107 protein-coding genes and 1 tRNA gene (1 of these 108 running past the window's edge) are annotated in these 110,069 nt (G+C 67.3%); 62 read left to right on the forward strand and 46 right to left on the reverse strand.

Going from position 1 to position 110,069, the window contains the following annotated elements; genetic code table 11:
• The 9 genes from AC3WL8_RS08425 to mnmH form a co-directional block, all read left to right on the forward strand.
• Positions 1-1,306: ammonium transporter (locus tag AC3WL8_RS08425; RefSeq protein ID WP_492378143.1), on the forward strand; the 1,306-nt coding region annotated here is incomplete at its 5' end.
• 549 nt (positions 1,307-1,855) lie between these two features.
• The gene (gene gshA, locus AC3WL8_RS08430; protein WP_013955420.1) at positions 1,856-3,151 is read left to right on the forward strand and encodes a glutamate--cysteine ligase; all 1,296 of its coding nucleotides are present in this window, start codon (positions 1,856-1,858) and stop codon (positions 3,149-3,151) included.
• A gap of 8 nt (positions 3,152-3,159) precedes the next feature.
• A complete protein-coding gene (gene gshB / locus AC3WL8_RS08435) occupies positions 3,160-4,128 on the forward strand; it encodes a glutathione synthase (RefSeq protein WP_211980657.1) in 969 nt (322 codons plus the stop codon).
• Between the two features lie 67 nt (positions 4,129-4,195).
• A complete protein-coding gene (locus AC3WL8_RS08440; protein ID WP_013955422.1) occupies positions 4,196-4,651 on the forward strand; it encodes a PTS sugar transporter subunit IIA in 456 nt (151 codons plus the stop codon).
• Positions 4,620-4,889, forward strand: coding sequence for an HPr family phosphocarrier protein (locus AC3WL8_RS08445; protein WP_010814838.1), 270 nt, complete (start codon positions 4,620-4,622; stop codon positions 4,887-4,889). Before AC3WL8_RS08440 ends, AC3WL8_RS08445 begins: the two co-directional genes overlap by 32 nt.
• A 49-nt stretch (positions 4,890-4,938) precedes the next feature.
• A complete protein-coding gene (gene ptsP, locus AC3WL8_RS08450; protein WP_153953190.1) occupies positions 4,939-6,711 on the forward strand; it encodes a phosphoenolpyruvate--protein phosphotransferase in 1,773 nt (590 codons plus the stop codon).
• A 214-nt stretch (positions 6,712-6,925) separates the two neighbouring features.
• Positions 6,926-7,231 carry a (2Fe-2S)-binding protein gene (locus AC3WL8_RS08455; RefSeq protein WP_041227713.1) on the forward strand — a complete coding sequence of 102 codons (306 nt, stop codon included), beginning with the start codon at positions 6,926-6,928 and terminating at the stop codon, positions 7,229-7,231.
• Positions 7,232-7,357: 126 nt separating this feature from the next.
• On the forward strand, positions 7,358-7,837 hold the full coding sequence (gene bfr / locus AC3WL8_RS08460; RefSeq protein ID WP_013955425.1) for a bacterioferritin: 480 nt from the start codon (positions 7,358-7,360) through the stop codon (positions 7,835-7,837).
• A 191-nt stretch (positions 7,838-8,028) separates the two neighbouring features.
• Complete coding sequence (mnmH, locus tag AC3WL8_RS08465) at positions 8,029-9,132, forward strand: tRNA 2-selenouridine(34) synthase MnmH (protein WP_153953191.1); 1,104 nt, start codon at positions 8,029-8,031, stop codon at positions 9,130-9,132.
• Between the two features lie 9 nt (positions 9,133-9,141).
• Here the strand turns inward: mnmH and AC3WL8_RS08470 are convergent, their stop codons facing one another.
• The 3 genes from AC3WL8_RS08470 to gpmA form a co-directional block, all read right to left on the reverse strand.
• A complete protein-coding gene (locus AC3WL8_RS08470) occupies positions 9,142-9,915 on the reverse strand; it encodes a HesA/MoeB/ThiF family protein (protein ID WP_211980658.1) in 774 nt (257 codons plus the stop codon).
• 166 nt (positions 9,916-10,081) lie between these two features.
• On the reverse strand, positions 10,082-11,689 hold the full coding sequence (locus tag AC3WL8_RS08475; RefSeq protein WP_013955428.1) for a S41 family peptidase: 1,608 nt from the start codon (positions 11,687-11,689) through the stop codon (positions 10,082-10,084).
• Between the two features lie 179 nt (positions 11,690-11,868).
• Positions 11,869-12,615 carry a 2,3-diphosphoglycerate-dependent phosphoglycerate mutase gene (gene gpmA / locus AC3WL8_RS08480; protein ID WP_010814831.1) on the reverse strand — a complete coding sequence of 249 codons (747 nt, stop codon included), beginning with the start codon at positions 12,613-12,615 and terminating at the stop codon, positions 11,869-11,871.
• Positions 12,616-12,803: 188 nt separating this feature from the next.
• On the opposite strand from gpmA, the gene AC3WL8_RS08485 reads away from it, so the two are divergent.
• The 5 genes from AC3WL8_RS08485 to AC3WL8_RS08505 all read left to right on the forward strand — a co-directional run bounded on the left by AC3WL8_RS08485 (position 12,804) and on the right by AC3WL8_RS08505 (position 16,412).
• On the forward strand, positions 12,804-13,217 hold the full coding sequence (locus tag AC3WL8_RS08485; RefSeq protein ID WP_041227714.1) for a rhodanese-like domain-containing protein: 414 nt from the start codon (positions 12,804-12,806) through the stop codon (positions 13,215-13,217).
• 83 nt (positions 13,218-13,300) lie between these two features.
• On the forward strand, positions 13,301-13,558 hold the full coding sequence (gene grxC, locus AC3WL8_RS08490; protein WP_013955430.1) for a glutaredoxin 3: 258 nt from the start codon (positions 13,301-13,303) through the stop codon (positions 13,556-13,558).
• A 200-nt stretch (positions 13,559-13,758) separates the two neighbouring features.
• Positions 13,759-14,277 carry a protein-export chaperone SecB gene (secB, locus tag AC3WL8_RS08495; RefSeq protein ID WP_010814828.1) on the forward strand — a complete coding sequence of 173 codons (519 nt, stop codon included), beginning with the start codon at positions 13,759-13,761 and terminating at the stop codon, positions 14,275-14,277.
• 104 nt (positions 14,278-14,381) lie between these two features.
• On the forward strand, positions 14,382-15,398 hold the full coding sequence (locus AC3WL8_RS08500; RefSeq protein WP_492378144.1) for an NAD(P)H-dependent glycerol-3-phosphate dehydrogenase: 1,017 nt from the start codon (positions 14,382-14,384) through the stop codon (positions 15,396-15,398).
• Between the two features lie 36 nt (positions 15,399-15,434).
• On the forward strand, positions 15,435-16,412 hold the full coding sequence (locus tag AC3WL8_RS08505) for a Bug family tripartite tricarboxylate transporter substrate binding protein (protein WP_013955432.1): 978 nt from the start codon (positions 15,435-15,437) through the stop codon (positions 16,410-16,412).
• A 16-nt stretch (positions 16,413-16,428) separates the two neighbouring features.
• Here the strand turns inward: AC3WL8_RS08505 and trmL are convergent, their stop codons facing one another.
• The gene (gene trmL, locus AC3WL8_RS08510; RefSeq protein ID WP_211980660.1) at positions 16,429-16,899 is read right to left on the reverse strand and encodes a tRNA (uridine(34)/cytosine(34)/5-carboxymethylaminomethyluridine(34)-2'-O)-methyltransferase TrmL; all 471 of its coding nucleotides are present in this window, start codon (positions 16,897-16,899) and stop codon (positions 16,429-16,431) included.
• Positions 16,900-16,982: 83 nt separating this feature from the next.
• Positions 16,983-17,651: a ComF family protein gene (locus AC3WL8_RS08515; RefSeq protein WP_492378145.1), complete on the reverse strand. Its 669-nt coding sequence runs from the start codon at positions 17,649-17,651 to the stop codon at positions 16,983-16,985.
• A 70-nt stretch (positions 17,652-17,721) separates the two neighbouring features.
• Here AC3WL8_RS08515 and AC3WL8_RS08520 point away from each other — a divergent pair, with 70 nt between their 5' ends.
• The 8 genes from AC3WL8_RS08520 to AC3WL8_RS08555 all read left to right on the forward strand — a co-directional run bounded on the left by AC3WL8_RS08520 (position 17,722) and on the right by AC3WL8_RS08555 (position 24,528).
• Entirely contained in the window at positions 17,722-18,675 is a 954-nt protein-coding gene (locus AC3WL8_RS08520) for a methyltransferase domain-containing protein (protein WP_193351035.1), read from the forward strand.
• 272 nt (positions 18,676-18,947) lie between these two features.
• A complete protein-coding gene (locus AC3WL8_RS08525; RefSeq protein ID WP_013955437.1) occupies positions 18,948-19,457 on the forward strand; it encodes a DUF2244 domain-containing protein in 510 nt (169 codons plus the stop codon).
• A 58-nt stretch (positions 19,458-19,515) separates the two neighbouring features.
• Complete coding sequence (gene coxB / locus AC3WL8_RS08530; protein WP_013955438.1) at positions 19,516-20,778, forward strand: cytochrome c oxidase subunit II; 1,263 nt, start codon at positions 19,516-19,518, stop codon at positions 20,776-20,778.
• Between the two features lie 38 nt (positions 20,779-20,816).
• Positions 20,817-22,424, forward strand: coding sequence for a cytochrome c oxidase subunit I (ctaD, locus tag AC3WL8_RS08535; protein ID WP_010814820.1), 1,608 nt, complete (start codon positions 20,817-20,819; stop codon positions 22,422-22,424).
• 74 nt (positions 22,425-22,498) lie between these two features.
• Positions 22,499-22,630 (forward strand): cytochrome oxidase small assembly protein, encoded by a 132-nt coding sequence (locus AC3WL8_RS08540; protein ID WP_010814819.1) that lies wholly within the window; start codon positions 22,499-22,501, stop codon positions 22,628-22,630.
• A 17-nt stretch (positions 22,631-22,647) separates the two neighbouring features.
• Positions 22,648-23,259: a cytochrome c oxidase assembly protein gene (locus tag AC3WL8_RS08545; protein ID WP_153953195.1), complete on the forward strand. Its 612-nt coding sequence runs from the start codon at positions 22,648-22,650 to the stop codon at positions 23,257-23,259.
• 39 nt (positions 23,260-23,298) lie between these two features.
• Positions 23,299-23,523 carry a DUF2970 domain-containing protein gene (locus AC3WL8_RS08550; RefSeq protein WP_013955440.1) on the forward strand — a complete coding sequence of 75 codons (225 nt, stop codon included), beginning with the start codon at positions 23,299-23,301 and terminating at the stop codon, positions 23,521-23,523.
• A gap of 144 nt (positions 23,524-23,667) precedes the next feature.
• The gene (locus AC3WL8_RS08555) at positions 23,668-24,528 is read left to right on the forward strand and encodes a cytochrome c oxidase subunit 3 (protein WP_013955441.1); all 861 of its coding nucleotides are present in this window, start codon (positions 23,668-23,670) and stop codon (positions 24,526-24,528) included.
• Between the two features lie 129 nt (positions 24,529-24,657).
• Here the strand turns inward: AC3WL8_RS08555 and AC3WL8_RS08560 are convergent, their stop codons facing one another.
• Positions 24,658-24,867 (reverse strand): twin transmembrane helix small protein, encoded by a 210-nt coding sequence (locus AC3WL8_RS08560; RefSeq protein ID WP_013955442.1) that lies wholly within the window; start codon positions 24,865-24,867, stop codon positions 24,658-24,660.
• A 75-nt stretch (positions 24,868-24,942) separates the two neighbouring features.
• Here AC3WL8_RS08560 and AC3WL8_RS08565 point away from each other — a divergent pair, with 75 nt between their 5' ends.
• The 5 genes from AC3WL8_RS08565 (at position 24,943) to AC3WL8_RS08585 (ending at position 29,227) form a co-directional block, all read left to right on the forward strand.
• Complete coding sequence (locus tag AC3WL8_RS08565) at positions 24,943-25,710, forward strand: SURF1 family protein (RefSeq protein WP_492378146.1); 768 nt, start codon at positions 24,943-24,945, stop codon at positions 25,708-25,710.
• Between the two features lie 53 nt (positions 25,711-25,763).
• Positions 25,764-26,414: an SCO family protein gene (locus AC3WL8_RS08570; RefSeq protein WP_194946769.1), complete on the forward strand. Its 651-nt coding sequence runs from the start codon at positions 25,764-25,766 to the stop codon at positions 26,412-26,414.
• A gap of 10 nt (positions 26,415-26,424) precedes the next feature.
• On the forward strand, positions 26,425-27,537 hold the full coding sequence (locus AC3WL8_RS08575) for a COX15/CtaA family protein (RefSeq protein WP_492378147.1): 1,113 nt from the start codon (positions 26,425-26,427) through the stop codon (positions 27,535-27,537).
• Positions 27,534-28,478: a heme o synthase gene (cyoE, locus tag AC3WL8_RS08580; protein ID WP_013955446.1), complete on the forward strand. Its 945-nt coding sequence runs from the start codon at positions 27,534-27,536 to the stop codon at positions 28,476-28,478. Before AC3WL8_RS08575 ends, cyoE begins: the two co-directional genes overlap by 4 nt.
• 128 nt (positions 28,479-28,606) lie before the next feature.
• On the forward strand, positions 28,607-29,227 hold the full coding sequence (locus AC3WL8_RS08585) for an SCO family protein (RefSeq protein ID WP_211980662.1): 621 nt from the start codon (positions 28,607-28,609) through the stop codon (positions 29,225-29,227).
• Positions 29,228-29,333: 106 nt separating this feature from the next.
• On the opposite strand, the gene rpoH is transcribed toward AC3WL8_RS08585, so the two are convergent.
• On the reverse strand, positions 29,334-30,230 hold the full coding sequence (gene rpoH / locus AC3WL8_RS08590; protein WP_371827408.1) for an RNA polymerase sigma factor RpoH: 897 nt from the start codon (positions 30,228-30,230) through the stop codon (positions 29,334-29,336).
• Between the two features lie 370 nt (positions 30,231-30,600).
• Between rpoH and AC3WL8_RS08595 the strand changes: the two genes are divergently transcribed.
• Positions 30,601-31,476, forward strand: coding sequence for a pirin family protein (locus AC3WL8_RS08595; RefSeq protein ID WP_211980664.1), 876 nt, complete (start codon positions 30,601-30,603; stop codon positions 31,474-31,476).
• Positions 31,477-31,495: 19 nt separating this feature from the next.
• Here the strand turns inward: AC3WL8_RS08595 and ybiB are convergent, their stop codons facing one another.
• The 5 genes from ybiB to AC3WL8_RS08620 form a co-directional block, all read right to left on the reverse strand.
• Complete coding sequence (gene ybiB, locus AC3WL8_RS08600) at positions 31,496-32,488, reverse strand: DNA-binding protein YbiB (RefSeq protein ID WP_492378148.1); 993 nt, start codon at positions 32,486-32,488, stop codon at positions 31,496-31,498.
• Between the two features lie 95 nt (positions 32,489-32,583).
• Entirely contained in the window at positions 32,584-33,387 is an 804-nt protein-coding gene (locus AC3WL8_RS08605; protein WP_013955451.1) for an ABC transporter ATP-binding protein, read from the reverse strand.
• Between the two features lie 18 nt (positions 33,388-33,405).
• Positions 33,406-34,311: a nitrate ABC transporter permease gene (ntrB, locus tag AC3WL8_RS08610; RefSeq protein ID WP_249679039.1), complete on the reverse strand. Its 906-nt coding sequence runs from the start codon at positions 34,309-34,311 to the stop codon at positions 33,406-33,408.
• A 51-nt stretch (positions 34,312-34,362) separates the two neighbouring features.
• Complete coding sequence (locus tag AC3WL8_RS08615; RefSeq protein ID WP_013955453.1) at positions 34,363-35,673, reverse strand: CmpA/NrtA family ABC transporter substrate-binding protein; 1,311 nt, start codon at positions 35,671-35,673, stop codon at positions 34,363-34,365.
• 365 nt (positions 35,674-36,038) lie between these two features.
• Positions 36,039-36,686, reverse strand: coding sequence for an ANTAR domain-containing response regulator (locus tag AC3WL8_RS08620; protein ID WP_492378149.1), 648 nt, complete (start codon positions 36,684-36,686; stop codon positions 36,039-36,041).
• A 255-nt stretch (positions 36,687-36,941) separates the two neighbouring features.
• On the opposite strand from AC3WL8_RS08620, the gene AC3WL8_RS08625 reads away from it, so the two are divergent.
• Complete coding sequence (locus AC3WL8_RS08625) at positions 36,942-37,643, forward strand: fumarylacetoacetate hydrolase family protein (RefSeq protein ID WP_211980669.1); 702 nt, start codon at positions 36,942-36,944, stop codon at positions 37,641-37,643.
• Positions 37,644-37,647: 4 nt separating this feature from the next.
• Positions 37,648-38,295, forward strand: coding sequence for a maleylacetoacetate isomerase (maiA, locus tag AC3WL8_RS08630; RefSeq protein WP_013955456.1), 648 nt, complete (start codon positions 37,648-37,650; stop codon positions 38,293-38,295).
• A 72-nt stretch (positions 38,296-38,367) separates the two neighbouring features.
• Here maiA and ftsY read toward each other — a convergent pair whose 3' ends face one another.
• Positions 38,368-39,528, reverse strand: coding sequence for a signal recognition particle-docking protein FtsY (ftsY, locus tag AC3WL8_RS08635; protein ID WP_013955457.1), 1,161 nt, complete (start codon positions 39,526-39,528; stop codon positions 38,368-38,370).
• 217 nt (positions 39,529-39,745) lie between these two features.
• On the opposite strand from ftsY, the gene AC3WL8_RS08640 reads away from it, so the two are divergent.
• The 5 genes from AC3WL8_RS08640 (at position 39,746) to AC3WL8_RS08660 (ending at position 44,527) form a co-directional block, all read left to right on the forward strand.
• The gene (locus AC3WL8_RS08640) at positions 39,746-41,293 is read left to right on the forward strand and encodes a M16 family metallopeptidase (RefSeq protein WP_013955458.1); all 1,548 of its coding nucleotides are present in this window, start codon (positions 39,746-39,748) and stop codon (positions 41,291-41,293) included.
• A gap of 9 nt (positions 41,294-41,302) precedes the next feature.
• Complete coding sequence (locus AC3WL8_RS08645) at positions 41,303-42,685, forward strand: M16 family metallopeptidase (RefSeq protein ID WP_153953200.1); 1,383 nt, start codon at positions 41,303-41,305, stop codon at positions 42,683-42,685.
• A gap of 82 nt (positions 42,686-42,767) precedes the next feature.
• Entirely contained in the window at positions 42,768-43,472 is a 705-nt protein-coding gene (gene rsmD / locus AC3WL8_RS08650; protein ID WP_013955460.1) for a 16S rRNA (guanine(966)-N(2))-methyltransferase RsmD, read from the forward strand.
• A 240-nt stretch (positions 43,473-43,712) separates the two neighbouring features.
• A complete protein-coding gene (gene coaD, locus AC3WL8_RS08655) occupies positions 43,713-44,198 on the forward strand; it encodes a pantetheine-phosphate adenylyltransferase (RefSeq protein WP_010814369.1) in 486 nt (161 codons plus the stop codon).
• A gap of 68 nt (positions 44,199-44,266) precedes the next feature.
• Positions 44,267-44,527, forward strand: a complete 261-nt coding sequence (locus tag AC3WL8_RS08660; RefSeq protein WP_010814370.1) for a YfhL family 4Fe-4S dicluster ferredoxin — start codon at positions 44,267-44,269, stop codon at positions 44,525-44,527.
• 101 nt (positions 44,528-44,628) lie between these two features.
• On the opposite strand, the gene AC3WL8_RS08665 is transcribed toward AC3WL8_RS08660, so the two are convergent.
• The 8 genes from AC3WL8_RS08665 to AC3WL8_RS08700 form a co-directional block, all read right to left on the reverse strand.
• Positions 44,629-46,488, reverse strand: a complete 1,860-nt coding sequence (locus tag AC3WL8_RS08665; protein ID WP_492378150.1) for a PhoX family protein — start codon at positions 46,486-46,488, stop codon at positions 44,629-44,631.
• 195 nt (positions 46,489-46,683) lie between these two features.
• Positions 46,684-47,280 (reverse strand): aminoacyl-tRNA hydrolase, encoded by a 597-nt coding sequence (gene pth / locus AC3WL8_RS08670; protein WP_013955462.1) that lies wholly within the window; start codon positions 47,278-47,280, stop codon positions 46,684-46,686.
• A 151-nt stretch (positions 47,281-47,431) separates the two neighbouring features.
• Positions 47,432-48,049, reverse strand: coding sequence for a 50S ribosomal protein L25/general stress protein Ctc (locus tag AC3WL8_RS08675; RefSeq protein WP_153953202.1), 618 nt, complete (start codon positions 48,047-48,049; stop codon positions 47,432-47,434).
• A 132-nt stretch (positions 48,050-48,181) separates the two neighbouring features.
• Positions 48,182-49,135 carry a ribose-phosphate pyrophosphokinase gene (locus tag AC3WL8_RS08680; protein WP_010814374.1) on the reverse strand — a complete coding sequence of 318 codons (954 nt, stop codon included), beginning with the start codon at positions 49,133-49,135 and terminating at the stop codon, positions 48,182-48,184.
• A gap of 94 nt (positions 49,136-49,229) precedes the next feature.
• Positions 49,230-49,306: transfer RNA gene (locus tag AC3WL8_RS08685), tRNA-Gln, on the reverse strand.
• 59 nt (positions 49,307-49,365) lie between these two features.
• Positions 49,366-50,244: a 4-(cytidine 5'-diphospho)-2-C-methyl-D-erythritol kinase gene (gene ispE, locus AC3WL8_RS08690; RefSeq protein ID WP_013955464.1), complete on the reverse strand. Its 879-nt coding sequence runs from the start codon at positions 50,242-50,244 to the stop codon at positions 49,366-49,368.
• An 8-nt stretch (positions 50,245-50,252) separates the two neighbouring features.
• Entirely contained in the window at positions 50,253-50,846 is a 594-nt protein-coding gene (lolB, locus tag AC3WL8_RS08695) for a lipoprotein insertase outer membrane protein LolB (RefSeq protein WP_013955465.1), read from the reverse strand.
• A 92-nt stretch (positions 50,847-50,938) separates the two neighbouring features.
• Entirely contained in the window at positions 50,939-52,897 is a 1,959-nt protein-coding gene (locus tag AC3WL8_RS08700; RefSeq protein ID WP_492378151.1) for a tetratricopeptide repeat protein, read from the reverse strand.
• A gap of 153 nt (positions 52,898-53,050) precedes the next feature.
• Here AC3WL8_RS08700 and mutM point away from each other — a divergent pair, with 153 nt between their 5' ends.
• The 3 genes from mutM to mutY all read left to right on the forward strand — a co-directional run bounded on the left by mutM (position 53,051) and on the right by mutY (position 57,442).
• A complete protein-coding gene (gene mutM, locus AC3WL8_RS08705) occupies positions 53,051-53,929 on the forward strand; it encodes a bifunctional DNA-formamidopyrimidine glycosylase/DNA-(apurinic or apyrimidinic site) lyase (RefSeq protein WP_013955467.1) in 879 nt (292 codons plus the stop codon).
• A gap of 282 nt (positions 53,930-54,211) precedes the next feature.
• Positions 54,212-56,164, forward strand: coding sequence for a dynamin family protein (locus tag AC3WL8_RS08710; protein WP_492378152.1), 1,953 nt, complete (start codon positions 54,212-54,214; stop codon positions 56,162-56,164).
• A 99-nt stretch (positions 56,165-56,263) separates the two neighbouring features.
• The gene (gene mutY / locus AC3WL8_RS08715) at positions 56,264-57,442 is read left to right on the forward strand and encodes an A/G-specific adenine glycosylase (protein ID WP_492378153.1); all 1,179 of its coding nucleotides are present in this window, start codon (positions 56,264-56,266) and stop codon (positions 57,440-57,442) included.
• Positions 57,443-57,465: 23 nt separating this feature from the next.
• Here the strand turns inward: mutY and AC3WL8_RS08720 are convergent, their stop codons facing one another.
• From AC3WL8_RS08720 to AC3WL8_RS08770, 11 genes are all read right to left on the reverse strand, one after another.
• Positions 57,466-58,125, reverse strand: a complete 660-nt coding sequence (locus tag AC3WL8_RS08720; RefSeq protein ID WP_013955470.1) for an LON peptidase substrate-binding domain-containing protein — start codon at positions 58,123-58,125, stop codon at positions 57,466-57,468.
• Between the two features lie 91 nt (positions 58,126-58,216).
• Entirely contained in the window at positions 58,217-59,101 is an 885-nt protein-coding gene (rapZ, locus tag AC3WL8_RS08725) for an RNase adapter RapZ (RefSeq protein ID WP_013955471.1), read from the reverse strand.
• A gap of 117 nt (positions 59,102-59,218) precedes the next feature.
• Positions 59,219-59,611, reverse strand: a complete 393-nt coding sequence (locus tag AC3WL8_RS08730) for a PsiF family protein (protein ID WP_010814383.1) — start codon at positions 59,609-59,611, stop codon at positions 59,219-59,221.
• Between the two features lie 162 nt (positions 59,612-59,773).
• Positions 59,774-60,745, reverse strand: a complete 972-nt coding sequence (gene hprK, locus AC3WL8_RS08735; protein ID WP_010814384.1) for an HPr(Ser) kinase/phosphatase — start codon at positions 60,743-60,745, stop codon at positions 59,774-59,776.
• Positions 60,746-60,825: 80 nt separating this feature from the next.
• Entirely contained in the window at positions 60,826-61,281 is a 456-nt protein-coding gene (gene ptsN / locus AC3WL8_RS08740; protein ID WP_010814385.1) for a PTS IIA-like nitrogen regulatory protein PtsN, read from the reverse strand.
• A 455-nt stretch (positions 61,282-61,736) separates the two neighbouring features.
• The gene (gene hpf, locus AC3WL8_RS08745) at positions 61,737-62,087 is read right to left on the reverse strand and encodes a ribosome hibernation-promoting factor, HPF/YfiA family (RefSeq protein ID WP_010814386.1); all 351 of its coding nucleotides are present in this window, start codon (positions 62,085-62,087) and stop codon (positions 61,737-61,739) included.
• A gap of 48 nt (positions 62,088-62,135) precedes the next feature.
• Positions 62,136-63,617, reverse strand: a complete 1,482-nt coding sequence (locus AC3WL8_RS08750; protein ID WP_153953205.1) for an RNA polymerase factor sigma-54 — start codon at positions 63,615-63,617, stop codon at positions 62,136-62,138.
• A gap of 135 nt (positions 63,618-63,752) precedes the next feature.
• Positions 63,753-64,553, reverse strand: coding sequence for an LPS export ABC transporter ATP-binding protein (gene lptB, locus AC3WL8_RS08755; RefSeq protein WP_013955473.1), 801 nt, complete (start codon positions 64,551-64,553; stop codon positions 63,753-63,755).
• A gap of 57 nt (positions 64,554-64,610) precedes the next feature.
• Positions 64,611-65,261 carry a lipopolysaccharide transport periplasmic protein LptA gene (gene lptA / locus AC3WL8_RS08760; protein WP_013955474.1) on the reverse strand — a complete coding sequence of 217 codons (651 nt, stop codon included), beginning with the start codon at positions 65,259-65,261 and terminating at the stop codon, positions 64,611-64,613.
• Between the two features lie 68 nt (positions 65,262-65,329).
• Positions 65,330-65,959, reverse strand: coding sequence for an LPS export ABC transporter periplasmic protein LptC (gene lptC / locus AC3WL8_RS08765; RefSeq protein ID WP_013955475.1), 630 nt, complete (start codon positions 65,957-65,959; stop codon positions 65,330-65,332).
• Between the two features lie 43 nt (positions 65,960-66,002).
• The gene (locus tag AC3WL8_RS08770; RefSeq protein ID WP_035822810.1) at positions 66,003-66,986 is read right to left on the reverse strand and encodes a KpsF/GutQ family sugar-phosphate isomerase; all 984 of its coding nucleotides are present in this window, start codon (positions 66,984-66,986) and stop codon (positions 66,003-66,005) included.
• 141 nt (positions 66,987-67,127) lie between these two features.
• Between AC3WL8_RS08770 and AC3WL8_RS08775 the strand changes: the two genes are divergently transcribed.
• Positions 67,128-69,107, forward strand: a complete 1,980-nt coding sequence (locus AC3WL8_RS08775) for a monovalent cation:proton antiporter family protein (RefSeq protein WP_013955477.1) — start codon at positions 67,128-67,130, stop codon at positions 69,105-69,107.
• Between the two features lie 18 nt (positions 69,108-69,125).
• Here AC3WL8_RS08775 and AC3WL8_RS08780 read toward each other — a convergent pair whose 3' ends face one another.
• On the reverse strand, positions 69,126-69,500 hold the full coding sequence (locus tag AC3WL8_RS08780) for a ribbon-helix-helix domain-containing protein (RefSeq protein ID WP_035822648.1): 375 nt from the start codon (positions 69,498-69,500) through the stop codon (positions 69,126-69,128).
• A 102-nt stretch (positions 69,501-69,602) separates the two neighbouring features.
• A complete protein-coding gene (locus tag AC3WL8_RS08785) occupies positions 69,603-70,181 on the reverse strand; it encodes a DJ-1/PfpI family protein (protein ID WP_013955478.1) in 579 nt (192 codons plus the stop codon).
• Between the two features lie 218 nt (positions 70,182-70,399).
• On the opposite strand from AC3WL8_RS08785, the gene AC3WL8_RS08790 reads away from it, so the two are divergent.
• From AC3WL8_RS08790 to AC3WL8_RS08800, 3 genes are all read left to right on the forward strand, one after another.
• Positions 70,400-70,972: an adenine phosphoribosyltransferase gene (locus tag AC3WL8_RS08790; protein WP_013955479.1), complete on the forward strand. Its 573-nt coding sequence runs from the start codon at positions 70,400-70,402 to the stop codon at positions 70,970-70,972.
• A gap of 43 nt (positions 70,973-71,015) precedes the next feature.
• A complete protein-coding gene (locus AC3WL8_RS08795) occupies positions 71,016-71,627 on the forward strand; it encodes a LysE family translocator (protein WP_013955480.1) in 612 nt (203 codons plus the stop codon).
• Between the two features lie 189 nt (positions 71,628-71,816).
• Positions 71,817-73,496: a Na/Pi cotransporter family protein gene (locus AC3WL8_RS08800; RefSeq protein ID WP_013955481.1), complete on the forward strand. Its 1,680-nt coding sequence runs from the start codon at positions 71,817-71,819 to the stop codon at positions 73,494-73,496.
• A 9-nt stretch (positions 73,497-73,505) separates the two neighbouring features.
• On the opposite strand, the gene AC3WL8_RS08805 is transcribed toward AC3WL8_RS08800, so the two are convergent.
• Entirely contained in the window at positions 73,506-73,991 is a 486-nt protein-coding gene (locus AC3WL8_RS08805) for an adenosine-specific kinase (protein ID WP_211980675.1), read from the reverse strand.
• A gap of 110 nt (positions 73,992-74,101) precedes the next feature.
• Positions 74,102-76,966, reverse strand: a complete 2,865-nt coding sequence (gene uvrA / locus AC3WL8_RS08810; protein ID WP_153953207.1) for an excinuclease ABC subunit UvrA — start codon at positions 76,964-76,966, stop codon at positions 74,102-74,104.
• A gap of 366 nt (positions 76,967-77,332) precedes the next feature.
• Between uvrA and AC3WL8_RS08815 the strand changes: the two genes are divergently transcribed.
• The 5 genes from AC3WL8_RS08815 (at position 77,333) to AC3WL8_RS08835 (ending at position 82,494) form a co-directional block, all read left to right on the forward strand.
• Positions 77,333-78,583: an MFS transporter gene (locus tag AC3WL8_RS08815; RefSeq protein ID WP_013955484.1), complete on the forward strand. Its 1,251-nt coding sequence runs from the start codon at positions 77,333-77,335 to the stop codon at positions 78,581-78,583.
• A 183-nt stretch (positions 78,584-78,766) separates the two neighbouring features.
• On the forward strand, positions 78,767-79,315 hold the full coding sequence (locus AC3WL8_RS08820; RefSeq protein ID WP_013955485.1) for a single-stranded DNA-binding protein: 549 nt from the start codon (positions 78,767-78,769) through the stop codon (positions 79,313-79,315).
• A 201-nt stretch (positions 79,316-79,516) separates the two neighbouring features.
• Entirely contained in the window at positions 79,517-80,560 is a 1,044-nt protein-coding gene (locus AC3WL8_RS08825) for a porin (RefSeq protein ID WP_228772307.1), read from the forward strand.
• Between the two features lie 15 nt (positions 80,561-80,575).
• Positions 80,576-81,562 (forward strand): Bug family tripartite tricarboxylate transporter substrate binding protein, encoded by a 987-nt coding sequence (locus tag AC3WL8_RS08830; RefSeq protein ID WP_013955491.1) that lies wholly within the window; start codon positions 80,576-80,578, stop codon positions 81,560-81,562.
• Positions 81,559-82,494 (forward strand): BMP family ABC transporter substrate-binding protein, encoded by a 936-nt coding sequence (locus AC3WL8_RS08835; protein ID WP_492378154.1) that lies wholly within the window; start codon positions 81,559-81,561, stop codon positions 82,492-82,494. Before AC3WL8_RS08830 ends, AC3WL8_RS08835 begins: the two co-directional genes overlap by 4 nt.
• A gap of 28 nt (positions 82,495-82,522) precedes the next feature.
• On the opposite strand, the gene AC3WL8_RS08840 is transcribed toward AC3WL8_RS08835, so the two are convergent.
• Positions 82,523-83,695, reverse strand: coding sequence for a GGDEF domain-containing protein (locus AC3WL8_RS08840; protein ID WP_211980678.1), 1,173 nt, complete (start codon positions 83,693-83,695; stop codon positions 82,523-82,525).
• 399 nt (positions 83,696-84,094) lie between these two features.
• Between AC3WL8_RS08840 and AC3WL8_RS08845 the strand changes: the two genes are divergently transcribed.
• Positions 84,095-84,439 carry an RcnB family protein gene (locus AC3WL8_RS08845; protein ID WP_211980679.1) on the forward strand — a complete coding sequence of 115 codons (345 nt, stop codon included), beginning with the start codon at positions 84,095-84,097 and terminating at the stop codon, positions 84,437-84,439.
• 85 nt (positions 84,440-84,524) lie between these two features.
• Here the strand turns inward: AC3WL8_RS08845 and AC3WL8_RS08850 are convergent, their stop codons facing one another.
• Positions 84,525-84,749 (reverse strand): PA2433 domain-containing protein, encoded by a 225-nt coding sequence (locus AC3WL8_RS08850; protein ID WP_492378184.1) that lies wholly within the window; start codon positions 84,747-84,749, stop codon positions 84,525-84,527.
• Positions 84,750-85,313: 564 nt separating this feature from the next.
• On the opposite strand from AC3WL8_RS08850, the gene AC3WL8_RS08855 reads away from it, so the two are divergent.
• From AC3WL8_RS08855 to AC3WL8_RS08875, 5 genes are all read left to right on the forward strand, one after another.
• Positions 85,314-86,351: a collagen-like protein gene (locus tag AC3WL8_RS08855; RefSeq protein ID WP_492378155.1), complete on the forward strand. Its 1,038-nt coding sequence runs from the start codon at positions 85,314-85,316 to the stop codon at positions 86,349-86,351.
• 181 nt (positions 86,352-86,532) lie between these two features.
• On the forward strand, positions 86,533-87,033 hold the full coding sequence (locus tag AC3WL8_RS08860; protein WP_153953212.1) for a two pore domain potassium channel family protein: 501 nt from the start codon (positions 86,533-86,535) through the stop codon (positions 87,031-87,033).
• Between the two features lie 76 nt (positions 87,034-87,109).
• Entirely contained in the window at positions 87,110-88,582 is a 1,473-nt protein-coding gene (locus tag AC3WL8_RS08865; RefSeq protein ID WP_492378156.1) for an HdeD family acid-resistance protein, read from the forward strand.
• Positions 88,583-88,630: 48 nt separating this feature from the next.
• Positions 88,631-88,981 (forward strand): hypothetical protein, encoded by a 351-nt coding sequence (locus tag AC3WL8_RS08870; protein ID WP_013955499.1) that lies wholly within the window; start codon positions 88,631-88,633, stop codon positions 88,979-88,981.
• A gap of 310 nt (positions 88,982-89,291) precedes the next feature.
• Positions 89,292-90,230 carry a glutamate/aspartate ABC transporter substrate-binding protein gene (locus AC3WL8_RS08875; RefSeq protein WP_492378157.1) on the forward strand — a complete coding sequence of 313 codons (939 nt, stop codon included), beginning with the start codon at positions 89,292-89,294 and terminating at the stop codon, positions 90,228-90,230.
• A gap of 15 nt (positions 90,231-90,245) precedes the next feature.
• Here AC3WL8_RS08875 and AC3WL8_RS08880 read toward each other — a convergent pair whose 3' ends face one another.
• The gene (locus AC3WL8_RS08880) at positions 90,246-91,154 is read right to left on the reverse strand and encodes a MurR/RpiR family transcriptional regulator (RefSeq protein ID WP_492378158.1); all 909 of its coding nucleotides are present in this window, start codon (positions 91,152-91,154) and stop codon (positions 90,246-90,248) included.
• A gap of 291 nt (positions 91,155-91,445) precedes the next feature.
• Here AC3WL8_RS08880 and AC3WL8_RS08885 point away from each other — a divergent pair, with 291 nt between their 5' ends.
• Genes AC3WL8_RS08885 through AC3WL8_RS08910 form a run of 6 tightly spaced genes read left to right on the forward strand, consistent with a single transcriptional unit; the run spans position 91,446 to position 97,997 of the window.
• Positions 91,446-91,967 carry a type IV pilin protein gene (locus tag AC3WL8_RS08885; protein ID WP_211980684.1) on the forward strand — a complete coding sequence of 174 codons (522 nt, stop codon included), beginning with the start codon at positions 91,446-91,448 and terminating at the stop codon, positions 91,965-91,967.
• 2 nt (positions 91,968-91,969) lie between these two features.
• A complete protein-coding gene (locus AC3WL8_RS08890; protein ID WP_492378159.1) occupies positions 91,970-92,464 on the forward strand; it encodes a GspH/FimT family pseudopilin in 495 nt (164 codons plus the stop codon).
• The gene (gene pilV, locus AC3WL8_RS08895) at positions 92,461-93,084 is read left to right on the forward strand and encodes a type IV pilus modification protein PilV (RefSeq protein ID WP_211980686.1); all 624 of its coding nucleotides are present in this window, start codon (positions 92,461-92,463) and stop codon (positions 93,082-93,084) included. Before AC3WL8_RS08890 ends, pilV begins: the two co-directional genes overlap by 4 nt.
• Entirely contained in the window at positions 93,081-94,115 is a 1,035-nt protein-coding gene (locus AC3WL8_RS08900) for a PilW family protein (RefSeq protein WP_492378160.1), read from the forward strand. The genes pilV and AC3WL8_RS08900 overlap by 4 nt, the downstream gene beginning before the upstream one ends.
• Before the next feature lie 23 nt (positions 94,116-94,138).
• Entirely contained in the window at positions 94,139-94,705 is a 567-nt protein-coding gene (locus tag AC3WL8_RS08905; RefSeq protein WP_049800542.1) for a pilus assembly PilX family protein, read from the forward strand.
• Between the two features lie 49 nt (positions 94,706-94,754).
• The gene (locus AC3WL8_RS08910) at positions 94,755-97,997 is read left to right on the forward strand and encodes a pilus assembly protein (RefSeq protein ID WP_492378161.1); all 3,243 of its coding nucleotides are present in this window, start codon (positions 94,755-94,757) and stop codon (positions 97,995-97,997) included.
• A 13-nt stretch (positions 97,998-98,010) separates the two neighbouring features.
• Here AC3WL8_RS08910 and AC3WL8_RS08915 read toward each other — a convergent pair whose 3' ends face one another.
• From AC3WL8_RS08915 to AC3WL8_RS08935, 5 genes are read right to left on the reverse strand one after another with little or no spacing between them, the layout of a single operon-like run.
• On the reverse strand, positions 98,011-99,501 hold the full coding sequence (locus AC3WL8_RS08915) for an efflux transporter outer membrane subunit (RefSeq protein ID WP_492378162.1): 1,491 nt from the start codon (positions 99,499-99,501) through the stop codon (positions 98,011-98,013).
• Positions 99,502-99,512: 11 nt separating this feature from the next.
• On the reverse strand, positions 99,513-100,676 hold the full coding sequence (locus tag AC3WL8_RS08920; protein WP_013955509.1) for an ABC transporter permease: 1,164 nt from the start codon (positions 100,674-100,676) through the stop codon (positions 99,513-99,515).
• Entirely contained in the window at positions 100,673-101,641 is a 969-nt protein-coding gene (locus AC3WL8_RS08925) for an ABC transporter ATP-binding protein (protein WP_013955510.1), read from the reverse strand. Before AC3WL8_RS08925 ends, AC3WL8_RS08920 begins: the two co-directional genes overlap by 4 nt.
• Positions 101,638-102,618: an HlyD family secretion protein gene (locus AC3WL8_RS08930; protein WP_492378163.1), complete on the reverse strand. Its 981-nt coding sequence runs from the start codon at positions 102,616-102,618 to the stop codon at positions 101,638-101,640. The genes AC3WL8_RS08925 and AC3WL8_RS08930 overlap by 4 nt, the downstream gene beginning before the upstream one ends.
• On the reverse strand, positions 102,615-103,310 hold the full coding sequence (locus tag AC3WL8_RS08935; protein ID WP_492378164.1) for a TetR/AcrR family transcriptional regulator: 696 nt from the start codon (positions 103,308-103,310) through the stop codon (positions 102,615-102,617). The genes AC3WL8_RS08930 and AC3WL8_RS08935 overlap by 4 nt, the downstream gene beginning before the upstream one ends.
• 279 nt (positions 103,311-103,589) lie before the next feature.
• Between AC3WL8_RS08935 and AC3WL8_RS08940 the strand changes: the two genes are divergently transcribed.
• Positions 103,590-104,870 (forward strand): carbohydrate porin, encoded by a 1,281-nt coding sequence (locus AC3WL8_RS08940; protein WP_041227727.1) that lies wholly within the window; start codon positions 103,590-103,592, stop codon positions 104,868-104,870.
• 15 nt (positions 104,871-104,885) lie between these two features.
• Here the strand turns inward: AC3WL8_RS08940 and queF are convergent, their stop codons facing one another.
• Both queF and ilvA read right to left on the reverse strand, forming a co-directional pair.
• A complete protein-coding gene (queF, locus tag AC3WL8_RS08945) occupies positions 104,886-105,719 on the reverse strand; it encodes an NADPH-dependent 7-cyano-7-deazaguanine reductase QueF (protein WP_211980693.1) in 834 nt (277 codons plus the stop codon).
• Between the two features lie 17 nt (positions 105,720-105,736).
• Complete coding sequence (gene ilvA / locus AC3WL8_RS08950) at positions 105,737-107,275, reverse strand: threonine ammonia-lyase, biosynthetic (RefSeq protein ID WP_211980694.1); 1,539 nt, start codon at positions 107,273-107,275, stop codon at positions 105,737-105,739.
• Positions 107,276-107,584: 309 nt separating this feature from the next.
• Between ilvA and otsB the strand changes: the two genes are divergently transcribed.
• Positions 107,585-108,385, forward strand: a complete 801-nt coding sequence (gene otsB / locus AC3WL8_RS08955) for a trehalose-phosphatase (RefSeq protein WP_013955517.1) — start codon at positions 107,585-107,587, stop codon at positions 108,383-108,385.
• Positions 108,386-108,398: 13 nt separating this feature from the next.
• Positions 108,399-110,069 carry the 5' portion of a glycoside hydrolase family 15 protein gene (locus tag AC3WL8_RS08960; RefSeq protein WP_211980695.1) on the forward strand. 195 nt of this gene lie beyond the right edge of the window, so only the first 1,671 of its 1,866 coding nucleotides appear in the window; the start codon lies at positions 108,399-108,401; its stop codon lies beyond the right edge, outside the window.

Genomic DNA, 110,069 nt, shown 5'->3' on the forward strand with positions numbered 1-110,069 from the left:
CAACAAGGGCGACACCGCCTGGCTGCTGGTCTCGACCGCCTTCGTGATCCTGATGACGCTGCCCGGCCTGGCGCTGTTCTACGGCGGCCTGGTGCGCTCCAAGAACATGCTGTCGGTACTGATGCAGTGCCTGGTGATCTTCTCGCTGGTGGCGCTGCTGTGGGCGATCTACGGCTACAGCTTTGCCTTCACCGAGGGTAACGCCTTCTTCGGCGGCACCGACCGGCTCTTCATGAAGGGGCTGACGGTCGAGGCCGTGGCGGCGACCTTCAGCAAGGGCGTGGTGGTGCCGGAACTGGGCTACTTCGCGTTCCAGTGCGCCTTCGCCTGCATCACCTGCGGCCTGATCATCGGCGCCTTCGCCGAACGCGCCAAGTTCTCGGCCGTGCTGGTGTTCGTGGTGCTGTGGTTCACCTTCTCCTACATCCCGATGGCCCACATGGTCTGGTTCTGGCCGGGTCCGGACGCCTACACCGACGCCGCTGCCGGCGCCGCCGCGACCGCCAAGTCGGGCTGGCTGTTCCAGAAGGGCGCGCTCGACTTCGCCGGCGGCACCGTGGTGCATATCAACGCCGCCGTGGCTGGCCTGGTGGGTGCCTATATGTTCGGCAAGCGCATCGGCTTCGGCCGCGAGGCGATACGTCCGCACAGCCTGACGTTCACCATGGTCGGCGCTTCGCTGCTGTGGTTCGGCTGGTTCGGCTTCAACGCCGGCTCGGCGCTGGAAGCCAACGGCTCGGCCGCACTGGCCTTCGTCAACACGCTGCTGGCCACCTGCGCCGCGGTGCTGGCGTGGACCTTCGGCGAGTGGATCGGCAAGGGCAAGCCGTCGATGCTGGGCGGTGCCTCGGGTGCGGTGGCCGGCCTGGTGGCGATTACCCCGGCTGCCGGCTTCGTCGGCCCGATGGGCTCGATCGTGATCGGCCTGCTGGCTGGCCTGCTGTGCCTGTGGGGCGTGACCGGCCTGAAGCGCATGCTGGGCATGGACGACTCGCTGGACGTGTTCGGCGTGCACGGCGTGGGCGGCATCCTGGGGGCGCTGCTGACCGGCGTGTTCGCCTCGCCCAGCCTGGGCGGCACGGGCATCTACGACTACGTGACCAACAAGGTGGCGGATGACTATTCGATCGCCGGCCAGCTGTGGATCCAGTTCGAAGGCGTGCTGACCACCGTGGTGTGGTCCGGCGTGGTCGCCTTCGTGGCCTACAAGCTGGTGGACATGCTGATCGGCCTGCGGGTGCCGGAAGACGAAGAGCGCGAGGGCCTGGATATCACCTCGCACGGCGAGACCGCGTATGAAGTCTGACCGCAAAAGTGTTGTGCTGGAGAGCTGATTGGGAATCTTCTCTCAGGAGCTTTAGCCCGGCCGTGTGCCGGGCTTTTTTCTTTCTGGCATTGCCTGCGATTGCAGACATTTGCCGGTCAGGCGTGGCCGAGCCACTTGTGTTGCGCATGCTCGGGGAGGACTCCCGTAGCTCCTCGCAAAACCCGCCAGCCGAGTACCGGCAAGGGCTGCCTGGCGATCCCCCCACGCGCCGCGCGGGCTTTTCGCAAAGTGCTTAACTCCGATCTTAAAAAGCTTCAATTGTCTTTAATGTGCTGGGCACATACATTGCCAGTGAGGCAGTTTCCTCCACCTGCAGAACGCTCCCCGTATCTGTCAGGCCATTCAAGAGCGCGGCATCGCCGCGCTTTTTTTTGCCTGTGCGGCCGGCTCTTTATTTCGCGCCGCCCATCCCCATATCGTTATCCCTCAGGCCCGGCCGTGCATATCCTTATAAGGGGGGGTGCCAGCGCCTGGTTGGCCGTTCCTCTACAATCGGGGCGAACGATAAAGACGATCTATAGGATGGATATGGTCCCGCATCTCATCACCGCGCTGAACGGTCCGCTGCTCGAACTGGAAAAGAAGATCCTGGACGCCACGCCGTCTATCGAGCGCTGGTTCAGACTGGAATGGCAGGAGCATACCCCTCCGTTCTACTGCTCGGTGGACCTGCGCAATGCCGGCTTCAAGCTGGCGCCGGTCGATACCAACCTGTTCCCGGGCGGCTTCAACAACCTGGCCCCGGAAATGCTGCCGCTGGCGGTGCAGGCGGCGATGGCGGCGATCGAGAAGATCTGCCCGGACGCCAAGAACCTGCTGCTGATCCCCGAGCGGCATACCCGCAACATGTTCTACCTGCAGAACGTGGCGCGGCTGTCGCTGATCATGCGCCAGGCGGGCCTGAACGTGCGCCTGGGCTCGCTCTCCGAGGAAATCACCGAACCGACCCCGATCGAGCTGCCCGACGGCCAGACCCTGGTGGTCGAGCCGCTGGCGCGCCTGGGCACCAAGGGCCGCCGGCTGGGGCTGAAGGACTTCGATCCCTGTTCGATCCTGCTGAACAACGACCTGTCGGCCGGCATCCCGCCGATCCTGGAAAACATCAACGAGCAGTACCTGCTGCCGCCGCTGCACGCCGGCTGGTCCACGCGCCGCAAGAGCAGCCACTTTGCCGCCTATGACGAGGTGGCCAAGAAGTTCGCCAAGCTGATTGACATCGACCAGTGGATGGTCAACCCGTACTTCGCCCGCTGCTCCGGCGTGGACTTCCACGAGCGCGTGGGCGAGGAAGAACTGGCCGACGCGGTCGAGGGCGTGCTCAAGAAGATCGCCAAGAAGTATCGCGAGTACGGCATCAAGGAGACGCCGTACGTGGTAGTCAAGGCCGATGCCGGCACCTACGGCATGGGCATCATGACCGTGCGCGACCCGTCCGAGGTCAAGGGCCTGAACCGGAAGGAGCGCAACAAGATGAGCGTCGTCAAGGAAGGCCTGGAGGTCAGCGACGTCATCATCCAGGAAGGCGTGCACACCTTCGAGAAGGTCAATGAAGCGGTGGCCGAGCCGGTGGTGTACATGATCGACCGCTACGTGGTCGGCGGCTTCTACCGCGTGCACACGGGCCGTGGCAACGACGAAAACCTGAACGCGCCGGGCATGCATTTCGTGCCGCTGGCGTTTGCCCCGAACGGCATCCCTGACAGCCACGCCAAGCCCGGCGCGGCCGTCCCCAACCGGTTCTACATGTACGGCGTGGTGGCGCGGCTGGCGCTACTGGCGGCGTCGCTGGAACTCGAGAAAACCGACCCGAACCCGATCCTGTGACGAGCCCAATGCGCATCCTCTTCATCACTGACCCGCTGGAGACCTTCAAGACCTACAAGGACTCCACCTACGCCATGATGACCGAGGCCGCCGCGCGCGGCCACGAGCTGTACTGGTGCCTGCAGGCGCAGCTGGCGCTGTCCGGCCGCACGGTCGAGACCGTGGCCACGCGCCTGCACCTGACCGGCGAGACCAGCGACGCCGACCACAGCGCCTGGTACCGCGAGGGCAACAGCGCGCTGGAGCCGCTGTCGGCCTTCGACGCGGTGCTGATGCGCAAGGACCCGCCCTTCGACATGGAGTACGTCACCAGCACTTGGCTGCTGGAGCTGGCCGAGTCGCAGGGCGCGCGCGTGTTCAACAAGCCGCGCGCGATCCGCGACCATTCCGAGAAGCTGGCCATTGCCCAGTACCCGGAATACATCACGCCGACGCTGGTCACGCGCGACCTGGCGCGCATCCGCGACTTCCACGCCGAGCATCGCGACATCATCGTCAAGCCGCTGGACGGCATGGGCGGCATGGGGGTGTTCCGCGTCGGCGCTGACGGCATGAACCTGGCCGCGATCGTCGAGACGCTGGGCCACGACGGCGCCCGCACGCTGATGGTGCAGCGCTATATCCCGGCGATCAAGGACGGCGACAAGCGCATCCTGCTGATCGGCGGCGTGCCGGTGCCGTATTCGCTGGCGCGCGTGCCGATGGCCGGCGAAGTGCGCGGCAACCTGGCTGCCGGCGGCACCGGCCGCGCGCAGGAACTGAGCACCCGCGACCGCGAGATCGCCGAAGCACTGGCGCCGGGGCTGTGGGAGCAGGGCCTGCTGCTGGTGGGCCTGGACGTCATCGGCGACTACCTGACCGAGGTCAATGTGACGAGTCCGACCTGTTTTCAGGAGATCACCCAGCAAACCGGTTTCCATGTGGCGGCGATGTTCATCGACGCGCTGGAGCACGCCGTCGACGCTGCCGGCCGCTGAGCCGGGCCGGCAGCGGGAGCGCGGGGGCCGCCTGCTACAATCGGGGCAATCCAACGGATTCACCATCATGGCAGGCATTCTGATCATCGCGCACACGCCGCTGGCTTCGGCCCTGCGCGATTGCGCCGCCCACGTCTACTGCGGCCAGCCGCAGCGGCTGGAAGCCATCGACGTCCTTCCCGATGCCGATCCCGCCGTCGTGCTGGCCGAGGCCAGGCGCCGGCTGGCTGCCATCTGCGAAGACAACGGCGCGCTGGTCCTCACCGATATCTTCGGCGCCACCCCCGCCAATATCGCCGCACGCCTGGCCGAGCCGGGCCGCGTGCGCGTGCTGGCCGGCGTCAACCTTCCCATGCTCGTGCGCGCGATCTGCTACCGGGGCGAAAAGCTCGACCAGCTGGCCACCAAGGCCCTGGCCGGCGGCTCGCAGGGTGTACTGCAGGTCGGCACCACGACTGTCCAGAACCAAACCGCAAACCATCCCGACAAATATGCTGCAGAGGGACACCACCATCATCAATAAGCTTGGACTGCATGCACGCGCGTCCGCCAAGCTGACCCAGCTCGCCGGCAACTTTGTCAGCCAGGTCAAGATGTCCCGCAATGGTCGCCAGGTCGACGCCAAGAGCATCATGGGCGTCATGATGCTGGCCGCCGGGATCGGCTCGACGGTGACCCTCGAGACCGACGGACCCGACGAGCAGGAGGCGATGGACGCGCTGCTGGCGCTGATCGCCAACCGCTTTGGCGAGGGAGAGTGAGGCCGGCGGCCTCGACCCGAATTCTTAAACGTTCCTGACGGAGCGGTACATGCCTTTCGCCCTGCACGGCATCCCGGTCTCGCGCGGCGTCGCCATCGGGCGCGCGCACCTGCTTGCGCCCGCGGCGCTGGATGTGTCGCACTACCTGGTCGATGAAGACCAGCTCGACGCCGAGGTCGAACGGCTGCGCGCCGCGCGCGCCGCGGTGCGCGCGGAACTGGTCGCGCTCAAGCGCGACCTGCCGCGTGACGCGCCCGAGGAGCTGGGCGCGTTCCTGGACGTGCACGCGATGATCCTCGACGACGAGGCGCTGGCGCGCGAGCCCGAGGCCCTGATCCGGGGCCGGCGCTACAACGCGGAGTGGGCACTTACCACGCGCCTCGAAGAGCTGATGCGCCAGTTCGACGAGATCGAGGATGAATACCTGCGCGAGCGCAAGACCGATATCCGGCAGGTGGTCGAGCGCATCCTGAAGGCGCTGGCCGGGGCCCCGGTGCTGGTGCCAGCGCCGGTACCGGCGCTGGCCGCCGACGGCGAGGCCGCGACCGGGGTGATCGTGGTGGCCCACGATATCTCCCCGGCCGACATGCTGCAGTTCCGCCATACGATCTTCCACGGCTTCGTCACCGACATGGGCGGGCGCACCTCGCATACCGCCATCGTCGCGCGCAGCCTGGACATCCCGGCCGCGGTCGGCGTGCAGAGCGCGAGCGAGCTGATCCGCCAGGACGACTGGATCATCATCGATGGCGATGCCGGGCTGGTGATCGTCGACCCGACCGCCATCATCCTGGAAGAGTACCGCCACCGGCAGAGCGAGCGCGCGCTGGAAAAGAAGCGCCTGCAGCGGCTGCGGCATACCCCGGCGGTGACGCTGGACGGGCTGGAGATCGACCTGCTGGCCAATATCGAGATGGCCGAGGATGCCGGCGCGGCGCTGTCGGCCGGCGCGGTCGGCGTGGGCCTGTTCCGCTCTGAATTCCTGTTCATGAACCGGCGCGACGAGCTGCCGGGCGAAGACGAGCAGTTCCAGGCCTATCGCGGCGCGGTCGATGCCATGCACGGGCTGCCGGTGACCATCCGCACCATCGACATCGGCGCCGACAAGCCGCTCGATGCCCGGGGCGACGGCCGCAGCGATGACTTCGAGACCGCGCTGAACCCGGCGCTGGGTCTGCGCGCGATCCGCTGGTCGCTGTCCGAGCCGGGCATGTTCCTGACCCAGCTGCGCGCGCTGCTGCGGGCTTCGGCCTTCGGCCCGGTGCGGCTGCTGGTGCCGATGCTTGCGCACGCCAGCGAGATCGACCAGACCCTGGCGCTGATCGCCAAGGCCAAGCGCCAGCTCGACGAGCGCGGCGAGGCCTACGATCCGGGCATGAAGGTCGGTGCCATGATCGAGATCCCGGCGGCGGTGCTGCTGCTGCCGCTGTTCCTGCGCAAGATGGACTTCCTGTCCATCGGCACCAACGACCTGATCCAGTACACGCTGGCCATCGACCGCGCCGACAACGCGGTGGCGCACCTGTTCGACCCGCTGCACCCGGCGGTGCTGCAGCTGGTGGCGCGCACCATCCGCGAGGCCAACCGCGCCGGCGTGCCGGTGGCCGTGTGCGGCGAAATGGCGGGCGACCCGTCCATGACCCGGCTGCTGCTGGGCATGGGGCTGCGCGAGTTCTCGATGCACCCGGCGCAGCTGCTGCGGGTCAAGCAGGAGATCCTGCATGCCCACTGCGAACGGCTCGAGCCGTTGGTCGACCAGGTCCTGCAGGCCTACGATCCGGAGGAGCAGGCGACCGCTTTGCGGCAGCTGGCACGACCATAAAGCCAACAGGGTTTTCTGGTGCAGCAGGGCGGCTGATGCAGCACTTTAATAAGCTGGAAAGTGCCGCCTCAGCCGCCTTCTTTTTGCATCCTGTGGCGTCTACCCGACCTCTTCCTATGTGGCTTAATGGGAATTGTTATCATTATTGATCTCTGATATTCTGACGTTCATTCGCAGTGGCATGCCGGTGCCACGCGTCCCACAGGAGGGAGTTGTGTACGTCTGTATCTGCAACCAGATCACCGATCGTGAGATTCACGGTGCTGCGCACCTGGGCATCGAAACCCTCGACGAACTGGCCGAAACGCTTGGTGTCGGCACGTGCTGCGGCCGCTGCCGCGACTGCGCGCAGCAGGTGTTGCAGGAAGGCGTGGCAGCGGTGCGCAACGTCACCGTGGCGACCCTCGCCAACATCCAGGTTGTGGAGATTTCTTCCTGTTCCGCATCGGGCCCATGTACCATAATGGACACTCGGGACCCGGCAGTCGCGAACGACCAGCGCAAGGCGCTGGTGGCCTGAACGCGCCCATGAACTGAAGATCCGGTTCACGGCGCGCTTTTGCGCTTTTTCCTTTTTCACTGACTGCACGGCGCCATTGGCGCCGTTTCGTGTTTTTGCGCGGGCCCGGTGCAACAGGAGCCGCCAATGAAAGGTGACAAGAAGGTCATCCAGCATCTGAACGCCCAGCTCAAGAACGAGCTGACCGCGATCAACCAGTATTTCCTGCACGCCCGCATGTATCGCCACTGGGGCCTGAAGAAGCTCGGCGAGGTGGAGTACAAGGAATCGATCGGCGAAATGAAGCACGCCGACCGCCTGATCGAGCGCATCCTGATGCTGGACGGCCTGCCCAACCTGCAGGACCTGCACAAGCTGCTGCTCGGCGAAGACACGCCCGAAATGCTCAAGTGCGACCTGAAGCTCGAGCAGACCGCGCACGCCACCGTCAAGGAAGGCATCGCCTACTGCGAATCCGTGGGCGATTACGTCAGCCGCGAAATCCTGGTCGATATCCTCACCGATACGGAGGAACATATCGAATACCTGGAAACGCAGCTGGACCTGATCGACAAGGTTGGGCTGCAGAACTACCTGCAGTCGCAGTTGGAGCCGGGCGAGCAATAAGCCGGTCTCCGGCGTGGCCGCTCTCGATGAGCGGCCCGCCCCAGCGCGCGGCGCCATTCGGCATCGCCGTTTTGCTCGCCTGTTGGCAGTAACCCTTCTCATTCCAATTCCTGTCTTCATCCAGGCGTCGCTGGCGGGCAAAGGCTCCTGTCCCGCCACGGCGCCGCGCGGAACTCACCCTATGACCAGTGATGCGCCCTGACACCGCGGACTTCCGCACCCTGTTCCTCAGCGGCGTGGCCATGCTTGACGTGCGCGCGCCGCTGGAATTCGCGCGCGGGGCCTTCCCCGGCGCGGTCAACCTGCCGCTGATGGACGATGCCGAGCGCCATGAGGTGGGTCTGTGCTATGCGCAGAAGGGCCAGCAGGCGGCAATCGAACTTGGCCACCAGCTGGTGTCGGGCCTGCGCAAGGCGGCGCGGATCGCAGCCTGGGCGGAGTTTGCGCGCGCGCATCCGGACGGCTACCTGTATTGCTTCCGCGGCGGGCTGCGCTCGCAGCTGGTGCAGCAATGGCTGCACGCGGCCGGTGTCGATTACCCCCGCGTGACTGGCGGCTACAAGGCGATGCGCGGCTTTCTGATCGAGACCACCGATGCTGCGGCGGCGGAGCAGCAGTGGTTCGTGCTGGGCGGCCTGACCGGCAGCGGCAAGACCGATGTGCTGGCCGACGTGCCCGCCGCGATCGACCTCGAAGGCCATGCGCGGCACCGCGGCTCGGCCTTCGGGCGGCGCGCGCTGGCGCAACCGCCGCAGATCGATTTCGAGAACGCACTGGCCATCGACGTACTGCGGCATATTGACGCAGGCTGGCGCGCGCTGGTGGTGGAGGACGAGGGCCGCTATATCGGCAGCCGCGACGTGCCGCAGGCGCTGACGCAGCGCATGCAGGCCAGCCCGCTGGTGTGGCTGGACGCGTCGTTCGATGAACGCGTGGAGCGCGTGCTGCGCGACTATGTTCAAGGGCTGGCGGCGGAGTTCATCGCCGAGAAGGGCAGCACGGAAGGCTTCGAAGCCTACGCCACGCGCCTGCGCGAGGCCATGGCCGGGATCTCGCCGCGGCTGGGCGGCGCCCGCTACGGCAAGCTGTCAGCGTTGCTGGACCAGGCGCTGGCGCAGCAGGCGGAGCGGGGCGAGGTGGATTTGCACCGCGACTGGATTGCCGTGCTGCTGCGCGAGTACTACGATCCGATGTACGCCTTCCAGCGCGAACAGCACGAGGCGCGCATCGTCTTTCGCGGCGACCGCGCCGCCGTCACCGACTGGCTGCGGGCGCACACGGCGCAGCGGGACTAGCCTTCGGCTTCAGTGCCCGGCGCAGACCGGGCAATCCGGCGTACGTGCCAGCCGCATCGTGGTCCATTCCATCGACAGCGCATTGACCATCAGCAGCCGGCCCGCCAGGCTCTCGCCGACACCGGCGAGCAGCTTGAGCGCCTCGGCCGCCTGCACCGTGCCGACCATGCCGACCAGCGGCGCGAACACGCCCATGGTGGCGCAGGCCACTTCCGGCGCGGGTTCGGCCGGCGGGAACAGGCAGGCATAACAGGGCGCGTCGGGCTGGCGCCGGTCGAACACGCTGATCTGGCCATCGAAACGCAGCGCCGCGCCTGACACCAGCGGCACCTTGTGGCCCACGCAGGCGCGGTTGACCGCCTGGCGCGTAGCGAAGTTGTCGCAGCAGTCGAGCACCACGTCGGCCGTGGCGACGAGCTGGTCAAGCTCTGCATCGCCCACGCGCGCGGGCACCGTCACGATCTCCAGCCCGGGGTTGATGCGCAGCATGCCTTCGCGCGCCGAATCCACCTTGGGACGGCCCACGTTGGCGGTGGTGTGGATGATCTGGCGCTGCAGGTTGGTCAGGTCGACTTCGTCGTTGTCGACCACCGTGATGCGGCCCACCCCGGCCGAGGCCAGGAACGGCAGCGCGGCCGCGCCCAGGCCGCCGGCGCCGATCACCAGCGCATGGCCGGCAAGCAGGCGCCGCTGGCCCTCGATGCCGAGCTCGTCCAGCAGGATGTGGCGCGAGTAGCGCAGCAGTTGTTCGTCGTTGAGGCCGTCGTTCTGGTCGTCGTTCATGATGGCTGGCGCGGGGCTGGTGCGGCGCTTCGTGTTGCGGTGAGGGCGGCAGGGCCGGGCAGGTCACGCCTGGCATTGTGCTCCAAGTTGCTTTCCCATGCCGGGCGGGCGGGAATGAAAAAAGCGGCCCCGCAGGGCCGCTTCTGGTGTGGCGCAAGCCCCGGCTTCAGGGAGCCTTGCCCGTCGGCGTGCCCAGCGGCTCGCCGATCGGGGCGCTGGCTGGCGGCTGCTTGGCGGGGGCCGGTGCCGCCGGCTTGGCTGCCGGTGCGCTGGCGCCCTTGGCGCCGCTCTTGCCCGAGGGCTTTGCCGCCTTGCCGTTGTCGGCCGGCGGATTGGTTTCCAGCTTCGACTTGGAGCGCTTGACCGGCTGGCCGTTGAGCTGGGCGATGGCCTGCTGCAGCATGAAGTCTTCGGCCGAGCCAAATTCCACTGGCTTCTTGCGGCGGTCCTTCTCGCGCTCTTCCGGTGACTTCTTCGCGTTCTCTTCTTCCAGGCGGCGCAGCTCGTCCACGCGGCGCTGCTCGCGCTCGGTCATTTCCGGCTCCTCCGATTCCTGCTTGTTGTGCAGGTGGCGCTCGGTGTCGATCTCGCGCGTGATCAGCGCGTCGTCTGGATCGCCTTCGGGGTTCTGGTCGACCGGGATGTCCGGACGGATGCCCTTGGCCTGGATCGACTTGCCGCTCGGCGTGTAGTAGTACGCGATGGTCAGCTTGATGCCGGTGTCGTTGGTCAGCGGGCGCACGGTCTGCACCGAGCCCTTGCCGAAGGTGGTCTTGCCCATGATCTGCGCGCGGTGATGATCCTGCAGCGCGCCGGCCACGATCTCGGAGGCCGAGGCCGAGTAGGCGTTGGTCAGCACCACCATCGGGATCTTCTTGTACAGCGCGGGCAGGCCCTTGAGCGGATCGTCTTCCAGCGACGACAGGCGGTAGTTGTTGTACGACGCCTTGTACACGCGCTTGGCATCGGGCACCTGGCCGTTGGTGGATACCACCGTGGCGTCTTCCGGCAGGAACGCCGCGGCCACGCCGACCGCGCCCTGCAGCACGCCGCCGCCGTTGTTGCGCAGGTCCAGCACCAGGCCCTTCATGTTGGGGTTCTTCTGCGCCAGCTCGGCCAGCTTGCGGGACAAGTCGGAGATGGTGCGTTCCTGGAAGCTGGTCAGGCGGATCCAGCCGATATTGTTGTCCAGCATCTTGGCCTTGACCGACTGCACGCGGATTTCGGCGCGCGTGATCGAGACCGGGAAGGTGCGTTCCTCGCTCTTGCGGTAGATGGTCAGCGTGACCTTGGTGCCGGGCTCGCCGCGCATGCGCTTGACCGCCTGCTCCAGCGGCAGGCCGCGCACGGGCTTGTCGTCGATGCGGGTGATCAGGTCGCCCGGCTGGATGCCGGCGCGGAAGGCCGGGGTGTCCTCGATCGGGTTGATCACCTTGACCAGGCCTTCTTCCTGCGAGATCTCGATGCCCAGGCCGGCAAAGCGCCCGCGCGTGCCTTCCTGCAGTTCCTTGAAGTCTTTCTCGTCGAGGTAGGACGAATGCGGGTCGAGGCTGGCGACCATGCCCTTGATGGCTTCGGTCAGCAGTTTCTTGTCATCGACCGGCTCCACGTACTCGCGCTTGATCTGCCCGAAGATATCGGCCATCAGCCGCAACTGGTCAAGCGGCAAGGGCCCCGATGAGTTCTGGGCGGTCGCCGAAATCTGCAGCGTGGCGAGCACGCCGGCGACGAGGCCGACAGAAACTAGGCTGATGTTCTTGAGCGTCTTGCGCATGAGGGCTGCCTGAACGTGTACTCGAAGTACTGGTGTACGGTAGGGAGATTATGCCGGCTGCGGCCGCCCGGCGCCGGGCGGTTTGTCCGACAGTATAAGTGCGTGTGGTGAAACGGGCCTGTCCCGTCCCGGCTCAGGGTGGGCGGCCGCACATCCGCGCGCGGCCGCCCGGGCCGGCTTCAGCGTGCCTTGCCCTGGCTGGCCACGGCCGCCAGCGAGGCGGCGATGGCGTCCTGGTCACCCAGGTAGTAGTGGCGCAGGGGGCGCAGGTCGGCGTCCAGCTCATAGACGAGCGGGGTGCCGTTGGGGATATTGAGTCCGACGATATCGTCATCCGAGATCTGGTCCAGGTATTTCACCAGCGCGCGGATGCTGTTGCCATGGGCGGCAATGACCACGCGCTTGCCGGATTGGATGTCGGGGGCGATGGATTCGTTCCACAGCGGCATCACGCGGGCCACGGTGTCCTTCAGGCACTCGGTCAGTGGGATCTCGTTGCGCGGCACATTGGCGTAGCGCGGATCGTCGTACGAGGCACGCGGATCGGTGGGCTCCAGTGCGGGCGGCGGCGTGTCATAGCTGCGGCGCCACACCAGCACCTGCTCGTCGCCGAACTTGGCGGCGGTTTCTGCCTTGTTCAGGCCGGCCAGCGCGCCGTAGTGGCGCTCGTTCAGGCGCCATTCGTTGCGCACCGGGATCCACATCAGGTCCATTTCATCCTGCACATGCCACAGCGTGCGGATGGCGCGCTTGAGCACCGAGGTATAGGCCACGTCAAAGCCCAGGCCGGCATCCTTGAGCAGCTTGCCGGCCTGGCGCGCCTGGTCGGCGCCGGTTTCGGTCAGGTCGACGTCGACCCAGCCGGTAAAGCGGTTTTCAAGGTTCCACGTGGATTCGCCGTGGCGGATGAGGACGAGCTTGTACATGCTGCTGCTTCCAGAGAGTAGGTAACCTGCATGCGTCCGCGCCGTCACCTGGAGGGGGCTGATGGGTTCCTTGTGGACATCCCATGTCTCAGACAGGCGACAATGGCGGATGGCCATGCGACGGCAGGGCCTGGACGCCAAACCGCGTATTTTATAATGCCGCCGACCCAACCTACCGGAATGCCAACGTGAATTTCTTCGCCGACTACAACAACCTCGCTCTGATCGCCCTCGCCGTGGTCTCGGGCGGCCTGCTGGCCTGGCCCGCGATTTCGCGCAGCACCCGCGGCAAGACCGTCAATACGGCCGCCGCGACCCAGCTGATCAACAAGCGCGGCGCGGTCGTGGTCGACATCCGCGAGCCCGCCGAGTATGCCAAGGGTCACCTGCCCCAAGCCAAGAGCGCGCCGCTGGCCGACCTGCCCTCGCGCGCGGCCGGCCTTGCAAAGGACAAGGCTGCCCCCATCATCGTCGTGTGCCAGACCGGCCAGCGCTCGGGCAAGGCCCAGGCAGCGTTGAAGGAAGCCGGTTACAGTGAGATCTACGCGCTCGAGGGCGGCATCGCCGCCTGGCAGCAGGCAGGCCTGCCGCTGGTGAAGTAATCCCGGGCAGCACCGCCGTATCCGTCACAGCGCGCCCCCGGCCAGGCCGGGCTGCGCGCGCATTGCATTCAAGGAGAACCCGCATGGCCCGTGTCGTCATGTACAGCACCGTTGTGTGCCCGTATTGCCTGATGGCTGAACGCCTGCTCAAGTCCAAGGGCGTGGAAATGATCGAGAAGATCCTGATCGACCGCGAACCCGGCAAGCGTGAAGAGATGATGGCCCGTACTGGTCGCCGCACCGTGCCGCAGATCTACATCGACGAGACCCACGTGGGCGGCTTCGACGACCTCTCGGCGCTGGACCGCCAGGGTGGCCTGGTGCCGTTGCTGGCTGCCTGAGCCGGTTGCGCCGGCGCTGGCGCGGAATCGTCTGATTCCGCGCCGGGCCGGTTCCGGCACACCCCCGGCGCGGGTGAATTCGCCACCCGCGTCATGTACCATATGCGTTTTCCAACCGGGCACCGGCCACCCTTGCACGACGCAAGGGCTGCGGCCGCCGCGCCCGATGCACATCCAGCCCATCCTCCCGGAAGCCTTTCATGAGCGACCAGCAAAACACCCAGCAGGACGATCAACCCTTCTTCAACATCCAGCGCGTCTACCTGAAAGACATGTCGCTGGAGCAGCCCAATTCGCCCGGCATCTTCCTGGAATCGGAAGCCCCGTCGGTGGAAGTGCAGGTCAACGTCGGCGCTTCGCAGCTGCAGGAAGGGATCTTCGAGGTGGTGGTGACGGGCACCGTGACGACCAAGGTGCAGGACAAGGTTGCCTTCCTAGTGGAAGCGCACCAGGCCGGCATCTTCGATATCCGCAACGTGCCGGTGGAGCAGCTGGACCCGCTGCTGGGCATCGCCTGCCCGACCATCCTGTACCCGTACCTGCGCGGCAATATCGCTGACGTGATCACCCGCGCCGGCTTCCAGGCCATCCACCTGTCGGAAATCAACTTCCAGGCGCTGTATGAGCAACGCCTGCAGGCCGCCATGGAAGAAGCCCAGGGTGCCGAAGGCGGCAACAGCGGCATCGTGATGCCCGACGGCAGCCAGGCCCGCCACTGATTCCGGCGGCCTGAGCCATCATCGAAACGGGGCTGCGGCCCCGTTTCGACTTTGGACTACCATCGGTGGCGTGAACCTCCGCGCCATCTTCTGTTCGAGCTGCCATGAAACTGACCTTCCTCGGTGCCGGTGCCTGGGGCACCGCCCTCGCCAGCCATGCCGCGGCCACCAACGACGTGGTGCTGTGGGGACGCGATCCCGCGCAGCTCGCGGCGATTGCGGCCACGCGTGAGAACGCCGCCTACCTGCCCGGCGTGACGCTGTCCGGGCGGCTGGCGGTGCAGGCGGATTTCGAGCAGGCCGTGGCGCATGCCGCCGACGATGCCGACGGCATTGTGGTGGTGGCAACGCCGGTGGCGGGCTTGCGCGAGATGACGCGCCGGCTGGCCGCGCGCAGCGCCAGGCCGGTGTCTATGCTGTGGTTGTGCAAGGGCTTCGAGTCCGGCACCCACCTGCTGCCGCACCAGATGGTGCGGGCCGAGCTCGATGCCGCCGGGCGCACCGAGGGCTTTGCCTACGGCGTGCTGACCGGCCCCAGCTTCGCGCGCGAGGTGGCGCTGGGGCTGCCGTGCGCGCTGACCGTGGCGGGCAACGAGCCGTCGCTGGCCGAACGCGCGCAGGCGGCTTTCCACCATCACGCGATGCGCATCTACGGCAGCGACGACCTGACCGGCGTGGAAGTCGGCGGTGCGGTCAAGAACGTGCTGGCCATTGCCACTGGCGCCAGCGACGGGCTGGGCCTGGGCCTGAACGCGCGCGCCGCGCTGGTGACGCGCGGGCTGGCCGAGATGACGCGCCTGGGGCTGGCGCTGGGCGGCCGGGTCGAGACCTTCATGGGCCTGGCCGGCGTGGGCGACCTGATCCTGACCGCCACCGGCGACCTGTCGCGCAACCGCAAGGTCGGCCAGCAGCTGGCGGCGGGGCAGAGCCTGGAGCAGATCCTGGCCGGGCTGGGCCACGTCGCCGAAGGCGTGCGCTGCGCCCATGCGGTGGTCGAGCTGGCCGCCACGCACGGCGTCGAGATGCCGATCGCTCGCGCGGTCTGCGCGGTGCTGTTCGACGGGCTGAGCGCCGCCGATGCGGTGGCGCAGCTGCTGCAGCGCGACGCGCGCGACGAATGACTACCCGCGTATCCACCTTCTGATCCTCTGCACCGCATGCCCACACGACGACAAGCGCTGATCGCGCTGGCGGCTGCCTGCGCTGCCGGGACTTCCGGCAGCGTCTTCGCCCAACCCTGGCCCGCGCGGCCGATCCGCATGGTGGTGCCGTTCCCGCCGGGCTCGTCGCCCGACTTGATCGCGCGCATCGTGACCGAAAAGCTGGCCGCCGCGCTGGGCCAGCCGGTGGTGGTGGAAAACCGTCCCGGCGCCGGCGGCAATATCGGCACCGGCATGGTGGCGCGCGCCGCCCCCGATGGCTATACGCTGCTGTTCACCATCAACGGCCCGCTGGTGACCGCGCCGACGCTGTCGCGCAACCTGAACTACGACCCGTTCCGCCAGCTGGCGCCGGTCACGCTGGTGGCGACCTCGCCCAACGTGCTGGTGGTGGATGCGCGCCTGCCGGTGCACAACCTGCGCGAGTTCGTCGCGCTGGCACGGTCGAAGCCGGCTGAGCTGAACTATGGCTCGCCCGGCAACGGCAGCGCCTCGCACCTGGCGATGGAGCAACTGAAGGCGATGGCGGGCATCGACCTGCAGCACGTGCCGTACCCCGGCTTCCCGCAGATCACCACGGCGATGGTGGGCGGGCAGGTGCAGGCGGGCTTCATGGTGCCGGCGATCGCGATGCCGCAGGTCAACGCGGGCAAGCTGCGCGTGCTGGCCGTGACCACCACGGGGCGCACGGCGGTGTTGCCGTCGGTGCCGACGGTGGCGGAATCCGGCTACCCGGGCTTCGAGGCGATTTCCTGGCAGGCGGTGCTGGCGCCGGCGGGCACGCCGCAGGCTGTGATCGACCGGCTCTACCGCGAGCTGGTGGCGATCATCGGCAGCGCCGACGTGCGCGACAAGATGCGCGCGCAGTATTTCGTGCCGGCCGGTACCGCGCCAGCCTCGCTGCGCCAGACCATGGTGAGCGAGAAGGCACGCTGGGACAAGGTGATCCGCGCCGCTGGCGTGCAGCCGGAGTAGGCGCTGGCCGGGCGGCTCAGCTGCCGCCTTCGAACCCGTTCTGGCGCCACGCCTCGAACACCACCACGGCGACCGTGTTCGACAGGTTCAGGCTGCGGTTGTCGGGCCGCATCGGCAGCCGGATGCGCTGCGCGGGCGGGAACCAGTCGCGCCGCTCCGGTGATAGCCCGCGCGTCTCGGAACCGAACACGAACCAGTCCCCGGGCCGGAACGCCATCTGGCCGAACGGCGTCGAGCCGCGCGTGGTCAGCGCGAACATGCGCGCCGGGTCGGGCTGCTCGCTGGCCATGAGCGCGTCCCAGCTTTCATGCACGCGCATGGTGGCGTACTCGTGGTAATCCAGTCCCGCGCGGCGCATGCGCGCGTCTTCCAGCGGAAAGCCCAGGGGTTTGACCAGGTGCAACTGCGCGCCGGTGTTGGCGCACAGGCGGATCACATTGCCGGTATTGGGCGGGATTTCCGGTTCGACCAGGACGACATTGAACATGATGCAGGGGATGGCGGGCGCGCTGCGCCCTTCGTCAGAACGGTGCGCAGCTTACCGCGCGCACCGGCCAGTGTCATCCAAAGCTACGGCGTGCGCAGCGCGACGATCACGCTGACGCGGGCCGCGCCATGCGCCTTGAGCACGCTGGCGGCTTCGTGCACGGTGGCGCCGGAAGTCATCACATCGTCCACCAGCGCCACGTGCAGGCCGTCCAGCCGCACGGCGCGCGCCAGCCGGAAGGCGCCGCGCAGGTTCACCTGCCGGGCGGCCAGGTCCAGCGCGCGCTGGCTGCCGGTGTCGCGCTGGCGCTGCAGCAGCACCGGGTCGGCGCGCAGGCCCAAGTGGCGCGCCAGCGGCCGCGCGATTTCCCAGGCCTGGTTGAAACCACGCGCGGCCAGCCGCTGCGGTGACAGGGGGATGGGTGCGATCAGGTCGGGCGGCGCCCGCCGGGCGCCGGCCCAAGCCCCCGGCAGCCCCGCGGCCAGCCGGGCCGCGAGCCAGCCCGCCAGTGGCAGCGCGTGGCCGAACTTGAGCGCCAGCACCAGCTGGTCCTGGGGCGACGCGTAGTCGCCCAGCGTGTGGGCGTGATCGAATGCCGGGGGCGATGCGGCGCAGGCCGGGCAGTGGAAGTGGCGCCCCAGCGCCAGCGCGCAGGCCGGCCAGCACCTTGCCGGCGGCGCCGGCAGCCAGCGCGGCGCGCGCGTATACTTGCCGTCCGGCCGCAGCCCATCGGGCGCCGCGGCCGCGTTCATCCGGCGCCCGGGCCTGATCCTGTATCTGCCCCCGCGCCGGTTCCTGATTTTCTTGCTGCCCTGTCTGCCCGTGTCCCTGCATGCCGCTGATTCCCCCGATGCCTTCCTGCCCCCCGCGCGCCTGACCCGGCTCGCCTTCGACCGGCGCAGCCGCGGCTTCGGCCAGCTGGACTTCCTGCTGGGCGAAATCGGCCGCCGCATGCAGGAGCGCATGGAAGTGATCCGCCTGGCGCCGCAGCGCGCGCTGGATATCGGCTGCGGCCACGGTCAGGGCCTGGCCGGGCTGCGCGACCGCTTCCCGGATGCGCAGATTGCCGGGCTGGACATCTCCGGCGCGATGCTGGCCGAGGCCGGCCAGCGCGACCCGCAGCGCCGGCCCGGCTGGATCGGCCGCATGCTGGGCAAGCGGCCGCTCTTTGACCTGGTCCAGGGCGATCTTGCCACACTGCCTTTTGCGCCCGCGAGCTTCGACCTGCTGTGGTCCAACCTGGCGCTGCACTGGCATCCGGAGCCGCACCGCGTGTTCCCGGAGTGGCACCGCGTGGCGCGCGACGAAGGGCTGGTGCTGTTCTCGCTGTTCGGCCCGGACACCCTGAAGGAGCTGCGCGCGGCCTTTGCCGAAGTCGACGAAGCTCCCCATACGTTGCGCTTTGTCGACATGCACGATATCGGCGACATGCTGGTGCACAGCGGCTGGTCCACCCCGGTGATGGACATGGAGACGCTGACCGTGACCTACGAGTCCCCCGCCACGCTGCTGCGCGAGGTGCAGGCCTTCGGCGGCCTGCGCGGGCCGGCCGCTGCGCTGCCGCAGGGCCTGCGCGGCCGCGGCTGGTACCAGGCGCTGGCGCAGGCGCTGGAGCGGCGGCGCAACGCCGACGGCGTGATCCCGCTCACCTTCGAGATCGTCTACGGCCACGCCTGGAAGCTGGCCCCGCGTGGCGGCCAGGCGGTCGACGACCAGGGCCGCGCGGTGGTGCCGCTGGACCAGATCGGCCGTGCAAGGCCGCGCCGGACAAGTTAAAACAGAGTTAACTTGCGCCGGTGCGGGATTGCCGCAAACATAGCACCGGCGCGGCGGGCAGGGCGATGGCGGGGCTCTTCCCTATGCACAGAATCAAGCGGCGCGCAAGCCGTCCGGTCAAGGCGCGCCCTTGTCCGTGTATAGGAAGCGCCCTATAATGCGCCAGTTTGTCGCAGTGGTCCCCTGGCACAAGAACGTCCTGGTTTTGCACTTGCACTGTGCGGCCCGGGCGCCATCGTCCCGGGTGTGCATCCGATGCAGAGTGGTTGGCGATGCAAGACTTGGGTATCGCACTCCAGACGGCAGGTGGTGACTCCGGCGGAAATCTCGACGGACCTCTCCCCGCGCCCCACGACTGGCTGATGAAGCGGAATTGCTCGCTGTCTCCACGCCAGGTCGGCTGGTTTTACCTCTCGATCCTCACGGTTTCGCTTGCCATCGCGTTGTTTTTCGCGTGGCAAGGGTCCTGGCTCGTGCTGCCATTTGCCAGCATCGAGCTGATCGGGCTGGGGATCGCGCTGCTGGTGTATGCGCGCCATGCGACAGACTATGAGCGCGTCAGCATTACCGACGGCATGCTGGTCGTGGAGACAGCCAGCGGCACAAAGGTGACGCGCCGGGAATTCAACCCGCGCTGGGTGCGGGTCGAACTGGGTGAATCGTTCCGCGCGCTGGTGACGCTGCGCTCGGGCGGGCGTGAGGTACAGGTGGGGTGTTACGTGGACCCGTACCGGCGACGCAAGTTCGCGCAGGAGCTCGCAGCGGCCTTGCGCCGCCTCTGAGAGGCGGCGGTGGCGGCGGCGGGGACAGATTTGAATCTGTAAATTGGGTAGATAACAAATGAAAATGTGGAAGAAGGCATCCGCAGTTTGTCTGGCCGGCGCGTCCCTGCTTGCCAGCCAGACGGCGTCCGCGGTCAGCGACATGCCGGGCGGCCCCGCCGTGCGCCAGCTCAACCTGACCGAGCCGGTTACCAAGATCGCCGAACAGATTCACTGGCTGAACTGGATGATGCTGATCATGTGCACGGTGATCTTCATCGCGGTATTCAGCGTGATGTTCTATTCCGTCTTCAAGCACCGCAAGTCCAAGGGTGCGAAGCCTGCTGCCTTCCACGAGAGCATCACGGTCGAAGTGATCTGGACCATCGTCCCGTTCATCATCGTGATTGCGATGGCCCTGCCGGCGACCAAGACCGTGGTGGCGATGAAGGACACCACCAACTCCGACGTCACCATCAAGGCCACCGGCTACCAGTGGAAGTGGGGCTATGACTACCTGAAGGGCGAAGGCGAAGGCATCTCCTTCGTGTCGACCCTGACCACCCCGCGCGAGCAGATCAACAACGAGCAGCCCAAGTCGAACACCTACCTGATGGAGGTGGACAACGAGCTGGTCGTGCCGGTCAACAAGAAGATCCGCATCGTTACCACTGCCAACGACGTGATCCACGCCTGGATGATCCCGGCCTTCGGCGTCAAGCAGGATGCGATCCCCGGCTTTGTGCGCGACACCTGGTTCAAGGCCGAGAAGATCGGCGTGTACCGCGGCCAGTGCGCCGAGCTGTGCGGCAAGGAACACGCCTTCATGCCGATCGTGGTGCGCGTGGTTTCGGACGCCGACTACACCAAGTGGGTCGACGGCAAGAAGAAGGAGCTGGCGGCCAAGGCCGACGATCCCAACAAGACCTGGACGCTGGACGAGGCCAAGGTGCGCGGCGAGAAGATCTACGCAGCCAACTGCGCGGTCTGCCACCAGCCCAACGGCAAGGGCGGCGGCGCCTTCCCGGCGCTGGACGGCTCCAAGGTGGTGAACGGCCCCAAGGCCGGCCAGATGCACATCCTGCTCGAGGGCAAGGGCGGCATGCCGTCGTGGAAGCAGCTCTCGGATACCGAGCTGGCCATGGTCATGACCTATACGCGCAACGCCTGGAGCAACAAGACGGGTGAAGTGATCCAGCCGAGCGACTTCGTGGGTGCCCGCGCGGGCAAGTTCCCCGAGGGCGGCGGCGCGGCCGGCGGCGAAGCGCCGAAGGCCGAAGCCAAGCCGGCCGACAAGGCTGACAAGCAGGCCAGCCTCGCGGGCAACCGCGTCGCGGGCTGACCCGCTGAAGACAGAACAGGATTAGAGGAGCATTTGCGATGAGTACTGCTACCCCGGACGCGCTCGCCCATCCGCACGATCACGCGCATGACGACCACGCGCACGACCACCCGCATGGCTGGCGCCGCTGGCTGTTCGCGACCAACCACAAGGACATCGGTACGCTGTACCTGCTGTTCTCGTTCATCATGCTGCTATCGGGCGGCTTGCTGGCACTGCTGATCCGCCTGGAGTTGTTCGAGCCGGGCCTGCAGTTCTTCCGCCCCGAGCTGTTCAACCAGTTCACCACCATGCACGGCCTGGTGATGGTGTTCGGCGCGATCATGCCGGCCTTCGTCGGCTTCGCCAACTGGATGATCCCGCTGCAGATCGGCGCGTCCGACATGGCGTTCGCGCGCATGAACAACTTCAGCTTCTGGCTGATGCCGCCGGCCGCGCTGCTGCTGGCCGGCTCGTTCCTGGTCCCGGGCGGCGCCACCGCCGCCGGCTGGACCCTGTACGCGCCGCTGTCGGTGCAGATGGGCCCGGGCATGGACATGGCCATCTTCGCGATGCACATCATGGGTGCGTCGTCGATCATGGGCTCGATCAACATCATCGTGACCATCCTCAACATGCGCGCCCCGGGCATGACGCTGATGAAGATGCCGATGTTCTGCTGGACCTGGCTGATCACCGCCTACCTGCTGATCGCCGTGATGCCCGTGCTGGCTGGCGCCATCACCATGGTGCTGACCGACCGCCATTTCGGCACGAGCTTCTTCTCGGCCGCCGGCGGCGGCGACCCGGTGATGTACCAGCACATCTTCTGGTTCTTCGGCCACCCCGAGGTGTACATCATGATCCTGCCGGCCTTCGGGATCGTCTCGCAGGTGGTGCCGGCGTTTGCCCGCAAGCGCCTGTTCGGCTACAGCTCGATGGTGTACGCCACCGCCTCGATCGCCATCCTGTCGTTCATCGTGTGGGCCCACCACATGTTCACGACCGGCATGCCGGTGACCGGCCAGCTGTTCTTCATGTACGCGACCATGCTGATCGCGGTGCCCACCGCCGTGAAGATCTTCAACTGGATCGCCACCATGTGGCGCGGCTCGATGACCTTCGAGACCCCGATGCTGTTCTCGATCGGCTTCATCTTCGTGTTCACCATCGGCGGCTTCACCGGCCTGATGCCGGCCGTGGCCCCGATCGACATCCAGCTGCAGGACACCTACTTCATCGTGGCGCACTTCCACTATGTGCTGGTGGCCGGCTCGCTGTTCGCGCTGTTCGCGGGCTTCTACTACTGGGGTCCGAAGTGGAGCGGTTTCATGTACAACGAAACCCGCGGCCAGATCCACTTCTGGGGCTCGATCATCTTCTTCAATGTCACCTTCTTCCCGATGCACTTCCTGGGTCTGGCCGGCATGCCGCGTCGCTATGCCGACTATCCGACCCAGTTCGCGGATTTCAACGCGATCGCGTCGATCGGTGCGCTGGGCTTCGGCCTGATGCAGGTGTACTTCTTCTTCTTCGTGGTGCTGCCGTCGTACCGCGGTGGCGAGAAGGCCGCCGACAAGCCCTGGGATGGCGCCGAGGGCCTGGAGTGGACCGTGCCGTCGCCGGCGCCGTTCCACACCTTTGAAGTTCCCCCGCAGGTCCGCTAAGGCGCGGCCAGCGTAATCAGGCAGCGGGAGGCGGCAGCGTCCGCCTCCTGCGCCGGCAGGCAACAGAAGCAACTATGCAGTCTCCAGACAAAAGCCCATCACGCCCGGACCAGAAGGCCGCCAACCGCCGCCTTGGCCTGATCCTGCTGTCGATCGTGGTGGTTTTCTTTCTGGGGTTCTTCGCCAAGATGATGTTTCTTGGCTGAGGCGGCAGGGTAGCGAGATGAGCAACGACCAGCAGGCTGGCAGGGAAGCGGACAAGCGGTTCAACCGCGGCATGATGCTGCGCCTGGTCGTGATCGTGGCCGTGATGTTCGGCTTCGGCTATGCGCTGGTGCCGCTGTACAAGAAGATCTGCGAGATCACCGGCATCAACGTGATCACCACGCGCGAGCTGCACGGCGCGGTGAAGAACACGCAGGTCGACAAGAGCCGCACCATCACGGTGGAGTTCGACTCCAACGCGCGCGGGCCCTTCGCCTTCCGGCCGGTGAAGAACAGCATGGAAGTGCACCCGGGCGAGATGGCGACGATCGTCTATGAGGTGGCCAACGGGCAGCCGCGCGATATCTCGGCGCAGGCCATCCCGAGCTACGCGCCCAAGCAGGCGACCCAGTATTTCATGAAGCTGGAGTGCTTCTGCTTCAAGCAGCAGACGCTCAAGGCGAAAGAGGCGCGCGAGATGCCGGTGGTGTTCGTGATCGATCCCGCGCTGCCCAAAGATGTGAAGAGTATTACGCTGTCGTACACCTTCTTCGAGGTGGGTGCGCCGGTGGCGCAGGCGCCCGAGGGCCAGGTGGCGCCGCAGCCGGCACCGGCCGGCAAGGGCATCTGAGACGGCTGCGGTGCATGCCGGGGCTGAGGAGGACGGGCGATGGATGAGATGAAGGACGCGGTCAAGCGCAAGATGTCGTTCGCGCAAACCATGCGCGCGGTGCTGTGGTCGTTCATCGGCCTGCGCAAAGGCGCCGAGCACGAGCGCGACATGGCCCGGTTAAACCCGGTGCATGTGGTGATCGCAGGCGTGATCGCGGCGGCCATCTTCATCGCGGTGCTGGTGGTCATCGTGCGCATCGTGGTGGGACAGGCAGCGGGATAGCAGGGCAGGAAGGGTAGACAACAAAAGCAGTCGCAGAACAAAGCAACCGCGGCGGCGGGGCCGGCCCAGAGGAGGGGGCGGCCCGCAGTGCCAAAGCGCGGATCACGAATACTGAATCAAAGACTCTGAGCTGGAGATAAAAGAATGAGTGCGAATCGCGCAAACGCTCCGTACTACTTCGTACCGGGCCCGTCGCGCCACCCGATCACGGCAAGCTTCGGCCTGCTGATGACGGGCGCGGGAGCCGCCGGTTGGGTAAACGGGCAGCCCTGGGCGCCGTACCTGTGCGGCTTCGGCCTGCTGTGGTTCCTGTTCGTGCTCAAGAGCTGGTTTGGCGACGCCATCAGCGAGTCCGAAGGCGGCATGTACGGCAAGAACATCGACCTGTCGTTCCGCTGGTCGATGGGCTGGTTCATCTTCTCGGAGGTGATGTTCTTCGCGGCTTTCTTCGGCGCGCTGTTCTATGCCCGCACCATCGCCATGCCGTGGCTGGGCGACCTGAACAACAAGATCCTGTGGCCCGACTTTGCCGCGGTGTGGCCCAACACCGGCCCGGCCGGCGTGGTGGAAAGCTTCCAGACCATGGGTCCGTGGCCGATCCCGACCATCAACACCGCACTGCTGCTGATGTCCGGCCTGACGCTGACCTGGGCGCACCACGCGCTGCTGGCCGGCAAGCGCAGCCAGCTGATCCAGGGCCTGTCGCTGACCATCCTGCTGGGCGCGGTCTTCATGTGCTTCCAGGTGTACGAGTACATGCACGCCTACTCGGAACTGAACCTGAAGCTGTCCTCGGGCATCTACGGCTCGACCTTCTTCCTGCTGACCGGCTTCCACGGCTTCCACGTGACCATGGGCGCTATCATGCTGACCGTGGTGCTGATCCGCGTGCTGAAGGGCCACTTCACGCCTGATCACCACTTTGCATTCGAAGGCGCTGCCTGGTACTGGCACTTTGTTGACGTGGTGTGGCTGTTCCTCTACGTCGTGGTGTACTGGCTGTAAATCCGGCTGCCGTACCCGCCGGCGCGCCCCTCGGGGGCGGCCGGCGCCAACGCAAAAGAGAAACGCCGCAGGAGGTTGTCCAGCCTGCGGCGTTTGTCTTTTGCGGGCCTGCTGCCCGCGTCCTGGCGTTCAGGGCGCCATGCGGATGCCCGTGCTGTGGATCCAGCCCATCCAGTTCGAGAACAGGATGAACAGGAACAGCGCCACCGAGAACCCGACACGCAGCATCAGCGAGCGCATCATGTTGGGCGTCGTGCCGCGGTCGCGCATCATGAAGAACAGGGCGGAGGCCAGGCTGGCGATGATCAGGATGAAGGCAACGATGATGACAATGCGCATGGCGGGGCAGGTCGGGGCAAAGAGCGACGGAAAAACCCATTATCGCACCGGCCCGCGTTGTGGTCCCGCCTGGCGATGACAGTGCGCCGCAGGTTCAGCCCGCTGCCGCTGGCCGCCGCGCTGGTGGTGATCGCCGTGACCTGCGCGCTGGGCAACTGGCAGCTCAACCGCGCGCACGACAAAGAGGCGCGCGCGGCGCGGCTGCAGGCGCTGTCGGCGCAGCCGCCGGTGTTGCTGGGCACGGCGCCGCTGCCGCAAGTTGTGACCGACCGCACGGTCCGCGTGACCGGGCGCTTTGACACGGCCCGCACCGTATTGCTGGATAATCGCCCCCACGGCAATGGCAGCAGCCCCGGGGATAGCCGCGCCGGCTTCCTGGTGCTGACGCCGCTGCGGATTTCAGCCGCCTCGCCAGCGCCAGCAGGTGCCGCCGGCGCCATGCAGGCGGTGCTGGTGCTGCGCGGCTGGCTGCCGCGCGATGCCCAGGACCGCACCAGGATTGCGCCGTTCCCCACGCCCGAGGGCGAGGTAACGATCGAAGGCACGGCACTGGCGGCCGTGCCGCGGGTCTATAGCCTGGGCCAGGACGCCGCTGGCAGCAAGATCCGCCAGAACCTGGACATCGCTGCCTATGCGGCCGAAACCGGCCTGGCGCTGCACCCGCTGGTGCTGGAGCAGCGCAGCGACACCGGCGATGGCCTGGCGCGCGACTGGGCCCCGGCCGACTTGGGCGCGGACCGACACTACGGCTATGCCTTCCAGTGGTTCGGGCTGGCCGCGCTGACGGTGGTGCTGGTGGCCGTGCTGGGCTGGCGCCGCGCGCGCCGGGTGGCCGCACCGTAACTCGAATGAACCGGGCGCATGCGCTCGCCGAAGACAAAGGACAGACGTACTCCATGGCACAGCAAGACTCCGCCCCGGCCGCCGCGGCCTCGCCGCCGGATACCCGCATCGATGCGCGCACGCGCCGCGGCCGCCTGCAGATGCTGATGCTGTTGCTGGTGTGCGCGTCGCCGGTGATTGCCTCTTACTTCACCTACTACGTGATCAAGCCGCGCGGTGGCGCCACCAACTACGGCGCGCTGGTCGACCCGCAGCGGCCGATGCCGCCGGTGCGCGTCACCGACGAGCAGGGTCGTGCCGTGCCGCTGGAGCAGTTCCGCGGCAAATGGCTGCTGGTGACCGCCGATCCGTCCGCCTGCGACGAGGCCTGCGCGAAGAAGCTCTTCACCATCCGCCAGATCCGCGCCGGGCAGGGCCAGGACCGCGAACGGATCGTGCCGGTGTGGCTGGTGACCGATGATGGCAAGATCGACGAGCGTCTCACCGCCGCCTACAACGAGCCCTACGCCGGTGTGCGTTTCCTGCGCATCGACCGCCAGGCCGCCCAGCAGTGGCTGCCGGCCGAACCCGGCAAGCGCGCCGAGGACACCCTGTTCCTGGTCGACCCGCTGGGCAACCTGATGATGCGTTTCCCGCAGGACCCGGACCCCAAGAAGATGAGCGGCGACCTGAAGAAGCTGCTCAAGGTCTCGCGCATCGGCTAAAGGGGACGGCATGCTGCTGCAACTGGCCATCATCGGCATCCTGATCGCGCTGTTTCCGCTGTCCTACGTGCTGGTGAAAGGGGACCGCAACAAGTACCGCAAGCTCGCCTGGATCACGGCGTTCCTGACGCTGGACCTGATCATGTTCGGCAGCTTCACGCGCCTGACCGACTCCGGCCTGGGCTGCCCGGACTGGCCCGGCTGCTACGGGCACTCCAACCCGCACGCCGCGATGGAGCCGATCCGCGCGGCCGAGACCGCGCTGCCCAGCGGCCCGGTGACGCTGGCCAAGGCGTGGATCGAGATGATCCACCGCTACTTCGCCATGGCGGTCGGGGTGCTGATCATCACGCTGATGGTGCTGGCGTGGGTCAAGCGGCGCGAGCTGAAGCAGTCGCCGTGGTTCGCCACCGGGGTGCTGCTGCTGGTGTGCGTGCAGGGCGCGTTCGGCGCCTTCACTGTGACCCTGAAGCTGCAGCCCGTCATCGTGGTCACGCACCTGATGCTGGGCATGGCCCTGCTGGCCGTGCTGATCCAGCTGGGCTCGCGCAACGATCCGCCGCACCCGGTCGCGGCGCAGGCCGCGCGCCTGCGCTGGCCGGTGCGCATCGGCCTGCTGCTGCTGGTGATCCAGATCTTCCTGGGCGGCTGGGTCAGCACCAACTACGCGGTGCTGGCCTGTACCGACTTCCCGCTGTGTAACGGCCAGCTGGTGCCCGAGATGGATTTCCCCCACGGCTTCACGCTGTGGCGCCAGCTGGGCATGACCGCCGACGGCGACTACATCCCGCACGCGGCGCTGGTGGCGATCCACTGGGTCCACCGCGGCTTTGCCTTTGTCGTGCTGGGCTACCTGGCGTGGCTTGGCCTGCGCGCGCGCCGGCTTGAAGGGCTCGCGCGCGCGGCCGGCTGGCTGCTGGGCACGCTGGTGCTGCAACTGGCCACCGGGATGTCCAATATCGTGTTCGACTGGCCGCTGGTGGCCGCGGTTGCGCACAACGGCGGCGCGGCGCTGCTCCTGCTGCTGCTGGTCCGCCTCCACTACAATACAGGGCTCGCAGGGCTCACCATGCGGGCCGCCGGCACCCCCGCTGCCGTGCCGAACGCCGCCCGCGCCACATGAAAGACAAGACCCCTTCCGTGGTTACCGCTACCCACCCCCATTCGCTGGGCAAGTTGAGCCGGATACGGCACCTTGCCCGACAATACGCCGCCCTGACCAAGCCGCGCGTGACGCAGCTGGCCGTGTTCTGCGCCATCATCGGCATGTTCCTTGCCACGCCCGGCATGGTGCCGTGGCGCGTGCTGATCGGCGGCGCCGCCGGCATCTGGCTGCTGGCCGGTGCGGCCTTTGCCATCAATTGCCTGGTCGAGCAGAAGATCGACGCGCTGATGCGCCGCACCGCGTGGCGCCCGTCGGCCACCGGCGAGATCACCACGCCGCAGACCCTGGTGTTCTCCGCCATCCTGGGCGGCGCCGGCATGTGGCTGCTGCACGTCTACGCCAACGACCTGACGATGTGGCTGACCTTTGCCACCTTCCTCGGCTACGCGGTGGTCTACACCATCCTGCTCAAGCCGGCCACGCCGCAGAACATCGTCATCGGCGGACTGTCCGGGGCGATGCCGCCGGCGCTGGGCTGGGCCGCGGTGGCGGGCGAGGTGCCGGCCGAGGCCTGGTTCCTGGTGCTGATCATCTTCACCTGGACCCCGCCGCACTTCTGGGCACTGGCGCTGTACCGCCGCGCCGACTACGCCAAGTCCGGCCTGCCGATGCTGCCGGTCACGCACGGCGAGCGCTATACGCTGCTGCATATCCTGCTGTACACGCTGATCATGATCGCCGCGACGCTGCTGCCCTTTGTCTACGGCATGAGCGGCTATATCTACCTGGCGGCCGCGCTGGCGCTGGGCGCGGGTTTCCTGGCCTATGCCTGGAAGATGTACCGCAACTATTCAGACGAACTGGCGCAGCGCACCTTCCGCTTCTCGATCCTGTACCTGTCGCTGCTGTTTGCCGCGCTGCTGGTCGACCACTACTTCAAGTTCGTGCCCCAGGTCTGACCTGTGGCCCACCGGCTGCGGCATCTTGTCGCGGCCGGCGCAGCGTGGCGACACGATCGGCGATACTGCGTGATGTCGCCGCCCTCCGGTGCCGCCGTTTCCTCCCACCCCTGACCGGTTTCCGCCGCATGCCCCGCCTAAGCCCCGCCTCCGGCCTGTTCGCCGCCTTCCGCCGCTTTTCCCTGCTGGCCGCGCTTGCGCTGGCCGTGGCTGCCTGCGGGCAGCAGAAGGTCTCGTTCCGCAATGTCGACATCACCGGCGCGGCGGACTTCGGCAAGGACTTCTCGCTGACCGACCATCACGGCAAGGTGCGCACCATCGCCGACTTCAAGGGCAAGGCGGTGGTGATGTTCTTCGGCTACACCCACTGCCCGGACGTGTGCCCGACCACGATGGCCGAACTGAAGGCGGTGATGGAGAAACTGGGCCCGGACGCCGACCGCGTGCAGGTGCTGTTCGTCACGGTCGATCCGGAACGCGACACGCAGGCGCTGCTGGCCCAGTACGTGCCGGCCTTCGATGCGCGCTTCCTGGGGTTGCGCCCGGCCGACGAAGCCGCACTGCAGAAGGTGACCAAGGACTTCAAGGTGTTCTATGCCAAGGTGCCGGGCAGCTCCCCGAGCAACTACACGGTGGACCACTCCGCGGGCAGCTATGTGTTCGATCCGGAGGGCAAGCTGCGGCTGTTCATCCGCCACGGCCAGGGTCCGGATCCGATCGCGCACGACCTGAAACAGCTGCTGTCGTGATGTGAAAGGGAGGGAAGGGGTGCGGCATAACGTCGCACTTGTCCCCTCGCGGGCAACAAAAAGGCCGGTCCAGTGGACCGGCCTTTTGCATGGCTGGGGGAGCGGGTCAGGCGAACGCCTGCAGCGCCCCCTTCATCTTCTTCATGGCCGCGGCCTCGATCTGGCGGATGCGCTCGGCCGAGACGCCGAACTCGTCAGCCAGCTCATGCAGCGTGGAGCCGCCCGAGCCATCGTCCTCGACGTGCAGCCAGCGCGCCTCGATGATGCGGCGGCTGCGTTCGTCCAGCTTGGCCAACGCCTCTTCCAGACCCTCGACCTGCATGCGGTCGTGGCGCTTGGCTTCCAGCACGCGGGTGGGCTCGTTGTGGTTGTCCGCCAGGTAGGCGATGGGGGCGAATTCCTCTTCGCCGTCGTCGATCTGGCCTTCCAGCGCCAGGTCGCCGCCCGACAGGCGGGTTTCCATCTCCATCACTTCTTCGGGCTTGACGTTCAGCTCGCGCGCCACGGCCTCGACCTGCTCCGGCGTGAACGTGTGTGCGCCCTGCTTGTGGCTGCGCAGGTTGAAGAACAGCTTGCGCTGGGCCTTGGTGGTGGCCACCTTGACCATGCGCCAGTTCTTCAGCACGTATTCGTGGATCTCGGCCTTGATCCAGTGCATCGCGTACGACACCAGGCGCACGCCCTGGTCGGGGTCGAAGCGCTTGACCGCCTTCATCAGGCCGATATTGCCTTCCTGGATCAGGTCGGCGTGGGGCAGGCCGTAGCCCAGGTACTGGCGGGCAATCGACACCACCAGGCGCAGGTGGGACATCACCATCTGGCGGGCAGCATCAACGGAGTCGTGGTCGCGGAGCTCGCGCGCCAGGCGCTGCTCTTCCTCCGCGGTCAACAACGGAATCCGGTGGACAGCCTGGATATAGCTGTCGAGGTTGCCAACGGTGGCCGGGAAGGTCAGCGCAAAGCTGCCCGTGCTCCGGGGTGCCGTCGGCAGACGGTTATTCAGGGTTTGGTCGGCAGACAAGACTGCGTTCACTCAATGGCTCCTTTCGCATCCGGCGGTTCGGTTGCCGGTGTGCCGCGCCTCTTGGGTCGGCGGCACTGCAACACATATTAGCACTCAGGCCGGGTGAGTGCTAATTGGAGTCCCGATGGCCGTGATAGTTCCACTCGATTGCTCTTGCGGATAGCATAGCTACTTACCGCTTCGAGCGGCGGAAACGATACCCACGGTTCGGCGCACAGGATATTAGAGCGGCGCGGGGCACGGGGGTTCTGCCCGCTGCTGCAATGATTTGTTGCAGCAGCGGCTACACTCGACCCACCTGCGGCGCGCTGGCATCCTTGCGAGCCTCTCTCATTCCACCGGAGGAGTTATGTCTGCTATCGAACACTTGCTCAAGCCGCATGTGCGCGACCTGGGCGATTTTACCGTGCGCCGGCTGTTGCCCGCCGCCGCTACCCAGACCGTCGGGCCGTTTATTTTCTTCGACCATATGGGGCCGGTGCAGCTGCCGCCGGGCGCCGGCGCTGATGTGCGTCCGCATCCCCATATCGGGCTGGCCACGGTCACCTACCTGTTCGAGGGCGAGATCATCCACCGCGACAGCCTGGGCAGCGACCAAGCGATCCGCCCAGGCGACGTCAACTGGATGACCGCCGGGCGCGGCATCGTGCACTCGGAACGCTCGCCCGAGCATGTGCGCCCCGCCGGGGCCCGGCTGCACGGCATCCAGACCTGGGTGGCACTGCCGCAGGAGCATGAGGGTGCCGAGCCGTCGTTCTTCCACCATCCCGCTGCCACGCTGCCGCAGATCGAGCGGCCGGGCGTGCGCATGGTGGTGATTGCGGGCGATGCCTTTGGCCAGGTCTCTCCGGTCAAGGTCTTCAGCCGCACCCTGTATGTGGCGATCGAGCTGGATGCGGGCGCGAGCGTGGAGATCCCGGCCGAGCATGCCGAACGGGGCGTCTATCCGGTGGATGGCGCGGTGGCGCTCGACGGCGAGCCGCTGCCGGCCGAGCATATGGTGGTGCTCACGCCGGGCCAGCCCGCGACGCTGACGGCCACGGCGCCGTCGCGCGTGATGCTGCTGGGCGGCGACCCGACCGACGGGCACCGCTTTATCTACTGGAATTTCGTTGCCAGCAGCAAGGTGGCGATCGAGGCTGCCGCCCAGCGCTGGGAGGACGATCAGTTCCCGCACGTGCCGGGCGAGACCGAGCGCATCCCGCTGCCTCCGCGCAAGGCCTGACAGCGGTCCCGGGGCTGGCTCAGACCGGGCTGGCCCAGGTCACGTGGGTGCCTTGCCGCAGGCATTCGCGGATGGCATCGACCTGGATCGCGATCGGTGCCGGCACCGGCACCGCGCCGTCCAGCACGCGCCGGATCCAGGCCACGGTCTGGCCGGCGTCGCTGCCGGGCGGCAGTTCAGGTACTTCGGCCAGTGAACCCACGGCCGGATCGACCAGCGTCTGCTGGTGCCCCTCATGCAGCCAGTCGATGCGACTGGTGCGGCGCGCATCGGCCACCACTTCGCCCTCGGTGCCGCGTGCCAGCAGCACGTTGGCGGGCTCATGCGAGAAGTAGTCGGTCAGCGTCTCGCGGTATTCGGGGTGGGTGTAGCTGTACAGGCGCAACCCTTCCGCGGGCGAATGCTCGCCCACCGGCTGCAGCATCTTGGCCACCGTATGCGCCGAATTGCGCAGGCCGATCACGGTGCGCCGCTCCAGCAGCTGCGACAGCCCGGGCGACAGCACATCCACCGGCAACACCGCGAGCGGCCCGAGGTCGCTGCCCTCGCGCAGCCGTGCCGAGGCCTCGTCGGTCGTCGCGCACAAGGGCACGCCCAGGGCCTCGAACAGCGTCATGCTAGTCACGCGGCCATTGAACAGGCGCGTGCCGTGCACCAGCACGGGGACATCTTCGCGCGCCAGCAGCAGCGCCAGCAGCGGCACCAGGTTGGGTTGCTTGCGCGCGCCATTGTAGCTGGGGATCACCACCACCTGCCGGTCAGGCGGCGCCAGCAGCGGCTGGCAGTGCGCATGGGCGGCTTCCAGCATGCCCGCCAGCTCGTGCGGGGCCTCGCCCTTGATGCGGTAGGCCATCAGGATGGCGCCAAGCTCCAGGTCGGAGACGCGCCCGGCCAGCATGGCGTCGAACAGGGCCTGCGCGTCTTCGCGGGGCAGCGCGCGCGCGCCGTTGACGCCGCGGCCGATCTCCTTGATATAGCGGGCAGCAGGGAAGGACGTGGCTGGCGTGGTCATGGCGGCGTGGGGGTAGTCTGTTCTGGGTTCATGATAGCGGAGCCAGGCCGCCGCGCCCACCGCCGCCGGTCACCGCGCATCGCCTCCTGAGGAAACTACGCGGCTTCCTGCAGCGCCGGGTTGCGCTGCTTGCGGTAGAGGAAGTCCAGCACCGCGGTGCGGCAGGCGTGATAGGCCTTGTCGTCGGCCAGCGCGACGCGGTCGCGCGGGCGCGGCAGGCCCACCTTCAGGATCTCGCCGATGGTGGCGGCCGGGCCATTGGTCATCATCACGATGCGGTCGGCCAGCAGCACGGCCTCGTCGACGTCGTGGGTCACCATCACCACCGTGCTGCGAGTGCGCGCCACGATCTTGATCAGCTCGTCCTGCAGGTGCGCGCGCGTGAGCGCATCGAGCGCGCCGAAGGGCTCGTCCATCAGCAGCACCTTGGGCGCCATCGCCAGCGCGCGGGCAATGCCCACGCGCTGCTTCATGCCGCCGGAGATTTCATGCGGGTACTTGTTCTCGGCGTGCGTCAGGCCCACCAGCGCCAGCGTGTCATGCGTGCGCGCCTTGAGCTGCGGCTTGCTCTCGTTGGCGGCGAAGACGCGCTCCACGCCCAGGTAGACGTTCTCGAAGCACGTCAGCCACGGCAGCAGCGAATGGTTCTGGAACACCACCGCGCGCTCTGGCCCCGGCCCGGCGATCTCGCGCCCGGCGCAGATCAGCGCGCCGGTGGTGGGCGTGGCCAGTCCCGCGACCAGGTTCAGCAGTGTGGACTTGCCGCAGCCGGAATGGCCGATCAGCGTGATGAACTCGCCCTCGGCGATCTGCAGGTTGATATCGCGCAGGGCGACGAACGGGCCCTTGCGGGTCTTGAAGGTCTGGCCGACGTTTTCGATGCTGACGAACTTGTCCATGGCGATTCTCCCCGCGTATCAGTTGGTGCCGTAGCTGAAGCGCCGGGCCAGCGCCAGCAGCGCGTGCTCGAGCAGCAGCCCGATGATGCCGATCACGAAGATCGCGATCACGATGTGCTCGACCTTCAGGTTGTTCCATTCGTCCCACAGCCAGAAGCCGATGCCGGTGCCGCCGGTCAGCATCTCGGCCGCGACAATCACCAGCCACGCGGTGCCGATCGACAGCCGCACGCCGGTCAGCATGTAGGGCAGCACTGCGGGGAACAGCACCCGCGTGAATACCTTCCATTCCGACAGGTCCAGCACGCGCGCCACGTTCAGGTAGTCCTGCGGCACGCGCGTGACGCCCACCGCGGTGTTGATCACCATCGGCCAGATTGAGCAGATAAAGATCGCCCAGATCGCGGCCGGGTTGGCGGCCTTGAACAGCAGCAGGCCGATCGGCAGCCACGCCAGCGGCGAGACCGGGCGCAGCAGGCTGATCACCGGCGCGGTCATCGCGTTCAGGAAGGCAAAGCGCCCGATCAGGAAGCCGGCCGGGATGCCGACCAGCGCGGCCAGGCCGAAGCCCGCCGCGACGCGCGCCAGCGATGCCAGCACGTTCCAGCCGATGCCCTGGTCATTGGGCCCGTTGCGGTAGAACGGGTCGGCAAACAGCGGCACCGCGGCGTTCCATGTGGCCTGCGGCGTGGGGATGGCCGGGATCATCGTGGCGATGCCGTGCCAGGCCAGCACGAACAGGGCAAAACCCAGTACCGGCGGCACGGCCTTGAGCACCAGCGCGGCGACCGCTTCGCGGCGTTGCGCACGCCGGGCCTGCGCGGCGATTTCCTGCTCGCGCCGGCGCGCCCGCTCCTTGGTGTCGGGGTCGGCGCTGGCGGCTACAGTTGCACCATCGGGCGTAGTGTGGGCTATGGCATTCACGTCTGGCTCCTTTCGTCAGGGGCACTGCGGATCAGTGGGGGAAGGCTTGCGTCAGGCCTTGATCTTGAAACCGTCGGCGTAGGCCTTGGGGTCCTTGCCGTCCCAGACCACGCCGTCGATCAGCTTGGCGCTGCGCATGTCGCTCTTGGGCAGCGGCACCTGGGCGGCGGCGGCGGCCTGCTTGTAGACGTCGATGCGGTTGACCTGCCTGGCCACGGCGAGATAGTCCGGATGTTCCTTCAGCAGGCCCCAGCGCTTGTGCTGGGTCAGGAACCACATGCCGTCGGACAGGTACGGGTAGTTGGCGCTGCCGTCCTGGTAGAACTTCATCGCGTCGGGGTCGTCCCAGGTCTTGCCCAGGCCGTTGGTGTAGCGGCCCAGCATGCGGTCCAGGATGATGTCCATGTCGGTGTTGACGTAGGACTTGGCGGCGATGGTCTCGGCGGTCTTGCGGCGGTTGGAGGCCGACGCATCGATGAACTTCGATGCCTCCAGCACCGCGGCCACCATCGCGCGCGCGGTGTTGGGGTATTTCTGCACGAATTCGGCGGTGGTGCCCAGGGTCTTTTCGGGGTGGCTCTTCCAGATGGCCTGCGTGGTCTCGGCGGTGAAGCCGATCTTGTCGGCGATGGCGCGCGCGCCCCAGGGCTCGCCCACGCAGAAGCCGTCCATATTGCCCACGCGCATATTGGCCACCATCTGCGGCGGCGGCACCGTGATCGCCTTGGCGTCCTGCATCGGGTTGATGCCGTTGGCTGCCAGCCAGTAGTACAGCCACATCGCATGCGTGCCGGTGGGGAAGGTCTGGGCGAAGGTGTAGTCGCGCTTCTCCTTCATCATCAGCGCCTTCAGGCTGGCGCCGTCCTTCACGCCTTTCTCGGCGAGCTTGGACGACAGCGTGATGGCCTGGCCGTTGTGGTTCAGGTTCATCAGCACGGCCATGTCTTTTTTCGGACCGCCGATGCCCAGCTGCACGCCGTAGATCAGGCCATACAGCACGTGCGCCGCGTCCAGCTCGCCGTTGACCAGCTTGTCGCGCACGCCGGCCCACGAGGCTTCCTTGGTCGGCGTGATCTTGATGCCGTATTTCTTGTCCAGCCCGAGCGTGGCGGCCATCACCACCGAGGCGCAGTCGGTCAGCGGGATAAAGCCGATGCGCACATCGGTCTTCTCGGGCGCATCCGAGCCCGCAGCCCACGCACCGGCGCGCACCAGCGGATCGACCAGCGTCATCACGCTGGCGCCGGCGATGGTGGCCAGCACGCGGCGGCGGCCGCTGCTGGCCGGGACGGCGTCGGCAGCCGCGTCGGAAACGTGGACGGCTGCGTGCAGCGGCTTGGCAATCCTGAGGCGAGAGGGCATTGCATGGCTCCAAGAAAAAAGGCGTCCCTGCCGCGACCGGCTTCGCCAGAAGACCGGTGCGGCGCAGGGACGCCGTTGTCCGTGGCGTGACGCAGCCCGCGTTGGCCGTGTCCGCCGAAATGGTTGGTCGGCCGCCGTTGGCCGATACCTGCATAACGCAAGGCGTATGCCAGCCTGTGCAGTGCAGCATTCGAGGGCGGATTTGTGACGGATCGGGAGGGAATGGTCGGATGCGGTGCGCGCGCGGTCGCCGCTGCCACATTCGGGGGAGCCGGGGAGGGAGGTGACGCCGCGCGGCAGCGCCAGGAGCGTGCATTGCACCAGTCGCGTGCGGCAGCGCACCACGACTGGCAGGCGGAAGCGGCTCAGCCCATCACGTCGATCACGCGCTGGGCCGCGTCCACCAGCTTCAGGCCGCGCTCCATCGCCATGCTGCGCAGGCGCTTGTAGGCCTCGTCCTCGCTGAGGCCGCGCGCCTGCATCAGCAGCCCCTTGGCGCGCTCGACCACCTTGCGCTCGGCCAGCTTGAGCCGGGTGGCATCGAGCTCGGCGCGTAGCTGCTGGTCCAGTTCAAAGCGAGCGTAGGCCACGTCGAGCACGGTCTTGACGCGCTCGGCGCGCAGGCCGTCGACGATATAGGCGGTGATCCCCGCCGTCAGCGCTGCCTTGATGCGCTGGCTGTCGTCGTTATCGGTGAACAGCACGATCGGGCGCGGCGCATGCTGGGTCGAGACGCAGACATGCTCGATGGTGTCGCGCGCGGCGGATTCGGACGCGATGATCAGCATGTCGGGCTGGGTGGCCGTGATCACATCCGGCAGGCGCAGGTCGGCATCGACGATCTGGATCTCGGTAAAGCCCGCGCTGACCAGCCCGCCGCGGATGATCTCGACGTTTAGCGGGTCGGCGTCATGCGGGTCCCGCACGAGCAGGATCCGCAACACCCGGCCGCCGGCAGTCGGCGGGGCAGGTGCGGCGGGGGTGGGCGATGGGGGCGGGTGGCGTCGTGTCATGGCTAGGCTCTGTTGCAGTGCGCCATGCAAGATTCGCGCCGGGTAAGTATCCGGTCACCTGCGCCAGTCCGGTGCGGTGGCGCTGCGAGGATGCCTGGATTCATTGTATGCGGTCGTACGCAGAGCCAACTCTCGCGGTGTATCCTGTTGCCCTGCTGCGCCGGGCGCGTCTGCTGGCGACGCCGCGAGTGGCTGCATCCCGCAACCCCGCATCCCTGCGCCGCAGCACTGATCAGAACAAATCTGGAGAGATGCATGACCGAATTCGTGTTCGCCCCGCCCGCGCCCGTTGGCGTGCCGGTGCGCGGCAGCAACGCTAGCTTCCCGGTCCGGCGCGTGTACTGCGTCGGCCGCAACTATGCTGCCCACGCCCGTGAAATGGGCTCGGACCCCGACCGCGAGCCGCCGTTCTTCTTCTGCAAGCCGTCCGATGCGGTCAGCTATGTCGCCGACGGCACCGAAGGCGCCTTCCCGTACCCGCCGGGCACCAGCAACTGCCACTATGAAGTGGAGCTGGTGGTGGCGATCGGCAAGGGCGGCCGCGACATCCCGGTCGACCAGGCGGCCGGCCACGTGTTCGGCTACGCCGTGGGCCTGGACATGACCCGCCGCGACCTGCAGAACGAATCGAAGAAAACCGGCCGCCCCTGGGAGACCGGCAAGGCCTTCGACCAGTCCGCGCCGATCGGCCCGATCGTGCCGGTGTCGGCCATCGGCCATCCAGAGAAGGGCGCAGTGACGCTGGCGGTCAACGGCGTGGAAAAGCAGCGCGGCGACCTGTCCGACCTGATCTGGTCGGTGCCGGAGATGGTGTCGTACCTGTCGAAGCTGTTCGAGCTGCAGCCGGGCGACCTGATCTTCAGCGGCACGCCCGAAGGCGTGGGCCCCGTGGTCAAGGGCGATGTCATGCACTGCCACGTCGGCGGCGTGGGCGATCTCACCATCAAGGTAGTCTGATCCGATGCTCAAGCTTTACAGCTATTTCCGCAGCTCGGCCTCGTTCCGCGTGCGCATTGCGCTGGAGCTCAAGGGGCTGTCCTATGACTATGTGCCGGTGCACCTGCTCAAGGAAGGCGGCCAGCAGCTCAAGCCGGAATTCCGCGCCGTGAACCCTGACGGCCTGGTGCCGGCGTTCGTCGACGGCGAGCACGTGCTGCAGCAATCGCTGGCCATCGTCGAGTACCTGGACGAGATCCACCCCGAGCCGAAGTTGCTGCCCGGCACGGCGCTGGACCGCGCCTATGTGCGCGGACTGGCCCAGGAGATCGCGTGCGAGATCCACCCGCTGAACAACCTGCGCGTGCTGAAGTACCTGAAGCACACCGTGGGCGTGACCGACGAGGTCAAGGACGCGTGGTACCACCACTGGATCGAGCTGGGCTTTGCGTCGCTGCAGACCAACCTGGAGCGCGGCGGCAAGGCCGGGCGCTTCTGTTTTGGCGATACGCCCACGCTGGCCGATATCTGCCTGGTGCCGCAGGTGTTCAACGCGCAGCGCTTCAATATCGACCTGGCCCGCTACCCGGCGATCGCCAGGATCTATGAAACCTGCATGGAGCTGCCTGCCTTCCAGAAGGCGCAGCCGAAGTCGCAGCCCGACGCGGAATAAGCGTTCGCAGGCCTGCAAGGCAAAACGCCCCGGCACTGCCGGGGCGTTTTGCTTGGCGCAGGTTGCCGGGCCTTATCCCAGCAGCGCGTCGGCGAACTCGTCCGCCTTGAACGGTTGCAGGTCTTCCACTTTCTCGCCCACGCCGATGAAGTAGACCGGCACCGGGCGCTGGCGCGCGATCGCCGCCAGGATGCCGCCCTTGGCGGTGCCGTCGAGCTTGGTTACGATCAGCCCGGTCAGGCCCAGCGCGTCGTCGAAGGCCCGGGTTTGCTGCAGGGCGTTCTGGCCGGTATTGGCGTCGATCACCAGCAGCACCTCGTGCGGCGCGCTCGGCATAGCCTTGCTGATCACGCGCTTGACCTTCTTGAGCTCTTCCATCAGGTGCAGCTGCGTCGGCAGGCGGCCGGCGGTGTCGGCCATGACGATGTCGATGCCGCGCGCCTTGGCCGCATTGACGGCGTCGAAGATCACCGCCGCCGGGTCGCCGCTTTCCTGCGCCACCACGGTGACGTTGTTGCGCTCGCCCCAGATCGTCAGCTGCTCGCGCGCGGCGGCGCGGAAGGTGTCGCCGGCGGCCAGCAGCACCTTCTGGTCATAGCGCTGGAAGTGCTTGCACAGCTTGCCGATGCTGGTGGTCTTGCCGGCGCCGTTGACGCCCGCGATCATCATCACCATTGGCTGCTCGCGGCCCAGCGCCATGGTCTTTTCCAGCGGGCGCAGCAGCTGGGTCAGCAGCTCGCGCAGTGCCGCCTTGACGCCTTCAGCGGTCTCGATGCGCTCGGCCTTGACGCGCTTGCGCAGCTCGCCCAGCAGGTACTCGGTGGCTTCGACGCCGGCATCGGCCATCAGCAGCGCGGTTTCCAGTTCTTCGAACAGGGCCTCGTCGACCTTGACGCCGACGAACAGCGTGCCGATGTTGCGGCTGGTCTTGGACAGGCCGGTACGCAGCCGATGCATCCAGCCCAGCTTCGCTTCAGCGGTCTGGGCGGGCGGCGGGACCAGCTCGAGCGCTTCGGCCGGTGCGGGCGCCGGCACGGGGACCGGGGCTGCCACGGGCGCTGGGGCAGGGGGTGGCACTTGCGCTGGGACCGGTGCCGGTGCGGGCGCAGGGACTGGCGCAGGCGTGGGGGCCGGTGCCGGCACAGGGGCGGGGACCTCGACCGGAGCGGGGGCCGGGGCTGGCGCCTCGACGGGCGCGGGCTCGGCCTTGCGCTTCTTCCAGAAACTAAACATTGGGGAATGGAGTCAATACCGGGGGCGATACCCTGGCGGCAGCCAATGCCAGCAGGCAACCGGTTATAAATCAATGGGTTACGCAGGTGTCGCGATGGCTGGGGAGAAACCGTTGTGGTCCCGGCCGGCGATTGCGTATAGTTCGCTACATGGCAGATTCATGCGCGCAGTCTTGCGCACGTGAGTCGATCGGCAAAATTCTAGCAGACGGGGTCGCATGAACCATTGCGCTGTCCTGACCGCTGCGGGCGCACAAGGCACCAAAGCCTGCGTCCAAACGCGCATCCAACGCCTCTCACAACCTTCCAATCCGCTTCCTGCCCGCGCCGCGCGTCTTGCGCGGCGTGTCATTCCCACGCTGCTGCTGGCCTTGCTGCCCTGGTCGATGCCGGCGGGGGCGCAGGAAGCCGTGCCCTCGCCGAGGCCCGGCACGCAGACCGCCCTGGCCGGCGCGACCGCGCAGGGCACGACTGAATACCGCCTGTCCAACGGGCTGCGGCTGATCGTCAAGGAAGACCACCGCGCGCCCACGGTGGCGCACCAGATCTGGTACCGCGTGGGCGGCATCGATGAGGTCAGCGGCACCACCGGCGTGGCGCACATGCTCGAGCACATGATGTTCAAGGGCACGCCCAAAGTTGGCGTGGGCGAGTTCTCCAAGCAGGTGGCCGCGCTGGGCGGGCGTGAGAACGCCATGACCAACCGCGACTTCACCATGTACTACCAGCAGATCGGCAAGCAGTACCTGCCGAGGATGATGGAGCTGGAGGCCGACCGCATGGCCAACCTCATCATCACCAAGGACGAGTTCGAACGCGAGATGAAAGTGGTGATGGAAGAACGCCGCCTGCGCACCGACGACTCCGCGCGCGGCACCGTCTATGAGCAGCTGCTGGCCACGGTCTACACCGCCGCCGCGTACCGCCACCCGGTGATCGGCTGGATGGACGACCTGGTCAATATGCGCGTGGATGACGTCAAGGAGTGGTACCGGCACTGGTACGTGCCCAACAACGCCATGGTGATTGTCACCGGCGACGTCAAGGCCGAGGAAGTGCGCGCCCTGGCCGAGCGCTACTACGGCAAGGTCAAGCCGCGCACGCTGCCGCTGCGCAAGGACCAGGAAGAGCCGGCGCAAAAGGGCATCAAGCGCATCTGGGTCAAGGCGCCGGCCGAGAACCAGTACATGGTGATGGCCTACAAGGTGCCGCGCCTGCGCGATATCGAGAAGGACGTCGACCCCTACGCGCTTGAGGTGCTGTCGGCCGTGCTCAACGGCTACGACAACGCACGCCTGACGCGTGAACTGGTGCGCGAGCAGCGCCTGGCCGACGACGTCAACGTCGGCTACGACAGCATCAACCGCGGCGAGTCGCTGTTCGTACTCGACGGCACGCCGGCCACAGGCCACAACACCGACGAGATCGAGCGCGCGCTGCGCGCCGAGGTCCAGCGCATCGCCAAGGAAGGCGTGTCGCCGGAAGAGCTCAAGCGCGTCAAGGCGCAGGTGGTGGCCGGCCAGATCTACAAGCGTGATTCGGTGTTCGGGCAGGGCATGGAAATCGGCGTGTCCGAGATCTCGGATATCTCCTGGCGCCAGATCGACCGCATGCTCGACAAGATCAAGGCCGTCACGCCGGCGCAGGTGCAGGCCGTCGCCGCGAAGTATTTCAACGACGACAACCTGACCGTGGCCACGCTGGTGCCGCAGCCGATCGATCCAAACAAGCCCAAGCCCCAGGCCCCGTCGGGCCTGCGCCACTGAGGAAAGGCGATGACTCAGTACGTCACCACCCCGCAGCGTGCGCTGCGCAAACTGGCCGGCGCCGCATTGGGCGCCGTCGTCCTGCTGGCCGCCCAACTGGCGCAGGCCGCGATCCCGATCGAGCACTGGACCGCGTCCACCGGCGCCAAGGTGTTCTTCGTGCACAGCCCGTCGATCCCGATGCTCGACGTCAATATCGACTTCGACGCCGGCAGCCGCTATGACCCGCCGGGCAAGGCCGGGCTGGCCACGCTGACCGCCGCGCTGCTGGACAAGGGCGCCGCGGCGCTGGAGGGCCAGCCGGCGCGCGATGAAGCGAAGATCGCCGATGGCTTTGCCGATACCGGTGCCGCCTTTGGCGGCGCTGCCGGCGGCGACCGCGGCGGCATCGGGCTGCGCACGCTGACCGAGCAGCCGGAGCTGGACCAGTCAGTCGCGCTGGCCGCGCAGCTGATCAAGGCACCGACCTACCCGGACGCCGTGGTCGGGCGCGAGAAGCAGCGCCTGATCACCGCCATCCGCGAAGCCGACGCCAAGCCCGGCGTAATCGCCGACAAGGCGCTGGCCAAGGCCATGTATCCCGACCACCCCTACGGCGTGGCCGCGACGCCGGACAGCGTGGCGTCGATCACACGCGACGACATCGTCAGGTTCTGGCGCGACAACTACGGCGCGCAGCGCGCCGTGGTGACGCTGATCGGCGCGGTCGACCGCAAGCAGGCCGAAGCCATTGCCGAGCAGCTCACGCGCGGGCTGCCGCCCGGCAGCGCGGCGCCGGCCATGCCGCAGGTGCGCCTGAACATCGCCCCGAGCGAGCAGCGCATGCCGCATCCGGCACAGCAGTCCAGCGTGGCCATCGGCCAGCCGGCCATTGCCCGCGGCGACCCCGATTACTTCGCGCTGCTGGTGGGCAACTACGTGCTGGGCGGCGGCGGCTTCAGCTCGCGCCTGACTGACGAGGTGCGCGAGAAGCGCGGCCTGACCTACGGCGTGGACAGCTACTTCGCGCCGTCCAAGCAGCCGGGTCCGTTCGGCATCAGCCTGCAGACCAAGAAGGCGCAGACCGACGAAGCGCTGGCGCTGGTGCGCCAGGTGCTGGCGCGCTTTGTCGCCGAGGGCCCGACCGAGAAAGAGCTGCGCGCGGCCAAGGACAACCTCATCAACGGTTTCCCGCTGCGCATCGACAACAACCGCAAGCTGCTGACCAACGTCGCCAATATCGGCTGGTACGGGCTGCCGCTGGATTACCTGGACACCTGGACCGCCCAGATTGGCAAGGTCACGCGCGAGCAGGTCAGGGCCGCTTTCCAGCGTCATGTGCGCCCGGACAATATGGCGACGGTGATCGTCGGCGGCCCGGTGGCAGCGCCTGCGACCGCCGCCAGGCAGTGATGCCGGCACCGCTTGGGCCCGTCATGCGCGCCGGGGCTCCGGCGCGTGCGGCGAACCGGCCCGCAGGCTCTACAATCACGGGATGAATTCGCGTTCCCGATTGCCGACGCCCGCCACCGGCGGGCGACCCGCCTCTCCTGCCGCTGCCAGCGGCGGGCGTTCCCCCGTTTCCGCGGCGCCACGCCAGGCACCGCGCCAGGCACCACGCCAGGAACCGTCCCAGGTCCGCATCATCGGCGGCCGCTGGAAGCGCACCTTGCTGCCCGTTCCCGACGCCCAGGGCCTGCGCCCCACGCCCGACCGCGTGCGCGAGACGCTCTTCAACTGGCTCGGCCAGGACCTGTCCGGGCTGGAATGCCTGGACCTGTTCGCCGGCTCCGGCGCGCTCGGCTTCGAGGCCGCCTCGCGCGGTGCCGCCGCGGTCACGCTGGTCGAGTCCAATGCGCGCGTGGCCAAGCAGCTGCGCGACAACCAGTACCGGCTCGACGCGGCCCAGGTGCGCGTGATGCAGGGCGATGCCTTTGCCATTGCCGCGCAGCTGCCCGATGCCAGCTTCGACGTGGTTTTCCTGGATCCGCCCTTTGCCGAGGACTGGATCGGGCCGGCGCTGGAGCATGCGGCGCGGCTGTCGCGGCCCGGCGGCGCAGTCTATGTCGAGACCGACCATGCGCTGACCGGTGCCGACGCGCCGGTGCCGGCATCGCTTGAAATCGTGCGCCACGCGCGCGCCGGCGCGGTGCATTTCCACCTGCTGCAGCATCGCGTGCCGGGCAACGGCGCGGCCTGATGCACCAGGCTGGGGCGATTGTCGGGGTAGGCCTGTTCCGCAATGAGGAAGGTCCCCTTCCTCAATAGGAAACGGGTTCTTAGCTGCGCTGCGGCAAAACGGTGCGCCGGGCGACTTCCAAGTGGCGCATTTGGGGTTACACTACGCCGCTGTCACAACGCTCGCGACGCAGCACCCACGCCGGTCCGGCCGGCGCAAGAGGCGGCCCACGGCCGGCAGCGGGCAGATCAAGGAGGAAGTATGGTCATCGCGGTCTATCCCGGCACGTTCGATCCAATGACCCGGGGACACGAGGATCTGGTCCGCCGTGCGTCGAACATCTTCGACGAACTGGTGGTGGGCGTGGCGCACAGCCCCAACAAGCGCCCGTTCTTTTCGCTCGAAGAGCGCATCGGCATTGCCCGTGAAGTGCTCGGGCATTATCCCAATGTGCGCGTCGAAGGCTTTTCCGGCCTGCTCAAGGACTTTGTGCGCAACAACAATGCGCGCGTGATCGTGCGTGGCCTGCGCGCGGTGTCCGACTTCGAGTACGAATTCCAGATGGCAGGCATGAACCGCTACCTGCTGCCCGACGTGGAAACCATGTTCCTGACGCCGTCGGACCAGTACCAGTTCATCTCCGGCACCTTTGTGCGCGAGATCGCGGTGCTGGGCGGCGACGTCAGCAAGTTCGTGTTCCCGTCGGTGGAACGCTGGCTGCAAGAGAAAATCGGCAAACCGGAATAAAATAGCAGACTCAGATACGTCGAGTCGCGGCCAGTCGGGCGCGGGCGTGTCCGCAGGAAGGAAACACCATGGCGCTGATGATCACTGACGACTGCATCAACTGCGACGTTTGTGAGCCCGAGTGCCCGAACGAAGCCATTTCGATGGGGCCCGAGATCTATGAAATCGACCCCAACAAGTGCACCGAGTGTGTCGGGCACTTCGACGAGCCGCAATGCCAGCAGGTCTGCCCGGTCGCCTGTATCCCCAAGGATCCGAACCGCGTCGAAACGCATGAGGTCCTGATGCAGCGCTACCGGCTGCTGACGGCCGCAAAGCACGCCGCCTGACCCGCAGCTTCAGCCAGGCAAAAAAAGCCCCCGGCACCGCAAGGTGACGGGGGTTTAACTTTTCCCCAGTTACTGCTGCTACTACCTACAACACTGCGCGGTCACGCACCCATCGGCTTGCCGTCGCTACGGCGCACCACGATGGTGGACGAGCGCGGCGGCTTGGCCGCGTCCGGCCACTTGCCGGTGGGATGCTGGATATTGATGAAGCAGGTGGTCAGGTCCGGCGTGTAGGCAATGCCGGTGATCTCGCAGCCGGTCGGGCCCGCCAGGAAGCGCCGGGACTGACCCGTCGGCGAGATGTAGTACATGCTGTTGTTGCCGAACGTGCCGGTATAGGTGGCGCTGGTGCTGGAATCGGTCTGCACCCACAGGCGGCCCTTGGGGTCGACGCGCAGGCCGTCCGGGCTGGAGAAGGTGTCGCCGTTGATATTGCCCTTCAGGTTGTCGGTGGCCAGCGACGGGTCGCCTGCCTGCAGCAGGATGCTCCACGTGAAGGTCGTGGCCAGCGGCGAATTGCCGGCTTCGTTCCACTTGACGATATGGCCGTGCAGGTTGTTCTTGCGCGGGTTGGCGGCGTCGGTCTGCTGGCGGCCGCTGTTGTTGGTCAGCGTGCAGTAGAGCGTCTTGTCCGGTGCGGCCGTGATCCACTCGGGGCGGTCCATCAGCGTGCCGCCGGCCGCGCGCGCGGCCGATTTGGTGTTGATCAGCACATCGGCCTGGCTGGTGAAGTCGACCGTGCTCGGCGCCGGCGAGACCGCCGACTGGGTCCAGTTGCCCGGGTCCGATGCGCCGACGGTCAGGCCGTTCTTGCCCTGCGTCAGCTCGATCCACTGGCCGCTGCCGTCGGCATTGAACCTGGCAACGTAAAGCGTGCCGCTGTCCAGCAGGTTGGCATTGGCGGCGCGGTTGTTCGGATCGAAGGCCTTGCTCGGGATGAATTTGTAGATGCAGCCCGGCGTGCCGTCATCGCCCATATAGAAGGCGACGTTGTTGCCGGCGTCGGTCAGGAAGGCGACGTTCTCATGGTCGAAACGGCCCATCGCCGTGCGCTTGGCCGGCGCGCCCAGCGTGCCGTACGGGTCGATCTCGACCACCCAGCCGTAGCCGTTCTCGGCCTGGGTCGGGTCGATGTAGTTGTCCGTGCTTTCTTCGCAGGTCAGGTAGGTGCCCCACGGCGTGTAGCCGCTCGAGCAGTTGTTGAGCATGCCGACCACGGTCGAGCCCACCACCGAGGCGGCCGGGCCGCCCACGCGGTACAGCGTGTTGCCGGTGTAGCGCTTGTTGTAGATCGAGTCGCGCTTGACCTGCCACTTGCCGCTGACGGCCAGTTCGACTTCGATCACCGAGATGCCCACCGCCGACAGGGCGATGCGCTTTTGCTCCGCGCTTGCGGTGGCGGCGTTGTAGGCGGTCGGGAACAGGATGTTGTAGTCCGGCAGTTCGTGGTTGATCGCGAGCAGGCCGCCCTTCTGCGGATCGACGCCCGGCAGCGCGAAGTAGTGCATGCCGTCGTGGTTGCCTCCGGCCTGGCGCTCGGTTTCGGCCGAGGACTGGAAGGCGCCGGCATAGCCGGTGGCGCCGGCTTCGACCGGGTCGCCGGCGGAGAACAGCACGTCGACGCTGTAGCCGTTGGGCACTACCACGGTATCGGCGGTCGACTTGGCGATCGGCTCGAAGGTGACGTCGTAGCTCGGGGCGACCGCGGCGGGCGCGGGGGCCGGAGCGGGTGCGGGCGCGGGGGCCGGTGCCGGTGCCGGTGCGGGATCGTCATCGCCGCCACAGGCGGCCAGCAGGCCGCTGCCGAACGCCGAGGCCAGCGACAGGCCCAGGCCGCCGCGCAGCACCCGGCGGCGGGCCGGATTGGCGGCTACGATGTCTTCAAGCATCTGGCCGGGCACTTCAACGTCGGGCTTGGCAGCGCGGCTGGCGGCTCGTGCTTCATCGGTCAGGTACGACATGGGCTTCCTCCTGTGGGTTGTCATGCGCATCGGCCACCATGCGATACCGATGCGATTGGAAACCACGGAATGTATGTGCCGCCCATGGCACTTTGATGACATATTGTCTGCAACAGCAGTCTTGGGCTGCCAAATGACGACGGGCCGCAGATGCGGCCCGTTTTCATGCTGTTGTCGCAGGGATGTGCGTATTTGTCAGCGCGTGGTGTGCAGCTGCGCCATGGCGCGTTCGGCATCGCCGCGCGCCAGCAGGCCGAGCGGGTCGATGCAGCGGTCGATGGCGGCATCGATGGCTTCCTGCTCCTCGCGCCGCGGCGGTTTGAGCACGAAGTTGACCACGTCCTCGCGGCCCGCGCCGGCGCCGCCGGGCGCGTTGCGCGGATGGCCCACGCCCAGGCGCAGGCGCCAGTAGTCCTGCGTGGACAGGTGGGCCGAGATGTCCTTGAGCCCGTTGTGGCCGCCCGCGCCGCCGCCGCGCTTGAGCTTGGCCGCGCCCGCCGGCAGGTCCATCTCGTCGTGCGCGACCACGATCTCGTCGGGGAGGACCTTGTAGAAGCGCGCGAGCGACACCACGGCCAGCCCGGAGCGGTTCATGAAGGTCGACGGCTTGAGCAGCCAGATATCCTGGTCCCACAGCCGCGCACGCGCGGCCAGGCCGTGGAAGCGGCCCTCCACGCGCATCGTGGCGCCGCCCATGCGGGCCAGCTGGTCCACCAGCCAGAAGCCGGCGTTGTGTCGGGTGGCCTCGTACTCCGCACCGGGATTGCCGAGGCCGACGATGAGCTTGATCATGCGTTTGACTGGGTCGTTGGCGCGCAAGGCTGCGCCACAAGCGCCAAGGATACCGAAAAACCGGCAGACGGCTGCCGGGCGAAAAAAAACCGCCGCAAGAAGCGGCGGTTTCTTCGTGGCGCGGCCGGCAGGCCGCAACCGCTGCTGCAGCTTAGGCAGCCGGCGTTTCGCCAGCGGCTTCGCCACCTTCGGCAGCTTCCGACACGGCACCAGCCGGTTGCGAGATGCTGGCGATAGCCGGGTTGTCGTCACCGTGGGTGATCACGGTCACGCCCTTCGGCAGCTTGATGTCCGACAGGTGGACGGTCTGGTTCAGCTCGGCGGCGGCCAGGTCCACTTCGATGAACTCAGGCAGGTCGGCCGGCAGGCACGACACTTCCAGGTCGTTCACGATGTGGTTGACGATGCCGTGGCCCAGCTTCACGCCAGGAGCGGTTTCCTGGTTCATGAAGTGCAGGGGCACCTTGACGTGGATCTTGTCGTTGGCCGACACGCGCTGGAAATCGACGTGCAGCACCAGCGGCTTGAACGGGTGCATCTGGAATGCGCGCAGCAGGGCCTGTTCCGACTTGCCAGCGACTTCCAGTTCCAGGATCGACGAGTGGAACGCTTCCTTCTTCAGGGCGTGCCACAGCGCGTTGTGATCCAGTTCGATCATCTTCGGTTCGGCGGCGCCGCCGTAGATGATGCCGGGGGTCTTGCCCGAATTGCGCAGGCGGCGGCTCGCACCCGTTCCCTGTACGCTACGCTCGAAAGCGACAACTTTCATGATGACTCCAAATGTAAGAAGGCTGTCCGCGACCAGACAGCCTCGTTGCGGCGCAAACAGAAAATGATGCGCCGATCAGGTCACGTTGATCGCTGAAAAACGGCGATCAACGCAGTAAAGCCCTAAATTCTATCAGGAACCCGCAAACAGCGACATGATCGAGTCGCCCTTGACGATGCGGGTGAAGGTCTCGGCCAGCAGCGGGGCGGTCGAGAGCTGGCGGATCTTGGTGCATTTGGCGGCTTCTTCGGACAGCGGGATGGTGTCGCATACCACCACTTCGTCCAGCGCCGAGTCCGCGATGCGGGCGGCCGCGCCACCCGACAGCACCGGGTGCGTGCAGTAGGCGAAGACCTTCAGCGCGCCGCGCTCCTTCAGCACCTGGGCGGCCTTGCACAGCGTGCCGCCGGTGTCGATCATGTCATCCATGATGACGCAGTTGCGGCCGTCGACTTCACCGATGATGTTCATCACCTCGGCCACATTGGCCTTGGGACGACGCTTGTCGATGATCGCCAGGTCGCAGTTCAGTTCCTTGGCCAGTGCGCGGGCACGGACCACGCCGCCGACGTCCGGCGACACCACCAGCAGGTCGCCGTAGTTCTTCTCGCGCAGGTCGCCCAGCAGTACCGGCGAAGCGTAGATGTTGTCGACGGGAATATCAAAGAAGCCCTGGATCTGGTCAGCGTGCAGGTCCATCGTCAGCACGCGCTCGACACCGGCGACTTCCAGCATGTTGGCCACGACCTTGGCCGAGATCGCGACGCGCGCCGAACGCGGGCGGCGGTCCTGGCGGGCATAGCCGAAGTAGGGCATGGCGGCGGTGATGCTGCGTGCCGAGGCGCGCTTGAGCGCGTCGACCATCACCATCAGTTCCATCAGGTTGTCGTTGGTCGGCGCGCAGGTGGACTGCAGCACGATGACGTGCTTGCCGCGAACGTTTTCCTGGATATCAACTTGAACTTCGCCGTCGGAGAAACGGCCAACCAACGCCTTGCCCAGAGGAATGCCGAGGTGCTGTACGACAGCCTCCGCGAGTTTGGGGTTGGCGTTGCCGGTAAATACCATCAAGCCTTCGCTGCTCATTCGGGGCACCTGTCTTGCTGCTGGGGGAGCTTGGTGTCACCGGCAAAGCCGGTGACTGATACAGAGGGTCCGTAAGGACACTATAGGAATGTAATGGCAGGGGAAGAAGGATTCGAACCTTCGAATGCCGGAATCAAAATCCGGTGCCTTGACCAACTTGGCGACTCCCCTACACAACCGGGCCGTTCTTCGTGGTACCAGACTGCCGTACCGCGCCGAACGAAAACTTGCTACGCGAGCGCTGCGAGCGGATGACGTGCCAGACTGCGCACACACCTGCCATCCCATTCAGGGGGCAACCTTTCCAAAACCTGCTGTGCTGTTGCTGCGTCGGGAAAACGCGCAAACACGCAGGCTCCGGAACCGGTCATCCTGGCATGCTGATTGTGTTGCTTCAGCCATGCTAGGGCTCGGGCGACTTCGCCGAACTTCGCTGTTGCTATCGGTTCCAGGTCGTTGCGACCGAAATCGAATTTGTTTGTGCGAGCAGCGAAGACCGCAATTATGGAGAGCGGCGTATCCCTTGTCAAGCACTCGTCCGAAAAAATTTCAGCGGTGGGGACATGCTGTTTCGGGTGGATGACTACGAACCAGCTGTCGGGCAGCTCGACTGGCGTCAGGTCCTCGCCGATGCCCTGTGCAAAGGCGTTCTGGCCCAACACGAACACCGGCACGTCGGCGCCCAGCGCGAGGCCGATGCGCATCAGTTCGGCACGCGCAAGGCCCAGTCCCCACAGGTGATTCAGCGCCAGCAGCGTGGTGGCGGCATCGGACGAGCCGCCACCGATGCCGCCGCCCATCGGCAGCACCTTGTCGATGGCGATATCGGCGCCGAAGGCCGTGCCGCTGGCAGCCTGCAAGGCGCGCGCGGCGCGCACTGTCAGGTCTGTGTCGGCCGGCACGCCGGGCACGTCGGTGACACGTGCGATGAGGCCGTCATCGCGCCTGCGGAAATGCAGCGTGTCGCACCAGTCGACCAGCTGGAACACGGTCTGCAGCGTGTGGTAGCCGTCGGCGCGGCGGCCGGTCACGTGCAGGAACAGGTTGAGCTTGGCCGGCGCGGGGCAGTCGCGCAGTTCGGGCGGGGGCAGGGGCTGGCTGCGGTGCATGGCGTGGTTCACGGCGTCTGGGGATCGATCACGAGGCGCACCGACAGCGGATTGCTGCCGGCGTCGCGCGCCAGGTCGATGCGGCGCGGCACTTGGGCGGCCGCTTCCTGCCAGGCGACGTAGCGCACGGTCCAGCCGTTCTGCGCCAGCGTTGCCAGCCGGCCCTGCTCGTCGCGCGTGGTGCGCGCGGGCGCGCCCTTGGTGGCGCGGCCGTGCAGCCAGTCGCGCATGCCGGACACCGGCAGCGCAAAGCCAAGTGCTTCTTCCATCAGGGTGTCGACCTCGGGCGCGTTGCGCGGCGGCTGGTTGGGCAGGTCGAGCGTGGCGCCGGACGGCGTGGCGGTCACCACGGCCAGGGTCTGGCCAAGCGGGGACACCAGGTCTAGTCGCACGTTGCGGCCCTGCTCTTCCCAGCGGAAGCTTCCCTGCACGCCTTCGTCGCGCCCGTAGCGCACGTAGTTGGCGGAGAAGCGGCCGGTGTATTGCTGGCTGGCGGCGGCCTGGTCGCCATCAAAGCTGCGCGACGGTGCCACGCTGGCACACGCCTGCAGCAGCAGCGGGGCGCCAAGGCAGAGGAGCGCCAGGCGTCGGGATCGGTTCATGGGCTTGGTCGTGAGGACGGCGGCGCGGCGGCGGCCGCCGGCTGACGGGAATCCGGCGCCGCGGACCCGGGCTGCGGGCCGCGGCGGCGGGGTTACTTGGACAGTTGCATGTTGACCTTGTAGCGGCGCAGCGTGTCGACCAGGGTCTCGTTCTCGGGATCGGTCCGGACGGCCTCGGTCCAGGTCTTGCGCGCTTCGTCGTGCTCGCCGAGCTGCCACAGCACCTCGCCCAGGTGCGCGCCGATCTCGGCCTCGGGCGCCTTGGAATAGGCGTTGCGCAGCAGGTCGGCCGCCGGGCGCAGGTCGCCCATGCGGAATTTGACCCAGGCCAGGCTGTCCATGATGTACGGATCATCCGGCCCCAGCTCGGAGGCGCGCTCCAGCAGCTTGAGCGCCTCGGGCAGGCGCTCGTTGCGGTCGGCCAGCGAGTAGCCCAGGGCGTTGTAGCCCTGCTTCTGCTGCGGCTGCAGCGCGATCACCTTGCGCAGGCCCTTTTCCATGCTGTCGTAGCGCTTCTGGCGCTCGTCGAGCATGGCCAGCTCGTAGATCCAGTCGGCGTTGTCGGGCTCGGCCGTGACGCGGTCGTTGAGCAGCTTGCGGGCGCGGTCATAGGCCTTGCTTTCCATCAGCGTGGCCACCTCGGCCTGGCGGATGGCGGTCACGCGCTGCGTGCGCTGGCCGGGATCGGGGATGTCCTCGGCGTCGGTGAGCATCTCGCCGAAGAGCGCCTGGGCGTCGTCGAGCTTGCCCATGCGCGCCAGCAACTGTGCGCGCTTGGCGGTGGCCGCGGGCGCCAGCCGGATGTCCTCGATGCGGTCCAGCCACTGGATGGCACCGGCGTAGTCCTTGCGCTCCTCGGCGATCTGCGCCAGGTACTGGTAGGCAATGTCGGGGTTGGCGGTGGGCTGCTTCTCGACCAGCTGCAAGTATTCCTTCAGGTACTGCTCGGCCTCGCCGTAGTTCTTGGCCTGCAGGCTGGTCAGGCCCAATGCCAGCGGCACGCGCGGGTCGCCCGGGGCTACCTTGCGCAGCGTCTCGAACTCCTGCCGGGCCGACTGCATGTCATTGCGCAGCAGGTACAGCCGCGCCAGCGTGATATGGCCGTTGACCGAATCGGGCGACTTGTCCAGGAAGCGCTTCAGGATCGCGACGGCTTCGTCGGGCTGTTTCTCGGCGCGCAGCTCGGCCGCCATCAGCGCGGCCGCTTCATAGTCCGGGCGCAGCCGCAGCGCCTGGTCGAGCGCGGCGAGCGCGCCCGGCTCGTCGCCGGCGACTTCCCTGGCGCGCGCCAGGGCCAGCTGCGTTTCAGGCAGCTTGGTGTCATTCTTGGTCAGGTCCTGCAGCAGTGTGGCCGCGCCGGCCGGATCGCTGGTGCGCGACAGCTGCTGCTGCAGCTGCAGGATGGCCTCGCCGCGATGGGTGGCCGGCACCGCCGCCAGCTGTTGCTGCAGCAGGGGCCGGGCATCGTCCCAGCGGCCGTTGAGCACCAGCAGCGTCGACAGCACCTGATTTGCGGCGGGTGAAGTCGGCGAAATCTCCTTCCACAGGCGCGCCGAGTCCAGCGCCTGCTGCGGGATGCGCGCATTGAAGGCGATCTCGGTGGCGCGCTGCGCGAAGCGCGGGTCGCGGGTCTGCCGGGCCAGTTCCATGTAGGTCCGGTAGGCCGGGCCGACCAGGCCCCGCTGCATGGAAATCTCTGCGGCCAGCACCATATAGACGATGTCGTCGGTCAGCTCCAGCGACGGCAGCGCGCTGCGTGCCGGCTTGCTGGCGGCGGCGGGGCGCTCGCTTTCGGCCGCGGCCAGCTGCAGTGCCGATGGCAATGGCATGGCGCCCGCGGGCGGCGCGCCATGGCTGGCGCCGGCGGCCAGGGCCAGCAATGCCGAGGCGGCCAGCGCACGCGCATGGCGGCGCGGCGCCTGGAAAAACCGGGCCAGGGCGCCAGCCGTGCGCGCTGTGCGGGGAACGGCGCCTGGAAAAGCGATCGGGAGGCCGCCCGCGGTGGCTTGCAACGTGGAGTCCGGCATCAGGTCCGGCATGAGGTCCGACATGTAGTGATTGCTCCGGCGCGCGCTGGCGAAGGATGGGAGAAAACGCATTGATGAGGCCATTGTAGCCTGCCGCTACAATGCGCTGCTTGGCGCCGCGGGCCGGTGCCCACAGGCGCCGCAGGAGTTTTGAGCGGTAACCAACGGAGAGGTTCGATGCCAGAATTGCCCGAGGTCGAAGTGACCCGGCGCGGCTTACTGCCGCATGTGGTGGGGCGGCGCATCGCCGCGGTCACGGTGCGCCACCGCGGCCTGCGCTGGCCGGTCGATCCGGAACTGGAAATGCGGCTGGCCCAGCGCGTGGTGCGCCGGATCGAGCGCCGCGGCAAATACCTGCTGCTGGAATGCGTGAGCGAGGCGGCGGGCGAGTCGGCCGGCTGGCTGCTGGTCCACCTGGGCATGACCGGCACGCTGCGGGTGCTGCCCGATGCGCCGCCGCCTGGCGCGCACGACCACCTGGACCTGTTGCTGGCCCCCGCGCCCGGCGCCGCGCTGGGCACCCAACCGGGCACCATCGTGCTGCGCTTTCGCGATCCGCGCCGCTTCGGCGCCATCCTGTGGAGCACGCTGCCCGAGGCCGAACTGCCGTCGCATCCGCTGCTGCGCACGCTCGGCATCGAGCCCTTCGATCCTGCCTTCGACGGCGCCTGGCTGCACCGCCACACGCGCGGGCGCAGCGCCGCCATTAAGACCGTGCTGCTGGCCGGTGGCATCGTGGTGGGCGTCGGTAATATCTATGCGTCCGAGAGTCTGTTCCGCGCCGGCATCCGCCCGACCACCCCGGCCGGGCGCCTGAGCCGCGCGCGCTGCGACCGCCTGGCGCAGGCGGTGCGCGAGACCCTGGCGCAGGCGATCGAGCGCGGGGGCAGCACGCTGCGCGACTTTGTCGGCAGCGACGGCGCCAGCGGCTATTTCCAGCTTGATTGCCTGGTCTACGACCGCGCCGGCCAGCCGTGCCGCGTCTGCGCCACGCCGGTGCGCCAGATCGTGCAGGGCCAGCGTTCCACCTTCTACTGCCCGAACTGCCAGCACTGAGCCCCGGCGGCAGCCGCCCGGGCAGGCGCCGTGTGGCGCACAATGCGCGCCGCCGGCGATTGTCGATGGGTCGGCGCAACACTCCTTGTGCAAGCCATGACCGAGGGACGTGAATTCCACAAAACCGCTGTGGAAACCTGTATCGTGTGTGCAGTCATAAAAAGTTACAAAATGGCCCGACCGCTTGCAGGGTAGACAGTGGTCGGGCCGGCATTGCGCGAACACGGGCGCAGCGCGAAAGCGGCGTGCCCCGAGGTAAAACCAAGTCAGCCGAACAGCTCCATGACAACGCTCGCCCATCAATTCGAACAATACGGCGCCTGGAGAACCGGGGTCCTCCAGTCACTGGCCGAATTCCAGTCCTGGCTGCAGCAGCACGACCTGTACGACGCCCAGGCCGATGACCGCGTGCAGCGCATCCAGAGCGTGCTGCGCAGCGACCGCCTCAAGGTCGCCTTTATTGCCGAGTTCTCGCGCGGCAAGAGCGAGCTGATCAACGCCATCTTCTTTGCCGACTACGGGCGCCGCATCCTGCCGTCGTCGGCGGGGCGCACCACGATGTGCCCGACCGAGCTGCGCTATGACGAGGCCGAGCCGCCGTGCATCCGGCTGCTGCCGATCGAGACACGCCTGCAGGAGGCCTCTACCGCTGACTTCCTGGAGGCCGGCACCTCGGCTTCGCACTGGCATTCGGTGCCGCTGGACCCGTCTTCGCCCGAGGGCATGCTGGCTGCGTTCCAGCACGTGGTGCAGACCGTGCGCGTGCCGCCCGCGCAGGCCGAGGCGCTGGGCCTATACCACGAGAACGATCCCGATGCCGCCTACGCGGTCGATGCCGAGGGCATGGTCGAGATCTCGCGCTGGCGCCACGCCGTCATCAATTTCCCGCATCCGCTGCTGCGCCAGGGCCTGGTGATCCTGGACACGCCGGGCCTGAATGCGATCGGCACCGAGCCCGAGCTGACGCTGCGGCTGATCCCCGACGCCCATGTGGTGGTGTTCGTGCTGGCCGCCGATGCGGGTGTCACCAAGAGCGACCTGGAGCTGTGGCGCAGCCATGTCGGCGCCGGCCACCGGCGCGGCTGCCTGGCGGTGCTCAACAAGATCGACGGGCTGTGGGATCCGCTGCGCGAGCCGGGCGAGATCGAGCAGGAGATTGCGCGGCAGGTGTCCACCACCGGGCAGGTGCTGGGTATCGAGCAGTCGCGCGTCTATCCGGTATCGGCGCAGAAAGGCCTGGTGGCCAAGGTCACGCACGACGACGAGCTGCTGGCGCGCAGCGGCCTGCCCGAGTTCGAGCACGTGCTGTCCGACCAGCTGATCCCGCGCCGGCGCGAGATCGTTTCAGACCAGGCGCACCGCCTGGTGCAGGACATGGCGCGCGCCGCGCAGCAGCTGCTGCAGACCCGCCGCCGCGATATCGTCGAGCAGCTGTTCGAGCTGCGCGGCCTGCGCGGCAAGAACCACGCGATGGTCAAGCACATGCTGATGCGCGTGCAGGGCGAGAAGGAAGAGTTCGAGCAGAGCATCAGCAAATTCCAGGCGCTGCGCCTGGTCTTCGGCCGCCACAGTGCCGACATCATCAAGAGCCTGCAGCTGCGCGACGTGCGCCTCACCATGCGCAGCGCGCGCGAGCAGATGAAAGAGCGCTTCTTCTCGCGCGGCCTGCGCGAAGACATGGACGCGCTGTTCGCGCAGCTGACCAGGCTGGTGACCGATGCCGACAACAAGATCAGCCAGCTGCACCAGCTGATCGAAAGCATGTACCGGCGCTTCAACGCCGAGCACGGCTTCACGCTGCCCGCGCCGATGCAGTTCACTGCCGAGCGCTACGTGGCCGAGCTTGAGGAAACGCTGCGCCTGGTGCATGCGCACTTCGGCACGGTCAGCATGCTGACGCGCTCGCGCCCGCAGCTGGTGCAGAGCGCCTTCAGCACCATGGCCAGCCGCGTGCTGGAGAACTTCCGCGACCTGAACCGCGATATCGAGGTCTGGCTCAAGTCGGTGATGACGCCGCTGGAGGCGCAGGTGCGCGAGCACCAGAAGCAGCTGCGCCGGCGCGTCGATTCGATCGAGCGCATCCACGAGGCCACCGACACGCTGGAAAGCCGCATTGCCGAGCTCGAGGAAGTGCTCAACGGCCTGGACGAGCGCAGCGGCCGTATCGAGGGCTACGCGCAGCGGCTGCTGCGGCCGACGGCCGCCGCCGACAGCGCGAGCCTTGCGGTGGCGTAGCCAGATCCTGAAGCCGGTATATCATGTGGCGCCGCACTGAGCGGCGCCATTTACTTTGGTGCGCCGCCGTGCCCCCGCGCTTCAGAACGTTTCACCCAGATGCCCCGCAAACCAGCCCCCCGTGCCGTTCCCGCCATCCCCGACGATATCCGCGTGCCGCCCGACTTCGGCGCCCGCGTGGTCGACTGGCAGCGCCAGCATGGCCGGCACGACCTGCCGTGGCAGAACACGCGCGACCCGTACCGCATCTGGCTGTCGGAGATCATGCTGCAGCAGACCCAGGTGAGCGCGGTGATCGACTACTTCCAGCGCTTTGTCTCGCAGCTGCCCACGGTGCAGGCACTGGCGGCGGCGCCTGCCGACCAGGTCATGGCGCTATGGGCGGGGCTGGGCTACTACTCGCGCGCGCGCAACCTGCACCGCTGCGCCATGCAGGTGGTGAGCGAGCACGGTGGCCGTTTCCCGACCGATCCCGCGCTGCTGGCCACGTTGCCCGGCATCGGCCGCTCCACCGCCGCGGCGATCGCCGCGTTCAGCGCCGGCGTGCGCTCGCCGATCCTGGACGGCAACGTCAAGCGCGTGTTCGCGCGCTGCTTCGGCATCCACGGCCATCCGGGCGAGCGCGTGGTGGAAACGCGCATGTGGCAGCTGGCCGAGCTGGCCTTGCCGGCGGCAGGCCCGCGCCAGGCCGAGGACATGATCGCCTATACGCAAGGGCTGATGGACCTGGGCGCCACGGTATGCTCGCGCGGCAAGCCGGCCTGCCTGGCCGATGCCGGCGCGTGCCCGCTGTCGGCCGACTGCGTGGCGCGCCGCGACGGTCTCACCGGCGTGCTGCCCACGCCCAAGCCGCGCGCGGCCATCCCCGAGCGCAGCACGGTGATGCTGCTGGTGCGGCGCCAGCGCGAAGTGCTGCTGCGCCTGCGCCCCGGCAGCGGCATCTGGGGCGGGCTGTGGAGCCTGCCTGAGATGCCGGTCGACAGCGTGCCCTTCGACGCGGAAGCCGCCGAGGCGGCGGCGCTCGACTATGCCAGCGCCTTCGGCAAGCCCGCGCGCGCCGCGCTGACCGGCGAGCTGACCCATGTGTTCACGCACTTCCGCCTGCTGATCCGTGCCATCCGGGTCGATGTGAGTGCGGACGGCGCAAGCCTGATGGCGCAGGACAGCGCCGCGGAAGCCGCGCAGCGCTGGATCTCGCTTGACGATCTCGATGCGGTGGGGACGCCCGCGCCGGTGCGCAGGCTGCTGGAGGACCAGGCGCGCGGCGGGCTGTTCTGAAGTCTGGGGTTGGGGATCCGCGCCTAGAGCATGTGGTTCTGGCGCATGTAGCGGTGCACGATCTCGATGCGCATGCCGGCATCGGGCAGCGCCATCAGCATCTGCTTGGCCTTGAGCGGCACCGGCAGCAACTCACACAGCCGGTTGGCGACCCAGCTCGGGTCGTCCCACAGGTAGGGCTCGTCGAACGGCAGCCGGTCAGGGTGCTCGGCGTGCAGCCGCGTGACAATGCGCCGCAGCGCATCCAGGCATTCGCCCAGCAGCTCCAGCTTGCAGTCGATGATGTCGGGGGGCAGCACCTCGGCGCGGGCGACCAGCAGGCCGTCGTCGCGGGTGTCATGGCTGACGATATGGAAGCGCTCGCGGCCGCGCGCGCGGATCAGCAGAACGCCCAGCTGCTCCATGTTGCAGTCGACGATTTCCGCCAGGCAGCCGACCAGCTCGGGCACGGTAGGCTGGTCCGGCCGGGCCACTTCCTCGCCGCTTTCGATCAGGCAAACGCCAAAGGGTGTGTTGTCGCGCAAGCAGTTGCGCACCATGTCGACATAGCGCGCCTCGAACACGCGCAATGGCAGCCGTCCACCGGGAAACAGCACGGTGTGCAACGGGAACAGCGGCAGGTTGTCGAGCGTCCGTGGCGGAACTTCTGATCCCGTGGGACGGTAGAGGTCGGTCGAGGACATGCAGTGCCAGCTTGGGTATCGCGCAGCAATGGGCCAGCCGGCCAACGCGGTGCGCAGATGCCAGTGATGCCAGTGGGCAGTCCCGCCTGCGTCAGCCCGCCGGTGCGAGCTCTCGGTGTCTCACCAGCACATTACCATGCGCCCGGAAGTAGTTGGCAAGCCTTTCCGTAATATAGACCGAGCGATGCTGCCCGCCGGTGCAGCCGATCGCCACGGTCAGGTAGCTGCGGTTGTCGGCAATGAAGCTTGGCAGCCACTTTTCCACATAGGCGCGGATATCCTCGGCCATTGCCAGCACCATTGGCTGGGCCTGCAGGAAGTCGATCACCGGCGTGTCACGCCCCGTCAGCGGGCGCAAGGCCAGGTCGTAATAGGGGTTGGGCAGCGAGCGCACGTCGAACACCATGTCCGCATCGCTGGGCACGCCATGCTTGAAGCCGAACGACTCGAACAGCAGCGTCAGCCGCTGGCTGTCGTCGCGGATCAGCTCCTTGATCCAGCTGCGCAGCGTATTGGTGCGCACATTGCTGGTGTCGATGCGGTGCGCGGCCTCGGCCAGCGGGCTCAGCAGCGCGCGCTCCATCTCGATCGCTTCCATCAGCGCGGTGTCGTTGAAGGCCGGTTCAACGCCAGGGCCCGGCATGCCGTCGGTACGCACCGACAGCGGGTGGCGGCGGCGCGTCTCGGAATAGCGCTGCACCAGTGCGTCGGTGCTGGCGGTCAGGAACACCACCTCGACCTGGTGCTCCGCGGCCAGCGCGCGCACGGTGTCGGGCAGCTGGTCGAGCGACTCGCGGCTGCGGATGTCAGTGGCGACGCCCAGGTGCGTATAGCCCTGGCTGTCGAGGTAGCGGGTCAGTTCCGGGATGAACTGAGCCGGCAGGTTGTCCACGCAGTAGTAGCCTGCGTCTTCGAGCACGTTCAGTGCGACGGACTTGCCGGAACCGGATATGCCGGTGATGAGGATGATGCGCATAGCAACTGAAGCATAGCATCACGTGATGAAGGCGTCATGACACCACGCACAAAGCAAGCATGGCGAACCTCGCGGTTCGCCATGCTTTTGCCGTCAGTTTGCGGCGCTGGGTGCGGCTCAGGCTGCCTTGGACAGGCATTCCTTCATGTAGGCCTTGTATTCGTCGCCCTTCTTGCCCTTGCCCGACTTGCTGCAGGAAGCCATTTTCTCCTGCTGGGTCTTGGACGCGCCCTTGGACAGGCACTCCTTCATGAACGCCTTGCGTTCGTCGCCCTTCTTGCCGGCGGCTTGCGTATTGCAGGCCTTCATCTTGTCCTGCTGGGCGTTGGCTGCGGGCTTGTCCGGGGTAGCCGGGGTGGCGGGCGTGGCAGGCATGGCCGGCGTTGCCGGTGCGGTGGCCGCTGGCTTGGCTGGCGTGGCGGGGGTTGCCGGCGTGGCCGTGGTCTGTGCAAAAGCGCTGGCGGCGATCATCGGGGTGACCAGCGCGCACATCGCGATCAGTTTCTTCATGCTTGCTCTCCTGGATGTGGAAAACTTCATGGCCGCGCGCCATTGCCGGCGTTGCAGCTTCCGTAACGGGCGCGATGCCCATTACAGCACAAAACGGAGCATGCCTGAAGAACGTTGACGTTCTGCGTCAACGCCGTTGTAAGCAAATGAAAACGCTGGGGCTCAGAGCAGGCGGCCCTGGCCGCGCGAAACCGCATCGGCCTGCATCGCGGCGCGCTGCCGGTCCATGAAGTCGCGCAGCGTATCGATGCCGCGCAGGCGCAGGATGGTGTTGCGCACCGCGGCCTCGACCAGCACGGCCAGGTTGCGCCCGGCCGCCACCTGGATCTTGACCATGTGGATCGGCAGGCCCAGCACGTCCAGGTATTGCGAATCGAGCGGCAGCCGCTCGAACTCGCCGTCGTTGCGGCGCACCAACTGCACCACCAGTTTGATCTTCATCTTCCGCCGCACCGCGGTCTCACCGAAGATGGTCTTGATGTCGAGCAGGCCCAGGCCGCGCACTTCAAGCAGGTTCTGCAGCAGCGGCGGGCAGCGGCCTTCGATAAAATCCGGCCCCAGGCGCACGAAGTCCACGGCATCGTCGGCCACCAGCCCGTGGCCGCGCGAGATCAGTTCCAGGCCCAGTTCGCTCTTGCCCAGGCCCGATTCGCCCATGATCAGCACGCCCATGCCCAGGATGTCGAGGAAGACCCCGTGCATGGTCACGCGCGGCGCGGAGATGCGCGACAGGTACAGGCGCAAGTGGTCGATCACCGCGGCCGACGACACCGGCGTGGTGAACAGCGGCGTGGACGAGCGCGTGCAGCGCAGTTCCAGGTCGGGCGGCGGCTCCATGCCGTCGGCGATCACCAGGAAGGGCGGCTCCAACAGGATCAGCTCGCCCATCTGGCGCTTGCGGGTCTCATCGTCCAGCCGCTGGTAATAAGTGATTTCGGGCTTGCCGAGCACCTGGATGCGGTTGGGGTGGATCAGGTTCAGGTGGCCCACCAGGTCGGCGGCGGAGGTGGCTTCGCGGGCGAACTCCACGTCGAAGGCGCGGTCCGCGCCTTCCAGGCCGGCCACCCACGAGAGTTTGATGTCGGCTGCGTTGTCGTCGAAGATGGACTGGGAGGTGACGCCGGTGAGTTCCATGCGGTATGACTGGTGGGGCGGTTTGCGAAGCGCCTGGCGCCTGCCCGGTCTGGTGCCGGCCCGCCTGGGGGATCAGGGGATCAGGGATGCCATGCGATCAGCAGCTGATGGACGGCATCGGGCGTCGGCAGCGTGGCCAGTCCTTCGCGCATGTCGCGGTCGGAAAGCAGTTGCGCGATTTCTGACAGGATTTCCAGGTGCTGCTGCGTAGCCTGTTCGGGCACCAGCAGGAAGATCAGCAGCGATACCGGCTTGCCATCCGGCGATTCGAACGGAATCGGCTCGGCCAGGCGCATGAAGGCGGCCAGCGGCTGCTTCAGGCCCTTGATGCGGCCGTGCGGGATCGCCACGCCGGCGCCCAGGCCGGTGGATCCCAGCGACTCGCGCGCGAACAGGTTGTCCGTCACGATGGCGCGCGCCACACCATGGTTGTTCTCGAACAGGAGCCCGGCCTGCTCGAACACACGCTTCTTGCTGGTGACGCTGACGTCCAGGGTGATGTTGCCGGGTGGCAGCAATTTGGCCAAACGATTCATGGGCGATGCGCAGGATTTCAGTTAGCGGGCAGATCGTTCCGCGGGGCAGTGGGCTGGCTCCGGGCTGCCGTTGGCCTGGCCGGAGGCGTCCGGCCCATTATAGAGCAGCGACTACCCCCGTATTGTGCAGCGCAGCGGGGCAAGCCGGTGCAGAACGATACATGGTGATGCAATCGTGCCTCCGGGCCGGGAGCCGGCGCACCGATGCGGGGCGCGGCCAGGATTCCCTCTCTTTGTATGGCGCAGCATACACCTTGGCGCTGCGCTTGCGAACACTCTTGCCCATTCGGGTGAAAAGCGTTGGCTCCGGCGCCACAGCCGGGCCGCACCGCCAGTGCGGGCGCGGCATGCCGGCGGCAACCCGGAACGCAAGGGCGCAAAAAAGCCGCGCTTCGTGGCGCGGCTTGCCTGTTCAATCCTGATTCAGCAGCCCGCTGCGGGGCTGCCGGGCACGGTCATTGCTGCATTTGCGCTGCGGCCATCTGGTACTTGACCGCTTCGCGGTCGTGGCCTTGCACGCGATCCTTGTAGCGGATCACCTGACGGTCCAGCTTGTCGACGAGTGCGTCGATCGCTGCATATAGGTCTTCGTGATGCGCCTCGACAAAGATGTCCTTGCCCTTGAGATGTAGATTAATTTCCGCGTACTGACGCCGGTCCTTTTCCTTGTGGTTGTCGACAGAGAGCAGCACGCTAACGCCAATGACCTGATCGAAATGCCTGACGATTCGCTCCAGCTTCGTTTCCACGTACTCACGCAGAGGGGGCGTGATGTCCAGGTGGTGTCCACTGATCTTGAAGTTCATAGCGCTTCTCCTTCTGAAAGAGCCTCACCAGGCAGGCGGTGGGCTCGGCTACAAAGACTTGCGGAGATTGACTGCGGGGATCTTCAGGGCTTCGCGATACTTGGCAACAGTGCGGCGCGCAACAACAAAGCCTTGCTCACCCAGCAGTTCGGCAATGCGACTGTCGGAAAGGGGATTCCTCGGGTCTTCGGCTCCTATCAGTTGCTTGATCAAGGCGCGGATGGCCGTTGATGAAGCCGCGCCACCGGTTTCGGTGGACACGTGGCTGCCGAAGAAGTACTTCAGTTCGAAAGTACCCATCGGCGTTGCCATGAATTTATTGGTCGTCACCCGGGAGATGGTTGACTCGTGTAAACCCAGTGTATCGGCAATCTCCCGCAAAACCAAGGGGCGCATGGCGATTTCGCCGTGACTGAAAAAGTTCTTTTGACGCTCGACAATGGCCTGCGAGACACGCAGGATTGTGTCGAACCTTTGCTGGATGTTCTTGATCAGCCAGCGCGCCTCTTGCAGCTTTTGCTGCAGTCCGGCCGTGCCGGACTCACCCTTCGCGCCACGCAGGATTTGGGCATACATATCGTTGATGCGCAGCCTCGGCATCACATCCGGATTGAGCTGCGCGATCCAGCCGCCGCCACCCTTGCGCACGAACACGTCCGGCACCACAAAGTCCGCTTCCGGGCGGCTGTACGCATGGCCGGGGTAGGGCGCCAGCGAGCGGATCAGTTCGTGTGCGGACTTCAGTGCCACTTCATCTACCTGCAGTGCCTTCTTCAGCCGCGTGTAGTCGCGTACTGCGAGCAACTCCAGGTGATTGCTAACGATGTTCAGCGCCAGTTCGCGTTGCGGGTGCGTCAGGCGTCGCAACTGCAGGGCCAGGCACTCGGCGGCGTTGCGCGCACCCACGCCGGGCGGGTCGAAACTCTGCAGCAGCGTGAGGATGGCGTGGACTTCGTCGATCTCGAACTCGAGTTCTTCCGGCAACTCCGTGCAGATCTCCTCAAGCGATGCGCTCAGGTAGCCATCGTCGTCGAGCGATTCGATCAGGAAGATGGCCAGGCCTTTGTCGCGCGCCGAGATCTTCAGCGGCGTGAGCTGCTCCATCAGGTACTCGCGCAGCGTGGGCTCGGCCTCGCGCAGCTGCATCGGCGTTTTTTCATCCTCGTCGCCCTGGGGGCGGCGGGCAAAGTCGTCCAGGCTCCAGTCGCCGCTGCCGTAGTCGTCGCCGTTGCCGCTGTCGCCATAGCTGTCGTCGTCACCCGCGCCGTCGGCGCGAGCCTCGCCATTGCCCTGGGGCTCAGCCGGGGCGGGCGCCGGTGCGCTCTGCAGGTTGACCGAGCCGTCGGCCGCCACGCGCAGCGGGCTTTCGATCCAGTCGTTCTCGCGCTCGAGCAGCGGGTTTTCCGTCAGCGCCTGTTCGACCTCTTGCTGCAGTTCCAGCGTGGAGAGCTGCAGCAGCCGGATCGACTGCTGCAGTTGCGGGGTCAGGGCCAGATGCTGGGAAAGACGGAGCTGTAGCGACGGTTTCATGCGAGCTATTCTATGCGCATCTTTCCGTTGTTGGAACGGAAATTGCTATCGCTTATGCGGTCCGATCGCCGCTGGCTGTGGGAGGGCCCACGCGCGCCCGCGAAGAGGCCTGCCGCTCGCGGGCAGGCCGTTAAGTCACATGCGGAAGTTCTCGCCCAGGTAGACGCGCCGCACTGCGTCATTGGCGATGATTTCCTCGGGCTGGCCCGCGGCCAGCACCGTGCCTTCGCTGATGATGTAGGCGTGGTCGCAGATGCCGAGCGTCTCGCGCACGTTGTGGTCGGTGATCAGCACGCCGATATTGCGTGCCTTGAGGAAACTGACGATGCGTTGGATCTCGCCCACGGCGATCGGGTCCACGCCGGCGAAGGGTTCGTCCAGCAGGATGAAGCGCGGCGACGACGCCAGCGCGCGCGCGATTTCGACACGGCGGCGCTCGCCGCCCGATAGCGACAGCGCCGGGTTGTTGCGCAGGTGCGCGATCTGCAGGTCGTCGAGCAGCGAATCCAGGCGGCGCTCGATCTCGGTCTTGGGCAGCGGCTTGCCGTTGCTCACCTGAAGCTCCAGCACCGCGCGGATGTTCTCTTCGACGTTGAGCTTGCGGAACACCGAGGCTTCCTGCGGCAGGTACGATAGCCCCATGCGCGCGCGCTCGTGGATCGGCAGGCCGCTGATGTGGTCGCCGTCGAGCACGATATCGCCTTCGTCCAGCGCCACCAGGCCCACGATCATGTAGAACGAGGTGGTCTTGCCCGCGCCGTTAGGCCCGAGCAGGCCGACCACCTCGCCGCTCTTCACGTCGAGCGAGACGTCCTTGACCACCGTGCGCGAGCCATAGCGCTTCTTCAGGTGGCGCACGACCAGCGTGCTGCCGCCGGGAAGGACGGTGGAGGCTTCGACGGAAGGCTTGTCGGCGATGGTTGCGGTATCGGTCATTGGCACGGTCTGGCGTTCAGGCGTTTCTGGCGCGGGCAGGCAAGCCGGCGCCAGGCGTCAGGGTTTGTTGGCAGGCGCGGGCGCCGTCTTCAGGTCCAGCGGCGAGCCGCCATTGCCCGTGGCGCCGGCCTTCTGGTCCTGGCGCGGCGACAACACCGCGCGCACGCGACCGGACGGATTGGCGGCCGCGGCGTCGCCGCTGCCGCCGCCGGCGGCCGTGTAGAACTCCTTGCGGCTGTCGTAGGTCAGCACCGCGCCGCGGATCTCATCGACCTGCTTGGCGCCCTGCAGGCGCGCCATGCGGGCATTGCCGATCAGCTTGGAGTACTCCTGCTTGCCGTCGTACTCGATGCGGTCGCCCCAGCCGTCGATGTATTCGTCGACGCCTTCGCGCTTCTGGCGGATGTAGGCCTGCTTGCCCGGCTTGGCGGTGGCTACCGCGAACTGGTAGCCCTCGGGGTCGGTGCGCAGTTCGGCGGCGTCGGACTTCAGGATCATGGTGCCCTTGGTTAGCACCACGTTGCCGGTCAGCGTATAGATCTGCTTGACGTCGTCGTAGCTGGCGTTGTCCGCCTCCAGCACCATCGGCTTGTCGCGGTCCGCTCGCTCGGCCAGGGCGGGCTGGGCCAGCAGGCCGAAGGCCATGGCCAGGGCGAGCAGAGCCGGGGCGGTGCGTCGACGGGACGATGTCGTCAGGGAAGCAGTCATGTTGGCAGGGGTTGCTTGAGGGCGTCTGGGTACGTTGGTGCGGGTTGGTGCGGCCCCCGGGCCGGGGCTCAGGACCCCGGCGCGCGGCCTGGGGACGGCCCGGTGATGATGGTGCCGCGTACATTGCCGAGCAATTGTACTTCGCGCGTGACGTTGTTGAAGATCAGGCCGTTGGCGGTCATCACCGACGGGCCGCGCGTCAGCTTGACTGGCTTGTCGGTCTTGACGATGTCGTCATTGATCAGCAGCTGGAAATAACTGGATGCGGCGGTCAGCTGCGGGTCCTTGGACACGTCCACGCCCTGCTGGCGCATGACGAAGCCGTTGCCGTACAGGTCGATCACCGAGCCCTCGGCGTTCATGCGGCCCATATCGGCGCGGGCGGTGACCGGCGGGCGGTCCGGCTCGTACGCGCGCATGGCGGGCCGGGTCACTTCGTAGGTCTGGTCGTCCTCGAAATGGACCATGCGCTCGCCGGTGAAGCGGATCTTGGTGCTGCCGTCCGGCGCCAGCTCGGTGGCCGAGAAGCGGTCCATGAAGTAATCAGGCTCATGCTTCTTGGTGCTTTGCGCGGCCAGGTCTTCCTTGGGGGAGTTGATCTGGACCAGCCAGAACGTGCTGCCCGCCACGAAGGCCATCAGCAGCAGCGGCAGCAGCCGCATGACGATGCCGCTGAGGGAGGCGAGGAGTGCCTGCATGGTGTCCTTGGCGTTGTGCCGGTTGTGCCGGGCCCGCGCCCGCTCAGATGACCTTGGCGCGGGTCAGGTCGTGGATATGCAGCGCGCCGGTCAGGCGGCCGTCGTCGTCCACCACCAGCAGCTGGTTGATGCGGTTGGCTTCCATCACCTGCACCGCCTCGACGGCGAGCTGGTTCTCGTTGACCACGTGCGGGTTGCGGTGCATGACCTCGCCGATGGGCACGGTCTTCCAGTCGCGCGGGGTTTCCAGCAGGCGGCGCAGGTCGCCGTCGGTGAAGACGCCGATGGCGTGTCCGTCCGGATCCACCACGGCGGTCATGGCCATGCCCTTGCGGGTGATTTCCATCAGCGCCTGGGCCAGCGGCGTGTTCTCACGCACCTCGGGCACGGCGTTGCCGGTGCGCATCACGTCGCGCACATGGGTCAGAAGCTTGCGCCCGAGCGCGCCGCCGGGGTGCGAGCGGGCGAAGTCTTCCTCGCCAAAGCCGCGCGCGTCCAGCACCGCCACTGCCAGTGCATCGCCGAGCGCCAGCGCCGCGGTGGTGCTGGCCGTCGGCGCCAGGTTCAGCGGGCAGGCTTCTTTCTCGACCGCCGCGTCCAGGTGGACGTCGGCCAGCTTGGCCAGGTTGGAGTCGGGGTTGCCGGTGACCGAGATCAGCCGCGCGCCGATGCGCTTGACGATCGGGATGATCGACAGCAGCTCGCCGGTCTCGCCAGAATTGGAGAAGGCGATCAGCACGTCGTCGCGCGTGACCATGCCCAGGTCGCCGTGGCTGGCTTCGGCCGGGTGCACAAAGAACGCCGGCGTGCCGGTAGAGGCCAGCGTGGCCGCGACCTTGCGTCCGATATGGCCGGACTTGCCAATGCCCGAGACGACCACGCGCCCGGTGCATTGCAGGATCAGCAGCACGGCACGGGCAAAGTCGCCGTTCAGGCGTCCGGAAAGTGCGGAAACCGCATCGGCTTCGGTCTGGAGAGTGTCGCGGGCGAGTCTGAGTGCTCGATCCGCATCGAAATTGGCTATCATGGCGACGAAGTATACCAACGAATGCGATGGCGCCTGGCCCGACCCATGGCGCACGTCGTGCTTGCCGTGCTCGCCGTATTTTGCCGGCAGGGTGCCCGTGCCGGGTCGGACGCGCGCCTGGCCGGTCACCCAGACCGCCTGATGCATTCTCCGCTGGAACTGACCCTGGTGCTGCTGGCCGCCGCCGTCTTCGGCGTGGTCGCATTCCGCATGCTGCAGCTGCCGCCGATGCTGGGCTACCTGGCCGTTGGCATCCTGATCGGCCCGCATGCGCTGGGGCTGGCCAGCGACACCGCGCAGACCAAGTACCTGGCCGAATTCGGCGTGGTCTTCCTGATGTTCTCGATCGGGCTGGAGTTCAACCTGACCAAGCTGCGCTCGATGAAGCGGCTGGTGTTCGGCCTGGGCGGCTCGCAGGTGGTGCTGTCGATGCTGGCGGTGGTGCCGGCCAGCTGGGCTTTCAACTGGCTGTTCCCGCTGTCCTGGCAGGCGTCGGTGGCGCTGGGCGGGGCGCTGGCGATGTCTTCCACCGCGATCGTCTCCAAGATGCTGTCCGAGCGCATGGAGCTGGAAAGCGAGCACGGCCGCAATATCATCAGCATCCTGCTGTTCCAGGATCTGGCGGTGGTGCCGCTGCTGATCGTGATCCCGGCGCTGTCGCGCGATCCGGGCGACCTGATGGTGGCGCTGGGCCTGGCCACGGTCAAGATCGTGGTGGCCCTGGGCGCCATCTTCTTCCTCGGCCAGCGCCTGATGAGCCGCTGGTTCCACGTGGTGGCGGCGCGCCGTTCGCAGGAACTGTTCATGCTGAACCTGCTGCTGGTGACGCTGGGCATGGCGGCGCTGACCGAGCGGCTGGGCCTGTCGATGGCGCTGGGCGCCTTCATGGCGGGCATGCTGATCTCCGAGACGCCCTACCGCCACCAGGTGGAAGAGGACATCAAGCCGTTCCGCGACGTGCTGCTGGGGCTGTTCTTCGTCACCATCGGCATGCTGCTCAATATCCGCGTAGTGCTGGATCACGTATGGCTGGTGCTGGCGCTGCTGGTGGTGCCGGTGCTGTTCAAGCTGGTGCTGATCGCGCTGCTGGCGCGGGTCTTCGGCTCGCGCCAGGGGGTGGCCATCCGCACCGGGCTGGGGCTCGCGCAGGCCGGCGAATTCGGTTTCGTGCTGCTGAACCAGATCGACGGCCTGAACCTGGTCGACCCGGTGCTGATCCAGGTGATCCTGGCGTCGATGCTGCTGTCGATGCTGGCCGCGCCATTCCTGATCCAGTACAGCGACGCCATCGTGCTGCGCTTTACCGCCAACGAATGGCTGATGCAGTCGCTGAACATGACCCGCATCGCCGCGCAGAGCCTGCAGACCGAGAAACACGCCATCATCTGCGGCTTCGGCCGCAGCGGGCAGAACCTGGCGCACATGCTGGAGCGCGAGGGCATCAACTACGTGGCGCTGGACCTGGACCCCGACCGCGTGCGCGAGGCCGCCGCGGCCGGCGATACCGTGGTCTACGGCGACGCCGGCCGGCGCGAGGCGCTGATCGCCGCCGGCATCCACCGCGCCGCCGCCCTGATCGTCACCTATGCCAACACTCCATCGGCGCTTAAGGTGCTGCACCACGTGCAGGAGCTGGCGCCGGCGCTGCCGGTGATCGTGCGCACGGTGGACGATTCAGAGCTCGACACGCTGCAGAAGGCCGGCGCCACCGAAGTGGTGCCCGAGATCATCGAGGGCAGCCTGATGCTGGCCTCGCACGCGCTGGTGCTGCTGGGCGTGCCGATGCGCCGGGTGGTGCGCGGCGTGCAGCAGGCGCGCGACGCGCGCTACAGCCTGCTGCGCGGCTATTTCCACGGCCGCGACGATGATGAGGACATGGTCGAGCGCGATTCGGTGCGGCTGCACTCCGTGTCGCTCGGGCCGCAATCCACGGCGGTGGGGCGGCGCCTTGGCGTGCTGGGGCTGGAGCGCATCGGCGTGGAAGTGACCGCGGTGCGCCGGCGCGGCATCCGCGCCTTCGACCCGGAGCCCGAGACAGTGCTGGAACCGGGCGACATCGTAGTGCTGCGCGGCCCGCCCGAGGCGCTGGAAGCGGCAGAGACGCGCATCCTGAACGGCTGAGCGGGGCCGCCGGATGCGTCAGTGCGGACGCGCCTCGACCCAGGATTCCGGCAGGTTGTCGAGCACGGCGCGTGCGTCCAGCGAGCGGATCGGCACGCTGGTATCGGCCGGGATGCGGCCCTCGCCTTGCAGCATCAGGTAGCGCAGGCAGCACACACGCAGGAAGGACGAGAAATTGCCCGCCACCGCCTCGCTGCCGCGATGTTCGGTCAGTTCATCGTGCAGGCGCGTGATCAGCTGGTTGACGGTCATGTCGTCGCGTCGCGCCAGTTCTTCCAGCACTTCCCAGAACAGGCTCTCGAGCCGGATGCTGGTGGCCACGCCATGCAGGCGCAGCGAGCGCGACTGGCTTTGGTACGACGCCGGATTGGCGCGGATAAAGATTTCACACATGGATGCTCCCGTGCGGGCGGCGCGGCCGGCGGGCATGTGCACGGCTCGCCGCAGGGGGGCGGGCCGTGCCTTCACGCGTGGGGGCGCCGCGTGCGGAAAGCTCTAATGTACGATCCGCGTACCCAGCACGGCAAGGAACTGTGCCAGCCAGGCCGGATGCGCGGGCCAGGCCGGGGCGGTGACGAGGTTGCCGTCGGTATGGGCCTGGTCGACGGGAATATCGGCATAGGTGCCGCCGGCCAGCTTCACCTCGGGCGCGCAGGCTGGGTAGGCTGAGCAGGTCTTGCCTTCCAGCACGCCTGCCGCGGCCAGCAGCTGGGCGCCGTGGCAGACCGCGGCGATCGGCTTGTCCGCCTGGGCGAAGTGGCGCACGATCTCCAGCACGCGCGCGTTCAGACGCAGGTATTCCGGGGCGCGGCCGCCGGGGATGACCAGTGCGTCGTAACTGGCGGGGTCGATCCCGGCAAAGGTCGCGTTGAGGGTGAAGTTGTGGCCGCGTTTCTCGGTGTAGGTCTGGTCGCCCTCGAAGTCATGGATGGCGGTGGCGCAGGCGTCGCCCGCCTGCTTGTCCGGGCAGGCGGCGTGGACGGTGTGGCCGACCATCTGCAGTGCCTGGAACGGCACCATGGTTTCGTAGTCTTCGGCGTAGTCGCCCACCAGCATCAGAATCTTTTTTGCCATCGCGGTCTCCTGTATGGTTACGGGTGTCCGGCGGGTGCCGGACGCGGCAGCCCGGCCCCTTGGCTAGCCAACCGGGCCGGCAGGGCCATTGTGCTGGCCGCCCCGGTGGCGCGGGTGGTAACTGGTTACCGCGCCGGCGGCCACCCCTGCCGCGACCCACTGCGACCCCTTTCTGACTGGTGCGCGCCACGCTGCGCGCCTACCGTCTCCAGACCCCTATGGCAGATTCCATCATCCAGTCCCCCGAGCTCGGCGACGTCACCGGCTACCTGCGCGAGCGCATCCGCACCGTGCCGGACTGGCCCATGCCGGGAGTGATGTTCCGCGACATCACCCCGCTGCTGCAGAATCCCAAGACGCTGCGCGTGCTGATCGATGTCTTTGTGCACCGCTACATGGATGCGCAGCTCGACCTGGTGGCGGGCATCGACGCGCGCGGCTTTATCCTGGGCGCGATCGTCGCGTATGAGCTGAACCTGGGCTTTGTGCCGATCCGCAAGAAGGGCAAACTGCCGTTCCAGACCGTGGCCGAGGAGTACGAGCTGGAATACGGCAGCGCCACCGTCGAGATCCATGCCGACGCCTGCAAGGCCGGCGACCGCGTGCTGCTGGTCGACGACCTGATCGCCACCGGCGGCACCATGATGGCCGGGCGCAAGCTGCTGGAGCGCCTGGGCGCGACGGTGGTGGAGGGCGCCGCCATCGTCGACCTGCCCGAACTGGGCGGCTCGAAGCTGCTGCAGGACGGCGGGCTGCCGCTGTTCACCGTGTGCAAGTTTGAAGGTCACTGAGCCACGCTGACCGGCCCGCAAGATTTCCACGCAAGGAGACCCCATGCCTGACCTGCTGCTGTTCCTGTTGACTTCGATTGCCGTGACTGTGGCCCCGGGGCCCGACAACCTGCAGGTGCTGGCGCGCGGCATGGCGCAGGGCCGGCGCGCGGGGCTGGTGGCGGCACTGGGCTTTTCGGTCGGGTGCCTGTTCCACACCGTGATTGCGGCGGTGGGGCTGGCCGCGGTGCTGCGCTCGTCGCCGCTGGCGTTCCAGCTGATCAAGTACGCGGGCGCGGCCTACCTGATCTGGATCGGCATTCAGGCGCTGCGCGCAAAGGGCGGGCTGGCGCAGGGCGGTGATGTCGATGCGGTGCCGCTGGGGCGCGTGTTCCGCCAGAGCGTGCTCGGCAACATCATGAATCCCAAGGTGACACTGTTCTTCCTGGTGTTCCTGCCGCAGTTCGTGCGCGCCGATGCCACGCACCCGGGGCTGCAGTTCCTGCTGCTGGGCGTGGTCTTCATGCTGCAGACGGCGGTGGTGTTCTCGCTGTTCGGGCTGTGCGCCGGCTGGCTGGGCGCCTGGCTGCGCCGCCGCCCGGCCACCGGCCGCTGGCTGGACCGCGCCGCCGGGGCGATCTTCGTCGGTCTGGGGATCAAGGTCGCGCTGCCCTGAGCGCCGTCGCCTGGCGCGCACCCGGGCGCTCGTTGCGGCATGCTTTGCCGGTGTTGCCCGTTGCCCGCACGCCGCACCCGTGCCGTTGCCGCTGTCGGGTGGCGGGCGCATAATGCCCCATTGACAACTACACGATGACCGGGCCGAGCCTCCAGGGTTTTGTCGGCACTGGACACACAAAGGCGCACAATGGGCGTACTCCTTCACCTGCTATCAGGCGTTGCCCTGCTCGTCTGGGGCACCAACATCGTCAAGGTCGGCATCCTGCGCGTCTACGGTGCGAACCTGCGCCATGTCCTGTCGACCAGCGTCTCCAACCGCTTCACCGCCTTCCTTGCCGGGCTCGGCGTCACGGGCCTGGTCCAGAGCAGCAACGCCACCGCGGTCATCGTCAGCTCCTTCGTCGGCCAGGGCCTGATCGCCGTGGCGCCGGCGCTGGCCATCATGCTCGGCGCCAACGTCGGCACCGCGCTGATGGTGCAGGTGTTCTCGCTGGACCTGTCATGGCTGTCGCCGCTGCTGATCTTCGTTGGCGTGATCTGCCACCTGACCTGGAAGGGCAGCAAGCCCGGCCACGTCGGCCGCGTGCTGATCGGCCTGGGGCTGATCACGCTGGCGCTGGAACTGATCTCCATCGCCACCCGTCCCGTGGTGCAGGCCGCCGGCGTCAAGGTGCTGTTCGCCTCGCTGACCGGCGACTCGGGGCTGGACATGCTGGTCGGTGCCTTCCTGACCATCCTGTGCTATTCCAGCCTGGCCGTGGTGCTGTTCTGCGGCGCGCTGGCGTCGGCCGGCGTGGTGTCGATCCACGTGGCGCTGGCGCTGGTGCTGGGGGCCAACCTGGGTTCGGGCATCTCGGCGCTGCTGACCACCTCGGGCAACAACCAGCCGGGCAAGCGCGTGACGCTGGGCAACCTGCTGTCGCGCCTGCTGGGCTGCCTGGTGGCGCTGCCGCTGCTGGGCCAGGCCGAAGAGCTGCTGGCGCTGCTGGACCATGACCCGCAACGGCTGATCGTTAATTTCCACCTGCTGTTCAACGTCGCGCTGGCGGTGCTGCTGCTGGGCGCCACCGCGCCGCTGGCGCGCCTGTGCGAGAAGGTGCTGCCCGGGCGCAACACCGGCGACAGCCAGGTCACGCCGCGCCACCTCGATACGGCCGCGCTGACCACGCCCACGCTCGCGCTGGCCAACGCCGCGCGCGAAGTGCTGCGCATCGGCGACCGCGTCGAGCAGATGCTGGACAACATGCTGCGCGTGCTGCGCACCAACGACGCCAAGCTGGCCGACGCCACCTGCCGCATCGACAATGAGGTGGACGACCTCTACACCGCGATCAAGCTCTACCTGACCCGCATCAGCCTGGAAGCGCTGGACGAGCGTGACGGCCAGCGCTGGACCGAGATCATCTCGCTCACCATCAACCTGGAACACGCGGGCGACATCATCGAGCGCATCCTGCTCGATACCAAGGACAAGAAGATCGCCCACAACCTGATGTTCTCCGAGGCGGGCATGCAGGAGATCGCAGAGATGCACGCACGCCTGGTCGCCAACCTACGGCTGGGCCTGTCGGTGTTCCTCAACGGCGACCTCAAGAGCGCGCAGGCGCTGATGGCCGAGAAAGCGAACTTCCGCGAGCTGGAGCGCAAGTACGCGCGCACCCACCTGCAGCGCGTGGCGGTGCAGACCGCCGAGAGCATCGAGACCAGCTCATTGCACCTGGATGTGATCAGCGAACTGAAGCGCCTGAATTCGCTGTTCTGTGCGACGGCTTATCCGGTGCTGGAGCAGGCTGGGGTGCTCAACCGCAGCCGGATGAAGGAAGACGACCTGCCGACGGTGTCGACCGTGCAGGCAGCGCAGCACTGAGCGGCGACGCTAGAGCTTGTAGCCGAACTTCCGCAGCAGCGCCTTGCGCTCGGCCACATCGGCATCGGTCTCGATCCCCAGCGGCGAGGCGCCATCGATCACGCCCACCACGCCACGCCCGGCATCGGTCTGGGCGATGATCACCTGGGTCGGGTTGGCCGTTGCGCAGAAGATGCGGCACACCTCCGGTACCGCCCGCACCGCGGCCAGCACGTTCACTGGAAAGAAGCCGTCGCCGAGGAAGATCAGGAAGGTATGCCCGGCGCCGATGGCGCGGGCGTTTTCGCAGGCCAGGTCGATCAGGTCTTCATCTGTGCCCGACCAGCGCACCAGGCGCTTGCCCGAGGCCTCGCAGAACGCCAGCCCGAAGAGGATGCCCGGCACGGTGCCGGCCAGCGCCTCGTGCAGGTCTTCCACGGTCTTGATGAAATGCGACTGGCCGAAGATGAAGTTGGTGGCTTCCGGCTTGGTGACCGACACGACCGACAGTTCCATGACAGGCTCCCGAATGGCCGCAGGGCTTGCCGCCATCGGGTTCATGGTAGGGCGCGGGGTGGTGAATGCAAGCGGCGCGGCGCCACCGGCCCGCATGCGCCTGCACACCCCTATGCGCGCTTTAGCAGCGGCGCCAGGTACTTGCCGGTAAAGCTGGCCTTGCTCCTGGCCACATCCTCCGGCGTGCCGCGCGCGATCACCTGCCCGCCGCCGGCGCCGCCTTCCGGCCCCATGTCGATCAGCCAGTCCGCGGTCTTGATGACGTCCAGGTTGTGCTCGATGATGACCACGGTATTGCCCTGGTCGCGCAGCTTGTGGATGACCTTGAGCAGCAGTTCGATGTCATGGAAGTGCAGCCCGGTGGTGGGCTCGTCCAGGATATAGAGCGTGCGCCCGGTATCGCGCTTGGACAGTTCCAGCGACAGCTTGACGCGCTGCGCCTCGCCGCCCGACAGCGTGGTCGCCGACTGCCCCAGCCGGATATAGCCCAGGCCCACGTCCAGCAGCGTCTGCAGCTTGCGCCGCACCACCGGCACGGCGCTGAAGAACTCATGCGCCTGTTCGACGGTCAGGTCCAGTACCTCGGAGATGTTCTTGCCCTTGTACAGCACCTCCAGCGTCTCGCGGTTGTAGCGCTTGCCGTGGCAGACATCGCAGGGCACATAGACGTCCGGCAGGAAGTGCATCTCGACCTTGAGCACGCCGTCGCCCTGGCAGGACTCGCAGCGCCCGCCCTTGACGTTGAACGAGAAGCGGCCCGGATCGTAGCCGCGCTCCTTGGCCGACGGCACGCCGGCGAACAGTTCGCGGATGGGCGTGAACAGGCCGGTGTAGGTGGCCGGGTTGGAGCGCGGCGTGCGGCCGATCGGGCTCTGGTCGACGTTGATGACCTTGTCGAAATGCTCCAGCCCCTCGATGCGGTCATGCGGCGCCGGCTCCGGCGTTGAGCCGTACAGGTGGCGCGCCACCGCGTGGTAGAGCGTGTCGTTGATCAGCGTCGACTTGCCCGAGCCGGACACGCCGGTGATGCAGGTCAGCAAGCCCACCGGCACCTCGGCGGTGACGTTGCGCAGGTTGTTGCCGCTGGCGTTGACAATGCGCAGCAGGCGCTCATCGTCGGGCGCGGCGCGTTCCTTCGGCACCTCGATGCGGCGCTGGCCGGACAGGTATTGCCCGGTCAGCGATGCCGGCGACTCCTCGATCTGCCGCGGCGTGCCCTCGGCCACGATCATGCCGCCGTGCACGCCGGCGCCCGGGCCGATGTCGACTACGTAGTCGCAGGCGCGGATCATGTCCTCGTCATGCTCGACCACCAGCACCGAGTTGCCGATGTCGCGCAGGTGCTTGAGCGTGCCGATCAGGCGGTCGTTGTCGCGCTGGTGCAGGCCGATCGAGGGTTCGTCCAGCACATACATCACGCCGGTCAGTCCCGAGCCGATCTGCGAAGCCAGCCGGATGCGCTGGGCCTCGCCGCCCGACAGCGTATCGGCGCTGCGCTCCAATGACAGGTAGTCCAGCCCGACGTTGTTCAGGAAGTTCAGCCGCGCCGAGATCTCCTTGATGATCTTGTCGCCGATCTCGCGCTTGGCGCCGTGCATGTCCAGCGTCAGGAAGTACGTCAGCGCGTCGCGCAGCGGCCAGCCGTTGATCTCGAAGATCGCGCGCGCCTGCTCGCCCTCGCCCAGCTTGACGTGGCGCGCCTCGGTGCGCAGGCGGGTGCCGTGGCAGGCGGGGCAGGGCTGGTTGTTCTGGTACTTGGCCAGTTCCTCGCGCACGGCGACCGAATCGGTTTCGCGGTAGCGGCGCTCCAGGTTGGGGATGATCCCTTCGAACACATGCTCGCGCACGGTGGTGCGGCCGCGTTCGTTGATATAGGTGAACGGGATCTCCTGCTCGCCCGAGCCGTGCAGCACCGACTGCTGCACGTTTTCCGGCAGCTCCTCGAACGGCGTCTCGGTGTCGAAGTCGTAGTACGCGGCCAGGCCTTGCAGCATCTGGAAGTAGAACTGGTTGCGGCGGTCCCAGCCCTTGATCGCGCCCGAGGCCAGCGACAGGTTGGGGAAGGCCACCACGCGCTTTGGGTCGAAGAAGGTGATCTGGCCCAGCCCGTCGCAGCTCGGGCAGGCGCCCATCGGGTTGTTGAACGAGAACAGCCGCGGCTCCAGCTCCTGCAGCGAATACGAGCAGATCGGGCAGGCAAACTTGGAGCTGAACATATGCTCCTTGCCGCTGTCGAGTTCCAGCGCAAGCGCGCGCCCATCGGCCAGGCGCAACGCGGTCTCGAACGACTCGGCCAGGCGCTGCTTGATGTCGGCGCGCACCTTGACGCGGTCCACCACCACTTCAATGGTGTGCTTCTCGGTCTTTTTCAGTTTCGGCAGCGCATCGACCTCATAGACCTTGGCCTCGGCCTCGTGCGCGGCGCCGCCGCCCGAGCGGATGCGAAAGCGCACGAAGCCCTGCGCCTGCATGCTGTCGAACAGGTCCGAGTGCTCGCCCTTGCGGTCGGCCACCACCGGCGCCAGGATCATCAGCTTGGTGTCTTCCGGCAGTGCCAGCGCGGCGTCCACCATCTGCGACACGCTCTGCGCCTGCAGCGGCAGGTTGTGGTCGGGGCAGTAGGGCGTGCCGGCGCGCGCATACAGCAGGCGCAGGTAGTCGTGGATCTCGGTGACGGTGCCGACCGTGGAGCGCGGGTTGTGGCTGGTGGCTTTCTGCTCGATCGAGATCGCGGGCGACAGCCCCTCGATCAGGTCCACGTCCGGCTTTTCCATCAGCTGCAGGAACTGGCGGGCATAGGCGGACAGCGACTCCACGTAGCGGCGCTGGCCCTCGGCATAGAGCGTGTCGAAGGCGAGCGAGGACTTGCCCGAGCCCGACAGGCCGGTGATCACGATCAGCCGGTTGCGCGGCAGGTCGAGATTGATGTTCTTCAGGTTGTGGGTACGCGCCCCACGGATCTTGATTTCTTCCATATGCCGAAAAGTCGTCGCCAGACAGGCCGCCCTGCCGGGGTTGGCAAGGCTGTCTGAAGGAATCGCAAAACCCAGAAACAAGTACCGTATTTGGCACTTCCGACCGCTGGCGACGGCCGGAATGCGCGCCCGGGCACACGCCCGGGGGCCAGCTGGCATGGCCAGGTGACCCGGGAAGCGCGAAGGAGCAAACCTGTTAATATACCCAACTTCGGTTTCCGGGGTTGCCCGCGCCATGCAGGCGCCCGGCGAAGCCGCCGCCGGCCCCGGGTTCCGGGCGGCAACTTCCCCCCGCGATCCCGATCGAAACTGCCGTTGCGATGCACCGGCAGCCAGCCTGACAGATTCCACGATCCCACGATCGCAATGCCGTCGATCCAGTCTTCCTCCCCGGGTGCGGGTGCCGCTGACGCATCCCAGGCCCCCGCCCGCGAACGCATGACCCGCGCCGAGCTGCGCGCCGCCGTGTCGCTGGCCAGCATCTTCGCGCTGCGCATGCTTGGCCTGTTCCTGATCCTGCCCGTTTTTGCCGAATTCGCGCACAGCCTGCCCGACGGGCACGACGCCCAGCGCGTGGGCCTGGCCATGGGCATCTATGGCCTGATGCAGGCATTCCTGCACATCCCGCTGGGCTGGCTGTCCGACCGCATCGGGCGCAAGCCGGTGATGGTGGCCGGGCTGCTGCTGTTCATCGCCGGCGGGCTGGTGGCCGCCTTCTCCGACACGCTCAGCGGCATCATCGCCGGCCGCGCGCTGCAGGGGATGGGCGCGATCTCCGCGGCCATCACCGCGTGCATCGCCGACCTGACGCGCGAGCGCCATCGCACCAAGGCGATGGCAATGGTGGGCGGCAGCATCGGCCTGACCTTCGCGCTGTCGCTGGTGATCGCCTCGCCGCTGCTGCACAGCATCGGCATGTCCGGCATCTTCGGGCTGATGTCGGTGCTGGGGCTGGTGGCCATCGGCGTGACGCTGTTCCTGGTGCCGACCCCGCCGCCGCCGCATCCGGTGCGCCTGCCGTTCCGAAAGGTGCTGCTCAACGCCGACCTGGCGCGCCTGAATGTCGGCGTGCTGGCGCTGCACGCTTCGCAGGTGGCCATGTTCATGGTGGTGCCCGCCATGCTGGCCGATGCCGGCATGCCGCTGGACCAGCACTGGAAGGTCTACTTGCCGGTGGTGCTGGTGTCCTTCGTGCTGATGCTGGGCCCGATGATGGCGGCCGAGCGCTACGGCCGCGTGCGCCCGGTGCTGCTGGGCGCGGTCGCGCTGATGACCGCGGTGCAGCTGCTGTTTGCCGCCGTGCACGGGCTGTGGGCCATCGTCGGCGTCCTGCTGCTCTTCTTCGTCGCGTTCAACGTGCTGGAGGCGATGCAGCCGTCGCTGGTGTCGCGCTACGCCGCGGCCGCGCGCGGCGCGGCCCTGGGCGTCTACAACACCACGCAGGCGCTGGGCCTGTTCCTGGGCGGCGCGGCTGGTGGCTGGCTGCTCAAGCACGAGGGGCGCAGCGCCGTGTTCGTCGGTTGCGCGGTGGTGCTGTTGCTCTGGCTTATAATCGCCTGGAGCATGAAGGCGCCGCCGGCGCGCGGGCAGGAAGCTGCACCGGCAACGCCGGCCTGACCTGCATCACATCGTAAAGAATCCGGCCTGGAAAAGGGCTAGCATGATCGCGCCACCCGACGTCTGGCCGGGGGCGCGATGTTCGTTTACGTCACCGCAGTATCGCGTCACACTACATCCGCTTTACCGTCATCGTATTGCCACGCTTTTCAACACAGCGCGTGGCTTTTGGAGAACATTCACATGGCATCGGTCAACAAAGTCATTCTCGTCGGCAACCTCGGCGCAGACCCGGAAACCCGCTACCTGCCCAGCGGCGACGCCGTGACCAATATCCGCCTGGCGACCACCGATCGCTACAAGGACAAGCAGAGCGGCGAGATGAAGGAGGCCACGGAATGGCACCGCGTCTCGTTCTTCGGCAAGATCGCCGAAATCGCCGGCCAGTACCTGCGCAAGGGATCGTCGGTCTATATCGAAGGCCGCATCCGCACGCGCAAGTGGCAGGACCAGTCGGGCCAGGACAAGTACTCCACTGAAATCGTTGCCGACCAGATGCAGATGCTGGGTTCGCGCCAGGGCGGCGGCGGTGGCGGTGACGAAGGCGGCTACGGTGGCGGCGCAGGCGGCGGTGGCTACAGCCGCGAAGCGTCGGGCGGCGGCTACGGCGGTGGCGCCCGCGGCGGCCAGGGCGGTGCCCAGGGTGGCGGCCAGAGCGGTGGCGCGGCACGCCGTCCGCAGCAGCCGGCCTCGAATGGTTTCGAGGATATGGACGACGATATTCCGTTCTGATTCCTACCTCGCTTCACGCATCACCCCGAAAGCCCGCTACGCGGGCTTTTTTGCGCCCGCATTCTCCGCGCAAACCGCATTTCCTCATGCGCACACATTCGTATGCGGATGTGCGGCCACCCCCTATATTTTGCATTCTTAATTTGTATGCAAAATGGAGGGTGGTGCGTGAAGGTGGGGAACACAAGGCGCAGTCACGCCATGGCGCTCACGGGCGTGCTGGCGGGGGCGATCTGCGGCGTTGCGCAGCAAGCGCTGGCGCAATCAGTATCGACTTCCATATCGGTCTACGGCCTGATCGACACCATGGTCCGATACTCGGACAACAACCGCGGGGACCAGAGCCTGGCTGAACTGAGCGAGGGCTACTTCAGCGGCTCGCGCTGGGGCGTGCGCGGCAATGAGGCGCTGGGTGCGGGATGGTCGGCGCTGTTCAACCTGGAAAGCGGCTTCGACCTGGCTACGGGCACTTCGCTGCAAGGCACTGCGGCGTCGAACTACGGACAGGTCGGCACGCAGGGTACAGGCCGGCTGTTCGGCCGGCAGTCGTACCTGGGGATCGAGCACCTGGCGTGGGGGAAGCTGACGGTCGGCCGCCAGTTCACCACGGCCTATGACGCGACCTTCCGCTTCCAGCCCTATGGCCATCCCAATCTCGATGCGGTGGCCATCCTCAACGGCTATACCGGTCCGCGGCAAGACAACATGGCGAAGTACGCGGGCCAGTGGAACGCATTCTCGGCGACGGCGCACTACACCTTCGGCGAAGTGCCGGGCGATGCGGCGGCCAGCAGCAGCCGGGGGCTGGCGCTGGCCTGGATCACGGCACGGATCGACGTGGGCGCCCTGTTCCAGAGCACCAGTGCCCTGGCGAACGAAGAGAAGCGCACGATCTGGGGCATCGGCGGCAGCAGCCAGCTGGGGCGCGTCAAGCTGGCGCTCGGCTACCTGGACAACCGCTATCACCTGAGCCCGACCCGCAATCATGTGCTGACCGGCGGCGCCACGGTGCAGGCAACGCCCGCGCTGGCGTTGTCGCTGGCGGCCGGCTATGACCGGCAGACCGCCGCCAGCGGCCACCGGCTGATGCTGACCAGCGTGGCTGAGTACAGCTTGTCCAGACGCACTAGCGTCTATGCGGAAGCCGATTTCAACCGCATCAGCGGCAGCTATGCGCTGCCCGCCTTCATGGGCGTGCGTGGCAACAAGTTCGGCGGCGGCGTCGGCCTGCGCCATCGCTTGTAAAGCCGGAGGGCCATCGTGATTTCGAGAAGACAGTTCCTTGCCGCGGCGCTGGCCGCGCCGGCATTGCCGGGGATGCCGGCGCGCGCGGACAGCGGCGCCACGGCATGGCCGCGCCATCCGGTACGGCTGGTGGTGACCTTCCCGCCGGGCGGGTCCAGCGACATCGTGGCGCGGCTGCTGGCACCGGTGCTGCAGGAAAAGCTGGGGCAGCCATTCGTGACCGACAACCGGCCGGGGGCGGGATCGACGATTGGCGCGGCAGCGGTCGCCGCGGCACCCAATGACGGCTACACGCTGCTGATGTCGAACTCGGCGGCGCTGAGCATCTCGCCGTTCCTGCTCAGGCGGCCCGCCTACGACCCGGTACGCAGCTTCACGCACGTGCATTACATCGGCGCGGTGCCGACGGTCTTTGCCGTGCATCCGTCGGTGCCGGCGCGCAACCTCGCGGAGCTGGCGGCGTGGATCCGCGCGCAGCGCGACCCCGTGCCGTTCGGCAGTGGCGGGGCGGCGTCGGTGGCGCATATCGTCGGCGAGCTGTTTGGCCAGCAGGCGGGGTTACGGCTGACGCACGTGCCATACAAGGGCGCGGGTCCGATGCGCGCCGACCTGCTCGGCGGACAGATCCCGTTTGCGGTGGATGCCCTGCCGCAGAACCTGCCATTGCTGCAGTCCGGCGCCTTGCGCCTGCTGGCGGTGACCTCGGCGCAACGCGTGCCGCAGGCGCCCCAGCTGCCCACCGTGGCGCAAGCCGGCTATCCCGGCCTGGTGGCCGAAAACTTCGTCGGCGTCTCCGCGCCGGCCAACCTGCCCGAGGACATCGTGCAACGCTTGCATCAACAACTGCAGGTCATCCTGCAACAACCGGCCCTGCGCGGCCGCCTGGAGGCCCAGGGCTTTGTGCTGGCCGAGCGCCGGCCCGATGAGTTCGCCGCCTACGTACGCCAGCAGGCGCAGGCCTGGGGTCCTGTGGTCGCGGCAACCGGGGCGACGCTGTCATGAGCGCGCGCATCCAGGTAGTGCTGTTCGGACCCGAAGGACGCGGCAGCTTCAACGAAGCCGGGCATGTCGGCGCCATGCGCGCACGCAATGCCGGCCACGACTTGGCGGTGACGTGGATTGCCGATCCGGATCCACAGGCGCGTGCCGCAGCGCTGCTGGCGCTGTGCGAGACCGGTCCGGACCTGATCGTTGCGCATGGCGGACAGGGGGACTATCCCGTTTCGGTTGCCGCGGCTCGCCATCCCGCCCGGCGCTTCGTGGTCACGCAGGGCAGCGTGCTGTGCGCCAACACCGCGAGCTATGCGGTGTTGCAGGAACAGTCCGCCTTCCTTGCGGGCGTGCTGGCGGCGATGGATTCGCGCACCGGCGTGGTTGCCCATTTGTCGGGCGAGAAGGTGTGCCCCGGGCTGAAGGGGCGCGCGGCGTTTCTCCATGGCGTGCGCAGCGTGGTGCCTGGCCTGCCGGCACTCACGACCTTCTGCGGCAACCAGCACGATCCGGCATTGGCCGGCGGCGCGGTTGCCGCGCAGGCCCGCGCCGGCGCCGATATCGTATTTGCGATGATCGACGGTGGCCGCGACGGTGCCATCGCCGCCTGCCGTGCCGCGGGCATCCGCCAGATCGGCAACGTGCTCGACTGGACCAGCAGGCATCCCGATGTCTTCCTGGCTTCCGCGGTGGCCGACAGCGGCCTGTGCGTCGAGCTGGCGATCGGGGATTTCAAGCGTGACCGGATCGCATGGGGAACCACCCAAAGCTTCGGGCTGGAAGCGCCGGCGGCCGTCCGGCTCGCCCTGGGCCGTGATGTCAGCACGGCCGCGCGCGCGGCAATCGACCACTGGAGCCAGCGCTTGCTCGATGGCGGCGTGGCCGTGGCGGAGGGCTATGACGGGCCCGAGTTTGCTGTGGGCGATGCGCCTGCGGTTGCATAGCCGCCGCCGGACGGGAGGCACGGCAGCATCATGCCAGCACCGGCATGCCGGCCTCCCGTTCCCACTCCACGCAATTCCTGCCCTTGTTCTTGGCCGCATACAACACGTTGTCCACGCGCATCAGCAGTGCTTCCAGGTCTTCGCCGGGCCGCAGTGTGGCCACGCCAAAGCTGGCGGTCACCGAGTGCATGCCCGGCAGCACGTCCATTTCCGAGCTCTCCAGCGTCTGGCGCAACCGTTCGGCCAGGTGCAAGGCTGCATCGGGCGGGGTATCGGGCAACAGCACGACGAACTCCTCGCCGCCCAGGCGCGCGGCGATATCGCGCCGGCGGACGCCGGCGGCGATGATCCGGCCGATTTGCGCCAGCACCGCGTCGCCGGCGCTGTGGCCGTAGTTGTCGTTGATGAACTTGAAGAAGTCGAGGTCGCAAAGCAGCACACTCAGCGGCTTGCCCTGAGGTGGCGGGATTTCGCGCGCGGCCAGCGCCTCCAGGCTGCGGCGCGTGTGCAGCTGCGTCAGCGGATCGGTGTCGCGTTCATGCCGCAGGCCGTCGATCACGTCCTGCATGGCTGCCGCCAGCAGCGCCAGCGCCAGCGTGAGCAGCAGCAATGCCAGCGTGACCTGCAGCCACAGCCAATAGGCCGAGCGGGTGAAGGCGGCAGCGTCCTGTCCGGTGGCCGGAGCAATGGTCAGTACCGTGCGCGGCAGGAAATGGAGGGCAAACAACAGGAAGACCCAGAACAGCACCCGGTCTGCGGTGCTGCCCGTGCGCAGGCGGGCAAGCGGCGCGATCCCCAGCAGCAGGATCAGCGCGATGCCGATATTCAGGATGTAAATGCGGGCGACCAGCTGGGGCTGCACGAAATCAAACCAGGCAAGCGCCGCAAACAGGGCCAGCGGCAGCGACACCAGCGCGCAGGTATCGACGCGCGCGCCGATGCGCGCCAGCATGCCACGCAGCATCAGCACGGCACTGCCCAGGTAGAGCGCACCGGTGACCGTGGCGTTGCCGCCGCCGTTGCGCGGCACCCAGACGATCTGCAGGGCGACGGCAAGCGCGTACAGCAAATAGCAGGCACCGAGCTGCAGCAGATAGTGCCGCGTGCGCTCATGGTTCCAGGCCAGCAGGAAGCAGAGCGAAAGCAGGATGGCAATGGCGGGATTGACCAGGGCCAGGAATTGACCAGCATCGTGCAACACGGAGAGTCCCCTGTTTTTATGGTTCTCTGGCAGGGACGGGTGCCCGCGTGCGAAGCGCCGTGAACAGGGCGTGAGCCAGGGAACATAGCGGGCGGTGCGCGCCCGCAGCGGCGGGGCCGCGGGGCCACGGCCCGCTGACAGACTGCGTAGCGGCCGCCCGTAACAAATTGTTTCTGTCAGGACCCATTCTAGTCTTGGGTGACGTTAGCGGCTCCCCCCCAATGGGCGCCAGCCCGCAAACAATTGTGAACAATCTGCCAAGCCGAATGCATCATCAGTCATATGAAGCGTCGTCGCCATGGATGGCGGATGCCGCAGTTGTCCGTATTTGTGACTAATCTGGTAGATGCTGTCCGGATCCTCCGGCAGTTCGGTTTTCCCGTACGCAAGGAGATCACGATGAAGACCAAGAAAGCGATGCCGGCGCTGTTGCTGGCGGCAAGCGTGCTGGCGGCGCCGTTTGCGATGGCGCAGGGCGGTGCCAAGTCCAAGCCCAAGCCGATGACGGATCCCATGGCCGCCTCCGCGCCGGCGGCGCAGAACTCGCCCTATATGCAGGTGCAGCAGTGGAAGAAGGGTGACCGGCTGCCCACCGAGTTCAGGGACCGCCAGTATGTGATCGACGACTACAAGCAATACAACCTGCCCGCGCCGCGCAAGGGCACGCGCTGGGTCGGGATTGGCGCGGAATATTACCTGGTGGCGCCCAACGGCGTGGTCCAGCAGGTCGGATCGGGTTCCTGACCCAGCCTGCTGCGGCGACGACCGCGGGAAAAGAAACAAAGCCGCCACGCGGGGCGCGTGGCGGCTCTTTCTTTTGCGATCGGTCTCAGATCCCCAGGATCTTCTTCGCTTCGAGCAACGATTTCATCGCTTCGTCATGCTTGCCGGCCTTGTGATAGGCCTCGCCGTCGGCGCGCAGCTTGGCAACCTTGGCGGAATCCTCTGGCGACAGCGCCGGCCTGGTCGACAGTTTGGCGTCGATGGCCTTCATCTCATTGGGGCAGTTATGGGCGAGCGCCAGGCCGGGGGCGCCGGCCAGCAGCAGTGCCATAAGGACAAGAACATATTTGCGCACGATGGCCTCCACGAAGACGCTGTTGGGATTTCCAGCATAGTCCATCGCCGCGCCGTCCCGCACCTGGCCGGGTGCGGCATGAATCGGCTGGTTTTGCCGGTGATGCGCATATCCCCCCACGAAGGGGTAAATGGCGATTATTCGTTTCGCTTTTGAACAACCCGGAGTCACGCCGTCTCATCCGGAACTCAACCATTTGGGCGAGATATTGCCGGTATTTTCTGGTCGCGCCGACACGCACGGATGCGGTCGCATGATGCTTGAATCCGCCTGCTCTGAATTGGGCCGGGCAGCCTTCGTGTCACCGCCAGGCGCGGCAATCCGGGTATTTTCATAAGCATTATCCCGAGTCACCTGAATTTTAAACGGGCGTTGGCGCTATTGAAGCGGGAGCAGTTTTCCGATGCTCCGGGAACGCGCTTCATTAATGAAACAGCCCGTGCGAATGCACGATTTATCGGAATCGCCGCGATCTCTAGATTGGGCTCACCCGGCACGGATCCGGGCATGCCGTTAATGAGAAACCGGGGGGCTTCCATCGTGCAACACATTGACCTGAGACTTGCGGCGATCCCGCTCGCCTGCCTCGCCATCCTGCTCGCCGGTTGCGGTGGCGGTGGCGGCGATTCCGCGCCGGCCAACGCTGCGCCATCCGCCAGTGTGGCCGGCCCGGCCGGCGCGAACGGCAAGACCATCCTGTCCGGCACCAATGCGCCCACGGCGGACGCTGGCACGGACGGCGACTTCTACCTCAATGCCACGACCTCGACGCTCTACGGGCCCAAGGCTGGCGGGGCCTGGCCTGCCGGCGTGTCGCTGGTCGGCCCGCAGGGCGTAGCCGGCGCGCCCGGCGCCGTGCTGCTGCACGGCGCGGCAGATCCCACCGCTGCCGATGGCGGCGAAGGCAGCTTCTACCTCAATACGACCACCAACACGCTGTTCGGCCCGAAGACGGCGGAAGGCTGGCCGGCCGGGGTCTCCGTGGTCGGCCTGACCGGTCCGGTCGGGCCGGCGGGTCCGGCCGGGTCCGACGGCGCGGCCGGGGCGCAAGGTCCGCAGGGCGAAAAGGGCGAAAAGGGTGATACCGGCGAGACTGGCGCCACCGGCCCCCAGGGCCAGCAAGGAGAGGCAGGCGGGAATGGCGGCGCCGGAGCGACGATCTACACGGCCAACTTCGCTGTGTACAACTCGCCGGATGGCAATGGCACCTATGTCATGACCGGCACCGGGCTGGACCGCCAAAGTATCGATCCGAATTTCGGCGCGGTGATGCCGGTGGGCTGCAGCGGCGGCCTGACCCTGAACGCGAGCCTGGCAGGCGCCGTGCCCGATGACGAAGTCAAGTACACCCTGGCGGCATACCGTGTCGCCAGCGGCGCGGCGCTGGAAACGATCGCCCCGCTTGCCATCACCGACGCGTCCGCCTGCTCGCTCGGAGCCACCGTGCGGACCTGCTCGGCGCCGGCCACGACGACGGTGGCGGCTAACGACATTGTCCAGGTGCAGGTCAGTGGCAACCGCAACTTCAAATGGGGCGGCGCGCTGTACGTCAGTCTTTCCTGCAAGAGCAGCAGCTGATCCATGCGGCGGCCACCCGGCCGCCACCAACCCTCTGCCAGGGCTACGAGCACGGCCGCGCGCCAGCCGCACCCCGCTCCCTGGTTTTCCTGAACGCCTTCCAGTGCTATTTTGGAGGGCGCTTTTTTTTCCCGCGCTGTTCCCGATCCTCCCGGACACCGACCAGGCTCTGCCGCTGCGCATGGAAACCTCCGCCGAACACTATTCGCTGGCCCTGCTGTGCGCCGCGGTGCTGACCGTGACCGTGGTCGGCATCCACTACGAGGCGCTGCGGCTGCTGTCGGCGATACATCCCCGGCGCTGGAGCGGGCGCATGAACATCGGCGTGCTGATCGTCTGCATCATCGTGGTCCATTGCCTGGAAGCGCTGGTGTTTGCGCTGGGCTTCTGGTTCGCCGACCACGTGCTGGGCCTGGGCGGGCTGACCGCGATGGGCAGTGCCGGCGTGTCCGGCGTGCACACGCAACCAGGCGCGCTGGTCTACGCCTACTTTGCGCTGGAGACCTTCACCACGCAGAGCCTGGGCGACATCGTCCCGGTGGGCGCCAGCCGCCTGATCGCCAGCATCGAGCCGCTGGTCGGCCTGATCCTGATCGGCTGGTCCACCTCGTTCACCTATGTGATGATGCGCCGCGACTGGGAGCTTGAGCGCGACGAAGGAGGCGGGCGCCGCGCTCCCTAGCGGAATCACCGCTCATGTGACCCCACCACGGGCCGCGCTCAGCGGCGGCCCGGCAACGGAAGGAGGACGACCTGACATGGCAAGACTGGTGATGATCCTGCTGGGCGTGGACTACCTGCGCACGCGCTGGCGCGGCCTGCTGCGGCTGGGCTGCCTGAGCGTGCTGCTGGGGGTGGCCATGTTTGTCGATGCGCTGGACAACGCCATCTATTTCCCGATGACGCCGTTCGCGGTGGTGTTGCTGCTCGAAGGGCTGGCAACGCTGGTGGTGGCGCGCACCGGCATCGGCGGGCAGCGCACGCTGCGGCAGGTCAAGGGTGTGTCGTTCTGCTTTGCCGCGGTGCTGATCCTGGCCGGCCATCATCACGGCAACTTCGTGCTGTCGATGATTTTCGGCACGCTGTTCCTGGCCGACGGGCTGCTGCAGATCGTCTCGGCCCGCGTGGTACGGTTCCGCACCTGGCGCCTGGCGGTAGCCGTCGGCATGTTCGAGATCGCGCTGGCCATCTTCTTCTACCAGCCGTACCCGACCCACTATGTGGGCACCGTGCCCTATTGCCTGGCCCTGGGGCTGATCTTCGGCGGCTGGAACATGCTGCTGCTGGCCTCACGCCTGCGCCGGCTGGACCACAACCCCGGCATGGACGAAGCCGATGCCAAACCGGCCGCTCCCGCCGCCGCCGCCCCGGCAACCGATACGGCTGCTGCTGCCGATGCACCCGACATGACCCTCTGGGACGGCCCGCCCGAGCCCGGCGAGCATGTGCTGACCGTGCATGTCTGGACCCCGGTCGGGTCCGCCCGCGGCGAAGCGCGCCGCCAGCCGCTGGTCGACCGCTATATCGCCGCGGTGGACTGCGACGGCGTGATCTCCACCGGCCATGCCGCGCTGGAATCGCCCGAGGGTATCTATATCAGCCTGTACCCGGCCGAGGAAATCGACCGCTCGCCAGACGAATTCACCCGCATCCTGCGCGCCACCCGCGAAAACGACGTGGGCGGCAAGTTCCAGCCGGATTACCAGACCGAATCGCGCGCCTGGTGCCCGTCGACGGTGCAGGTGCGCATCCGCAACTATGACCCCGAGCGCCTGGGCCGCTTCTGGAGCGCCTACCGCCAGAACACCACCTACAACCTGACCGACCGCAACTGTTCCAGCACCGTCTCGCACGCGCTGGAAGCGGCGCTGGAAGGCGCGTCGGCCCGGGTCTGGCGTCAGGCCCGGGGCTGGCGGCCGCTCTGGCGCCTGCTGACCACGCCAGAATTGTGGGTGGCGGCGCAGATCCGCAAGCGCGCCAAGACCATGGCCTGGACGCCCGGCCTGACGCTGGACTACGCACGCGCGCTCAGCATGCTGGCCGATCCGCGGCCGTCCGGCTGGGCCAGCATGACCCGGATGGCGCTGGGGCAGATGCGGCGCCAGCGCCGGGGCTGGCGCGAGGCCGCGCGCACCCGGGCAGACAAGGAGGGCAGCGGAGCCGTCGCAGGTGGCATCGACGCCGCAAATGCTGAAAATGCCGGTAATGTCAGGCAGGCCGCGAACGATTAAGCTGGCAGCCTTTGCATAAATTCATCCAGCCACAGGAGAGAAGTCATCATGCCGAGCCAGCGAACCCTGATCCGCATTGCCGCCATCGCTGCCCTGGCGATGGCCTGCAGCGCGCATGCGCAGAGGCCGGACGGGGACAGTGCCGCCGCCGCGGCCATCAACGAAGCGGTGCAGCAGGGCACCACGCCCTACCGTCCCGACCCGGCGGCAACGCCGGGCAGCATCCAGTCGGACGAATGCCGCGCCCTGGCCGCGCAGATTGCCGAAGCGCCCAAGCGCGAATACCGCGCCACCCAGCCAGCCATCGAGACCGCCCAGGGCCGCATGATCCCGGAACTGGAGCGTGACCGGCCGAAGAAGTCGCTGCAGCAGGCGTACCGGGAGAAGTGCTCGCAGTAAGCCGCGCGCGGTCGGCCGCAGCCGGCAATACACCGCGGGCGGCACCACAGTCGCCCGCTGCCTTTTCCGCCTTTTCCTTCCCCAGGCCGTTCCGGCCCGTCCTCCCAACACAGATCGTTCGTCATGCACCTGCGCGGCGCATGGCTGCCCCATAGCTACGCAACCGCCTGCCGCCGGACGCGTCTGTTTCACCACGCCGGGTAAAAATACATATGTTTCATGGTTATCCATGATGGAACACTTGTTGCTCTTTGCCTAGCATTCCGGTGCAAAGGCGCATCGCGTGAACGCTACCCAAGGAGAGCCTGGTATGAAAGCAGCACAAGTCACCTGTCCGCGCAGTTCGCAGCGTCCCCTGGCGGAGCCACTTGCCGCCGCCGTACTGGCGTTATTCGCGGGCACGGCGGGTGCTGCCGACGTGGCGGCCAGCCCGACGCTCAGCAAGGTCAAGTCGTCGGGCACGATCGCCATCGGCCACCGCACCTCGTCGATCCCGTTTTCGTACTACGACGCCAACCAGAAGGTGATCGGCTTCTCGCAGGACATCTGTGATCGCGTCATCGATGCAGTGAAGCGCGAGACCGGCGTGCCCGGCCTGCAGGTGCGCATGGTGCCGGTGACCTCGCAGAACCGGATCTCGCTGGTGCAGAACGGCACCGTGGACCTGGAATGCGGCGTCACCACCAACCTGAAGTCGCGCCAGCAGCAGGTGGCGTTCTCGACCACCTTCTTTGTTGCGGGCACGCGCTTGCTGGTGAAGAAGGGCAGTCCGGTGCGCGACTTCGCCGACCTGTCGGGCAAGGCGGTGGTGACCAACGCCGGCACCACCTCCGAGCGCATCCTGCGCCGGCTCAACGACGAGAAGCAGGCCAATATCACCGTCCAGAGCGCCAAGGACTATGGCGAGTCATTCCTGATCCTGCAGTCCGGGCGGGTGGCGGCATTCATGATGGACGACGTGCTGTTGTCCGGCGCGCGCACGCTGGCGCCCAATCCCGCGGAGTGGGCGGTGGTGGGTACGCCGCAGTCATTCGAGGCCTACGCGTTCATGATGCGCAAGGACGACCCTGGCTTCAAGCAGATGGTCGACGGTGCCATCACGGGGCTGATCCGCAGCGGCGAGATCAACAAGCTCTACGCCAGATGGTTTGCCGCACCGGTGCCGCCCAAGCACGTGAACTTCGAGCTGCCGATGAGCGAACCGCTGAAGAAGGCCTACGCCAACCCCAACGACGAGGCCTTCGATTAAGCGCGGCGGGCCGGCTCAGCCGCGTCCGGCCGCCACATAGGCGCCGGTGCGGTGCAGTTCGCCCTCGGCCTGCTCCAGCGCGCGGATTGCGCCCTTGCCCTTGCGTGCAAGCAGTTGCTCGACCAGGGCCTCGACCATGGCCACGCCGGCGGTGACGGACGGGAAGAACGATGGGCTTTCCACCGAGAACAGCAGCGTGCAGTCTGCCGCCAGCGCGATCGGCGCGACCGTGCTGTCGGTCAGCGCGATCACCTTGCAGCCGCACTCGCGCGCGGCCGCGGCGACCCGGATGCTTTCCTGCGAGTAGGGGGCAAAGCTGACCACCAGCACCGCATCCTTGGGCGCCAGGCCGCGCAGCTCCATCTCCAGCGTGCCGGCATCGGCGCGGATCAGGTGCACGGTGCTGCGGAACAGCCGGTAGACATAGTGGAAGGTGAACGCGATCGGGAAGCACGAGCGGAAACCCGCCACATGCACGCACGCCGCATGCGACAACAGTTCTGCCGCTTGCTGCAGCGTCTTCTCATTGTTGGCGGCGATCATGTCGAGGTTGTGGTGCTGCGCGTCCAGCATCTCGCCCAGCATGCGGCTGGCGCTGCTTTCACGCACCACCTTGCGCGCGCGGCGCGCGTACGGCTGGCTGCCGCCGCGCAGCGCATCAACGAACAACTCACGCAGCCCCTGCCAGCCCTCGAAGCCGAGATGCTGCGACAGCCGCACCAGGGTGGCAGGCTGCACCCCGGCACTGGCCGCGATCTTGCGCATCGACAGCACCGCCACGTCCTGCGGATGGTCGAGCAGGTAGCGCGCCCCGCCCTGGAACTGCGTGCTGAGGGTGGGGAAGTTGCTGCGCAGCAGCGCCATCAGGGCGTCCAGGTCCTGCGGCGGCGCTTGCGGCGATGGGGTGGGGCTGTCGGGCGGCATGGGCATTCCGGATTCGGTGTTTGTAACGATTGTTGCACAGGTGCACCCGGGCGCGCATCGGGCCAGTCGAACCAGGGCGGGTCAGGGTTCCCCCTCACTGCCGGATAACGTCTGCCGCATGCCTTGGCTGTATGCCCTGTGCAGATCCCGTAACGCCACTGTCTGTTCGCTACAACGCCGGCCAGCCGGCATCATATTTTCCTTACCCACTTGGCGGATCGTGACTTACACTCCGCGCCATAACCTCCGGAATTCGGTCAACCGGAACATAATTGGTATCGGAGCGCGAGCATGGGACATAGAAGCCCGGCAGTGCGACACGGCGGGAGGGTCAACTCGTCGTTTCGGGTCATTGGGGAAGTTGGGGCAACCGGCAATCCATGCCGGGGCCGGCGCCTGCGCGGCGCCAGGGCAGCGCATGGCTTCACGCTGATCGAAGTGATGATCACGGTGGCGATCATTGCCATTCTTGCCGCCGTCGCCATTCCAAATTACAGCCGTCACGTCGTGCGCTCGCACCGGGCCGCAATCGAGTCCTTCATGCTGGAGGTCTCGGGCGCCCAGGAGCGCTACCTGGTCGACAACCGCGCCTACGCCGCCAATCTGGGCACGCTGGGCATGTCGGTACCGGCCGCGCAGGCAACGCGCTACGACGTCGCCGTGACGCCAAACGCGGCGCCGCCGCCCGGCTACAGCATCGTGGCCACGCCCAAGGGCAGCCAGGTTGCCGGCGACGCCGACTGCGGCTCGCTGACGCTGACCAGTGCCGGCGCGAAATCCGCGTCTGGTTCAGGCACCGACTGCTGGAACTGACCATGCGGCGCGCCACGTTCACGCCGTCTTCGCCCGGCCGGCCCACCCGCCGCGGCTTCACCCTGGTCGAACTGCTGTGCGCCATGTCGGTGCTGGCGATCCTGGCGGTCGTGGCGGCGCCGTCGTTCTCTTCACTGATCGCCAACCAGCGCGTGCGCGGCGCCTCGCTTGACCTGACCTCGGCGCTGCTGCTGGCGCGCAGCGAGGCGGTCAAGCGCAATGCCACGGTCACGCTGGCAGCCACCGGTGCCGCCTGGACCGCCGGCTGGGCGGTCACCGCAGGCCCCGAGACGGTGCGCAGCTTCGGGCCCTACGGCGGCCTGACCATCACGCCCAGCGCTGCCGGGGCCCTTGCGCTTGGCAACGACGGCCGGCTCACGGGCGCGGCCATGACTTTCGAAGTGGCACCCAACGGCGATACGGCAGCGGCGTCGCGCGTCTGCGTGCAGGTCAGCGAGACTGGCCGCGTCGCCTCCGCCACGGGAGCCTGCTCATGAAGCACAGAACCCCGCGGCTGCGGCCGCGCATGCCTGGCCGCCGCACGCAGGGCGGCTTCCTGCTGATCGAGGTGCTGGTGGCGGTGGTGATCCTGCTGGTCGCGCTGCTTGGCACCGCCGGGCTAGTGGCGCGCTCGGGGCAGACCGAGATGGAGTCCTACCAGCGCGTGCAGGCGCTGGCGCTGCTGCAGGACATGGTTGCGCGCCTCAACGCCAACCGCCAGGTGGCATCGTGCTATGCCAACGGCGCGACCGGCATGCAGCTGGGCAGCGCGGCGGCGCCGCCGGCGGCGTGCACGCAGGGCACCGCCGCGCAGAAAGCTACCGCCGATGCGGACCTGCAGGCCTGGAACACGGCGCTGCTGGGTAGTGCCGAGAAGCGCCCGGGGGCCAGCGCCGCTGATGCCGCTCAGGCCGTCGGCGCCATGATCGGCGCGCGCGGCTGCATCGAGACCGTGGACGCCGTCAACAATATCTACCGCATCACCGTGGCCTGGCAGGGCCTGGCCACCACCGGCGCGCCCGCGCTGGGCTGCGGCAAGGACCAGTACGGCAACGATGCCTATCGCCGCGCGGTCAGCACGCAGATCCGCGTCGGCACCCTCGGAACCGTGTCATGAGCCCCCTGCGCCTGTCCGCGCGCCGCCAGCGCGGCATTTCGCTGATCGAGCTGATGATCGGCATGACCATCGGCCTGGTGCTCCTGACCGCGCTGGCGAGCCTGTACTACGCCAACAGCCTGTCGCGTACAGAGTTTGTCAAGTCAGCCGAGCAGGTGGAGAACGGGCGCTACGCGTTGGACCAGATCCGGCGGGAAGTGGAGCTGGCGGGGTTCTTCGGCGCCGGCAGCATCGCGCGCGGCGCTACCGTGGCCGAGCCAGCGCTGTGCGCGGCAGACCCGGCGGCGCTGGGCTTCTCCGCGGCGGGTTTGACCGTGCCGCTGGCGCTGACGGGCTACGGCCCCGGGGTGGCGGCGGCATGCCTGCCTGACCTGGCGGCCACCTCCGAGGTGCTGGTGGTGCGGCGCGTATCGACCACGCCGGTGGCCGCACCCACGCCGGGCGTGCCTTATCTGCAGGTCTCGGCCTGCGCGCAGGATACCAACTCCTTCGTCTTCGACGCCAGCGCCGCGGCGGCCTTCGGCCTGCGCACCAAGGCCTGCGATTCCGCCCAGCCGGCCGCGCTGCGACAGGCCGTGGTGCGCGTGTTCTACCTGGCGGGCTGCGACCGCTGCAGCAACGGCGGCGACGGCATCCCCACGCTGAAGATGGCCGAGCTGGTGGGCGGCGCGTTCCAGTCGCGCTCGGTCGCGCAGGGCGTGCAGGACATGCACCTGCAGTACGGCGTGGACCTGGACAGCAACGGCTCGGCCGACTGCTACGTGGCCGACCCCGGCGCCAACAACGCCGCGGCCTGCGCCACCGTGCCGGGCTATGACTGGACCAACGCGCTCGCCAACTGGCGCAACGTCACCACCGTGCGCGTGAACCTGCTGGCGCGCACGCTGAAGCCCTCGGGCGGCCAGTCCGACAACCGCACCTACGACGTGGGCCGCGCCGCCGCCAGCGGTCCGTTCAACGACGGTTTCAAGCGCCATGTGTACGCCCAGGTGGCGCGGCTGGTCAACGTGGCCGGACTGCGCGAGCAATGACCTCACCCCGCAAAGAGCAAGCAATGATCAAGCAATCGGGTCGCCAACCGCAGGGCCGGCCACTGCGCCGCGGGCAGGACGGGGTCACGCTGGTCGTGACGCTGGTGTTTATGGTCCTGTTCCTGCTGATCGCCATGGCCATGGTCAATTCCGGGCTGGTCAACGTGAAAGTGGCCGCCAACCAGCAGCACACCGCCGAGGCGCGCGACGTGGCGCAGCAGGCGATCGAGCAGGTGATCAGCAACGATTTCACCAAGGCGCCGGCCGCGGTTGCGGTGCCGGTGGACGTCAGCGGCGACGGCAAGGCGGACTACGTGGCACAGGTGGCGCAGCCAGAGTGCGTGACAAGCAAGCCAATGAAGAACGTTGAGCTCGACCTGAGCGATGCCGACGACGTGTCTTGCCTGATCGGCAGCGGCGTGCAGAACACCGGGATCGTGACTGCAGGCAATAGCGGCGGCAATTCGCTGTGCAATGCCACGCAATGGGATGTGGCGGCCACTGTCAACGATGCCGCCAATACCGGCACCGTTGCAACCGTGCACCAGGGCGTGGCGGTGCGCATGCCGACCGGTTCGGCCTGTCCGTGACCGCGCAGGACACTACGACCTCTTCACCATCGATCGGACGGGAACCAGCATGACGACCAACGCCTGCCGGCAGCGCCGCCTTGCGGCTTTCGCAATCGCCCTGCTTACCTTTGCGGGCGTGAACCGCGCGCGCGCCGAGGACATCGACCTGTTCACCGGTCTGCAGACCAACGCCGGCACCAAGCCCAACGTGCTGCTGCTGCTGGACAACGCGTCCACCTGGAACGCCAGCACCACGATCAAGGGCTGCGACATTCCCGATGTGGTCAGCGCCAACAATGCCGGCACCGATGTCGGCGCGATCCAGTGCGCGCTGTACCGGGCGGTCAACACGCTCGTGACCAATCCGCAGCTCGCCGGCAACATCAACATGGGGTTGATGATGTTCGGCACCAGCACCAACACTGGCGGGATCTTCCGCTATCCGTCGGCGGCGCCCTATACGCTGCCGACCATGGATGCCACCAACGGTAACGCGTTCCTTCAGTACATCAAGAGCATCGACCGCCTGCGCGACAACTCGAACAACTCGCAGGTGGGCGGCGGCATGCAGGAGGCGTGGGCATTCTTCGCGGGTAAGAAGGGCTTGTCGGGCACGCAGTACAAGTCGCCGATCACCAACCCGTGCCAGAAGAATTTCGTCATCTACATCGCCAATGCGGTCAACAACGGCAAGCCGCAGGACACCGGCACGGATGCCAAGGATGCGCTGGTGGCGGCCGGGGCCAACGCGACGCAGCTGACCACGCTCAAGCTGAATCCGGCCGCCAACAAGTACGAGAGCAACTGGGGTGATGAATGGGCGCGGTTCATGTACCAGACGGACGTGAACGGCAATGTCGAGAACAACCAGAACATCATCACCTACACCATCGCCGTCACCGACGACGAGAACCCGGACTATGTCGAGTCGACCCGCAGCATGGGCGACAACGGCGGCGGCAAGCGCTACGTGGTGAAGCTGGGCGACGTGCAGGCGCTGGTCGATGCGCTGCTGCAGATCTTCAACGAGATGCAGGCCGTCAACAACGTGTTTTCGTCGGTGAGCCTGCCGGTCAGCGTGAACGGGCAGGGCTCGTACCTGAATCAGATCTACATCGGCATGTTTCGTCCTGACGCCACCGCGGCGCCGCGCTGGATGGGCAATCTGAAGCAATACAAGCTTGGCTACGACAGCAGCAAGCAGATTGTGGTGCTGGATGCGAATCCGAGCGGGCCCAACCAGCAGAGCGCGATCAGCAATGCCGGCACGGGCTTTATCTCGCCCAACGCCAAGAGCTTCTGGACCGCGGAGCCGCCGCTGGCGTTCAGCGGAAGCAGCTATTCCGGCAGTGCCGTCACCGGCTGGCCCGCCAAGGGCTTCTGGGTCAATAGCCCCTCGGGCGCGGCCGGGGCGCTGGACTCTGCGGACGGCGCCGCTGGCGTCACCGGTGGCGACGGCGAGATCGTCGAGAAGGGCGGCGCCGGCGAAATGCTGCGCGCGCAAATAGTCACCGACCAGGACGCGCGCAAGCTCTACACCTGCCCGTCGGGAGCGTGCACCACCAAGGCCCTGGCGTCGTTCGATACCGCCAACACCTGGCTGACCAACACCACCGGGCAGACGGCGCTGAACAGCAGCGCTGCCGACGTGAAGAACCTGATCAACTGGGTGCGCGGCCGCGACGTGCAGGCGCTGGGCGAGAGCACCGTGGCCGGCACGGAGCAGCAGAAGGGCCCCGGCGGTAGCGTCACGGTGCGCGGCTCGGTGCACGGTGATGTGTTGCACTCGCGCCCGGTGGTGATCAACTATGGCGGCACCACCGGCGTGGTGGTCTTCTACGGTGCCAACGACGGCGTCTTCCATGCGGTCAACGGCAACCAGACCACCGGCATCAACGGGGTGCGCCCCGGCGGGGAGCTGTGGGGCTTCGTGCCGCCGGAGTTCTATGGCAAGCTCGGCCGCCTCTACACCAACACGCCCGAGGTGCAGCTGAGCGGCTCGCCGACCGGCTCAGGCGCCAAACCGCGCGACTATTTCTTCGACGGCACCACCACGGTGTTCCAGGACCTGCGCGATCCGGCCAATCCGCGCGTGGTGATCTACCTGACCGCGCGGCGCGGCGGCAGGCTGGTCTATGCGCTGGACGTGACCAACCCGGTGGCGCCCGAGTTCCTTTGGAAGTCCGACAGCAACCAGATCGCCGAACTGGGCCAGACCTGGTCGCAGCCGCGCGTGATCCGGGTCAAGGGCTACACCAACCCCCTGGTGGTGATGGGCGCCGGCTACGACGCAGCCGAAGACGCCGAGCCGTCGCAGGGCGGCGGCGCGACGGGGCAGGGGCGCGGCGTGATCGTGTTCGATGCGCTCACGGGCACTGTGGTGCGGGCGTGGCTGGCCGATTGCACCGGCCTCGGCGCCACCATCTGCTCGGTACCCGCCGGCCTGAACCGCGCCATCCCGTCAGACGTCGCGGTGGTGGACCGCAACGGCGACGGTCTGATCGACAAGGGCTATGTCGGCGACATGGGCGGCAATGTCTGGCGGCTGGATTTCGAGACGGCTGCCGGCACGGGCCCGGCGGCCTGGACGCTGGGCAAGTTCGCCGCGCTGGGCGGCGCGCAGACCAGCAACGATGCGCGCAAGTTCATGTACCCACCAGATGTCATCACCACCGGCGCCTATGACGCGGTGATGATCGGCAGCGGCGACCGCGAGCATCCGCTATACACCACCAGCAACGCGGCGGGCCTGGCCTATAACGTCACCAACCGCTTCTACATGTTGAAGGACACCGCGCTCACCGGCGGGCTGCCTGCGACATGGACGCCGCTGACCGAGAGCAGCCTGTTCAACGCCACCGCCACGGTGTATGCCGACTCGGGTACCGGCAAGGGCTTCTACCTGACGCTGGGTACCGGCGAGAAGGTGGTTAACGCGCCGCTGACTGTGGCCGGCTACACCTACTTCGGCACCAATACCCCCAGCGTGCCCAAGTCAGGGGCCTGCTATCCGGACCTGGGTATCGCGAGGGGCTACGCGGTGTCGTTCCTGACGGGCAAGGGTCTTAACGACAACCGCTATGTCCAGTTCAACAATGGCGGCCTGCCGCCGTCGCCGGTGTTTGGCGTGGTGGCGGTGAGCGATGCCCAGGGCAACACCAGCAACGTGCCGGTGCTGATCGGCGGCGGCAACCAGAACGGGCCGGGCGGTGGCGACAATACCTCGTCGCTCGGTGCGCAGAAGATCTCGCCGCCGGGGATCGGCAAGCGCAAGCGCACCTACTGGTACACCCAGAGCGACAAGAAGTAGCCGGCCGCCGCCGTCACCGCGGCGCTGCCGCCACAGCGCCGCCTTCCTCCTTCCACCACCCACCCCCCAACGCCTGCAGCAGCGCCGCCGAATCCGCCAGCCGGTCGGCGCGCGCCTGTGCCAGTTCCAGCGACGCCTGCCGTGATTGCCGTTCGGCATCCAGCACCGCCAGCTGGCTGACGCCGCCCAGGCGGTACTGCTCCGACACCACTGCCAGCGTATCGCGCGCCTGCCGCGCGCTGTCGGCGCGTTCGCGCAGCGCCGCGGCGTCGGCTTCGAGTGCGCGCAGTGAATCGGCCACGTTCTGCAGGCCCTGCAACACGGCTTGCCGATACGCGGCCAGCGACTGCTCATAGGCCGCTTCCGCCGCGCGTTTGCGGCCCTGCAGCTCGCCGCCGCGGAATACAGGCTGCACCAGCCCCGCAGCCAGGCTCCATACGTTCAGGCTGCTGAACAGGTCGCGCGCCGCGGTGGCCTGCGTGCCGCCGTTGGCGCTCAGCGTGATCTGTGGATAGAGATTGGCGGTGGCTACGCCGATATTGGCGGAGGCCTGGTGCAGCAGGGCCTCGGCCGCGCGGATGTCCGGCCGGCGGCGTGCCAGCGTGGCCGGCAGGCTGACCGGCAGCGTGTCGGGCAGCTGCAGTTCGTCGAGGCGGAATTCGGGCAGCGTGGCCGAGGCCGGGGTCTGGCCCGTGTACACCGCGAGCTGGTGCCGCGTGGCATCGAGCTGGCGTTGCAGGGCCGGCACCAGGGCTTGGGTTTGCGCGAGTTCGGCGCGCTGGCGCTGCACGTCGACACGGGCGACGCCGCCCGCGCGCAGGCGCTCCTCGGTGATGCCAAGCTGCCGCTGCTGGGCCGCAGCGACGGCGGCCGTATCGGCCAGTTGCGCGCGCAGGCCGGCTTCGCGGATGGCCGCGGTGGCCACGTTGGCGGTCAGCGCCAGGCGCGCGGCTTCCAGTTCATAGCGCTGGTAATCCACCGCTGCCTGCAGTCCCTCCAGTTCGCGCCGCTGGCCGCCGAACAGGTCGAGCACGTACGACACCTGCACCGTGGCGCCGTACAGCGTGAACGGGCCGGGGCTGGGGATCGCGGTGATGCCCAGGGACTGGAAATCGACCTGCTGGCGCGTGGTGTTCAGCTTTGCGTCAACGGCGGGCCAGCGCGTGGCGCCGGTGCGCGCGGCCAGGTTCTCCTGCGCCTCGCGCAGCCGGGCGCGCGCCTGTGCGAGCGTGGGGCTGGCATCCAGCGCACCGCGGATGGTGGCGTCCAGCGCCGGGCTGCGGAACAGCGCCCACCACTGCGCGGGCACATCGGCGCCGGCGGCCAGGGTTTGCGCGTGGGATTGCCCGCCCGCGTCCGCGGCGTCGGCCGCGACGGTTGCCACTGGCTGCGGGCCCGGCACGTAGCCGGCGTCATCGGGCGGCGCGGGCGCGCGGAAGTCGGGACCGACGGCGCAGCCGCACAACAGTGCCGCGGCGACAAAGACAGGCGTGAGTCGAGACATGGCGAACCCCTTCAATCCAGCGTGCGGCGGTAGAAGCGCACCGCGATCGCCATCACCACCACGATGAACAGCGCCATCGGCCACACATTGGGCCATAGCTCGACCCAGCCGTTGCCCTTGAGCAGGATGCCGCGCACCATGCGGTGGAAATACGTCATCGGCAGGATGTTGCCGATGGCCTGCGCCCAGCCCGGCATGCCGGCGAACGGGAACATGAAGCCGGACAGCAGGATGTTGGGCAGGAAGTAGAAGAAGGTCAGCTGCATCGCCTGCAACTGGTTCTGCGCCAGCGACGACAGCGTGATGCCCACCGTCAGGTTGGCCGCGATAAACAGCAGCGCCGCCAGGTACACCGCCAGCACCGAGCCGACGAACGGCACGCTGAAGATCCAGCGCGCGGCCAGCAGCACGATGGTCGACTGGATCAGGCCGATGAAGATATAGGGCACGATCTTGCCGGTCATCACCTCGAGCGGCCGCACCGGCGTGGCCAGCAGGTTCTCCATGGTGCCGCGCTCGCGTTCGCGCGTCATGGCCAGGCCGGTCATCATCACCATGGTCATCGTCAGGATCACGCCCATCAGGCCGGGAATAATGTTGTATTGCGTGATGCCTTCGGGGTTGTAGAGCCGCTGCACCTGCACGTCGAAAGGCGGCTTGCCGCCGGCAAGCGGCGCCAGTGGTCCCTTCAGGTCATGCGTGGCCACGCGGTAGGGCAGCTGGGGCAGCGCGGCGATGGCCTGGCCGGTGGCGGAGGGATCGGTGGCATCGGCTTCGACCAGCAGCGCGGGCCGTTCGCCGCGCAGCAGCCGGCGCGTGAAGTCGGGCGGGATGGTCAGCACGAACTGCACCTCGCCCTTCATCAGCGCCTCGCGCCCGGCCTGTTCGTCGGGCAGCGTGCCGACCAGCTTGAAGTAGGTCGATTGCTCCATGCTGGCGATAAAGGAGCGCGTGAATTCGCTCTGGTCGGCGGCAATCACGGCGGTTGGCAGGTGGCGCGGATCGGTGTTGATGGCAAAGCCGAACAGCAGCAGCTGCATGATCGGCAGCCCGATGATCATGCCGAAGGTGACGCGGTCGCGCCGCAGCTGCAGGAACTCCTTGAGCACGATGCTCCACCAGCGCTGCAGCGAGAAGCGCTGTTGCGCGGCCGGTTTGCGGGCGGCGGCTGTCATGACGCCTCCCTGGCCTTGCGGGCCGCCATATTGTCTTCGGCCCCGCTCATCATGTGGATGAACACGTCTTCCAGGCTGGTCTGGGTTTGCTCGACGCGCCGGCCCGGTCCGGCCAGCCGCGCGAGCGTATCGGCCAGCGCCTGCGCATCGCGCCCGGTCACATGCAGTGCGGTGCCGAAGGCCACGGTCTGCTCCACGCCCGGCGCACCCTGCAGTTGCTCCGACAGCGCGGCGAGGTCGTCGCCTTCCACGCTCCAGGTCGACAGATTCTGGCTGGCCACCACTTCATCGGCGGTGCCCTGCGCCAGCAGCTTGCCGTAGGCGATATAGGCCAGCTTGTGGCAGCGCTCGGCCTCGTCCATGTAGTGCGTGCTGACCAGCACCGAGATGCCGCGCGCGGCCAGCTGGTGCAGCTGCTCCCAGAAGTCGCGCCGGGCCTTGGGGTCCACGCCCGCGGTGGGTTCATCCAGCAGCAGCAGCTCGGGCTCGTGCAGCAGGCAGGCCGCCAGCGCCAGCCGCTGCTTCCAGCCGCCCGACAGCGCGCCGGCCAGCTGCGCCGAGCGCGTGGCCAGGCCCAGGTGTTCCAGTGCGCGGTCGACCGCCTCGCGCCGGTTCGGCATGCCGTAGACGCGCGCGACGAAGTCCAGGTTCTCGCGGATCGACAGGTCGTCCCAGTAGGAGAACTTCTGCGTCATGTAGCCGACGCGGCGCTTGATCTCGTCGGACTCGCTCCGGATGTCGTAGCCCAGGCAGGTGCCCGTGCCGGAATCGGGCGTCAGCAGGCCGCACATCATGCGGATCGAGGTGGTTTTGCCGCTGCCGTTGGGGCCGAGGAAGCCGAAGATCTCGCCGCGCGCGACCTGCATGCTCAGGTCGTTGACCACGTGCTTGTCGCCGAAGTGCTTGTTCAGACCGCGCACGTCGATGGCGAGCCCGGCCGCGCCGCCGTTGATTGTCGTGTTCATTGCCGTACCACTTCAACGGGCTGGCCCGGCCGCAGCTTGGGCGCATCGGCAGCCGCCGGGCGCGCTTCGACCAGGAACACCAGCTTGCGCCGGGTCTCGTTGCTGTAGATCACCGGCGGCGTGTATTCGGCCTCGTTGGCAACGTAGCTGATGGTGGCCGCCACCGGCGCGGCGCAGCCGTCGCAGCGCACCTGCACCGCCTGGCCGTTGCGCAGCGCGCCCACCACCGTCTCCGGCACATAGAAGCGCACCTTGACGTTGCCCGGCGGCAGCATGCGCACCACGGGGCTGCCCGCCGGCACCCACTCGCCGAGGCGGTAGGGCGTGTCGTAGACCAGCCCCGCCTGGGTCGTGGCCACGGTCTTGCGCGACAGCTTCCACTCGGCCTGCGCCAGCGCCGCGCGCGCGGCGGCCACCTGCGCGGCCTGCGCGGCTTGCTGCGCATCCCGGCCCGGCAGCCGGGCCACGTCGATATCGCGCTGCAGTTCGCGCACACGTGCGGCGTCGCTGTTGGCCTGCGCGCGCGATTCGTCCAGCTGCGCCTGCGCGATGCCGCCGATCTCATACTGGCGCTGGTCGCGCCGCAAGGCCGCGGCACTGCGCTGCGCCTGGGCCTGTGCCTGCGCCAGCTGGGCACGGCTGACCTCGACTTCGACCGGGCGCTTGCCGGTCTTCATGTCTTGCAGCTGGGCCTCGGCCGCGCGCAACTGGTCTTCGGCCTGCTGGCGCGCGGCGCGCTCGTCGTCGGATTCGAGGGCAAACAGCGCGGCGCCCTGGCCGACCTGCTGGCCGCGCTGCACCGACAGCGTGTCGAGGCGCCCGGCGAAGGGCGAGGCCACGCTGACGAATTCGCCTTCGACATAGCCTTGCCAGGTGTCGGCGCGTTCACGGCTGCAGGCGGCGACCAGCAGCACCGCCGCGAAGGTGGCAAGCACCGCTGCCGGCAGTTGCGGGCGGGTGGAGTGGGCGGGGTTCATGATGACTCCGGAGAAAGCCTGGACTTGCCGGCGTCGGACGCCGGTGCCAGCCCGTGCGTCAGCAGCGCGGATACGTGGCGCACCAGCGTGTCGGTATCAACCGCTTCGCCGCCGGGCAGCCTGCGCCAGATATGGGTGGTGGCCAGCGGCAGCAGCGTCAGGCCGATCAGCGACGGCATCACCAGCGCCGGCTCCAGGCCGCTATTGAGCTGCCCGCGCGCGATCGCGGCCGCCAGCGGCGCGCTCAGTGCGCCGGCGCGCTGCAGCGCGAAGCGGTCCAGCACGCGCTCGCGCAGGGCGCCGTCGGCGCTGGCGACTTCACGGATCCACAGCCCGGGAAACCAGGGCGTGGCGGCCGCGGTGCGGATCAGCTGGCCGGCAATGCCGATCAGCATGGCCATCGGCTCGGCATCCCCGGCGGCAGCGAAGACGCTGGCCACCAGCGGCTGCAGCTTTTCCTCGACCACGGCGTCCAGCAGCAATTCGCGGTCGCTGAAGTAGTAATGGACCAGCGCTGGCGTCACGCCGGCCTGGGTGGCAATCGCCTTGACCGCGGTGCCGGCCACGCCCTGGCGCGAGAACAGGTCGGTGGCCGCATCGAGGATGCGTTCGCGCTGGCCGGGCTGGCCGGCTGCAGGACGCCCGGGGCTGCGGCGGGCGGAAGGTTTCGGTTTGGCGGGCGGGCGCGGCATGGGCAAACGGATGCAAGCGGTCTCCAGTGAATATTAATTTTTGCGTTAATTAATTCAAGGGCGGTTACAACGTCGGCCTTCCGGCACACCCTTTGGCAGGTAGACATGTCATGGGCGCTTGGCTATGCTGCGGGCGCCGGAACGCGCCGTCTCCGGCACTTCTTTTGCTGACCGCCTCTGCCGATGCCGTTTCCGCCACTTGCCACCGCTCCCGTTCGTCGAGCGCTCCGTTTTCGCCGTGTGCTGGCGGCGCTGGCCTGTTGTGCGTGCCTGCCAGCGATGGCGCAGCAAGCGGAGCCGGTGCAAGGCCTGGCTGAAGCGGAAAGCCCGTTCGCCTTTCACGGCCAGAGCACCTACATCTGGCAGCGCAAGCCATCATTCGGCGCGGCATACTCCGGCCCCAATAGCCTGGGTACCGAACGGGCCAAGAGCTACTCGTTCAGCGCGACGCTGGATCTGGGACTGAAGCTGTGGCAAGGCGCGGAGTTCCACTTCAACCCGGAAGTCACGCAAGGCGTGCCGTTTTCCGGCCTGCACGGCCTGGGCGGCTTGTCCAACGGTGAACTGGGCAAGGCCGCCAGCACCAACCCGGTGTTCTACCGCGCGCGCGCCTTTGTGCGGCAGACCTGGGGCCTGGGCGGCGGCAGCGAAGCGCTGGAAGCGGATTTCAACCAGTTTGCGCGCACCGTCGACCAGCAGCGCGTGGTGCTGACGGCGGGCAACTTCGGCGTACTGGATGTCTTCGACCAGAACGAGTTCGGCTCGGACCCGCGCACGCAATTCATGAACTGGTCGTTCATGACACATGGCGCCTTCGACTATCCGGCCGATGCGCGCGGCTATAGCTGGGGCCTGTCGCTGGAATATATCGGCGACGGCTGGTCGGCGCGCATCGGGCGCTTCCTGCAGCCGCTGGAATCCAACGGGCTGCAGCTCGACACCCGCATGTTCGAGCACTACGGCGACATCATCGAAGTGGAGAAGCGCTACCAGCTGGCCGGCCGCCCCGGCACCGCGCGGCTGTTGTGGTTCCGCAACAAGGCGCGCATGGGCGCGTTCAGCGATGCCATCGGCTTCGGCATGGCCAATAACAGCACACCGGACGTCGCCGACGTGCGGCGCGAGCACGCCAAGAGCGGTGTGGGCGTGACACTGGTGCAGCAGGTTACCGATTCACTGGGGATATTCGCGCGCGCCAGCCTGTCCGACGACAAGACCGAGACCTACGCCTTCACGGAGATCGGCCGCCAGGTGTCGGCGGGCGGCGTGCTGAAGGGCGATGCGTGGGGACGGGCGCGCGATGCGCTGGGCGTGGCGGTGGCGATCAACATGCTGGGCCCAAACCACCGCAACTACCTGGCCGCGGGCGGGCTGGGCGCGTTCCTGGGCGACGGTGCGCTGCGCTACGGGCCCGAGCAGATCCTGGAGATCTACTACAGCTTCCAGCCGGTGAAGTACCTGAGCATCAGCCCGGACTTCCAGTACGTGCGCAACCCCGGCTACAACCGCGACCGCGGCCCGGTCAAGTTCTACGGGGTACGGTTTCACGGGGAGTTCTGATCCTCCCCGCCTGCCTCACTGCCGCGCGTTGCGCTTGTTGTCCGGCCACGCCGTATTGAAGTTGGTGCGGAACGGGTTGATATCGAGCCCGCCGCGGCGCGTATAGCGCGCATACACCGCCAGCTTGACCGGCTTGCACTCGCGCATCACGTCCATGAAGATCCGCTCCACGCACTGTTCGTGGAACTCGTTGTGGTTGCGGAACGAGATCAGGTACTTGAGCAGCCCTTCCTGGTTGATCGGCGCACCCACGTAGCGGATCTGCACGCTGCCCCAGTCCGGCTGGCCGGTGACCAGGCAGTTGGACTTGAGCAGGTGCGACACCAGCGTTTCTTCCACCGGGGTTTCTTCCTGGTCCGCGCTGAGCAGCTCAGGCGCGGGCTCATACCGGTCCACCTCGATATCGAGCCGGTCCAGCAGCAGGCCGTCGAGCTCACCCATCTTCTGCTTGCCCAGGTCCGCTTCAGTCACCAGCCGCACCTGCACGGTGCCGCCGGTGGCTTCGGACAGGTCGTGGTGCAGCAGCTGCTGCAGCGCCTCGGGTGAAGCAATTTTGGTCTGGTTGAACGAGTTAAGGTACAGCTTGAACGACTTGGACTCGATGATATTGGTCGTGTCCGACGGGATGATGAAGCTGGCCAGCGCCACCTGCGGCTTGCCCTTCAGGTTCAGCCACGACAGCTCGTACGCATTCCAGATATCGACGCCGAAGAACGGCACCGGCTTGCCTTCGGGCAGGCCGATCTCGGTGCGCTTGGGCTGACGCGGGATCGGAAAAAGCAGCGAGGCGTCGTATTCGGTCTTGTAGGCCGAAGGCTTGCCCAGCGGCGAGTGTTCAGGGAGGCTCATGGGGCGCTCAGCAGGTGTCAGGACAGGAACAGCTTGTACACCGGGTTGTCGGTCTCGTCCCAGTGTACGTAACCCAGCGTTGAAAGGAAGGCGCGGAAGGCGCGCTTCTCGTTCTTCGGCACCTGGATGCCGACCAGGATGTTGGAGGTATCCGCACCCTGGTTGCGGTAGTGGAACAGGCTGATATTCCAGTTCGGGCTCATGCTGGACAGGAACCGGATCAGCGCGCCCGGGCGCTCCGGGAACTCGAAGCGGAACAGCAGCTCGTCATGCGCCAGCGCCGAGCGCCCGCCCACCATGTAGCGGATATGCTGCTTGGCCAGTTCGTTGTTGGACAGGTCCAGCGTGTCGAAGCCGTGCTTGCGGAAGCTGGCGGCGATCTTGTCGTTCTCGGCGCGGCTGGCGATCTGCACGCCGACGAAGATATGCGCCATGCTGGTGTCGGCGATGCGGTAGTTGAACTCGGTCACGCTGCGCGTGCCGACCAGCTCGCAGAAGCGCTTGAAGCTGCCGCGCTCTTCCGGGATGGTCACGGCGAACACGGCTTCGCGCGCCTCGCCCACCTCGGCGCGCTCGGCGACAAAGCGCAGGCGGTCGAAGTTCATGTTGGCGCCGCAGGCGATCGCCACCAGGTGCTGGCCCTTGAGCTTCTCGCGCTCGGCATAGGCCTTCAGGCCCGCCACGGCCAGCGCGCCGGCCGGCTCCAGGATGCTGCGGGTGTCCTGGAACACGTCCTTCAGGCCCGCGCAGATGGCGTCGGTATCCACCAGGATGATGTCGTCGACCAGCTCGCGCGTGATGCGGAAGGTCTCCTTGCCGACCAGCTTGACCGCGGTGCCGTCAGAGAACAGCCCCACTTCCTTCAGCTCGACGCGCTTGCCGGCGTCGACCGAGCGCTTCATCGCGTCAGAGTCCACCGTCTGCACGCCGATCACCTTGATCTCGGGGCGCACCGCCTTGATGTACGAGGCGATGCCAGAGATCAGTCCGCCGCCGCCGATGGCGACGAACACGGCATGGATCGGGCCCGGGTGCTGGCGCAGGATCTCCATGGCGATGGTGCCCTGGCCGGCGATGACCTCGGGATCGTCGAACGGGTGGATGAAGGTCAGCTTGTGCTTCTTCTCCAGCTCCGCGGCATGGTTGTAGGCGTCGCTGTAGGACTCGCCGTGCAGCACGATTTCCACCCACTGGCCGCCGCGTTCGCGCACGGCGTCGATCTTCACCTGCGGCGTGGTGACCGGCATGGCGATGATGGCCTTGCATTGCAGGCGCGCCGCGGACAGCGCCACTCCCTGCGCGTGGTTGCCGGCCGAGGCGGCGATCACGCCGCGCCTGAGTTCTTCCGGCGTCAGCGAGGCCATCTTGTTGTATGCGCCGCGCAGCTTGAAGGAGAAGACCGGCTGGGTGTCCTCGCGCTTGAACCAGACCGCATTGCCGGTGCGCGCCGACAATTGATGCGCGTAGGTCAGTTCGGTCTCCTGCGCCACGTCGTAGACCTTGGCGGTCAGGATCTTCTTGAGGTAGTCGGGTCTGGCGGCGGACATGCGGGTCATGGTCTCGGGCGGGCCGTGGGGCGGCGCAAAAAAAGGCGGAAATTCTGGCGGAAACCGTCAATGATAAAGGATGGCGGCGACTTCCACCCTGCCCGGGCGGGGCCCCCGCCGCCCGGGCAGGGCGGCCCGTGCCGCGCGGAGGGCGCTTCTCGTGTGGATGACGATGCACTCGCGAGGGCGCGGCGAGCCAAGGCGCAGTGGGGCCGCGGACGCCTGGCCCGGACTTGCGTCGGGGCGGGGTTGCGTGGGCGCCATGTAGGACGGCGCCCGGTGGACGCCGGTCAAAACGACGTGTTACGGTGTAACGCGATGCCACAACTACCGCTAATCGAACCCAATACCGCCCTGTTTCTCGACTTCGACGGCACCCTGGCCGACCTGGCCCCGCGCCCGGAACTGGTGCAGGTCGAACCCGAACTGGTCGGCACGCTGCACACGCTATTCGAGCGTCTGAATGGCGCGCTGGCTGTCATCTCCGGGCGTCCGATCTCTGAACTCGACCACTTCCTGCAGCCCCTGCGGCTGCCGGCCGCCGGCGTGCACGGTGCTGAATTCCGCACCGACGGCGGCATGGTATCCAAGACTTCCGCCCCCGGCCTGGAACCGCTGATCCCCCACCTGGAAGCGCTGGTGCGCGCCTATCCCGCCCTGCGGCTGGAGCGCAAGTCCGTTGCCGTCGCCATCCACTACCGCCAGGCGCCTGAACTGGCCGGCGTGGTCGATGCCGCGGTCACCGAAGTGCTGCGCCATGCTGTCGGACTGGAGGCGCTGCCCGGCAAGATGGTGGTCGAGATCAAGCCGGCCGGCGTCGACAAGGGCGACGCCATCGCCGCATTCATGAAATCTGCGCCCTTCGCCGAGCGCGTGCCGCTCTTTGCCGGCGACGACCTGACCGACGAGCCAGGTTTTGCCGCCGTGCGCAAGCTTGGCGGGCTGGGCGTGCTGGTGGGCCAGCGCGAGACCGTGGCCAGCGTCAGCGTGTCCGGGCCGGCCGCGCTGCGCAGCTGGCTGCACCGCTCGGCCCGCGCGCTGGAAGGCGCCGGCGGCCAGCCGCGCGCCGTGCCGAATGAGGCCGAGCCAGGCCCGGCCCGGCGCACAACGACATCCTGAGGGAGGTATCGCTGTGACCAATCCGAGCAGCCCGAGCGAACCGGGCCAGCCGCCGACCGAAGGCGTGCACAAGACCGTGGACGGCGGCAGCCGCTTTGCCAATCCGTCGCTGTCGCTTGGCATGATCGGCAACTGCGCCATCTCTGCGCTGGTGGACTGCCGCGCGCGCATTGTCTGGTCGTGCCTGCCGCGCTTTGACGGCGACCCGGTGTTCAACGCCCTGCTCGACCCGAGCGAGAACGCCGGCCATTTCTCGATCGAGATCGAGGACTTCCAGTCGTCGCGGCAATGGTACGAGCCCAATACCGCGGTGCTGCGCACGCGGCTGACGGACAGCCATGGCAACTGTCTGGAAATCACCGACTTTGCGCCGCGCTTCTTCCGGCTGGGGCGATATTTCCGCCCGACCGCGCTGGTCCGGCGCATCCGCCCGGTGCGCGGCGCGCCGCGCGTGCGCGTGGTGGTGGCGCCGCGCTTCGAATGGGGCCGCAAGGCGCCGGAGATGACGCGCGGCAGCAGCCATGTGCGATTTATCGGCGACGACATGACCCTGCGCATGACCACCGACGCGCCGATGGCTTACGTGCTGTCGCACACGCCGTTCCTGGTCACGCGCGGCTACAACTTTATCCTGGGCCCGGACGAGACCCTCGCGCACGGCGTGGAAGAAACCGCGCGCGACTTCGAGCAGGAAACCACCGCCTACTGGCGCCTGTGGAGCCGCCGCCTGGCGGTGCCGTGCGAATGGCAGGACGCGGTGATCCGCGCGGCCATCACGTTGAAGATGTCGCTGTTCGAAGAGACCGGCGCCATCGTCGCGGCGATGACCACCAGCATCCCCGAGGCGCCGGGCAGCGGCCGCAACTGGGACTACCGCTTCTGCTGGCTGCGCGACGCCTTCTTCGTGGTGCGCGCGCTCAACAGCCTGTCCGAGGTCGGCACCATGGAGGACTACCTGCGCTGGCTGTCCAACGTGGTGATGCAATCGCAGGACGGGCACATCCAGCCGCTGTACGGCATCGGCCTGGAGCGCGAGCTGCCTGAAAGCATGCTCGACCATCTGCCCGGCTACCGCGGCATGGGCCCGGTGCGCGTGGGCAACCAGGCGCAGGAGCACTTCCAGCACGACGTCTACGGCAACGTGGTGCTGGGCGCGGCCCAGGCCTTCCATGACCACCGGCTGCTGCACCGCGGCGGCCCCGCTGAATTCCGCCGGCTGGAAGAGGTGGGCGAACAGGCGGTGAAAGTGTTCGGCACCCCCGACGCCGGCATGTGGGAGCTGCGCACGCGGGCGCGCGTGCATACGTCGTCGGCGCTGATGAGCTGGGCCGCCTGCGACCGCCTGGCCAAGGTTGCGGACAAGCTGCAGCTGCAGGCGCGCGGCGCCTACTGGCACGACCATGCCGACCGCATGAAGGAGCGCATTTTGGCCGAATCCTGGAGCGAAGAGCGCCAGGCCTTTGCCGAAAGCTTCGGCGGGCGCGAGCTGGATGCCAGCGTGCTGCTGATGGCCGAAGTCAATTTCATCGAGCCGCGCGATCCGCGCTTCATCGCCACCGTCAAGGCGCTGGAGGCATCGCTGTGCGACGGCCCCTATATGCGCCGCTACGAGGCGCCCGACGATTTCGGCAAGCCCGAGACCGCGTTCAATATCTGCACGTTCTGGCGCATCGATGCTCTTGCG

The sequence above is a fragment of the Cupriavidus sp. FW305-F7 genome (assembly GCF_058782875.1).

What these genes read in the sequence shown, in the direction of transcription:
- AC3WL8_RS08500 (WP_492378144.1), top strand. Translation starts at nt 14,382, where the DNA reads ATGAAACTGACCTTCCTCGGTGCCGGTGCCTGGGGCACCGCCCTCGCC.
- hprK (WP_010814384.1), bottom strand. Translation starts at nt 60,745, where the DNA reads ATGGAACTCACCGGCGTCACCTCCCAGTCCATCTTCGACGACAACGCA.
- lptB (WP_013955473.1), bottom strand. Translation starts at nt 64,553, where the DNA reads ATGACCGATACCGCAACCATCGCCGACAAGCCTTCCGTCGAAGCCTCC.
- AC3WL8_RS08815 (WP_013955484.1), top strand. Translation starts at nt 77,333, where the DNA reads ATGCCGTCGATCCAGTCTTCCTCCCCGGGTGCGGGTGCCGCTGACGCA.
- lptA (WP_013955474.1), bottom strand. Translation starts at nt 65,261, where the DNA reads ATGACTGCTTCCCTGACGACATCGTCCCGTCGACGCACCGCCCCGGCT.
- AC3WL8_RS08560 (WP_013955442.1), bottom strand. Translation starts at nt 24,867, where the DNA reads ATGCGCATTGTCATCATCGTTGCCTTCATCCTGATCATCGCCAGCCTG.
- rsmD (WP_013955460.1), top strand. Translation starts at nt 42,768, where the DNA reads ATGAATTCGCGTTCCCGATTGCCGACGCCCGCCACCGGCGGGCGACCC.
- pilV (WP_211980686.1), top strand. Translation starts at nt 92,461, where the DNA reads ATGAAGCACAGAACCCCGCGGCTGCGGCCGCGCATGCCTGGCCGCCGC.
- hpf (WP_010814386.1), bottom strand. Translation starts at nt 62,087, where the DNA reads ATGAACTTCAAGATCAGTGGACACCACCTGGACATCACGCCCCCTCTG.
- ybiB (WP_492378148.1), bottom strand. Translation starts at nt 32,488, where the DNA reads ATGACCACGCCAGCCACGTCCTTCCCTGCTGCCCGCTATATCAAGGAG.
- AC3WL8_RS08615 (WP_013955453.1), bottom strand. Translation starts at nt 35,673, where the DNA reads ATGCCCTCTCGCCTCAGGATTGCCAAGCCGCTGCACGCAGCCGTCCAC.
- AC3WL8_RS08785 (WP_013955478.1), bottom strand. Translation starts at nt 70,181, where the DNA reads ATGGCAAAAAAGATTCTGATGCTGGTGGGCGACTACGCCGAAGACTAC.
- AC3WL8_RS08665 (WP_492378150.1), bottom strand. Translation starts at nt 46,488, where the DNA reads ATGTCGTACCTGACCGATGAAGCACGAGCCGCCAGCCGCGCTGCCAAG.
- AC3WL8_RS08770 (WP_035822810.1), bottom strand. Translation starts at nt 66,986, where the DNA reads ATGATAGCCAATTTCGATGCGGATCGAGCACTCAGACTCGCCCGCGAC.
- AC3WL8_RS08835 (WP_492378154.1), top strand. Translation starts at nt 81,559, where the DNA reads ATGAGCGCGCGCATCCAGGTAGTGCTGTTCGGACCCGAAGGACGCGGC.
- AC3WL8_RS08905 (WP_049800542.1), top strand. Translation starts at nt 94,139, where the DNA reads ATGATCAAGCAATCGGGTCGCCAACCGCAGGGCCGGCCACTGCGCCGC.
- AC3WL8_RS08780 (WP_035822648.1), bottom strand. Translation starts at nt 69,500, where the DNA reads ATGTGTGAAATCTTTATCCGCGCCAATCCGGCGTCGTACCAAAGCCAG.
- cyoE (WP_013955446.1), top strand. Translation starts at nt 27,534, where the DNA reads ATGAAAGACAAGACCCCTTCCGTGGTTACCGCTACCCACCCCCATTCG.
- AC3WL8_RS08640 (WP_013955458.1), top strand. Translation starts at nt 39,746, where the DNA reads ATGAACCATTGCGCTGTCCTGACCGCTGCGGGCGCACAAGGCACCAAA.
- AC3WL8_RS08440 (WP_013955422.1), top strand. Translation starts at nt 4,196, where the DNA reads ATGGCAGGCATTCTGATCATCGCGCACACGCCGCTGGCTTCGGCCCTG.
- coaD (WP_010814369.1), top strand. Translation starts at nt 43,713, where the DNA reads ATGGTCATCGCGGTCTATCCCGGCACGTTCGATCCAATGACCCGGGGA.
- AC3WL8_RS08470 (WP_211980658.1), bottom strand. Translation starts at nt 9,915, where the DNA reads ATGAACGACGACCAGAACGACGGCCTCAACGACGAACAACTGCTGCGC.
- AC3WL8_RS08720 (WP_013955470.1), bottom strand. Translation starts at nt 58,125, where the DNA reads ATGTCCTCGACCGACCTCTACCGTCCCACGGGATCAGAAGTTCCGCCA.
- AC3WL8_RS08750 (WP_153953205.1), bottom strand. Translation starts at nt 63,617, where the DNA reads ATGAAACCGTCGCTACAGCTCCGTCTTTCCCAGCATCTGGCCCTGACC.
- AC3WL8_RS08525 (WP_013955437.1), top strand. Translation starts at nt 18,948, where the DNA reads ATGCAAGACTTGGGTATCGCACTCCAGACGGCAGGTGGTGACTCCGGC.
- queF (WP_211980693.1), bottom strand. Translation starts at nt 105,719, where the DNA reads ATGAGCCTCCCTGAACACTCGCCGCTGGGCAAGCCTTCGGCCTACAAG.
- lptC (WP_013955475.1), bottom strand. Translation starts at nt 65,959, where the DNA reads ATGCAGGCACTCCTCGCCTCCCTCAGCGGCATCGTCATGCGGCTGCTG.
- ctaD (WP_010814820.1), top strand. Translation starts at nt 20,817, where the DNA reads ATGAGTACTGCTACCCCGGACGCGCTCGCCCATCCGCACGATCACGCG.
- AC3WL8_RS08700 (WP_492378151.1), bottom strand. Translation starts at nt 52,897, where the DNA reads ATGTCGGACCTCATGCCGGACCTGATGCCGGACTCCACGTTGCAAGCC.
- coxB (WP_013955438.1), top strand. Translation starts at nt 19,516, where the DNA reads ATGAAAATGTGGAAGAAGGCATCCGCAGTTTGTCTGGCCGGCGCGTCC.
- AC3WL8_RS08730 (WP_010814383.1), bottom strand. Translation starts at nt 59,611, where the DNA reads ATGAAGAAACTGATCGCGATGTGCGCGCTGGTCACCCCGATGATCGCC.
- maiA (WP_013955456.1), top strand. Translation starts at nt 37,648, where the DNA reads ATGCTCAAGCTTTACAGCTATTTCCGCAGCTCGGCCTCGTTCCGCGTG.
- lolB (WP_013955465.1), bottom strand. Translation starts at nt 50,846, where the DNA reads ATGAACCGATCCCGACGCCTGGCGCTCCTCTGCCTTGGCGCCCCGCTG.
- gpmA (WP_010814831.1), bottom strand. Translation starts at nt 12,615, where the DNA reads ATGTACAAGCTCGTCCTCATCCGCCACGGCGAATCCACGTGGAACCTT.
- mutM (WP_013955467.1), top strand. Translation starts at nt 53,051, where the DNA reads ATGCCAGAATTGCCCGAGGTCGAAGTGACCCGGCGCGGCTTACTGCCG.
- AC3WL8_RS08585 (WP_211980662.1), top strand. Translation starts at nt 28,607, where the DNA reads ATGCCCCGCCTAAGCCCCGCCTCCGGCCTGTTCGCCGCCTTCCGCCGC.
- mutY (WP_492378153.1), top strand. Translation starts at nt 56,264, where the DNA reads ATGCCCCGCAAACCAGCCCCCCGTGCCGTTCCCGCCATCCCCGACGAT.
- AC3WL8_RS08875 (WP_492378157.1), top strand. Translation starts at nt 89,292, where the DNA reads ATGAAAGCAGCACAAGTCACCTGTCCGCGCAGTTCGCAGCGTCCCCTG.
- otsB (WP_013955517.1), top strand. Translation starts at nt 107,585, where the DNA reads ATGCCACAACTACCGCTAATCGAACCCAATACCGCCCTGTTTCTCGAC.
- AC3WL8_RS08795 (WP_013955480.1), top strand. Translation starts at nt 71,016, where the DNA reads ATGCCTGACCTGCTGCTGTTCCTGTTGACTTCGATTGCCGTGACTGTG.
- AC3WL8_RS08825 (WP_228772307.1), top strand. Translation starts at nt 79,517, where the DNA reads ATGGCGCTCACGGGCGTGCTGGCGGGGGCGATCTGCGGCGTTGCGCAG.
- trmL (WP_211980660.1), bottom strand. Translation starts at nt 16,899, where the DNA reads ATGTTCAATGTCGTCCTGGTCGAACCGGAAATCCCGCCCAATACCGGC.
- ftsY (WP_013955457.1), bottom strand. Translation starts at nt 39,528, where the DNA reads ATGTTTAGTTTCTGGAAGAAGCGCAAGGCCGAGCCCGCGCCCGTCGAG.
- AC3WL8_RS08445 (WP_010814838.1), top strand. Translation starts at nt 4,620, where the DNA reads ATGCTGCAGAGGGACACCACCATCATCAATAAGCTTGGACTGCATGCA.
- AC3WL8_RS08920 (WP_013955509.1), bottom strand. Translation starts at nt 100,676, where the DNA reads ATGACAGCCGCCGCCCGCAAACCGGCCGCGCAACAGCGCTTCTCGCTG.
- AC3WL8_RS08550 (WP_013955440.1), top strand. Translation starts at nt 23,299, where the DNA reads ATGGATGAGATGAAGGACGCGGTCAAGCGCAAGATGTCGTTCGCGCAA.
- AC3WL8_RS08870 (WP_013955499.1), top strand. Translation starts at nt 88,631, where the DNA reads ATGCCGAGCCAGCGAACCCTGATCCGCATTGCCGCCATCGCTGCCCTG.
- AC3WL8_RS08570 (WP_194946769.1), top strand. Translation starts at nt 25,764, where the DNA reads ATGGCACAGCAAGACTCCGCCCCGGCCGCCGCGGCCTCGCCGCCGGAT.
- AC3WL8_RS08540 (WP_010814819.1), top strand. Translation starts at nt 22,499, where the DNA reads ATGCAGTCTCCAGACAAAAGCCCATCACGCCCGGACCAGAAGGCCGCC.
- AC3WL8_RS08865 (WP_492378156.1), top strand. Translation starts at nt 87,110, where the DNA reads ATGGCAAGACTGGTGATGATCCTGCTGGGCGTGGACTACCTGCGCACG.
- AC3WL8_RS08930 (WP_492378163.1), bottom strand. Translation starts at nt 102,618, where the DNA reads ATGAACCCCGCCCACTCCACCCGCCCGCAACTGCCGGCAGCGGTGCTT.
- AC3WL8_RS08845 (WP_211980679.1), top strand. Translation starts at nt 84,095, where the DNA reads ATGAAGACCAAGAAAGCGATGCCGGCGCTGTTGCTGGCGGCAAGCGTG.
- AC3WL8_RS08660 (WP_010814370.1), top strand. Translation starts at nt 44,267, where the DNA reads ATGGCGCTGATGATCACTGACGACTGCATCAACTGCGACGTTTGTGAG.
- AC3WL8_RS08805 (WP_211980675.1), bottom strand. Translation starts at nt 73,991, where the DNA reads ATGGAACTGTCGGTCGTGTCGGTCACCAAGCCGGAAGCCACCAACTTC.
- AC3WL8_RS08575 (WP_492378147.1), top strand. Translation starts at nt 26,425, where the DNA reads ATGCTGCTGCAACTGGCCATCATCGGCATCCTGATCGCGCTGTTTCCG.
- ispE (WP_013955464.1), bottom strand. Translation starts at nt 50,244, where the DNA reads ATGCACCGCAGCCAGCCCCTGCCCCCGCCCGAACTGCGCGACTGCCCC.
- AC3WL8_RS08910 (WP_492378161.1), top strand. Translation starts at nt 94,755, where the DNA reads ATGACGACCAACGCCTGCCGGCAGCGCCGCCTTGCGGCTTTCGCAATC.
- ptsP (WP_153953190.1), top strand. Translation starts at nt 4,939, where the DNA reads ATGCCTTTCGCCCTGCACGGCATCCCGGTCTCGCGCGGCGTCGCCATC.
- AC3WL8_RS08900 (WP_492378160.1), top strand. Translation starts at nt 93,081, where the DNA reads ATGAGCCCCCTGCGCCTGTCCGCGCGCCGCCAGCGCGGCATTTCGCTG.
- AC3WL8_RS08675 (WP_153953202.1), bottom strand. Translation starts at nt 48,049, where the DNA reads ATGAAAGTTGTCGCTTTCGAGCGTAGCGTACAGGGAACGGGTGCGAGC.
- AC3WL8_RS08850 (WP_492378184.1), bottom strand. Translation starts at nt 84,749, where the DNA reads ATGGCACTGCTGCTGGCCGGCGCCCCCGGCCTGGCGCTCGCCCATAAC.
- pth (WP_013955462.1), bottom strand. Translation starts at nt 47,280, where the DNA reads ATGATCAAGCTCATCGTCGGCCTCGGCAATCCCGGTGCGGAGTACGAG.
- gshA (WP_013955420.1), top strand. Translation starts at nt 1,856, where the DNA reads ATGGTCCCGCATCTCATCACCGCGCTGAACGGTCCGCTGCTCGAACTG.
- gshB (WP_211980657.1), top strand. Translation starts at nt 3,160, where the DNA reads ATGCGCATCCTCTTCATCACTGACCCGCTGGAGACCTTCAAGACCTAC.
- AC3WL8_RS08935 (WP_492378164.1), bottom strand. Translation starts at nt 103,310, where the DNA reads ATGCCGCGCCCGCCCGCCAAACCGAAACCTTCCGCCCGCCGCAGCCCC.
- AC3WL8_RS08595 (WP_211980664.1), top strand. Translation starts at nt 30,601, where the DNA reads ATGTCTGCTATCGAACACTTGCTCAAGCCGCATGTGCGCGACCTGGGC.
- AC3WL8_RS08625 (WP_211980669.1), top strand. Translation starts at nt 36,942, where the DNA reads ATGACCGAATTCGTGTTCGCCCCGCCCGCGCCCGTTGGCGTGCCGGTG.
- AC3WL8_RS08820 (WP_013955485.1), top strand. Translation starts at nt 78,767, where the DNA reads ATGGCATCGGTCAACAAAGTCATTCTCGTCGGCAACCTCGGCGCAGAC.
- AC3WL8_RS08800 (WP_013955481.1), top strand. Translation starts at nt 71,817, where the DNA reads ATGGGCGTACTCCTTCACCTGCTATCAGGCGTTGCCCTGCTCGTCTGG.
- AC3WL8_RS08620 (WP_492378149.1), bottom strand. Translation starts at nt 36,686, where the DNA reads ATGACACGACGCCACCCGCCCCCATCGCCCACCCCCGCCGCACCTGCC.
- AC3WL8_RS08915 (WP_492378162.1), bottom strand. Translation starts at nt 99,501, where the DNA reads ATGTCTCGACTCACGCCTGTCTTTGTCGCCGCGGCACTGTTGTGCGGC.
- AC3WL8_RS08885 (WP_211980684.1), top strand. Translation starts at nt 91,446, where the DNA reads ATGGGACATAGAAGCCCGGCAGTGCGACACGGCGGGAGGGTCAACTCG.
- ptsN (WP_010814385.1), bottom strand. Translation starts at nt 61,281, where the DNA reads ATGAATCGTTTGGCCAAATTGCTGCCACCCGGCAACATCACCCTGGAC.
- uvrA (WP_153953207.1), bottom strand. Translation starts at nt 76,966, where the DNA reads ATGGAAGAAATCAAGATCCGTGGGGCGCGTACCCACAACCTGAAGAAC.
- AC3WL8_RS08645 (WP_153953200.1), top strand. Translation starts at nt 41,303, where the DNA reads ATGACTCAGTACGTCACCACCCCGCAGCGTGCGCTGCGCAAACTGGCC.
- AC3WL8_RS08925 (WP_013955510.1), bottom strand. Translation starts at nt 101,641, where the DNA reads ATGAACACGACAATCAACGGCGGCGCGGCCGGGCTCGCCATCGACGTG.
- AC3WL8_RS08860 (WP_153953212.1), top strand. Translation starts at nt 86,533, where the DNA reads ATGGAAACCTCCGCCGAACACTATTCGCTGGCCCTGCTGTGCGCCGCG.
- AC3WL8_RS08505 (WP_013955432.1), top strand. Translation starts at nt 15,435, where the DNA reads ATGCCCACACGACGACAAGCGCTGATCGCGCTGGCGGCTGCCTGCGCT.
- AC3WL8_RS08605 (WP_013955451.1), bottom strand. Translation starts at nt 33,387, where the DNA reads ATGGACAAGTTCGTCAGCATCGAAAACGTCGGCCAGACCTTCAAGACC.
- ilvA (WP_211980694.1), bottom strand. Translation starts at nt 107,275, where the DNA reads ATGACCCGCATGTCCGCCGCCAGACCCGACTACCTCAAGAAGATCCTG.
- AC3WL8_RS08710 (WP_492378152.1), top strand. Translation starts at nt 54,212, where the DNA reads ATGACAACGCTCGCCCATCAATTCGAACAATACGGCGCCTGGAGAACC.
- AC3WL8_RS08940 (WP_041227727.1), top strand. Translation starts at nt 103,590, where the DNA reads ATGGCGCAGCAAGCGGAGCCGGTGCAAGGCCTGGCTGAAGCGGAAAGC.
- AC3WL8_RS08890 (WP_492378159.1), top strand. Translation starts at nt 91,970, where the DNA reads ATGCGGCGCGCCACGTTCACGCCGTCTTCGCCCGGCCGGCCCACCCGC.
- AC3WL8_RS08680 (WP_010814374.1), bottom strand. Translation starts at nt 49,135, where the DNA reads ATGAGCAGCGAAGGCTTGATGGTATTTACCGGCAACGCCAACCCCAAA.
- AC3WL8_RS08555 (WP_013955441.1), top strand. Translation starts at nt 23,668, where the DNA reads ATGAGTGCGAATCGCGCAAACGCTCCGTACTACTTCGTACCGGGCCCG.
- grxC (WP_013955430.1), top strand. Translation starts at nt 13,301, where the DNA reads ATGGCCCGTGTCGTCATGTACAGCACCGTTGTGTGCCCGTATTGCCTG.
- AC3WL8_RS08880 (WP_492378158.1), bottom strand. Translation starts at nt 91,154, where the DNA reads ATGCCGCCCGACAGCCCCACCCCATCGCCGCAAGCGCCGCCGCAGGAC.
- mnmH (WP_153953191.1), top strand. Translation starts at nt 8,029, where the DNA reads ATGCGCCCTGACACCGCGGACTTCCGCACCCTGTTCCTCAGCGGCGTG.
- AC3WL8_RS08545 (WP_153953195.1), top strand. Translation starts at nt 22,648, where the DNA reads ATGAGCAACGACCAGCAGGCTGGCAGGGAAGCGGACAAGCGGTTCAAC.
- AC3WL8_RS08790 (WP_013955479.1), top strand. Translation starts at nt 70,400, where the DNA reads ATGGCAGATTCCATCATCCAGTCCCCCGAGCTCGGCGACGTCACCGGC.
- secB (WP_010814828.1), top strand. Translation starts at nt 13,759, where the DNA reads ATGAGCGACCAGCAAAACACCCAGCAGGACGATCAACCCTTCTTCAAC.
- AC3WL8_RS08515 (WP_492378145.1), bottom strand. Translation starts at nt 17,651, where the DNA reads ATGAACGCGGCCGCGGCGCCCGATGGGCTGCGGCCGGACGGCAAGTAT.
- rapZ (WP_013955471.1), bottom strand. Translation starts at nt 59,101, where the DNA reads ATGCGCATCATCCTCATCACCGGCATATCCGGTTCCGGCAAGTCCGTC.
- bfr (WP_013955425.1), top strand. Translation starts at nt 7,358, where the DNA reads ATGAAAGGTGACAAGAAGGTCATCCAGCATCTGAACGCCCAGCTCAAG.
- AC3WL8_RS08775 (WP_013955477.1), top strand. Translation starts at nt 67,128, where the DNA reads ATGCATTCTCCGCTGGAACTGACCCTGGTGCTGCTGGCCGCCGCCGTC.
- AC3WL8_RS08475 (WP_013955428.1), bottom strand. Translation starts at nt 11,689, where the DNA reads ATGCGCAAGACGCTCAAGAACATCAGCCTAGTTTCTGTCGGCCTCGTC.
- AC3WL8_RS08565 (WP_492378146.1), top strand. Translation starts at nt 24,943, where the DNA reads ATGACAGTGCGCCGCAGGTTCAGCCCGCTGCCGCTGGCCGCCGCGCTG.